The 115,343-nt window shown below is 36.9% G+C and carries 109 protein-coding genes, 2 tRNA genes, 2 pseudogenes, 1 riboswitch and 1 other annotated feature (2 of these 115 cut by a window edge); of the genes and pseudogenes, 17 read left to right on the top strand and 96 right to left on the bottom strand.

What is annotated here, in order from left to right; translation table 11 throughout:
* Together M3627_RS07255 and M3627_RS07250 are read left to right on the top strand one after the other, a co-directional pair.
* Positions 1-580, top strand: the 3' portion of a protein-coding gene (locus M3627_RS07255; RefSeq protein ID WP_169359877.1) for an ATP-grasp domain-containing protein. It extends 299 nt beyond the left edge of the window; 580 of the gene's 879 nt are visible here — the last part of the coding sequence; the start codon falls outside the window, past its left edge; the stop codon is at positions 578-580.
* On the top strand, positions 577-1,386 hold the full coding sequence (locus M3627_RS07250) for an ATP-grasp domain-containing protein (RefSeq protein WP_251553456.1): 810 nt from the start codon (positions 577-579) through the stop codon (positions 1,384-1,386). Before M3627_RS07255 ends, M3627_RS07250 begins: the two co-directional genes overlap by 4 nt.
* Positions 1,387-1,824: 438 nt before the next feature.
* Here M3627_RS07250 and M3627_RS07245 read toward each other — a convergent pair whose 3' ends face one another.
* Positions 1,825-4,467 (bottom strand): valine--tRNA ligase, encoded by a 2,643-nt coding sequence (locus M3627_RS07245; protein WP_251553455.1) that lies wholly within the window; start codon positions 4,465-4,467, stop codon positions 1,825-1,827.
* Positions 4,468-4,512: 45 nt separating this feature from the next.
* Positions 4,513-4,739 (bottom strand) — a binding site (T-box leader).
* A gap of 73 nt (positions 4,740-4,812) precedes the next feature.
* Here M3627_RS07245 and M3627_RS07240 point away from each other — a divergent pair.
* Positions 4,813-5,004, top strand: coding sequence for a hypothetical protein (locus M3627_RS07240; protein ID WP_169359874.1), 192 nt, complete (start codon positions 4,813-4,815; stop codon positions 5,002-5,004).
* On the opposite strand, the gene M3627_RS07235 is transcribed toward M3627_RS07240, so the two are convergent.
* From M3627_RS07235 to M3627_RS07085, 31 genes are all read right to left on the bottom strand, one after another.
* Positions 4,984-5,670 (bottom strand): hypothetical protein, encoded by a 687-nt coding sequence (locus M3627_RS07235; protein WP_251553454.1) that lies wholly within the window; start codon positions 5,668-5,670, stop codon positions 4,984-4,986. The genes M3627_RS07240 and M3627_RS07235 overlap by 21 nt on opposite strands.
* Before the next feature lie 226 nt (positions 5,671-5,896).
* Entirely contained in the window at positions 5,897-7,189 is a 1,293-nt protein-coding gene (gene hemL / locus M3627_RS07230; RefSeq protein ID WP_169359872.1) for a glutamate-1-semialdehyde 2,1-aminomutase, read from the bottom strand.
* Positions 7,189-8,172 (bottom strand): porphobilinogen synthase, encoded by a 984-nt coding sequence (gene hemB, locus M3627_RS07225; RefSeq protein ID WP_169359871.1) that lies wholly within the window; start codon positions 8,170-8,172, stop codon positions 7,189-7,191. The genes hemL and hemB overlap by 1 nt, the downstream gene beginning before the upstream one ends.
* 5 nt (positions 8,173-8,177) lie before the next feature.
* Complete coding sequence (locus M3627_RS07220; protein ID WP_251553453.1) at positions 8,178-8,933, bottom strand: uroporphyrinogen-III synthase; 756 nt, start codon at positions 8,931-8,933, stop codon at positions 8,178-8,180.
* Entirely contained in the window at positions 8,926-9,855 is a 930-nt protein-coding gene (gene hemC, locus M3627_RS07215; RefSeq protein WP_169359869.1) for a hydroxymethylbilane synthase, read from the bottom strand. Before hemC ends, M3627_RS07220 begins: the two co-directional genes overlap by 8 nt.
* 16 nt (positions 9,856-9,871) lie before the next feature.
* Positions 9,872-10,702 (bottom strand): cytochrome c biogenesis protein CcsA, encoded by an 831-nt coding sequence (ccsA, locus tag M3627_RS07210; RefSeq protein ID WP_169359868.1) that lies wholly within the window; start codon positions 10,700-10,702, stop codon positions 9,872-9,874.
* 83 nt (positions 10,703-10,785) lie between these two features.
* Positions 10,786-12,150, bottom strand: coding sequence for a glutamyl-tRNA reductase (hemA, locus tag M3627_RS07205; protein WP_169359867.1), 1,365 nt, complete (start codon positions 12,148-12,150; stop codon positions 10,786-10,788).
* A gap of 621 nt (positions 12,151-12,771) precedes the next feature.
* The gene (gene yihA, locus M3627_RS07200; protein ID WP_169359866.1) at positions 12,772-13,353 is read right to left on the bottom strand and encodes a ribosome biogenesis GTP-binding protein YihA/YsxC; all 582 of its coding nucleotides are present in this window, start codon (positions 13,351-13,353) and stop codon (positions 12,772-12,774) included.
* Positions 13,354-15,669, bottom strand: coding sequence for an endopeptidase La (lon, locus tag M3627_RS07195; RefSeq protein WP_251553452.1), 2,316 nt, complete (start codon positions 15,667-15,669; stop codon positions 13,354-13,356).
* A gap of 160 nt (positions 15,670-15,829) precedes the next feature.
* Positions 15,830-17,101 (bottom strand): ATP-dependent protease ATP-binding subunit ClpX, encoded by a 1,272-nt coding sequence (gene clpX / locus M3627_RS07190; RefSeq protein ID WP_251553451.1) that lies wholly within the window; start codon positions 17,099-17,101, stop codon positions 15,830-15,832.
* Positions 17,102-17,341: 240 nt separating this feature from the next.
* Complete coding sequence (gene tig / locus M3627_RS07185) at positions 17,342-18,622, bottom strand: trigger factor (RefSeq protein WP_169359863.1); 1,281 nt, start codon at positions 18,620-18,622, stop codon at positions 17,342-17,344.
* A gap of 954 nt (positions 18,623-19,576) precedes the next feature.
* Positions 19,577-20,761, bottom strand: coding sequence for an anhydro-N-acetylmuramic acid kinase (locus M3627_RS07180; protein WP_251553450.1), 1,185 nt, complete (start codon positions 20,759-20,761; stop codon positions 19,577-19,579).
* A 40-nt stretch (positions 20,762-20,801) separates the two neighbouring features.
* Complete coding sequence (locus M3627_RS07175) at positions 20,802-21,749, bottom strand: GNAT family N-acetyltransferase (protein ID WP_251553449.1); 948 nt, start codon at positions 21,747-21,749, stop codon at positions 20,802-20,804.
* Positions 21,750-21,758: 9 nt separating this feature from the next.
* Positions 21,759-22,736 (bottom strand): N-acetylglucosamine kinase, encoded by a 978-nt coding sequence (locus tag M3627_RS07170; protein WP_251553448.1) that lies wholly within the window; start codon positions 22,734-22,736, stop codon positions 21,759-21,761.
* A 61-nt stretch (positions 22,737-22,797) separates the two neighbouring features.
* Entirely contained in the window at positions 22,798-23,664 is an 867-nt protein-coding gene (locus M3627_RS07165) for a MurR/RpiR family transcriptional regulator (RefSeq protein ID WP_251553447.1), read from the bottom strand.
* Positions 23,665-23,703: 39 nt separating this feature from the next.
* Positions 23,704-25,560, bottom strand: coding sequence for a metallophosphoesterase (locus M3627_RS07160; RefSeq protein WP_251553446.1), 1,857 nt, complete (start codon positions 25,558-25,560; stop codon positions 23,704-23,706).
* 14 nt (positions 25,561-25,574) lie between these two features.
* The gene (gene murQ / locus M3627_RS07155; RefSeq protein WP_251553445.1) at positions 25,575-26,495 is read right to left on the bottom strand and encodes an N-acetylmuramic acid 6-phosphate etherase; all 921 of its coding nucleotides are present in this window, start codon (positions 26,493-26,495) and stop codon (positions 25,575-25,577) included.
* Positions 26,496-26,505: 10 nt separating this feature from the next.
* A complete protein-coding gene (locus M3627_RS07150) occupies positions 26,506-27,654 on the bottom strand; it encodes an exo-beta-N-acetylmuramidase NamZ family protein (RefSeq protein WP_251553444.1) in 1,149 nt (382 codons plus the stop codon).
* Positions 27,655-27,670: 16 nt separating this feature from the next.
* Positions 27,671-28,288 carry a YesL family protein gene (locus M3627_RS07145; protein WP_169359856.1) on the bottom strand — a complete coding sequence of 206 codons (618 nt, stop codon included), beginning with the start codon at positions 28,286-28,288 and terminating at the stop codon, positions 27,671-27,673.
* A 158-nt stretch (positions 28,289-28,446) separates the two neighbouring features.
* Positions 28,447-29,337 (bottom strand): carbohydrate ABC transporter permease, encoded by an 891-nt coding sequence (locus M3627_RS07140; protein WP_251553443.1) that lies wholly within the window; start codon positions 29,335-29,337, stop codon positions 28,447-28,449.
* Between the two features lie 12 nt (positions 29,338-29,349).
* Complete coding sequence (locus M3627_RS07135) at positions 29,350-30,306, bottom strand: ABC transporter permease (RefSeq protein ID WP_169359854.1); 957 nt, start codon at positions 30,304-30,306, stop codon at positions 29,350-29,352.
* Positions 30,307-30,385: 79 nt separating this feature from the next.
* The gene (locus M3627_RS07130; RefSeq protein ID WP_169359853.1) at positions 30,386-31,987 is read right to left on the bottom strand and encodes an extracellular solute-binding protein; all 1,602 of its coding nucleotides are present in this window, start codon (positions 31,985-31,987) and stop codon (positions 30,386-30,388) included.
* A 102-nt stretch (positions 31,988-32,089) separates the two neighbouring features.
* Positions 32,090-33,685 carry a glycoside hydrolase family 3 protein gene (locus M3627_RS07125; protein ID WP_285841658.1) on the bottom strand — a complete coding sequence of 532 codons (1,596 nt, stop codon included), beginning with the start codon at positions 33,683-33,685 and terminating at the stop codon, positions 32,090-32,092.
* 223 nt (positions 33,686-33,908) lie between these two features.
* Positions 33,909-35,438 carry a glycoside hydrolase family 10-like protein gene (locus tag M3627_RS07120; protein ID WP_251553441.1) on the bottom strand — a complete coding sequence of 510 codons (1,530 nt, stop codon included), beginning with the start codon at positions 35,436-35,438 and terminating at the stop codon, positions 33,909-33,911.
* Between the two features lie 422 nt (positions 35,439-35,860).
* Positions 35,861-36,856 carry a DUF3196 family protein gene (locus M3627_RS07115; RefSeq protein ID WP_251553440.1) on the bottom strand — a complete coding sequence of 332 codons (996 nt, stop codon included), beginning with the start codon at positions 36,854-36,856 and terminating at the stop codon, positions 35,861-35,863.
* A 640-nt stretch (positions 36,857-37,496) separates the two neighbouring features.
* Positions 37,497-37,718 (bottom strand): hypothetical protein, encoded by a 222-nt coding sequence (locus tag M3627_RS07110; RefSeq protein WP_169359850.1) that lies wholly within the window; start codon positions 37,716-37,718, stop codon positions 37,497-37,499.
* Positions 37,719-37,832: 114 nt separating this feature from the next.
* Positions 37,833-38,390: an integrase gene (locus M3627_RS07105; RefSeq protein ID WP_251553439.1), complete on the bottom strand. Its 558-nt coding sequence runs from the start codon at positions 38,388-38,390 to the stop codon at positions 37,833-37,835.
* 516 nt (positions 38,391-38,906) lie between these two features.
* Positions 38,907-39,122, bottom strand: coding sequence for a KGG domain-containing protein (locus M3627_RS07100; protein WP_169359848.1), 216 nt, complete (start codon positions 39,120-39,122; stop codon positions 38,907-38,909).
* A 142-nt stretch (positions 39,123-39,264) separates the two neighbouring features.
* Positions 39,265-39,480, bottom strand: a complete 216-nt coding sequence (locus M3627_RS07095; RefSeq protein WP_353056457.1) for a KGG domain-containing protein — start codon at positions 39,478-39,480, stop codon at positions 39,265-39,267.
* Positions 39,481-39,590: 110 nt separating this feature from the next.
* Entirely contained in the window at positions 39,591-39,821 is a 231-nt protein-coding gene (locus M3627_RS07090) for a KGG domain-containing protein (protein WP_169359846.1), read from the bottom strand.
* A gap of 119 nt (positions 39,822-39,940) precedes the next feature.
* A complete protein-coding gene (locus tag M3627_RS07085; protein WP_251553438.1) occupies positions 39,941-41,797 on the bottom strand; it encodes a DNA ligase D in 1,857 nt (618 codons plus the stop codon).
* Positions 41,798-41,883: 86 nt separating this feature from the next.
* Here M3627_RS07085 and ku point away from each other — a divergent pair, with 86 nt between their 5' ends.
* On the top strand, positions 41,884-42,714 hold the full coding sequence (gene ku / locus M3627_RS07080; RefSeq protein WP_251553437.1) for a non-homologous end joining protein Ku: 831 nt from the start codon (positions 41,884-41,886) through the stop codon (positions 42,712-42,714).
* A 56-nt stretch (positions 42,715-42,770) separates the two neighbouring features.
* Here ku and M3627_RS07075 read toward each other — a convergent pair whose 3' ends face one another.
* Positions 42,771-43,061, bottom strand: a complete 291-nt coding sequence (locus tag M3627_RS07075; protein WP_251553436.1) for a hypothetical protein — start codon at positions 43,059-43,061, stop codon at positions 42,771-42,773.
* A 314-nt stretch (positions 43,062-43,375) separates the two neighbouring features.
* On the opposite strand from M3627_RS07075, the gene M3627_RS07070 reads away from it, so the two are divergent.
* Complete coding sequence (locus M3627_RS07070; protein ID WP_169359843.1) at positions 43,376-43,771, top strand: pyrimidine dimer DNA glycosylase/endonuclease V; 396 nt, start codon at positions 43,376-43,378, stop codon at positions 43,769-43,771.
* A 127-nt stretch (positions 43,772-43,898) separates the two neighbouring features.
* Here M3627_RS07070 and M3627_RS21185 read toward each other — a convergent pair whose 3' ends face one another.
* The 9 genes and pseudogenes from M3627_RS21185 to M3627_RS07030 all read right to left on the bottom strand — a co-directional run bounded on the left by M3627_RS21185 (position 43,899) and on the right by M3627_RS07030 (position 52,650).
* Positions 43,899-44,120, bottom strand: a complete 222-nt coding sequence (locus M3627_RS21185) for a transposase (protein ID WP_483315282.1) — start codon at positions 44,118-44,120, stop codon at positions 43,899-43,901.
* Positions 44,113-44,698, bottom strand: a pseudogene (locus tag M3627_RS07065) (transposase); the annotation flags it as partial. The gene M3627_RS21185 and the pseudogene M3627_RS07065, both read right to left, overlap by 8 nt.
* Positions 44,699-45,003: 305 nt before the next feature.
* Positions 45,004-46,464: an alanine/glycine:cation symporter family protein gene (locus M3627_RS07060; protein WP_169361021.1), complete on the bottom strand. Its 1,461-nt coding sequence runs from the start codon at positions 46,462-46,464 to the stop codon at positions 45,004-45,006.
* Between the two features lie 20 nt (positions 46,465-46,484).
* Positions 46,485-48,080 carry an amidohydrolase gene (locus M3627_RS07055; RefSeq protein ID WP_251553435.1) on the bottom strand — a complete coding sequence of 532 codons (1,596 nt, stop codon included), beginning with the start codon at positions 48,078-48,080 and terminating at the stop codon, positions 46,485-46,487.
* Between the two features lie 136 nt (positions 48,081-48,216).
* Positions 48,217-48,822 (bottom strand): YitT family protein, encoded by a 606-nt coding sequence (locus M3627_RS07050; protein ID WP_251553434.1) that lies wholly within the window; start codon positions 48,820-48,822, stop codon positions 48,217-48,219.
* Positions 48,823-48,967: 145 nt separating this feature from the next.
* Complete coding sequence (locus tag M3627_RS07045; RefSeq protein WP_251553433.1) at positions 48,968-50,236, bottom strand: AAA family ATPase; 1,269 nt, start codon at positions 50,234-50,236, stop codon at positions 48,968-48,970.
* Between the two features lie 4 nt (positions 50,237-50,240).
* The gene (locus M3627_RS07040) at positions 50,241-51,110 is read right to left on the bottom strand and encodes a tetratricopeptide repeat protein (protein ID WP_251553432.1); all 870 of its coding nucleotides are present in this window, start codon (positions 51,108-51,110) and stop codon (positions 50,241-50,243) included.
* A gap of 23 nt (positions 51,111-51,133) precedes the next feature.
* Positions 51,134-51,586 carry a hypothetical protein gene (locus M3627_RS07035; RefSeq protein ID WP_169361016.1) on the bottom strand — a complete coding sequence of 151 codons (453 nt, stop codon included), beginning with the start codon at positions 51,584-51,586 and terminating at the stop codon, positions 51,134-51,136.
* A gap of 572 nt (positions 51,587-52,158) precedes the next feature.
* Positions 52,159-52,650, bottom strand: a complete 492-nt coding sequence (locus M3627_RS07030; protein ID WP_251553431.1) for a cysteine hydrolase family protein — start codon at positions 52,648-52,650, stop codon at positions 52,159-52,161.
* Positions 52,651-52,900: 250 nt separating this feature from the next.
* Here M3627_RS07030 and M3627_RS07025 point away from each other — a divergent pair, with 250 nt between their 5' ends.
* Positions 52,901-53,839: a helix-turn-helix transcriptional regulator gene (locus tag M3627_RS07025; RefSeq protein ID WP_251553430.1), complete on the top strand. Its 939-nt coding sequence runs from the start codon at positions 52,901-52,903 to the stop codon at positions 53,837-53,839.
* A gap of 772 nt (positions 53,840-54,611) precedes the next feature.
* On the opposite strand, the gene M3627_RS07020 is transcribed toward M3627_RS07025, so the two are convergent.
* Positions 54,612-55,517, bottom strand: coding sequence for an HNH endonuclease (locus M3627_RS07020; RefSeq protein WP_251553429.1), 906 nt, complete (start codon positions 55,515-55,517; stop codon positions 54,612-54,614).
* 232 nt (positions 55,518-55,749) lie between these two features.
* Between M3627_RS07020 and M3627_RS07015 the strand changes: the two genes are divergently transcribed.
* Positions 55,750-56,754 carry a nucleoid-associated protein gene (locus M3627_RS07015; RefSeq protein ID WP_169361014.1) on the top strand — a complete coding sequence of 335 codons (1,005 nt, stop codon included), beginning with the start codon at positions 55,750-55,752 and terminating at the stop codon, positions 56,752-56,754.
* Positions 56,755-56,829: 75 nt separating this feature from the next.
* On the opposite strand, the gene M3627_RS07010 is transcribed toward M3627_RS07015, so the two are convergent.
* The 3 genes from M3627_RS07010 to M3627_RS07000 all read right to left on the bottom strand — a co-directional run bounded on the left by M3627_RS07010 (position 56,830) and on the right by M3627_RS07000 (position 61,510).
* Positions 56,830-58,077, bottom strand: coding sequence for a dicarboxylate/amino acid:cation symporter (locus M3627_RS07010; protein WP_251553428.1), 1,248 nt, complete (start codon positions 58,075-58,077; stop codon positions 56,830-56,832).
* 401 nt (positions 58,078-58,478) lie between these two features.
* Positions 58,479-59,660, bottom strand: coding sequence for a NupC/NupG family nucleoside CNT transporter (locus tag M3627_RS07005; protein ID WP_251553427.1), 1,182 nt, complete (start codon positions 59,658-59,660; stop codon positions 58,479-58,481).
* A gap of 626 nt (positions 59,661-60,286) precedes the next feature.
* Positions 60,287-61,510 carry a DUF819 family protein gene (locus M3627_RS07000; protein ID WP_251553425.1) on the bottom strand — a complete coding sequence of 408 codons (1,224 nt, stop codon included), beginning with the start codon at positions 61,508-61,510 and terminating at the stop codon, positions 60,287-60,289.
* A 171-nt stretch (positions 61,511-61,681) separates the two neighbouring features.
* Here M3627_RS07000 and dhaK point away from each other — a divergent pair, with 171 nt between their 5' ends.
* The gene (dhaK, locus tag M3627_RS06995; RefSeq protein ID WP_251553424.1) at positions 61,682-63,433 is read left to right on the top strand and encodes a dihydroxyacetone kinase subunit DhaK; all 1,752 of its coding nucleotides are present in this window, start codon (positions 61,682-61,684) and stop codon (positions 63,431-63,433) included.
* A gap of 74 nt (positions 63,434-63,507) precedes the next feature.
* On the opposite strand, the gene M3627_RS06990 is transcribed toward dhaK, so the two are convergent.
* The 22 genes from M3627_RS06990 to M3627_RS06885 all read right to left on the bottom strand — a co-directional run bounded on the left by M3627_RS06990 (position 63,508) and on the right by M3627_RS06885 (position 82,468).
* Positions 63,508-63,999 (bottom strand): glycosyl-4,4'-diaponeurosporenoate acyltransferase CrtO family protein, encoded by a 492-nt coding sequence (locus M3627_RS06990; protein ID WP_251553423.1) that lies wholly within the window; start codon positions 63,997-63,999, stop codon positions 63,508-63,510.
* 34 nt (positions 64,000-64,033) lie between these two features.
* Positions 64,034-65,158, bottom strand: a complete 1,125-nt coding sequence (locus tag M3627_RS06985) for a glycosyltransferase family 2 protein (RefSeq protein ID WP_251553422.1) — start codon at positions 65,156-65,158, stop codon at positions 64,034-64,036.
* 15 nt (positions 65,159-65,173) lie between these two features.
* Positions 65,174-66,676, bottom strand: a complete 1,503-nt coding sequence (locus M3627_RS06980) for a phytoene desaturase family protein (protein WP_251553421.1) — start codon at positions 66,674-66,676, stop codon at positions 65,174-65,176.
* Complete coding sequence (locus tag M3627_RS06975) at positions 66,676-67,560, bottom strand: phytoene/squalene synthase family protein (RefSeq protein WP_251553482.1); 885 nt, start codon at positions 67,558-67,560, stop codon at positions 66,676-66,678. The genes M3627_RS06980 and M3627_RS06975 overlap by 1 nt, the downstream gene beginning before the upstream one ends.
* Positions 67,561-67,681: 121 nt before the next feature.
* Positions 67,682-69,235, bottom strand: a complete 1,554-nt coding sequence (locus M3627_RS06970; protein WP_169361006.1) for a phytoene desaturase family protein — start codon at positions 69,233-69,235, stop codon at positions 67,682-67,684.
* Between the two features lie 217 nt (positions 69,236-69,452).
* Entirely contained in the window at positions 69,453-69,590 is a 138-nt protein-coding gene (locus tag M3627_RS06965) for a YfhE family protein (protein ID WP_251553420.1), read from the bottom strand.
* Between the two features lie 140 nt (positions 69,591-69,730).
* Positions 69,731-70,696, bottom strand: a complete 966-nt coding sequence (locus M3627_RS06960) for a tRNA dihydrouridine synthase (protein ID WP_169361004.1) — start codon at positions 70,694-70,696, stop codon at positions 69,731-69,733.
* 370 nt (positions 70,697-71,066) lie between these two features.
* Positions 71,067-71,140 (bottom strand) — tRNA-Arg (locus M3627_RS06955).
* Between the two features lie 161 nt (positions 71,141-71,301).
* Positions 71,302-72,450: a Ger(x)C family spore germination protein gene (locus M3627_RS06950; RefSeq protein ID WP_251553419.1), complete on the bottom strand. Its 1,149-nt coding sequence runs from the start codon at positions 72,448-72,450 to the stop codon at positions 71,302-71,304.
* Positions 72,434-73,900 (bottom strand): spore germination protein, encoded by a 1,467-nt coding sequence (locus tag M3627_RS06945; protein WP_251553418.1) that lies wholly within the window; start codon positions 73,898-73,900, stop codon positions 72,434-72,436. Before M3627_RS06945 ends, M3627_RS06950 begins: the two co-directional genes overlap by 17 nt.
* Positions 73,839-75,017, bottom strand: a complete 1,179-nt coding sequence (locus M3627_RS06940; protein ID WP_251553417.1) for a GerAB/ArcD/ProY family transporter — start codon at positions 75,015-75,017, stop codon at positions 73,839-73,841. Before M3627_RS06940 ends, M3627_RS06945 begins: the two co-directional genes overlap by 62 nt.
* A 258-nt stretch (positions 75,018-75,275) precedes the next feature.
* The gene (locus M3627_RS06935) at positions 75,276-75,608 is read right to left on the bottom strand and encodes an antibiotic biosynthesis monooxygenase family protein (RefSeq protein ID WP_169361001.1); all 333 of its coding nucleotides are present in this window, start codon (positions 75,606-75,608) and stop codon (positions 75,276-75,278) included.
* Between the two features lie 45 nt (positions 75,609-75,653).
* The gene (locus M3627_RS06930; RefSeq protein WP_251553416.1) at positions 75,654-75,971 is read right to left on the bottom strand and encodes a hypothetical protein; all 318 of its coding nucleotides are present in this window, start codon (positions 75,969-75,971) and stop codon (positions 75,654-75,656) included.
* Between the two features lie 286 nt (positions 75,972-76,257).
* The gene (locus tag M3627_RS06925) at positions 76,258-77,559 is read right to left on the bottom strand and encodes a cation:dicarboxylate symporter family transporter (RefSeq protein ID WP_251553415.1); all 1,302 of its coding nucleotides are present in this window, start codon (positions 77,557-77,559) and stop codon (positions 76,258-76,260) included.
* A gap of 740 nt (positions 77,560-78,299) precedes the next feature.
* A tRNA-Arg gene (locus M3627_RS06920) sits at positions 78,300-78,373 on the bottom strand.
* Between the two features lie 77 nt (positions 78,374-78,450).
* Positions 78,451-78,957, bottom strand: coding sequence for a metallophosphoesterase family protein (locus tag M3627_RS06915; RefSeq protein WP_251553414.1), 507 nt, complete (start codon positions 78,955-78,957; stop codon positions 78,451-78,453).
* A 16-nt stretch (positions 78,958-78,973) separates the two neighbouring features.
* Positions 78,974-79,567, bottom strand: coding sequence for an XTP/dITP diphosphatase (locus M3627_RS06910; RefSeq protein ID WP_251553413.1), 594 nt, complete (start codon positions 79,565-79,567; stop codon positions 78,974-78,976).
* Between the two features lie 7 nt (positions 79,568-79,574).
* Positions 79,575-80,324, bottom strand: coding sequence for a ribonuclease PH (gene rph / locus M3627_RS06905; protein ID WP_169360997.1), 750 nt, complete (start codon positions 80,322-80,324; stop codon positions 79,575-79,577).
* A gap of 66 nt (positions 80,325-80,390) precedes the next feature.
* Entirely contained in the window at positions 80,391-81,188 is a 798-nt protein-coding gene (gene racE, locus M3627_RS06900; protein ID WP_169360996.1) for a glutamate racemase, read from the bottom strand.
* Between the two features lie 9 nt (positions 81,189-81,197).
* Positions 81,198-81,656 carry a MarR family winged helix-turn-helix transcriptional regulator gene (locus tag M3627_RS06895; RefSeq protein WP_169360995.1) on the bottom strand — a complete coding sequence of 153 codons (459 nt, stop codon included), beginning with the start codon at positions 81,654-81,656 and terminating at the stop codon, positions 81,198-81,200.
* A gap of 73 nt (positions 81,657-81,729) precedes the next feature.
* Positions 81,730-81,954 (bottom strand): helix-turn-helix domain-containing protein, encoded by a 225-nt coding sequence (locus M3627_RS06890; RefSeq protein WP_225215939.1) that lies wholly within the window; start codon positions 81,952-81,954, stop codon positions 81,730-81,732.
* 61 nt (positions 81,955-82,015) lie between these two features.
* Entirely contained in the window at positions 82,016-82,468 is a 453-nt protein-coding gene (locus M3627_RS06885) for an acyl-CoA thioesterase (protein WP_251553412.1), read from the bottom strand.
* 131 nt (positions 82,469-82,599) lie between these two features.
* On the opposite strand from M3627_RS06885, the gene M3627_RS06880 reads away from it, so the two are divergent.
* Genes M3627_RS06880 through M3627_RS06870 form a run of 3 tightly spaced genes read left to right on the top strand, consistent with a single transcriptional unit; the run spans position 82,600 to position 83,317 of the window.
* The gene (locus M3627_RS06880; protein ID WP_251553411.1) at positions 82,600-82,758 is read left to right on the top strand and encodes a hypothetical protein; all 159 of its coding nucleotides are present in this window, start codon (positions 82,600-82,602) and stop codon (positions 82,756-82,758) included.
* Positions 82,759-82,775: 17 nt separating this feature from the next.
* The gene (locus tag M3627_RS06875) at positions 82,776-83,132 is read left to right on the top strand and encodes a hypothetical protein (protein ID WP_251553410.1); all 357 of its coding nucleotides are present in this window, start codon (positions 82,776-82,778) and stop codon (positions 83,130-83,132) included.
* A gap of 17 nt (positions 83,133-83,149) precedes the next feature.
* A complete protein-coding gene (locus M3627_RS06870) occupies positions 83,150-83,317 on the top strand; it encodes a hypothetical protein (protein WP_251553409.1) in 168 nt (55 codons plus the stop codon).
* A 56-nt stretch (positions 83,318-83,373) separates the two neighbouring features.
* Here the strand turns inward: M3627_RS06870 and sdhB are convergent, their stop codons facing one another.
* Genes sdhB through M3627_RS06855 form a run of 3 tightly spaced genes read right to left on the bottom strand, consistent with a single transcriptional unit; the run spans position 83,374 to position 86,571 of the window.
* Complete coding sequence (gene sdhB, locus M3627_RS06865; RefSeq protein WP_205964149.1) at positions 83,374-84,150, bottom strand: succinate dehydrogenase iron-sulfur subunit; 777 nt, start codon at positions 84,148-84,150, stop codon at positions 83,374-83,376.
* A 2-nt stretch (positions 84,151-84,152) separates the two neighbouring features.
* A complete protein-coding gene (gene sdhA, locus M3627_RS06860; protein WP_251553408.1) occupies positions 84,153-85,913 on the bottom strand; it encodes a succinate dehydrogenase flavoprotein subunit in 1,761 nt (586 codons plus the stop codon).
* 46 nt (positions 85,914-85,959) lie between these two features.
* Positions 85,960-86,571 carry a succinate dehydrogenase cytochrome b558 subunit gene (locus M3627_RS06855; protein ID WP_277347138.1) on the bottom strand — a complete coding sequence of 204 codons (612 nt, stop codon included), beginning with the start codon at positions 86,569-86,571 and terminating at the stop codon, positions 85,960-85,962.
* Positions 86,572-86,855: 284 nt separating this feature from the next.
* Here M3627_RS06855 and M3627_RS06850 point away from each other — a divergent pair, with 284 nt between their 5' ends.
* Entirely contained in the window at positions 86,856-87,269 is a 414-nt protein-coding gene (locus M3627_RS06850) for a YslB family protein (RefSeq protein WP_169361113.1), read from the top strand.
* A 456-nt stretch (positions 87,270-87,725) separates the two neighbouring features.
* Here the strand turns inward: M3627_RS06850 and M3627_RS06845 are convergent, their stop codons facing one another.
* The 13 genes from M3627_RS06845 to zapA form a co-directional block, all read right to left on the bottom strand.
* The gene (locus M3627_RS06845; protein ID WP_169361112.1) at positions 87,726-88,943 is read right to left on the bottom strand and encodes an aspartate kinase; all 1,218 of its coding nucleotides are present in this window, start codon (positions 88,941-88,943) and stop codon (positions 87,726-87,728) included.
* A gap of 203 nt (positions 88,944-89,146) precedes the next feature.
* A riboswitch (Lysine riboswitch) is annotated at positions 89,147-89,324 on the bottom strand.
* A 43-nt stretch (positions 89,325-89,367) separates the two neighbouring features.
* Positions 89,368-91,158 (bottom strand): excinuclease ABC subunit UvrC, encoded by a 1,791-nt coding sequence (gene uvrC, locus M3627_RS06840; protein ID WP_251553406.1) that lies wholly within the window; start codon positions 91,156-91,158, stop codon positions 89,368-89,370.
* A 52-nt stretch (positions 91,159-91,210) separates the two neighbouring features.
* Entirely contained in the window at positions 91,211-91,525 is a 315-nt protein-coding gene (gene trxA, locus M3627_RS06835; protein WP_053588706.1) for a thioredoxin, read from the bottom strand.
* A 131-nt stretch (positions 91,526-91,656) separates the two neighbouring features.
* The gene (locus M3627_RS06830) at positions 91,657-92,634 is read right to left on the bottom strand and encodes an electron transfer flavoprotein subunit alpha/FixB family protein (RefSeq protein WP_169361110.1); all 978 of its coding nucleotides are present in this window, start codon (positions 92,632-92,634) and stop codon (positions 91,657-91,659) included.
* Between the two features lie 78 nt (positions 92,635-92,712).
* Positions 92,713-93,486 carry an electron transfer flavoprotein subunit beta/FixA family protein gene (locus M3627_RS06825; RefSeq protein ID WP_169361109.1) on the bottom strand — a complete coding sequence of 258 codons (774 nt, stop codon included), beginning with the start codon at positions 93,484-93,486 and terminating at the stop codon, positions 92,713-92,715.
* Between the two features lie 21 nt (positions 93,487-93,507).
* Entirely contained in the window at positions 93,508-94,281 is a 774-nt protein-coding gene (locus M3627_RS06820) for an enoyl-CoA hydratase (RefSeq protein ID WP_169361108.1), read from the bottom strand.
* A gap of 16 nt (positions 94,282-94,297) precedes the next feature.
* Positions 94,298-94,879 carry a fatty acid metabolism transcriptional regulator FadR gene (locus tag M3627_RS06815; protein ID WP_169361107.1) on the bottom strand — a complete coding sequence of 194 codons (582 nt, stop codon included), beginning with the start codon at positions 94,877-94,879 and terminating at the stop codon, positions 94,298-94,300.
* 88 nt (positions 94,880-94,967) lie between these two features.
* Positions 94,968-96,665 (bottom strand): AMP-binding protein, encoded by a 1,698-nt coding sequence (locus M3627_RS06810; protein WP_251553405.1) that lies wholly within the window; start codon positions 96,663-96,665, stop codon positions 94,968-94,970.
* Between the two features lie 370 nt (positions 96,666-97,035).
* Positions 97,036-97,446: a DUF350 domain-containing protein gene (locus M3627_RS06805; protein ID WP_169361105.1), complete on the bottom strand. Its 411-nt coding sequence runs from the start codon at positions 97,444-97,446 to the stop codon at positions 97,036-97,038.
* A 193-nt stretch (positions 97,447-97,639) separates the two neighbouring features.
* On the bottom strand, positions 97,640-100,003 hold the full coding sequence (locus M3627_RS06800) for an endonuclease MutS2 (protein ID WP_251553404.1): 2,364 nt from the start codon (positions 100,001-100,003) through the stop codon (positions 97,640-97,642).
* 11 nt (positions 100,004-100,014) lie between these two features.
* A complete protein-coding gene (polX, locus tag M3627_RS06795; RefSeq protein WP_251553403.1) occupies positions 100,015-101,721 on the bottom strand; it encodes a DNA polymerase/3'-5' exonuclease PolX in 1,707 nt (568 codons plus the stop codon).
* Positions 101,722-101,824: 103 nt separating this feature from the next.
* A complete protein-coding gene (locus M3627_RS06790; protein ID WP_169361102.1) occupies positions 101,825-102,367 on the bottom strand; it encodes a CvpA family protein in 543 nt (180 codons plus the stop codon).
* 4 nt (positions 102,368-102,371) lie between these two features.
* Entirely contained in the window at positions 102,372-102,632 is a 261-nt protein-coding gene (gene zapA, locus M3627_RS06785) for a cell division protein ZapA (protein ID WP_169361101.1), read from the bottom strand.
* A 78-nt stretch (positions 102,633-102,710) separates the two neighbouring features.
* Here zapA and rnhC point away from each other — a divergent pair, with 78 nt between their 5' ends.
* Both rnhC and M3627_RS06775 read left to right on the top strand, forming a co-directional pair.
* Entirely contained in the window at positions 102,711-103,652 is a 942-nt protein-coding gene (rnhC, locus tag M3627_RS06780) for a ribonuclease HIII (RefSeq protein WP_251553402.1), read from the top strand.
* Between the two features lie 15 nt (positions 103,653-103,667).
* Positions 103,668-104,192, top strand: coding sequence for a GNAT family N-acetyltransferase (locus M3627_RS06775; RefSeq protein WP_251553401.1), 525 nt, complete (start codon positions 103,668-103,670; stop codon positions 104,190-104,192).
* A gap of 490 nt (positions 104,193-104,682) precedes the next feature.
* On the opposite strand, the gene M3627_RS06770 is transcribed toward M3627_RS06775, so the two are convergent.
* The 6 genes and pseudogenes from M3627_RS06770 to M3627_RS06745 all read right to left on the bottom strand — a co-directional run bounded on the left by M3627_RS06770 (position 104,683) and on the right by M3627_RS06745 (position 108,089).
* Positions 104,683-105,756 carry an NAD(P)H-dependent flavin oxidoreductase gene (locus M3627_RS06770; RefSeq protein WP_251553400.1) on the bottom strand — a complete coding sequence of 358 codons (1,074 nt, stop codon included), beginning with the start codon at positions 105,754-105,756 and terminating at the stop codon, positions 104,683-104,685.
* A gap of 18 nt (positions 105,757-105,774) precedes the next feature.
* Positions 105,775-106,278 carry an NUDIX hydrolase gene (locus M3627_RS06765; protein ID WP_251553480.1) on the bottom strand — a complete coding sequence of 168 codons (504 nt, stop codon included), beginning with the start codon at positions 106,276-106,278 and terminating at the stop codon, positions 105,775-105,777.
* A gap of 18 nt (positions 106,279-106,296) precedes the next feature.
* Positions 106,297-106,770: pseudogene (locus M3627_RS06760) on the bottom strand (GrpB family protein); the annotation flags it as partial.
* A 14-nt stretch (positions 106,771-106,784) separates the two neighbouring features.
* A complete protein-coding gene (locus tag M3627_RS06755; protein ID WP_251553399.1) occupies positions 106,785-107,327 on the bottom strand; it encodes a ribonuclease FAU-1 family protein in 543 nt (180 codons plus the stop codon).
* A 12-nt stretch (positions 107,328-107,339) separates the two neighbouring features.
* Positions 107,340-107,663 carry a hypothetical protein gene (locus tag M3627_RS06750; RefSeq protein WP_251553397.1) on the bottom strand — a complete coding sequence of 108 codons (324 nt, stop codon included), beginning with the start codon at positions 107,661-107,663 and terminating at the stop codon, positions 107,340-107,342.
* Positions 107,664-107,675: 12 nt separating this feature from the next.
* Positions 107,676-108,089, bottom strand: coding sequence for an NUDIX hydrolase (locus M3627_RS06745; RefSeq protein WP_251553396.1), 414 nt, complete (start codon positions 108,087-108,089; stop codon positions 107,676-107,678).
* A 264-nt stretch (positions 108,090-108,353) separates the two neighbouring features.
* On the opposite strand from M3627_RS06745, the gene M3627_RS06740 reads away from it, so the two are divergent.
* A complete protein-coding gene (locus M3627_RS06740) occupies positions 108,354-108,545 on the top strand; it encodes a hypothetical protein (RefSeq protein WP_169361093.1) in 192 nt (63 codons plus the stop codon).
* Between the two features lie 50 nt (positions 108,546-108,595).
* Here M3627_RS06740 and M3627_RS06735 read toward each other — a convergent pair whose 3' ends face one another.
* Both M3627_RS06735 and M3627_RS06730 read right to left on the bottom strand, forming a co-directional pair.
* Complete coding sequence (locus tag M3627_RS06735) at positions 108,596-109,312, bottom strand: Fe-S oxidoreductase (protein WP_251553395.1); 717 nt, start codon at positions 109,310-109,312, stop codon at positions 108,596-108,598.
* Positions 109,313-109,440: 128 nt separating this feature from the next.
* Positions 109,441-110,862 carry a sodium:solute symporter family protein gene (locus tag M3627_RS06730; RefSeq protein WP_251553394.1) on the bottom strand — a complete coding sequence of 474 codons (1,422 nt, stop codon included), beginning with the start codon at positions 110,860-110,862 and terminating at the stop codon, positions 109,441-109,443.
* A 503-nt stretch (positions 110,863-111,365) separates the two neighbouring features.
* Here M3627_RS06730 and M3627_RS06725 point away from each other — a divergent pair.
* Positions 111,366-111,761 (top strand): cytidine deaminase, encoded by a 396-nt coding sequence (locus M3627_RS06725; protein WP_251553393.1) that lies wholly within the window; start codon positions 111,366-111,368, stop codon positions 111,759-111,761.
* 371 nt (positions 111,762-112,132) lie between these two features.
* Here the strand turns inward: M3627_RS06725 and M3627_RS06720 are convergent, their stop codons facing one another.
* Complete coding sequence (locus M3627_RS06720) at positions 112,133-112,972, bottom strand: PHP domain-containing protein (RefSeq protein ID WP_251553392.1); 840 nt, start codon at positions 112,970-112,972, stop codon at positions 112,133-112,135.
* A 487-nt stretch (positions 112,973-113,459) separates the two neighbouring features.
* Between M3627_RS06720 and M3627_RS06715 the strand changes: the two genes are divergently transcribed.
* Positions 113,460-113,816, top strand: a complete 357-nt coding sequence (locus M3627_RS06715; RefSeq protein WP_251553391.1) for a hypothetical protein — start codon at positions 113,460-113,462, stop codon at positions 113,814-113,816.
* A gap of 57 nt (positions 113,817-113,873) precedes the next feature.
* On the opposite strand, the gene M3627_RS06710 is transcribed toward M3627_RS06715, so the two are convergent.
* The 3 genes from M3627_RS06710 to M3627_RS06700 all read right to left on the bottom strand — a co-directional run.
* Positions 113,874-114,089, bottom strand: a complete 216-nt coding sequence (locus tag M3627_RS06710) for a glycosyl transferase (RefSeq protein WP_251553390.1) — start codon at positions 114,087-114,089, stop codon at positions 113,874-113,876.
* A gap of 152 nt (positions 114,090-114,241) precedes the next feature.
* The gene (locus M3627_RS06705) at positions 114,242-114,805 is read right to left on the bottom strand and encodes a hypothetical protein (protein WP_251553389.1); all 564 of its coding nucleotides are present in this window, start codon (positions 114,803-114,805) and stop codon (positions 114,242-114,244) included.
* Between the two features lie 127 nt (positions 114,806-114,932).
* On the bottom strand, positions 114,933-115,343 hold the 3' portion of the coding sequence (locus tag M3627_RS06700) for a hypothetical protein (protein WP_251553388.1). The gene runs 93 nt beyond the window's last position; 411 of the gene's 504 nt are visible here — the last part of the coding sequence; the start codon falls outside the window, past its right edge — the gene reads right to left on this strand; the stop codon is at positions 114,933-114,935.

Here is a 115,343-nt window from a genome sequence, read left to right as displayed (position 1 = left end):
AGCTGATGTACCAATGCCTATAACGATCATAGCACCAAAAGTTTATCCTGAATTCACTATTTTGCATACAGGTTATTACGAACAAGTGCTACAAATACTTCAACTGCCAATGATCATTAAAGAAGCGCATGGCTCCTTTGGTCAGCGTGTATACCTAATTGAAACAAGAGAGCAGTTCTTTGATAAAGTAGAAGAACTTAAGGGTGTAGAGTATGTCTTCCAGCAATTTATTGCATCTAGCAGAGGAAGAGACATACGGGTGAATGTGGTAGGTGGCCAAGTCGTTGCTTGCATGCATCGCCAATCAGCTACAGATTTCCGCGCTAATATTACTAATGGTGGAACTGCAACTGAAATTATTTTAACAGAAAGACAAAAGGAAGTAGCTATTCAAGCTGCTACTGCACTGAATGCCGAATTCGCAGGAGTAGATCTTCTGTTTGGGGAAAATGAAGAGCCCTTAGTATGTGAAGTTAACGGAGTAGCCCATATACGTAACATTTATAACGTCACAGGCATTAACGTAGGAGATGCGATGATCGACTACATTTTATCTAAAATTGGTGCTGTTGTTATATGAACGGCTTATTGATATATGAATATAAAGAGATTGAGCGAAACCAAAGCTTTATAGATCGGTTAATCCAAGCAGCAAAAACTCTTGGCCATTCTCTTACGGTTATAGACGATAATCAAACCGAATTTCCTGATTGTGATTTCATTTTCTTTCGAGCAAGGAATCCTGAGCTTTCTAAAAAGTTAGAGCAACGCGGTGTTCCCATGTTCAACCGATCAGAGGTCAACGTCATTGCTAATGATAAGTGGAAAGCAATCCAGCTAGTCCAAATGCTTGGAATCGCTACAGTTCCAACCTATAAAATTAACGACGTTCAAGACATACGAGATTATCCGGTTGTACTTAAGACCACTGGCGGACATGGGGGAATGCAGGTAGAAAGGTTTACAAAGGCACAAGATGCTGATGTATTTCTAAATGACTTTTCATCCCAGACCATTATTGCTCAAGCTTATGTAGAAACGAATGCTACCGATGTAAGAGTATTTATGCTAGGTAGCGAGGTAATTGGAGCAGTAAAAAGAATCGGTGCTCCAAATAGCTTTAAATCCAATTTCACGCTAGGTGGAACTGTAGAAAAATATGAGCTCTCTACAACTCAAGAGGCAGATGTAATTAAAATAGCAAAAGCCATTAAAAGCGATTACGTAGGAATTGATTTCTTACTTCTACCCGATGGCAGATGGCTATTCAATGAATTAGAGGATCCGGTTGGAGCAAGATCATATTATCAAACAACCCAGACGGATATCGCTATACCAATTATGAATTATGTGGATGAGCAATTAAAAAAGTACATCGAGCGTTAAGCTTGATGTACTTTTATTTGTTTATGTGGGTGGCCATTCATTTTTGCAACACTTCCAGTTATTTGTGCAACACTTTGTTTCTTTTCTGCAACACTTTCTCCATTTACCACAACACTTTTATTTCCCGCAACACTTCGGGCTGTTCGCGCAACACTTTAGCTTATCTCTGCAACACTTCTAACTGTTCGCGCAACACTTTTCGTCATCTCTGCAACACTTTTTCTCTATATCCTCCTCAGAATGACACTTGCAAGGTTCTACCTTGTTTCCGCAAGGTTCTCTTCCATCTCTGCAGGGTTCTACCTAATCTCCGCAAGGTTCTCTCCCGTCTCTGCAAGGTTCTACCTAATCTCCGCAACGTCCTACCCCTCCCACTCAAAATAAGAAAAAGTGTAGCCAGATACCTCATCGGTTCTGGCTACACTTGCACTTGCTGTTTTACAAGCTATTTAATTCCTCAATACGTTTTAGAACGGTTGCGTGCTTTTCTAGGTAGTCCTGTTCTTTTGCCCGCTCTTCAGCTACTACTGCCTCAGGAGCTTTTGATACGAAGCGTTCATTGGATAGTTTCCCTTGAACTAGCTTCACTTCTTTTGCCCATTTTTCTAATTCTTTTTCTAGACGTGCTTTTTCAGCCTCAATATCGATTAAGCCTTGTAATGGAAGGTATAAAAGAGCACCTGTTACTACTGCTGACATCGATTGGCCCGGATCATCTAGGTCTTGACCGATTACTAGAGGCTCTGGGTTACAGAAACGCTCTAAGTATTTTGCGTTTGCTTCTAGTACTGCTAGCGTATCTGCATCTTTTGCAGAAATGTATAACGGTACTTTTTTGCTCATCGGTGTTTGTACCTCTGAACGGATGTTACGAACAGAGCGAATGATCTCTGCAAGTAGCTTCATGCTTGCTGCTTGGCTTTGATCAGAAAGCTCTTCGTTCACTGTCGGCCATGCCGCTACTGTAATCGATTCGCCTTCATGCGGTAGGTTTTGCCAAATTTCTTCTGTTATGAAAGGCATGAATGGGTGTAACAAACGCATCGTGTTGTCTAATACGTATGCTAGAACCGAGCGAGTCATATGCTTCGCTTCTTCGTCATCTCCGTTTAGTGGAAGCTTAGACATTTCGATATACCAGTCACAGAAATCATCCCAGATGAAGTTGTATAGGGCACGACCAACTTCGCCGAACTCATATCTCTCTGAAAGTCTTGTAACTTGCTCGATTGTTTCATTTAAACGAGTTAGGATCCAAGCATCTGCAACGGATTTTTTCCCATCTAAATTAATTTCCTCGTATTTCAATCCATCCATATTCATCAACGCAAAGCGTGAAGCATTCCAGATTTTATTGGCAAAGTTCCAAACGGCCTCTACTTTTTCTACTGAGAAACGTAAATCTTGTCCTGGAGAAGAACCAGTGCTTAAGAAATAGCGTAGTGAATCTGCTCCGTACTTATCAATTACGTCCATTGGATCAATACCATTGCCGAGGGATTTAGACATCTTACGCCCATCCTCTGCACGTACAAGACCATGAATTAATACATCATCAAATGGACGGGTTCCTGTAAATTCTACACCTTGGAATATCATACGTGACACCCAGAAGAATATAATATCATAACCTGTAACAAGGGCATTTGTTGGGTAATACTTCTTCATCTCTTCGTTTTCTACATCCGGCCAGCCTAGCGTAGAGAAAGGCCATAAAGCAGAGGAGAACCATGTATCTAGTACATCCTCATCCTGCTTCCAATTTTCTTCGTCTGCTGGAGCCTCATGCCCAACATACACTTCGCCAGTTTCTTTATGGTACCAAGCTGGAATTCTGTGTCCCCACCAAAGCTGACGGGAAATACACCAGTCATGTATATTTTCCATCCAACGTAAATACGTTTTTTCAAAACGATCCGGTACAAAGTTTACTTTACCCTCTGATTCTTGAAGCTTAATCGCTTCTTCTGCAAGTGGCTGCATTTTTACAAACCACTGAGTAGAAAGGTAAGGCTCAACTACTGCTCCGCTTCGCTCAGAGTGGCCTACAGAGTGTGCATGCTCTTCAATTTTAAATAAAACACCTGCATCTTGAAGATCTTTTACGATTTGTTTACGGCATTCAAAGCGATCCATTCCTTCATATTTAGCTGCATTCTTGTTCATTGAACCATCTTCATGCATAACTAAAATACGCTCTAGGTTATGACGATTACCTATTTCAAAATCATTTGGGTCATGTGCAGGAGTAATCTTAACAGCACCACTACCAAACTCCATATCTACGTAATCATCTGCTACGATTGGAATTTCACGGCCAACGATTGGTAATTTCACCGTTTTTCCGATTAAGTGTTTGTAGCGCTCATCTTCAGGATGTACTGCAACCGCTGTATCCCCTAGCATTGTTTCTGGTCGAGTTGTTGCAACATCGATCGAACCAGTACCATCTGCAAGTGGGTAATGCATATGATAGAATGCACCCTGTATATCTTTATGAATTACTTCGATATCAGAAAGTGCTGTTTTTGTAGCAGGATCCCAGTTGATAATGTATTCCCCGCGGTAAATCAAGCCTTTGTTATAAAGCTTAACAAATACTTCCTTTACTGCATTGGAAAGACCCTCATCTAAAGTGAAGCGTTCACGAGAATAGTCTAAGCCTAAACCTAGTTTTGACCATTGCTTGCGAATATGTCCTGCATATTCATCTTTCCATTTCCAAGTTTCTTCCACAAATTTTTCACGACCTAGGTCATATCTCGAAATATTGTCAGCACGTAATTTTTCTTCTACCTTTGCTTGTGTAGCGATACCTGCATGGTCCATTCCTGGTAGCCATAGAGCGTCATATCCTTGCATACGCTTCATGCGAATAATAATGTCTTGAAGAGTTGTATCCCAGGCGTGACCTAAATGTAGCTTCCCTGTTACGTTAGGCGGTGGAATCACAATGGTATATGGTTCCTTTTCGCTTTCTGGATGCGCCTCAAAATATTTACCTTTTAACCACCATTCATAGCGGCCTTTTTCGATTGACTGCGGATCATACTTGGTTGACATCGTTGTCTCATTTGTCATATCGTTTCCTCCTTAAAAAAGAATATAAAAAAACTCCTATCATCACTAAAGGACGAAGGAGTTTGTTCGCGGTACCACCTTTATTCGCAGATGCAATACAACACATCACGCTCTCAATTAGATAACGGCTTCAAACCGGCAATTGCTACTGTTAGTTCACAAAAGCTGCTCTTGGGCTACCTTCAAATGGTGGCTAACGGAAACATTTCAGCAAATTGTTTCCTTTCTTTAGATAACCGTGTCATTTTACTCTTCCCATTCATAGCATCCATATATAGTTGTTTTTATTGTATAGGATATTATTATATGCCGTCAAGCATAGTCTTGTGAAAGGAGGAAAACACTATGAAAAGAGGATACAACCCCTATTTACTGCCCGACTGGTTAAGAAGAACTCGTTTTTACGTGAAAGGAATCATTATACCAATCGGTTGCTTTCAACTTGTTCGTGTTTTAATTGTTCCAACAACATGGGATTTTCTCTTGCTAGTATTTCTAGCATTTCTTGGTTTTCTATTATTTAAGGACATTATTTGATGGAAAGGAAAGCTTGGTATACCCATCCTCCAAATTAAATATAAACTGTAGCTCAGAATCATCCTCAGCCGGGCTTTCCACTTCTCTATTTTTAATCGTCACATTAGTCTGCTCCTGAACTGGTTCCTGTACCGTACGTGGGGACTGCTGTTCATTACTTACAAAGGCCTCTCTATGGCTACTAGACTCTAATACTAGGATTTCTTCTACTTCTTCAATCATTTCTTGTCTTACCTCTGCTACTACTTCCTCCGTTTTAGGACGATGCGTTTCATATTCACAATTGACTAGCCATACGATTTCAATACCATCTGACTCTGCTTTGCAATTTATAGTTTCTATACTTACTGTCGGTAACGTTTCGGCTTGTATTCTATCTTTACTAATCTCTACACTCATCGGTACCGCATATTCAAAATAACCAAGCTCACCATTTAAATCTAGGTCTTCGATTTCCGTAAATTCACTTGTTGCGTGATGCTCCACTTCACCTTCCTCAAACTCCACGTGACAAGTAATATGATAAATACCATTGATATGCACCATATTGTCCATTTCCTCATGAAAATACTGAGGGGTTACATTGATTGTCTTTACTTCCTTAGGCACTCCAAAGCTTTGCGGAAAACAGAACTGTTCCTTAACTTCCCAACTTTTAACTTCCATTTTTCATCCTCCTTCATATAGGACAAATTATGTTTCAACGTAAGAAAATATGAAAAATACCTTACGAATATGCCAGCTTTTCAAAAGTTTTACCCCAGCCTTCGCTTTCTTTCTGTTTTCTCAGGGAGTTTCGCCTGTACTTACAGCTATTTGTAAATATAAAACAGAATACAAAAAAACAGACAAGCCATTCTAATTGCTTAGAACGTTGTCTGTTCAATATTTATTATCGAGCTAACTTTTCAAACACTGTATGGAAGGCTTGAATTGTTTTTTCGATATGCTCCTCGGTGTGCGCAGTGGAAAGGAACATTCCTTCAAATTGAGAAGGTGGTAAATAGATTCCTTCCTCAGCCATTAGACGATAGTATTTTGCGAATAAGTCTAAGTCTGCTGTTCTAGCTACGTCATAATTCACTACATTTTCATTAGTGAAGAAGAAGCCAATCATAGAACCAGCACGATTTACTGTATGAGGAATGTTGTATTTGCTTGCAGCTTCTTTGAACCCTTTTTCAAGCATGTCACCAAGCTTTACGAAATACTTATACGTATCCTCGTTCAAGCGTGATAATGTCTCATAGCCTGCTGTCATCGCCAGAGGATTCCCTGATAGGGTACCTGCTTGATATACAGATCCTGCTGGTGCAATCATTTCCATGATTTCGCGTTTCCCACCGAAAGCTCCTACTGGTAGGCCACCTCCGATTACTTTACCTAGACAAGTCAAATCTGGAGTAATACCAAAATGTCCTTGTGCACAGTTATAATCTACACGGAAACCAGTCATTACTTCGTCAAAGATTAAAACTGTTCCATTTTTCTCTGTTAATTCACGCAATGCTTCGAGGAATCCTTCAATTGGAGGTACAACTCCCATATTACCTGCCACTGGCTCCACAATAACTGCTGCTAAATCGTCACCAAAGTTTTCAAACACGTAGCGAACACTCTCAATGTCATTATAAGGTGCCGTAATCGTATTTTTAGCAATCGACTCAGGAACACCTGGGCTATCTGGCAGACCTAGTGTAGCAACACCAGAACCGGCTTTAATAAGCAGGCTGTCTCCATGTCCATGGTAGCACCCTTCAAATTTTAAAATTTTGTTGCGGCCAGTGTAACCACGAGCTAATCGCAAAGCACTCATAGTAGCCTCTGTACCAGAGGAAACCATACGGACCATCTCAATAGATGGCACTCGCTCCATAACTAATTTTGCAAGTTTGTTTTCAACTAACGTAGATGCTCCAAAGCTAGTCCCAGTTGCAGCTACATCTTGAATTGCCTTCACGACATTAGGCTCCGTATGACCTAAAATAAGTGGTCCCCAAGAAAGTACGTAATCAATGTATTCATTACCATCAATATCTTTCAAGATAGCGCCTTTTCCACTTTCCATGAAAATCGGATCCATGTCGACCGATTTAAACGCACGAACCGGACTATTTACGCCACCTGGCATTAAGTCCTTTGCTTCTGCAAATGCTTCTTTAGATAACTTGTATGATTTAGACATTATTTCTCCTCCAACCAACGTGCTACATCTTTAGCATGATACGTTAAGATGATATCTGCTCCAGCACGTTTCATTCCTGTTAACGTTTCTAAAACTGTTTCTTTTTCGTTTATCCAGCCATTGATGGCAGCAGCCTTCACCATTGCATATTCTCCGCTTACGTTATATGCCACAATAGGGGCGTCGAAGCTATTTCTAACATCACGAATAATATCCAAATACGCTAATGCAGGTTTTACGATTAAGAAATCTGCTCCCTCTTCGATATCAGAAGTGGCTTCGCGCATAGCTTCCATTCGGTTAGAATAATCCATTTGATAGGTTTTACGGTCTCCAAATTTAGGAGCTCCATCTGCCGCTTCACGGAATGGACCATAATAAGCGGATGCGTATTTAACTGCATACGACATAATTGGTACATCGTGAAAACCAGCTCTATCTAATCCTTGACGAATAGCAGTTACAAATCCATCCATCATGTTAGAAGGTGCAATAATATCTGCTCCAGCTTGAGCCTGACTCACCGCTGTCTTTGCTAACAAGTCTAATGATGGGTCATTCAGTATTCTTTCATGCTCATCTACTACTCCACAGTGACCGTGATCCGTAAATTCACATAGGCAAGTATCAGCTATAACAACTAAGTTTGGATGACGCTCCTTGATAAAGCGAATTGCCTTTTGCACTATTCCATGATCATGATACGCTTGAGTTCCCTCCGCATCCTTTGTTGCAGGTAAACCAAATAAAATAACGGATGGGATTCCTAAAGAAACGACCTCATCTACTTCTTCACCTAAACGATCTAATGAAAATTGGAAAACTCCCGGCATGGAGTTAACGGGATTTTTAATATTCTCTCCATCCATAACGAAAATCGGATAGATTAAATCCTCTTTATGTAAGTAAGTTTCTTTTACCATTGCTCTAATACCAGCCGATTGTCTTAAACGGCGGTGACGTTGAAAATATAAGTCTGTCATTACATTCATCCCTTCCATTGAGCTAGCGCATTTACTACCTCTGTTAAAGTATAGGTTTTAGGCATTACCTGCACGGTAACACCTAATGATTTTAAATGGTTTTTCGTTATATGACCAATAGCACATACGGTAAAGCTATTATAGCCTAAATCCTTGCCAATCGTTTGATGAAAGGCATTCACCGAAGAAGGACTTGTGAACACTACCGAGCAGCTTTTCCCACTAGTTAAAAGCTCCTTCACCATCTCTACATTATCTTCTAGCATCACGGTCTCATAGACTGTCCATTCATCAACTGAATTGACCAGACCCTCTGTAATTGTATTTTTTGCAAGATTCCCTCGGAAATACAAACATGTATCTTCCGGTGCTGCTACCCGTGGAAATTCTTTAATAAAAACATCTGCACTAAAGGTAGTCGGCATAAAATCTATTGTAAATCCAATTTTCTCGAGAGCTGACGCCGTTTTTGAACCGACAGCGGCCATTTTAACCTGAAAAGCTTCTACACCTAAATGATAGGTAAGCATCTTTTGATGAAAGGCAGCTACACTTGCCTGACTCGTAAATATAAACCATTGGTAAATTTTACCGTTTAAGAGTTTATCTTTGTCTTCGGGCTCCACAATCTCCTTAGTAGCTATGAAGGGCGCCACATAGGGAACCCCTCCTAAACTAGCTGTAAGATTTGCTGCCTCATCTGATCTATTCACCCCTGTAAAAATGATATGCTCATTTTGTAGAGGTGAATTTTTAAACATTTAAATCAGCCTTAACCTTTTGGATTAAATCGAAAGCTCCTTGTTCCGTTAAAATTCGTGCCGCTTCTTTCCCTACTGTTACTGGGTTTGTTCCAGATACTACTTCTTTGTACACAACAGATGCATCTGGTGCTGCAATAAGTCCAGTGAACGTAATCTCATTGCCGTTCATAACAGCATGCCCTGCAATCGGAACCTGACATCCGCCATCCATAGCAGCTAAAAATGTACGTTCAGCAAGAACGGTATCCCAAGTTTCTTTGTCTGAAAGTTTTTGAAGCTCATTTAGAAGCTCCTTGTCATCTTCACGACATTCAACTCCCAATGCCCCTTGCCCTACCGCTGGAACACAATCCTCAACGGAAATATACTCTGTTACTACTTCGTCACTCCAGCCAAGTCGTTTAAGTCCAGCTGCTGCTAAGATTATAGCGTCATATTCTCCATCTTGAAGCTTTTGCAGCCTTGTATCCACGTTGCCTCGTATCCACTTAATCTCGATATCTGGACGTAATAATAGTAATTGAGCGCTTCTGCGTAGACTACTTGTCCCTACAATAGCTCCCTTAGGTAAATCCATTAGCTTCACATGTCCTGTAGAAATGAAAGCATCACGTTCATCGATACGCTTAGGAGTACATCCCATTACTAAGCCAGGAGGCAAGACTGATGGCATATCCTTCATGCTATGTACGGCAAAATCTATTTCCTTGTCAAATAACGCTTGCTCAATTTCCTTAACGAATAGACCTTTCCCTCCAACTTTGGAAAGTGTTACATTTAAGATTTGATCACCTTTTGTAACAATCTCTTTTATTTCAAACTCAAATGGTGCGCCCATATCTTTCATTTGTTGAATAAACCATTTCGTTTGTGTTAGAGCTAATTTACTTCTTCTTGAACCTACAATAATTTTACGCATAAACACGCTACCTTTCTTAATACCAAAAATGGAATTGTGATAATTGACTACCTAGTAAAAAATTAATTATAACAAATAAAAATGCATATACGTGAATCCACGCATAATTCGTTCCTTTATATCGTACACCCTTTCTTATTAAAAGAACGACAATATATAGAACTAATAGAATAAAGGAATTAACAATCTTAAAATCAAATATAGAAAACTCATTTAAAGATATATAAGCCCATTGTAACCCAAGAACGAGACTTACAAACAATAAAGGTATTCCAGTAATAATAGACAGAGTCATTCCTGTTTCCGCATGCTGTAGTGAAGGTAATCTACTAAATTGCTTTGTCCACTTTTTCTTCTTCAACACTCTATACAATATCAAATAAAGAATAGAAAAAACAAACGATAAAGCAAATGCTGCGTATGCTAAAAATGCAAATGTAATATGAATGAATAATAACTCCGATCGGAGTGCATCACCCACTGGAGATTGCTCCAATTGACTCGGGGCAAATGTATGGATAGTCATAAATATGAAACCAATAATATTTAAAAAGAATCCAGGCAAATCTGATTTGAATACTAGCTGCATGACTAAGGAAAGCAAAATGATGAGCCATGCATAAAAGTAAATCCCTTCAAACAACGATAAAATTGGAAAGCGCTTCATTTCAACCATATACAACACTAAAAACACCGTTTGAAGTAGCCAGACGATGGAAAGAAGCCCTACCGCCAAGCGATGAACTTGCCGATCCTTATTAAGATAATCTATAAAATAGAAGACAAGGCTAACGGATTGAAGGACGACCATAATCTCGTGGAGCCGTGTCATCGTCAAATCAGCCATATAAATTTCTCCCTTTGTACAACAAAAAAGGCGTTTTTATATCTCTCTAGTTTCCATAAAGATACAAAAACACCTCCTTTAGATTAATTGAACGTTAAGTTCTCTTTTAAATCTTGATGCATTAACGCTTGCTTCAAATTAATTTTTGCTTTTTCAGCTTGGCTTTCTACTTCCTTCTTTACATCATCCTCAATACCAAAGATCTGTTGGAATAATTGAAGCTGTTCACCTGGATTTTTAGAAGTAGAAAGCTCTTTAGCTTGTAATATTGGCTCTTTTAAAAGCTGATTAACAATTGATTTCGTATGTTTATTTAATATTTTTCGTTCACGATCAGATAAGTTCGGCATCTTGTTTTCAATAGAACTCATTGTTTCCATTTGAATTCTGTTAGCTTTCTGACGTAAAGCAGATATGATTGGCACTACTCCAAGCGTAGCTACCCATTCATTAAACTGATCAATTTCTGTCTCAATCATTTTATTGATTTGGACTGCAGCACGTTCTCTTTCTGCAAGATTCGCTTCTACAATTCCTTGAAGATCATCAATATCATATAAGAACACGTTTGGTAAATCACCGATACGTGGATCTAAGTCTCGCGGTACAGCAATGTCTACCATGAATAAAGGCTTCCCTTTACGTAAACGGTCTACGAATTGCATTAGTTCCAGGTCAATTACATATTCAGTAGCACCTGTAGAGCTGATAAGAATATCCGCCTCTAATAGAGCACATTGAAGTTCGTCCATCGGTTTAGCATTTCCAGCAAATTTAGAAGCAAGCTCCTTTGCTTTCTCATACGTACGATTTATAACTGTTACCTTTTCAGCCCCGCTACCATGTAGGTTTTGGATAGCTAACTCGCCCATTTTTCCGGCACCTAGAATGACCACGTGCTTATGATTTAACGAACCAAATATTTTTTTACCTAACTCAACTGCCGCATAAGAAACAGATACTGCATTTTCACCAATAGATGTCTCCGCATGAGCACGTTTCGCAAACGTCACTGCTTGTTTAAATAATTGGTTAAATATCGTGCCAGTTGTCCCATTTTCTTGCCCATTTAAAAAGCTCTTCTTCACTTGTCCCAAAATTTGAGTCTCGCCTAGAACCATGGAGTCGACTCCAGCAGTAACACGGAATAAGTGATTATTTGCTTCATTATCTTCATGAATAAATAAATATCTAGAAAGGTTCTCCATTGGGATATCGAACCAATTTGCTAGAAATTGTTTAACATAGTATCTTCCTGTATGCAATTGATCTACAGTAGCGTAAATTTCAGTACGGTTACATGTAGACACAATAACGTTTTCTAAAATACTTTTCTGTTCTTGTAACGCCTGCATCGCATTTGGAAGCTCAGCTTCAACAAAAGAAAGCTTTTCACGAATCTCAACAGGTGCAGTACGATAATTGACACCTACCACTAGTGTGTGCATGGAGTCATGTCACCCTTTCACGTTCATTTCATAAGACCTATTATAGCATAGGTTCACAAGTAGAGAATTCGACATTTGTGAACAAGCTATGAAATCTTATTTAGAATTATTATAAATTAATAATAGCAAAAACTATTCGCATATACAAACATTCTGTCCAAGTTTATAAAAGATTAACTATTCAATTTAATTTTTCAATTATAAAGTTTGAGCATTGTGAGCGGAAATCATTTTCACTTTTTATTATAAAAAAATAATTAATCTTAAACATAGTTTTTTTTTACCTTTTCGAGATGGACATTCTCTGTGATTGATTGTAACGGCAGGCGGCGACTCCGGCGGGATGAGTGAGACAGATAAGACATCACAACCACGCGCGTAAGCGATGGGTGATGGCTTATCGCTCACCCCGCGGAAAGCGTCCGCCTAGAGTGAAAATCAATCTTTATCTAATTCATGAAAAGGATATAAATAACATGATTCTCTACTCAGTAATAATAGTTTGATTAATTCGCACAAAAAAAGATTAACTAAGGATGGTATTCCCCAATTAATCTTTTTTAATCTTATCTAGACTTATTAACGACTTAATTTAAGGCAAAAAAAGTGTATATGAAAATACTACATTCTAGTTTCGATTTCCTTCCAAGCTGCATCGAATCCTAGCCCAGTTTCGGAAGAGAAAACAATTAGTGGATCGCTTTTATCCATTTGAAGTTCGTCTTTAACAATCTTCTTATGTTTGTCCCATTTTCCTTTAGGAATTTTGTCCGCTTTTGTAGCGATTACGATACATGGAATGTTGTAATGCTTCAAGAAATCATACATCATACAGTCATCTTTAGTAGGTGGATGTCTTAAATCCACTATTAATAGCACACCTTTTAGAACCTCACGAGAGGTAAAATAAGTTTCGATCATTTTACCCCACGCGGCACGTTCCGATTTTGATACCTTTGCATATCCGTATCCAGGTACATCGACAAATAGCAGATCTTCTTCTAGCTTATAAAAGTTCAGTGTTTGTGTCTTACCTGGCTTGGAAGAAATACGAGCCATGCTTTTTCTCCCAATCATCTTATTGATGAACGAAGATTTTCCAACATTGGAGCGCCCAGCAAGCGCAAATTCCGGTAAGTCACCTTCTGGATATTGCGCTGGCCTTACGGCACTTATTAATAGTTCGACGTTATGAATTTTCATTTATTTTGCCTCCTCTAATGCAAGTTGAAGCACCTCTTCAGCATCGGAAACAAAATGGAATGTTAATACTTCGCGAACACTTTCTGGAATATCTTCAATATCACGCTCGTTGTCTTTTGGACAAATAATTGTCGTCAAGCCAGCGCGATGAGCACTTAATGTTTTTTCTTTTAAACCACCGATTGGCAACACTCGACCTCTTAATGTAACCTCACCAGTCATCCCGACCTCACGTAAAATTGGTCGTTTAGATAGTGCAGAAACAAGTGCCGTCACAATCGTTATACCTGCAGATGGGCCATCCTTTGGAACAGCACCTTCTGGTACGTGAATATGAATATCCTTATTTTCATGGAAGGTAGGATCAATTCCGAAATCAGCTGCCTTAGAGCGAACGTAAGATAAGGCGGTTTGAGCCGATTCCTTCATAACATCTCCAAGTTTACCTGTAAGCTGTAATTTACCTAATCCGGCTGATAAGGAGACCTCTATTTGAAGTGTATCCCCACCAACTGTTGTATAAGCAAGACCAGTTGCAACGCCTACTTGATTTTCCGATTCAGCTTGTCCATAACGGAATTTTCGCTTACCAATAGTATCTTCCAAATTCTTTGTGGAAATAGTAACTCGTTTTTTATCACCTGAAACAATGAGCAGAGCTGCTTTACGGCAAATATTAGCTAATACTCTCTCTAAGCTACGAACACCCGCCTCACGAGTATAATAACGAATGACATCTATAAGTGCATCGTCCTTCACTTGAAGCTGAGTTTTCTTTAATCCATGCTCTTTAAGCTGCTTTGGTAGCAAGTGATTTTTAGCGATAGACAGCTTTTCAATTTCTGTATATCCCGCAATTGATATAATTTCCATACGGTCTCTTAATGGACCTGGAATTGTGCTTAAATCATTAGCAGTAGCAATAAACAATACATTGGATAAGTCATAGGTCTCCTCAATGTAGTGATCACTAAAGGAGTTATTTTGCTCTGGGTCTAGCACTTCTAGCATTGCAGCTGCAGGATCACCACGGAAGTCATTGGACATCTTGTCAATTTCATCTAAGAGAATTAACGGATTGATCGTTCCTGCCTTTTTCATCCCTTGAATAATACGACCAGGCATAGAGCCTACATAGGTTCTTCTATGTCCACGGATTTCTGATTCATCTCTTACCCCTCCAAGAGAGATACGAACGAATTTTCTACCAAGTGACTCTGCAATAGATTTAGCTAATGAGGTTTTCCCGACTCCTGGTGGCCCAGACAGACAAAGAATTGGTCCTCTTAGTGATTTAGTCAATTGACGAACTGCTAAATATTCTAGTACACGTTCTTTAACAGTTTCTAATCCATCATGATCGCGATCTAGAATTTGCTCTGAGCGTTTAATATCTAACTGGTCTTCTGTAGAATTAGACCATGGAATAGAGACAATCCATTCAATATAGTTACGAATTACTCCACTTTCTGGAGCTTGAGTTGGCAGCTTTTCATAACGGTCTAATTCCTTCAGTACATTCTTTTTAGTAGACTCAGGTAAGCCTGCTTTTTCAATTCGTTTTTTTAACTCGGCAACCTCGCCAGTCTTACCTTCTTTATCACCAAGCTCTGTTTGAATCGCCTTCATTTGCTCACGGAGGTAGAACTCTTTTTGTGTTCTTTCCATCGCATTTTTAACTCGATTGTTAATTTTTTTCTCAAGATTCAAAATTTCTTGTTCATTATAAAGCTGCACGATTAAAGTTTCCATGCGCTCTTTAACATCCATAATTTCCAAAATCTCTTGTTTGCCTGAAATCTTTAACGGCAGAGCTGCTGCAATCATATCAGCTAATCTACCTGGTTCTTCAATATCAGCTACTGAACGATATGTTTCCTCCGATACGTGCTTCGAAGCTTTAGAATACTTTTCGAAATTATGTAATAGAGTACGCATTAAAGCTTGATCTTCTTGATCAGCGTTTTTAGGCTCAATATAAGCCGATACAGTAACTTCATCAATTGTATCCGTCACTTTATATTCATCCCAAATTGCACGCTGTAAACCTTCCACTAAAACTCTCATCGTTCCGTTAGGTAGTTTAACCACTTGTTTTATGTGTGCAATTATTCCCACATCATAAATATCCTCTTGCACTGGCTGTTCAATACCTAAATCCCTCTGAGCAGAAAGAAATAGTTTTTCCTCACGTTCCATTGCTGTATTCAAAGCGGCGATGGAGCGCTCGCGACCTATATCTATATGAAGCACCATGGTAGGAAATATAAATAATCCACGAAGGGGTAATACCGGGTAATACGTCTTTTCTGCCATCTTGGAAGTCACCTCCATCATATTGTATCCTTTATATATCCTAATAATACAGTAAATCCTCTGGATAAAAAGAGGTAGATTTCACGTTATAAAGAGAAATAGCTGACATCCTTGCTCGCGCCTGTGCACGTAGTTTGGAAGCCAGCTTTTTCAATGGCTATTAAGCCGATGTTTTTTCGTTGTCTATTTCTTTAAGTTCAGACCCATCTTCCAATAAAAGCTTAGGACGAGAGTGTTGTGTAATTGTTTCTTTCGTAATCACACATTCCACAATATCTTCACGAGATGGTAATTCATACATAACGTCTAGCATTGTATTCTCAATGATAGAACGTAATCCACGAGCACCAGTCTTACGCTCAATAGCTTCTTTCGCAATCTCCACTAAAGCTTCATCTTCAAATGTTAACTTAACATTATCCAACTCAATCATTTTTTGGTATTGCTTCACTAGTGCATTCTTAGGCTCAGTAAGAATCTGTACTAATGCATTGTTATCCAATTGCTCTAAGCTAGCCAATACTGGAAGACGACCTATAAATTCTGGGATTAAACCAAACTTTAGTAAATCCTCAGGAATTAATTGGGATAATACTGATTTTACATCTACTATTGCTTTATTTGGATCTGCACCGAAACCAATTACTTTTTCACCTAAACGGCGTTTAATAATTTGTTCGATTCCATCAAATGCTCCTCCAACGATAAACAATATGTTGGTTGTATCTATTTGAATGAATTCTTGATGTGGATGCTTACGTCCGCCTTGTGGTGGAACGCTTGCAACAGTTCCTTCTAATATTTTTAGAAGTGCTTGTTGTACCCCTTCACCTGAAACATCTCTAGTAATAGAAGGATTTTCAGATTTTCGAGCTACTTTATCTATTTCATCTATATATATAATACCTTTTTCTGCTCTTTCAATATCATAGTCTGCTGACTGAATAAGCTTTAACAGAATATTCTCAACATCTTCTCCAACATACCCAGCTTCTGTTAATGAAGTCGCATCTGCAATAGCAAAAGGAACATTCAGAATTCTAGCTAAAGTTTGAGCTAGTAAAGTTTTACCGCTCCCTGTTGGTCCGATTAAAACTATGTTTGATTTAGATAATTCAACTTCATCAATTACGCTATTGGAATTAATACGTTTGTAATGGTTATAAACAGCTACTGCAAGTGATTTTTTTGCTCGCTCTTGGCCAATTACGTACTCATCAAGAATAGCTAAAATTTCTTTTGGTTTTGGAACTTCTTTGAACTCTACTTCTTCTTCTGTGCCAAGTTCCTCTTCCACTATTTCAGAACATAGATCTATACATTCATCACAAATGTAAACTCCAGGTCCTGCAACAAGTTTACGAACTTGTTCTTGTGGCTTGCCACAAAAAGAACATTTTAAGTTCCCTTTTTCATCATTGAATTTGAACAAAATATTCACCCCTATTCAAGCCATTATCTTACAAGATTCTTTGTCCAGAATCAAATAATAAGTTTGCTTAAGATTTATTCTATATACGCTGTTACATCGGATTGCATTACTCAAGGCAGTATTCAGACTAGATACAAGTGACAACGATAGCAACAGCGCCATACTAAAAAAGTTATGTATGTATAAAACAAGGCACAGACAGATGCTGTACCTTGTTATATTATAACGCGTTATGTGTAATTATGAAATTTTAGCGTTTTCTACTAAGAATTCCACAGTTTTTTGGAAGCGAAGGTCTTTTTCAAGAACTTCCGTACCACCAAGTGCACGTTTAATATCATCAGCTGACATATTGAATTGAGCACTCATTTTTTCTAGTTCAGCATTAACCTCTTCTTCAGAAGATTGAAGCTCTTCTTTTTCTGAGATAGCTTCAATAGTTAACTGTACTTTCACACGCTTTTTAGCATCTTCTGTCATTTGCTCACGTAAAGCAGCTTCGTCTTGACCAGAGAACTGGAAGTAAAGTTCTAAGTTCATACCTTGTTGCTCTAAACGTTGACCAAATTCTTGTAACATGCGATCTACTTCTGTTTCGATCATAGCTTCTGGGATATCGATAGTAGCGTTTGCTGCTGCAGCTTCTACTAAATCATCACGAAGGTTTTGTTCAGACATTTGTTTTTTCTCTTCAGTTGCTGCTTCTTTTAGCTTAGTGCGTAAAGCTTCAAGACCTTCAACCTCAGCATCAATTTCTTTAGCAAGCTCGTCATTAAGTTCAGGAAGTTCTTTTCCTTTTACTTCTTTAACTGTTACTTTGAAAGTTGCTGCTTTACCAGCTAATTCTGCTGCATGATATTCTTCTGGGAATGTAACTTCTACGTCTTTTGATTCGCCAGCTTTAACGCCAACTAATTGACCTTCAAAGCCTGGGATGAAAGAGTTAGAACCGATTTCTAAAGGATAATCTTGTCCTGCTCCACCTTCAAATGCTTCTCCGTCTACAAATCCTTCAAAGTCGATTACTGCAGTGTCGCCTTCAACGATTGCATCTTCTTTTACAACTAATTCAGCTAAACGAGCTTGATGCCCTTTAAGTTGCTCTTCGATTTCTTCGTCTGTAACTGTTTGATCTAACTTAGTAACTTCAAGACCTTTGTAATCGCCAAGAGTTACTTCTGGTTTTACTACTACATTAGCAGTAAACACTAAAGGTTGACCTTTTTCCATAGTTACGATGTCGATTTCTGGACGATCTACTGGATCGATTCCAGCTTCATCGATTGCTGAAGCATATGCTTCAGGAAGAATGAAATCTAATGCATCTTGGTATAAAGACTCAACTCCGTACATTTTTTCGAAAATTGGACGTGGCATTTTCCCTTTACGGAAACCTGGTGCATTAATTTGCTTAACCACTTTCTTAAAAGCTTGGTCTAAACCTTTGTTTACTACATCAGCAGCAACTTCAACTGTTAAAAGACCATTATTTCCTTCTTGTTTTTCCCATTTAACTGACATTTATTCTACCTCCAATAAATAAATTACAATAATTTAGTAGCCTGTATATTAAAAGTTTGAAACTTAACAGGACAGTTTTTCACTAATTATATTGACAACTTGTATATTATAGCATAACTGACTAGACTTTCAACATTATTGATATACAAGTAAGCTCGCCTATTTTCCTAGTAAACTTTTTTCTATATGCTATGTATAGGTTTCAAAACTATTACCTAATCAGATAACCTTCATTACTTATAATCCTTTAATCCTTATAAGGTTGTCAACTATAAAATCGGAATTGCCGTTCTTTACTATTCATAAAATGAATTGAATTTATAATTTGGCTATGTAAAAGGTTAGGAGAAATCTTAAATCAGAGAGTAGAATTGATTTTTCGTACCAGCCGGACGATTTCCTCGGGGTGAGCGATAAGCCATCCACCATCGCTTACGCGCGTGGTTGTGATGTCTTATCTGTCTCCCTCATCCCGTAGGAGCCGCTGTCTGGCGCTCCAATCAATAAACGGTAACAGCTTTAGCATCGATAAAGCGCTAACAAATACTAACATAAACAGCTGAAAAACTGTCACTAACCCCAATTTCATCATCTATTTATGTTCTTAATAGCCATTTGAAAGTTCCTTGTTTATGTTTACAGTCACTATAAAAAGAATTGTTAGTAAAAATCAACCAATAACTTTAACAAAGCTTATATTTTTTATTTTGATTTGCTAACGCAAGCTACAAATATAAGAATTATGACATTTAGAATGCTTTTATATTTATAGAGTAGAATTGATTATCCTTTATTCGGACGCATTTCACGTGGTAAGCGATAAGACATCACCCGTTATTAACACGCGCAGTTTTGATGTGTTAGCTGTCTCTATCAACCCTACTTATATAGCGCATGCTGCTTCTTCACCAATCCCTACAGAAGAAATGCTTTTTGGTTACGATTCAAATCCACTTACACAATCGAATTTCCCCAAGCTATTTTGCCCATAACAACTGCTTTTTTAGCCCCGGTAGCCGAAGGGAGGTTATTTGTTTTTTTCTTTAAGCATTGATAGCCTAATAAAGCGAAAATTACCGCCTCTTTAGCATCTGCGCTTATTTCATATGCTTCCATTCCAACCACAGAAACACGATCGGACATATAAACTTGCAGGCTTTTGAATAGTGTCAAATTATGTCTCCCTCCGCCGCTAACGATTACTTCCTCTATCTCTGCAGATTCAATGAATTTTAAAATCTCTGTAGCAATCGTCCGTGCAGTTAATGCAGTTATGGTAGCAATCCGATCCTCCAGACTAATAGCTAGATGTTCAGCTTCCTCCCACAGTATTCTCGCAAATTGAGTTCCAAACATCTCTCTACCGGTGCTTTTTGGGTAATTCTGATGGAAGAACGGATAAGCAAGTAGCTTAGTTAGCCATTTTTCATTCACCTTACCGCTTGCTGCTATAGCTCCATCGCGATCATAGTCATGCTTCCCATTTGTTGCCCAATTGACAAATGCATCAATGATCATATTTCCCGGGCCGGTATCGTATGCAATAACCTCCGATGCTGTAGCTCCTTTCGGAAGGACAGTTATGTTAGCAATTCCTCCTATGTTAACGAGCACTCTCCCATGACTCTTATTCGTATAAAGCATATGATCAGCATAAGGGACTAACGGAGCTCCCCCTCCACCTACAGCCATGTCTCGAGTCCTAAAATCACCCACAGTTGTAATACCGGTACGTTCAGCAATTACTGCTATGTCTCCTATTTGTAGAGTGGATGTAATATCTCTTCCTTCAATGTTAATGGAAGCCGGCTGGTGAAAGATAGTTTGACCATGGGAGCTTACAAGTAAAATATCTTGCGGCGTTAAATTTGCTTGTTGAATAATAGATAAGGTAGCTTCAGAGAAGATTTCTGCTAAATACATATTCATGCTACTAATGTCTGCTATTTTTGCTATTTCAGGAGTGCAAATTTCTCTAAGCTTTTGTTTTAGTTCCCTTGAGTAAGGGAGTGACAAATACGTTACCAAATCTATTTGTAAATTGTCATTAGTATCAATCATTTTGATGAGAGCTGCATCTACTCCATCAAGTGATGTTCCGGACATAAGACCAACTACATAGCTCGTTTGCTCTTCCAAATACATCTCTCCCTATAAAGAAATTAATAATAAAAGCATATTAGAGCACTTTTCTATAAGAGGTATAGCCTTTCCAAACCTCATAATCTAATTTACGATAAAAATCGACAAGCCCTGTCCAATCAATGACAATATGTTTAACGTCTCTATTTCTTAGAAAAGCTATAGCAGCTTGTACGATTGCTATACCGTAGCCATTACCGCGTTCCGCAGAATCGACTCCCAACGGTCCTATCCCCCCTAATTCTTGGCTGAATAGAGGTGCCCAATACACGTTTTGAGCGATTAAGGGCGAGCTATTATCGTTAATTCTTGAAAACCCAATAATCTTATTTTCTTTTTTAAGAACGGCAAATTCCCTACCATTCCCACCCTTTTGGAAATATTGATGAGCCTCGTATTCCCATCGTCCTGGGAAGCATCGATGTAAAAATGCAAGGAACGCCTTCTTTTCCTCATGCTTTAATATCGAAAATTCAACATTAGGTAGGGCAGGTAATTCTTTCGCTACCTCTCCCTCATATTTACAGAGCATATCGAACTCTTTTCCAAAAGAATGATAGCCTCGTGTTTCAAACCAATTATCATAGCTATCTAACGGGACACCAGGGAAATAATGCCATGGGTCTTTTCCTAATAATATTTCCTGCATTCCAGCTAATTGAAAAGCCTCCTCTGCATGTCTTAATAGATTAGATCCGATTCCCTTGTTACGGTACTCATGATGAACAAGAATTACTTGAATCCAGCCTGTTTTATCCTTCATCGGTATCTCTACTTCTTCCTGCCACCTTTTACCTACTACGAACCCGATTATTTGACCTTCCTCATTTACAGCTATTCGCGAAGCATCATAGCAAATATTTTCATCCTGGAAACTATTTTGTTCAAATAGCTCCTTTCGCATTGGAAAATCTTTTCCTAGCTCTTGATTCCACAAACTCACCAATTCATCTAGTCTATCTAACTGCCATTCTATCAACTGCATGCTTTCACCTCAATTATCATAGTTTGTTCTATTAAATGTTTCTAAAAAATACTCATCTATTTCTATATTTTCTTCTAAAAGAGCAGCAACTACTGCCCCGCCTGCCGGTAATATTTTAGGGAAGATTATATCCACATGAATACCTTCATTTTTAATCGTTCTTTCGATTGATTCTTTCAAAACGTCATATCTATTAAAAAGTCCACCTACTAAAACAACTCGTATAACATCATTCCCTTGGCTGAATAGCTGTTTTACTAGAGCAGATATAGCCAATCCAAGCTCTGCTCCATTCTGATCGATGATATGCTTGGCCATTAAATCATTACGTTCTACCGCCTTCATAACAAGCACCGTGAGAGAGGATATCAGCTTTTTCGGATTTTCTGCCTGATAAATAACCGGAATAATATCCGGTAATTCTTCTTTATTGAAATGCTGGATAAGTAGGTCAGACAATACTGTTTGTTCAATGAGACCATCTCTCGCTTTAAAGGCAGCTTCTAATGCATCTCGTCCAATGGCATATCCACTACCTTGATCTCCAAACAGATGACCCCATCCTCCTACACGCGCTCGATCGGAAGCTTCATTTACACCGTATGTGATTGCTCCAGTTCCAGCAATTTGGACTACCCCTGGTTTTCCTATTGTCCCGGAATAAAGTGCTGTAATCGCATCATGGTCTATAGTAATACTTACCTCTGAGGAAAATAGAGGTTGTAGTATGGCTTTTAAGGCGTCTTGGTTGGTTATATTGCCCGCTCCTGCCATACCAGCAAATACACGCTTTACTAGTAGGAAATTTTGTGGTGCCAATTCTTTTAGTTCCCTTATAAGCTTTTGCAGTTCTGATTGGACAGCTATTTTGCCCGTACTATTAATATTAGTTCCACCAACCGTTGCTTTTGCTACTACTTCACCTTTAGATGTAGCAATGATTCCAGTAGTTTTCGTTCCTCCGCCATCAATCCCTAATACATACATTCTCTACACCCCTTTTGACAATAAACAAGCCAACTCATAGAAGAGTCAGCTTATGAATAAATTATTTCTTTGAATCCTTTGATAGAAAATTGACCGCATCTCGAGTAGCATCTAAATACTTTACCGTTTCTTCATATTGCAGAGAAGCAACTCCCATAAACAAAATATCCACCACTTGCAGCTGTCCAATTCGAGACGAGGTAGCGCCACTACGAAACGTTGATTCTCTTGTGGCAGACGTATATAGCTTAATGTCTGCAATTTTAGAAACAATGGAGTTACCATATTTCGTAATACTGATAATAGAGATACCTTTTTCCTTAGCAAGCTCTAAAACTCTAGCAACTTCTGATGTCTCTCCAGAAAAGGAAATTGCCACAACCACATCCCCTTTTTCCGCAGTAGCTACGAGTGTCATTGCTAAATGCATATCTGGAAAGGCATAAGAGTTCTTGTTAATGCGTAAAAACTTTTGTTGAGCATCTTGTGCAATGATATTAGAAGCACCTACGCCAACAAAATGGATTGTATTTGCCACTCTAAGCAGGTCAATAGCTTTTTCTAATTCTTCGGTATTTAGCATTTCTGCCGTTTCTCGAATCGTTTTAATACTATTGTTTGTCATCTTATCTATTATCGACATAATCGGTTCGTTCGGTTCAATATCTCTAAAACCATGCTCTGTTGTCTTTTGTAAATCTCCTGCAATTCTGAGCTTCAGATCTTGTAAGCCTTTTAAATCTAATGACTTACAAAGCCTGATGACTGCCGCCCCACTAGTAGAGCTTCTTTTCCCTAATTCAACTGCAGTTAAAGAAATTGCCTCTTGAGGATGATTTAATATATATCTTGCAATTTTCTTCTCAGAGGGTGGCAATGTATTCACCATTTCATTTAGCATAACTAGTCCACCGTTGGCAGATGACATAATTTATCCACTCATTTCTTCCTTGAAATAGCTTTTTAACTATACCTCTCCCTTTTTAACTGGAGGTATTAAGTTAAAAGGCTTGTATTCATAATATATACCGTTAGATTGTATATGGAGTAGCCCGTAACCAATGTTATTCTCCTGCTTCATTACATATTTTTTGGGTGAGGCATTGCCTGTAATAATGTATCTCACTCCGCTAACTTCCCATTGGTCTTGCGTATGTAAATGTCCAAATAAAACTACAATGTCTCTAGAAGGTAATTCTTTTTTGTGTTCGGTAAGTATTTCTACTAATTGAACGGAATCTTCATATACCATTTCATGTGCAGTTCCAAAATGGTCCTTAGTAGGTACATGAGTAAGTACTACAATATGCTTTTGCTCATGGGTAGATAATACTTCCTTCAGGTAGGTTAACTGGGTTGAGTCTGAAAGGGTGAGACTTTGCCCTAAAGCACTATTTAAAAGGATAAACAGTACTTTCCCATACGTAAAATGATAGGATGGTGAACCCATAAAGCTCTGATATAGCGTTAAGTTTCCTCGAAATGCTTCATGATTCCCAGCAAGCGTTAATATGGGTATGTGTTTCTTCATATCGGAAAATAGAGAAGTCCTCGCTAACTTAAATTCCTCTTCTGTTCCTTGATCTACAAAGTCACCCATATGTATGACAAACTCAGGTGCTTCCTCCAATAAATGTACTAAAGCAGCTTTTCCATGCTCCAGCGTATGTGTATCTGGAATTATGCCTACTATAAAGTTGCCCTCGTCTATTGGCCCTTTTATAGAGTGAACAACAAAATTTTGCTGATATGGGTCCATTTCATTTCCTGCTCGATCCTTTGTATGAATAGAAAGGTGATGTGGACCATCTATTAAATGACTACTAGATATTGCAAATCCCCAGCCGGTTTCTTCATCATAGAACACTTTTTGCTTTTCATTATTAATAGTAAGAATTATATCGTTCTTTTCAATCCCACTATGTTCATCACAAAGTCGAAAGCCAATTCGTGGTGTAGCTGTATGAATTACAGCGGTATCACTTGGTGTGACATCAGATATAATAGGACATTCACGATCTTCACTTAAATCTATTAAATAATTTTTTTCTAGATGCGGTACCGACCAATTACCAGCCAAATCTTTTACTTGGATGCTAACTTTACAATTTCCCTCTTGAAGCTCTTTTACATGATAAAATATTTTGTTTGCTCGAACAGAAGGAACAACCAATTTATTATTGATTTTCATGATTAAAGAATCGAAATCTACACCTGACATGTCATCGCTCACTACTGCAGAAAAGACAAAGGAATTTCTATATATCTTCTCCTTTTGCGGTAATATGTCACTAAAAATTGGTCCCGTTAAGTCTTGATCATCTACATATACAAATGTAATATGATCCAAATAGAACTTTCCATTAATACTGGAGTCTTTTTGATTAACCAAATTTGTTTCAACTGCATATATTTGCTCCAACCTTAATGGAAGCTTCCAGTTTTGCTCCAACTCTACATCTAAGTATTTCCATCCATTCCAGCTTATATTTCCATTAGTTAAGTTAATTATCTTCCGTTCATTATCTCCATCTATTATGGTTGCTCGTAGCCATGGTGTTTTTCCATCACTATGGACCCACACTGCCAGCTTTTTTGGCATCTGCTGTGTCATTAACTTTTTTTTAAACTTGATATACATAGCTCCATTTCCTTTAACCCAACCTCCGTAGTTAAAGCTAACCTCTAAGCTATACTCTCCATGCTTGACGTAATGTTTGTTTAAAGATAAATAATAGGAGGAGACAAAGGAATGATTGGTTTCATAGTCACTAAGATTGGCATTATTGAAATCGTCCAAGATTAGCTTCTTATGTTCATTCATCCTTTTCCCTCCTCTTATAAATTCCTATCCGCTAATTCAATAGCCTTTCTTACAAAACCGTTTGCCTGTTTAATATAATCTATTGCCTCTTCATAATTCACATTAGCTTTCATCATTACTATTGCAGGTTTTACTTCATTATTTGCAAGTTCTAAAAATTCTTCTGCCTCTTGATATGTCTGGTTAGTAATCGTTTGAATAATACCCTTCGCTCGCTCTTTTAGCTTTTCATTGCTGACGGATACATCTACCATTAAGTTTTCATAAACCTTACCTAGCTTAATCATAACCGTTGTTGAGATCATATTTAAAATGAGCTTATGTGCAGTAGCTGCTTTCATCCTTGTAGACCCCGTAATTACCTCTGGTCCAGTCTCTACTTCAATTTTAATAGTAGCATGTTCACTGATGGAGGAATTTTTGTTTGCAGTTAAACTGATTGTTTGTGCACCAACCTCATTAGCGTATTCTAATGCCCCAATTACATATGGCGTTCTTCCACTCGCTGCTATTCCTATCACTACATCATAACTAGACAAAGCTCTTTCTCTTAAATCTTCTTTACCTTTCTCTGGACTATCCTCGGCGCCCTCTACCGCTTTTTCAAAAGCTGAAAGGCCACCTGCCATAACAGCCTGCACTAAATTGGACGGTGTCCCAAAGGTAGGTGGACATTCGACCGCATCTAAAATACCTAGTCTCCCACTTGTTCCTGCTCCAACATAAAATAGTCTTCCACCAGATTTCAATGAGTTGAATACAGCCTCTGCAGCTCTTTCAATATCATCTATTTCATCCTGTACACATTCAGCGACACGTTTATCCTCTTCATTAATCATTGCTAAAATACTTTTAGTAGACATATGATCAATGTTTATGGAAAGGTTATTTCTCTGTTCGGTTGACAGTTTATTCAAATTAGATAAATCATTCATTTTAATCATCCTAGTTATATATGTCGTATATTTTCTTTTCTTTTTGAAAGCCTTCTATTAAATCTTGACAATTCTCTATATATTCTTTTGTCGTTCCATTCCAAATACTTTCCCTTATGCTTTTAGAGCCAGCCAACAAGTCAAAGAAATACTTCTTCTGCTCATTTTCTATAAATGAGAAATCATCTGGATACATTTCTGCGATTGTCTCTATGAGCAACAGACCAGTTTCCCATGCATTTAATATGCTACGATCGACAATATGTAGCTGAATTCCGCTGCAAATAACATTCATATGCTTTTGATAGGTTGGCTTAAAAGAAATAGGTCTTGCGATAACTCCTTCTATCTTTTTCTCATTAAATGCCTTTGCAAGCCTTTGCCCATCCACATAAGGAGCACCGATCCATTCAAAGGGCCTTGTAGTGCCTCGCCCTTCAGATAAGTTAGTTCCTTCTATTAAACAGGTTCCAGGATACAATACATTCATATCAATGTTAGTAGTATTTGGAGAAGGGGGTACCCACAATACAGGAGTGTCATCAAAGTACATAGCACGATGCCAACCCTCCATTGGAACCACTGTTAAGTCACAATTATATCCAAACTTATATTTAAACAACTGTGCAAGTTCTCCTACAGTCATCCCATGTCTATTTGGAATAGGTAACAAACCAACAAAGGAGCGAACATCCTCTTCCACAAGGTTTCCTTCTATTCGGTCACCAGAAATTGGATTTGGTCGATCCAATACAACAAACTGCTTTCCTTGCTCTCCACAGGCTTCCATTACATATGCCATTGTATAAATGTACGTGAAATATCTTGAACCAATATCCTGCAGATCAAAAACAATGACATCAACAGATTCTAACATCTCTTTTGTAGGCTTCCTTGAATCACCATATAGACTGTAAACCGGAAGATTTGTGTAAGGGTCTATCGAAGACTGTACTCCCTCTCCTTCTTTAGCATCTCCACGTATCCCATGCTCTGGACCATATAAAGCTGTAAGATTTATGCCAGGGTGATCGACAAACAATTCAATAGTCGGTGTGAGCTTTTGGTTTACACCCGTCATATTCGTCACCAAGCCTATACGATTTCCGATAAAAGCTTTATAGCCATCTTCCAAAAATACTTCTACCCCTAGCTTCATTTGTTTCCTCCACTAATCAGACATTTGAGGGCTCATACTTTGTAAACGTTTTAGACGCTCCCCACGTTAGGATAAAGGCGGTTACACTTCCACCAAAGAAAAAGAGCAAAGCGGGAATGGTTATAAAAGTTACATAGTGAACAAATAATAATATTGCAATCAATGCAATCGTTAGTATAGGATGAATGACTCCTATTACAAAAGCCCATTTAATATTTTGTAAGGTGCTTATATTGAAATGTACAAAGATTGGGAAAGAGTATAACAATACAATAAGTAAAACTATAAAAAGTGCTATTACCCCATAGCTTGCCACAAAGTAAACCATATTCTCCTGAGCTCTTAAAATTTGCAGCTCAATATATAGTAGATATCCTATACCGGCAAGTATGTATCCGAGTAGATTAGCTTTAAAAAATTCTTGGCGATAAGATTTCCAAAAGGTTTGAAATACGGGAATATCTGTATCTCCAGAAACCCATTTTCTTACTACTGCAAACATACCCGCCGTTGCAGGCATGAGTCCAAAAAAGAACAAGCCTACTAGTGTGAATACAAACCAAAGTATGTTCAAGTATGCTAACCTCATTGCCCACACTGCGAACTGATAGTATCCATTAACAAAACTGTTCATAGTAGACTCTCCCTTCTATGTTGAAATTGAAAAGCGTAGGCGCCTATCTCTGCCCTGGCAGGCAAATGGGGAAATACGAGGAGGCAGCTCTTCAGCCACCGCAGTATTTATCCATTTGACCCGAGGGGCAAGGCGCCGAAGCTAGACACCACGAAAAACTATTCTTTAATCGAACCGATTAATACGCCTTGGACAAAGAATCGTTGTAAAAATGGGTAAACAATTAGTAGTGGCAAAGATGAGATAATGATGACCGCATATTTAATAAGGCCACCTGTCCTCACCTGTTGAATGAGCGATTCCGTTTGCTCCCCAGATCCTTCACCTAGTTGTGCCTGATTTACTACTAAAATTTCCCTCAAAATGAGCTGAAGAGGATATTTATCCCGATCAGATAAATAAATTAACGCATTAAAATATTGATTCCATAAGCCAACTGCATGGAACAATGCCATAACCGCTATAATTGGCAACGATAGTGGTAATACAATTTTGATAAACATATAAAAATCAGATGCTCCATCAATTTTAGCTGCTTCTACTAACTGATCCGGAATACTACTTTGGAAGAAAGTTCTAGCTACTAAAATAGACCAGGCCCCAACCACTCCAGGTATTACAATAGCCCAAATGGTATCAAGCATTCCTAAATTTTTGATTACTAAATAAGTCGGGATTAATCCACCACTGAACATCATTGTGAACAGAACAAACCATAAGATATACTTACTTCCCATCAACTCTTTTCTAGAAAGTGCATATGCACATGGTAACAGTACAAATAAATGGAGAAGTGTTCCTACCGCGGTATATAAAATGGTATTGCGATACCCTAACCAAATAGAGTCATTTTGTAATATTTTTCTATAACCTTCAAACGTAATATCGACTGGCCATAACCACATTTTCCCTGAGCTTACGGCTAAGGGATCGCTTATGGAGGCACTAATTACGAAGACAAGCGGATAAACTATTAAAATGACGATGACCGTTAAGAATATTTTGTTTAGAACGTCAAAGCCTTTGTCAGACAAACTAACTTTTTTCATTTGAACCCCTCCTTACCATAAGCTGTTATTGCTAGTTTTTCTTGCAACATAATTGAAGGTTATTAATAAAGCTATGTTAATGATGGAGTCAAATAAACCAATAGCTGCTGCAAAACTATATTGACCTTCTAGTAATCCAGCTTGATATACATAGGTTTGTATGACATCTGAGGTTTCAGAGTTCAAGCTATTTTGTAATAGTAAAACCTTTTCGAATCCTACAGACATAAAACTACCAATGTTTAAAATTAGAAGCACAACAATTGTTGGAAAAATGCCCGGTATGTTGATATGTAGAATTCGTTGTAATTTCGACGCCCCGTCGACTTCTGCTGCCTCATGTAGTTCTGGATTAATGCCTGCTAATGCAGCTAAGTAAATAATGGAACTCCACCCTAAAGTTTGCCATACCCCAGACCAAACAAATATATGTCTAAACCAACTAGCCTCATCTAAAAAGCGAATTTGTTCCCCGCCAAATAGAGTAATAATTTGATTGACTAAACCGTTTACAGGATCTAAGAAAATAACAATCATCCCAACTACTACAACTACGGATATAAAGTGAGGAGCATATGTAAGTGTTTGAGCCCATTTTTTAAAAGCACCATTTTTCAGCTCGTTTAATGAAAGGGCCAAAATAATTGGCAAAGGGAATAATAACAATTGATATAGACTAAGAATGATTGTATTTTTTATTAATCTCCAAAAGTAGTATGAATCAAAAAAGCGCGTAAAATGATCAAATCCAATCCACGGACTTCCCCAAATCCCTTGATTAGCCATAAAGTTTTTAAAGGCTATTTGTACTCCATACATAGGAACATAGTGAAAGATTAAAAAATATAAAAGCGCAGGAAGTAAGAAAACATAGAGCTGCCAGCTTTTTAGGAAATTTCTTTTAATTTTAGCAAAACGACTCACTTTCGGAACAACCCCATGCTTTGCTTTTGTTTCATTAATGTGCATATTTTTACCCCCTTCTCCCCGTTTTTCTAATATTGCAGAGGAAGATACTTCCTCTGCAAATTAGAAAGCAACTCATTTATTAATCTTTGTATCTTTCATACGCCTTTTGTTGAAGCTCCATGAAGTCCTTTAATCCCATTTTTTCAATGGTTCCCACATAAGAGTCCCATTCAGTTAAAGGAGTTTCTCCTGTTATAAATTTCGCTTGCATTTCTTGTACGTATTTATCAATATCTGCTTTTAAAACTGATACTCGATCATTTTCCTCTGCAGTATAGGTAAAGTTAGGCCATACTTCATCTATTAAATATGGTTCAAGCTCTTTCGTAGCCTCTTTATCACCTGGTGCATTCTCTGATCCAGTGAAGTAATCATCTGTAATCATTACTGGATGATTTCCACCTGGATTGATTAAATATTTAGCTAGTTCTTGTGTCATCGTAAGTCCGTCTTTACTATTTGTGATTTTATCTAATAGCTTCGGTCCATCTGCTGTTTGTTCAAAAGTTTCTCCTTCAATTCCCATGAAGAACATCAAAGCTCCCTCATCACTGTAGAAATGATCTAACCATCTTACCGTTTCAGCAGGGTATTTATTTTCACTCGTAATAGCAAAGTTTCCTAAGTCTCTTAATGGAGAGGTAATTCCTGTGTATAGTTTTTCCCCACTCGGGCCAGCAAGTGCATTTCCTACCACATAGTCCTTACCGATTTCTTCTCCAAAGAGTTCAACAGGGTTGTAGAATTGAGTAGCTCCATACAACTCCTCAGCTGCAGCAGCCAAATATTTAGGAACGTCAATGGAGTAAATACCTTGATCGATTAAGCCTTCTGAATATAATTTATGCATATACTCTAACATTTCTTTATACTCTGGAGCCGTTGGGAAGAAACGAAGCTCACCAGCAGAGTCGGTATCAAGTAAAGTGTGAAGAGACCCTTTGTTTTGTACACCGAATGCACCGGAAATCCAATGTAGTATACGAGTCATAGAAACACTACTTAAAGGAATCTCGTCATTTTTTCCATTTCCATTCAGGTCGGTTTCTTTTACTGCCTTCAAGTAAGCATATAGCTCATCTAAATTCTCAGGATTTTTCATACCTAATTGATCTAACCAATCTTGTTTAATCCAAGGCTTAGCACCTATTAAAAGAGATGTAAACTCTGGTGAATAAATAGTAGGGAAGGAATAAATATTACCATCCGGGAATGTAAGTCCTTTTTTAATTTCAGGATTTGCTTCTAACACTTTACTTAGATTAGGTGCATAATCCTCGATTAAGTCGTTCAAAGGAATAAATGTGCCCTGCTGGCCATATTTTTGTAAATCCCCTACTGGAATAGTTGCTGCATAAAAAACGTCTGGCAACGTTCCACTAGCTAACGCAAGGTTACGTTTCTCTTGTAATCCATCGGCTGGTACCTGCTGCCACGTGATATCTATATTTGACATTTTTTCATATTCATTAAGTATTAATACATCGTTCCAATCATCAGCTGTAGTAGCCGACTTACCAGCAAAAATGTCCAATTTAATTGTTTCGTTTACAATAGGCATGCCAGTTTTGTTAAAATTTTTGCTATCTGGTTCTACAGTACCTTTTGCTTCATCATCCGAACATGCTGCTAAGGCTAATGCTGCTATAAGTGCTAACGAAATTATCTTTTTACCTCTCATTTGTAATACCCCCTAGTTTTTTTAAAATAGTCATTGCTATGAAACAAAACAAACTATTCTTGTAAACACTTCTTCCCTCCCTGCTTATGTATCCCTCACCCCCTAAAATGTTGTCTTTGTTTCAAGTAAAGTTACTGGAAGTTTTCCACTAACCGAGACTTTTCCAAATATCGCTTGAGCTGCGGTTCTTAATGCAAGATAAGTAAATTCATAGGTTGCTAAATATGCCGTTACATCCGGGAAAAACCTTAAATCATATGGATTTCTCATTGCTACTCCAACAATCGGAATATCTAATTTTAAAAGTCTATTAAATAACTCTGTCTCATAACTTGCAGCAGATACAGACAGAGTACCAATAACAATTACATCAAATTCTTTTGCCCTTTGAATGAGTGTATCTATTTCCTTAAGAGTGAATGACTCTGGAAAATCATAAGCTTCTACTTGATCACTAAATTCCTTCAATGCATCACTAAGTGTTGCTTTTATTTCTTTTACATCCTCAACACCGTAAATAGTTTGGTTAGGTGGATTAATGACTAAAATATTTTGATCCACCTTTAAAGGTAGTAGGCCCTCATTCTTCACGATTGTAACGCTCTCTTTAAATACCTTCTCAGCTAATATTTTATGTTCTTCACTACCAAGAGAAACAAACTCGGAATGGAAGGGAGTCTTTTCCCAAGACAAATATTTTTCCTTAAGTCTATTAATGCGATTAAGGGAAGCCTTTAAGCTCTCTTCTTGTAATACACCCTGAGCTAAGGCTAGCTCTAATTCCTTTATCGTACGTAGCTGAACCTCATGTGTATGTGAGACCATTATTAAGTCTACACCTGCATTAAGGGCCTCAACGGCACCTTTTTCAGTACCAATTGTTTCTGAAATTGCCTTCATTTCCAGACAATCTGTTGTGACCACACCGTCAAATCCAAGTTCCTCTCTCAACAGCCCACTAATTACTTTTTTGGACAAAGTTGCAGGGACATTTTCTCTGTCCTCAATTGCAGGAAAATAAACATGAGCAGACATAATAGTATCTGCCCCTTCGGCAATGCAAGCTTGGAATGGTACAAGCTCTACTTCATCTAACCTTGCTCTTGTATGACCTATCACTGGAAGGGATAAATGGGAATCTACATTTGAATCACCATGACCTGGAAAATGCTTTAATGTAGTGATCACTCCTGCATTTTGCAAGCCCTTCATTGCATTTTTCCCGAATTCAGCTACTAAATGTGGATTTTCTCCAAAGGATCGAACCCCAATAACCGGATTATCTGGGTTATTATTTACATCTAGTACAGGTGCTAAATTCCAATTAACCCCTAACTCTTTCAGCTCTTTTCCAGTGGCAAGGCTTATATCAAAAGCATTTTTTGAGTTTGCCGTGGCCCCAATGGACATTGCTCCAGGGAATGTAGTTGTACCTTTCCCCAATCTACGTACTACCCCATTCTCTTGATCCAGGCAAATCAGAAGAGGATATTCATAGCCCGCTTTTTGTGCTTCGCGCTGAAGAGATGAGGTTAAACTTAAGAGCTCCTGAGGTGTACCAACATTATGACTAAACAATATAATTCCACCGATTCGGTGTCGATGGATCAGGTCAATGATACCCTCTGGTGCAATTTTCCCTTTAAATCCTACAACCATTAATTGTCCGACTTGAATAGTCGCAACCTGTTGACTCAAATAAACACCTTCTTTATATCAATTTTAAAAAACGTTCTCATAAAAACGACTTTTCTATAAAGTCTGAATATTAAATAACATATCATATTTATTTTAAAAATGAAACATGATTTTTGAAATTTATAATTATTTTCGTTTTAATATTTCAATTTATGTTTTATAAAGATAGATGTTCATCCATATAAAAAACCTGAAGCCTAAATGGCCACAGGTTTTTTATAGCTTACTTTTTGGTTTTTGTTTCCTCGGCATTCTTGCTTTCCACACCTGTGTAAGAAATAGATGTTACACCATAAGTGTATCGCTTATTCGGATCCACATTATTGTCCTGGAATGTTGCATAACCATTTTGATCAAAAACTACCCCAACAATATTTTTGGGATCATTGTAATCCCCTGCTTTATTGCCCTCAAAGCGGTAAATTACATATTTCCTAGCATCTGCACGCTTCTTATTGTCGATTGATATTTGTACAGAATTCCCATCATTTTTAGCTGTAACTAATATTGGTTTTTTAGGTTCTTCTGCTCCATTCCATGGAGTAGGAGGGGTTAATGATTTTGACTGATAAATTTCATTTTCTACTATATCAGCATAGCCAAGCTTATTTGCAAGGATATCCCGGAGAGTAAAATGCATTTGGCCCATCGTCTTTCCATTTGTACGGTTGTCCAAAATTTGCTCTGGTAATTCATACGGATTGTCCCACGCCGTATCAAAGTTAGCATTAACTTTGTAATCTGCCATTCCAATGTAAAGATTTATCGGATATCCTTCTGTTTGTCTGCTCCACCACTCTAGAAGCACCGAGTAGTTTGCTATAGCCAACTGACGAGACCAATATACTTGCGGTGTTATATAGTCTATATACCCTGATTGAATCCACTTTCTGCTGTCTGCGAAAAGTGAGTCATAATGAGCAGATCCATTTGTCTCGCTTCCATTCGGATCGTCCTTACTATTTCTCCAAATTCCTGATGGAGAAATACCAAATTGTACCCAAGACTTAATTTGTTTGATGTTACTATTAATATGTTGAACTAGTTCATTGACGTTATTACGTCTCCAGTCACCGATGTCGTTAAAATCAGCACCATACTGTGCGTAGGTTGCAGCGTCATCAAAATTAACTCCTGGATAGAAATAATCATCCATGTGAACCGCATCCACGTCATAATTTGTTACTAGTTCTTTTACAGCATCTATTAAATAACTTTGGACGCCTGGAATTCCTGGATTTAAGTAATATTGAGTCCCATGCTTTACTACCCATTCAGGATGAATAGAAGCTATATTATTTGGTGCTAGTTCCTCTAGTTTTTGATTAGCCATTGTAACTCGGTAAGGATTGATCCAAGCATGTAACTCCATACCATGTTCATGTGCAGTATCTAGCATAATTTGCAACGGATCGTAACCTGGGTTTGTCCCTTGTTTACTACCTGTAATATAACGTGACCAAGGTGCTAGCTCAGATGGATATAATGCATCTGCAGTTGGTTTAACTTGAAAAACAACTGTATTAAAATTTTTTCGTTCTAACTCTTTGATGGTAGAACGAGCCCATGATGTATAAGCAGCTTCATCCATACCTGGCTTCAAGTCTATATTTGCAACAGTAGAAATCCATGAAGCTCTCATTTCAACCTTAGGAGAGATTGTACTCACCGCACTTCCTGTTTCGATACTTGTAAAGAATAGGGTAAACGTAAGTAACACAGCAATAAAGGCTTTAAAATACCTTCTATTCATTCTTTTCCTCCTCTTTCCAATTCTTATTTTTATACAACTAATAAATGCCCTCCTTTTCCATAAAATTTATATAATACTAAGTTATTAGTGTGATGCTAGAGAAGGAAAAACTATAATACATGTAAGTGTGGTTTCTTATTGGCTCACTTTCTCCACTTTAGTCGCCCGTTGCCACAACAAGATGATTACTTTACAACACTATTTCTCAAAATAACTAAATTTTACAAAATATTAGCAATTATTTGTATATTATTTGAATTGATAAAAAAAGTCAATATAATTCTTTTTAAATAAAATATAGTTTCATTTTTTCCCATTAAAAAAACTCATTAATTACTACTTAAGCTTAAGCGGTAACGAATGAGTTTCTTATATTTATGAAATAAAAATTTGTATTCCTTTAAAAGACGCGAGAAATTAACTTAAGGCTTTTCTATCGAATTTTCTATTGTCTCAATAAATTCCAACAAGGAATTTAAATGCACGTTTTCTTCCCCAAACATAATTTTAATAAAGTCAATGTACGCCATTGCAACCTCTTCATTTTTGTACCCTTGCCAGTCAAAAGGAAAAAGAGCATAGGCATGGCGGTGTAAAAGCTCCGTCGTGAGCATTTGCTTAGATGGGTCCTTTTGAAGATATTCTTGTACATGCTGATTTATTTCTTCCATTCGATCTACACCTGTTTGAGGAGGAGGAGAAGAAGGATTTACCTGCTGAGTCAAACCAAACTTACTGATTGTGATCGTATCTGTATTTCCAGCACTACCCAATAGTAAAAGTGCTAGTGTTTGAACGGTCGGAGAAACGTCAGGATATTCTACAATAGCCTTAATTTCAGGAATAGCTGAATGGATGTCTCTATAAAAAGCTTGCTGTAGAATTTGCTCCTGTTCAACAAAGCTTAGTTGTTTAAACGTTTTTAACTCAAGTTGCTCCTTCTCAATAGGTATAAGAGCAGTTTCCTCATTATCATCTATAAGTGGTTGCTCGTTAGCAAGGCGATTACTTAAATCTTTTAGCTGATTAAAATTGGTCTTTCTTTCATCTGAAAAATTATATTCAGTTAAAATTCGGTTAATCACTTGATTTAACTCGTAATACTCCTTTAAATCTAATAATATAGTCAAGTAAAGCTCTACTATCTGTTCAAAAACCGGAGATTTCTCTTCTAGTAGGCCCTCACATATTTGCTTTGCCTCTTTGGCCCTCCTAGTTTCTAATAAGGTAAGCACATAAACACTTAGAATCACATCATCGAGTACCACATATTTCTTCGCTTCGTCAAAGCAAGCTGCTGCTTTGACATAATTATTAGCCTCCGCATAGGCAAGTCCATCACTTATTAATGTGTCCACCATTCCTGGAAACACAATTACATTTTCATTTGTTTGAAGTTTATGTTTTTTCTTCTTCAATATATTCCGCCGCCTTTTATTTTCACTATGTATATGTATTATTTTATACTAACTCTTACTTATGTACTAACTACAAACTGTAAAAAAGGTAATTCATTTATAATCACAAGAAATAAACCAGCCTGGTCATATTTTACTTAATATAAAAATAACTATGTGAGAAATTACGTTATTAAGATAGGGTCATATTATTATATATGGCTATGTTAAAAGAGTAGGGTTGATTTATGATGTAAAGAAATCATTGAAATTGATTTTTCGCACCAGCCGGACGCTTTCCTCGGGGTGAGCGATAAGCCACCACCCATCGCTGACGCTCGCGGTTGTGATGTCTGATCTGACTCACTCATCCCGTAGGAGTCGCCGTCTGGCGCTCCAATCAATAAATGGAACAGCTTTAGCATTGATATATCGCTAAAAATTTACTCGCGTAAACAAAGCTGAAAAACTGTCACCAACCCCAATTTCATAATTTATTTATGATTTTAGTAGTCATTTGAAGGTCACTTATATATAGTTAACAGTCACTATAAAAAAGAAATGTTAGTAAAATAAACCCATAACTTTAACAAAGCTTTATATAAAAATAAAAGGATATCCCTAAATAATTCTTTCAAGGAATACCCTTTCAAACACTCACTTATTTATTGAAGCTATCTTCTTGTCTACTAATTGTATCATTCATCGAAAAGCCTTGTTTTTCTTTGGCTTTTTGTGTTGGGTTCTTTTCCGTAAGTGGAGGCTGCTCCTGGAAACTATTAGGCTGTCTAGTATCTTTTTCTTCTTTGGGATGAACAGAATTACCTTGCTCTTGAAAGCTATTTGGTTGTCTCATATCTTTTTGCTCGTTATTGTGCTGCATTAAGATTTCCTTCTTTCTCTATATGGATTTACCATATATATTCCCTTTTAGAGATTAGTGAAACCTTAGAGAAAAAATTAAGCCATCTGTATATAGATTACAGATGACTAGGACTTACGCGATTTGTTCATTGGTTTCTTCCATAAGTCTGTTATAAATAGAAAGATCAGCCTCGTAAGAATTTATATAGGTAGACAAGCTATGTTTTTTAACAACCTCTAAATAAACAGGATTTACTATTTTATATGCTTCGTTAAGTGTCTCCGCATTAGTCCAGGCTATTTCCTCAAAGACAAGATTCATTTCATGTTCTTCCAAAATCATAGATAACATTTCTAAATTATTGTAAATTTCTTTTATCGAATGATTTTGTTTCATATGAAAAATTTCTTTTGTTCGCTCCAGAGTATTCATTAATGCAACACGATCCATGGCATGACCTAGCTCATGAATTGTAAGTATTTTAACATATAACTCCATTGTTAAAGGGTAAGGCATTTCTTCTATGGCTATAAATAATCTGTTCAAATCTACCCCGATATAATTACCTATAAAGTTATAGCTCATATTAATCCCTGAATTGTCTTTATAAACCTCCATGGTCATGTTAACCGAGTGCACTGTTGAATGGATTATTTCTTCTATATTATTTTGCGCTTTAACATATGTCATTATGTTTCTTTTTTACCCCTTGTGTATTTATTGTTAGGACAAGTTTTCAATGAGTAATACTATATAACAATAACTAAAATTTTACAATATTTTTGTATTAAATCTTAAAGCACAATTCAAGTAAGTAAGTATATAATGAACTTTATATGCTTTTTAATAAGCAATTAGAAGTGTTTTTCACTTATCTGGTATCATTATTCGGGGCACGCTAGTTGAGATCTCTTTTTAATTTTTACAATAAACAATTTGGATTCTATACCTAACATTATGTAACATGTGGTTATGACGACTAATTAAGATGTAATTATACTTATATCATTTCCGAGGAAATAAACAGTATTCTTTCTTTGAATACAAAAAGGAATTCTTTATAAGTATTATTTTAAAAAGCCTATAACCTTCGTGTATATCTGATATATTGTTCCTTACAACATGCTAATAACAAAAAATACCCGAGTCATAATCGACTCGGGTATTGCAGAGATAGTCTTCTTTTTGTATATCAGACTGAAGTAATTAGTTATTACCTTGTTGACGAGATTCCCCGCCCTTACGTCCAATTTCCTTATAAAAGTCTTTGTTATGGTTATCGGATGTGGCTTCTCCGCCTTTGCGTCCGATTTCCTCGTAGAATTCTTGTCCGTGATTATTGGAGGTTGCTTCTCCACCTTTACGTCCTGCTTCTTCTACAGACATTTTACCATTATTGTTTCCTCGATTGTTTGTAGCCATTAAAATCATCCTCCTAGTAATAGTTAAAACTCACTATTTAGATTCTCTTAAAATTTCGTGTGGATTATTTTGAATTCGGTTTTGTTAAACATGGATTTTAGTTAGTGATTAACATTTTTTATTTATTCATATAGCTTTGACTTTAATTGTTGTTGGAGTTGCCTCGCGACTCTCCACCTTTTTTACCTATTTCCTCATAAAAATCCTTGTCATGATTATCGGATGTGGCTTCTCCGCCTTTGCGTCCGATCTCCTCGTAGAATTCCTGTCCGTGATTATTGGAGGTTGCTTCTCCACCTTTACGTCCTGCTTCTTCTACAGACATTTTACCATTATTATTTCCTCGATTGTTTGCCATTAAAATCATCCTCCTAGTAATAGTTAAAACTCACTATTTAGATTCTCTTAAAATTTATTCTCGGATTTCTTGGTTCTAGTTAGGTTGAATTTATTTATACAGCCTTGAGTTTAATTGTTGTTGGAGTTGCCTCGCGACTCTCCACCCTTTTTACCAATTTCCTTATAAAAGTCTTTGTCATGGTTGTCGGAAGTGGCCTCTCCGCCTTTGCGTCCGATTTCCTCATAGAATTCTTGTCCATGATTATTGGAGGTAGCTTCCCCGCCTTTACGTCCTGCTTCTTCAAATGACATGTTTCCGTTGTTATTTCTTCCGCGATTGCTTTGGTTGTTGTTAGCCATATTAATTCCTCCTCTTACTTTGTTTTTGAGCTTTCTTTCAGGCTCACTAATCATATTCCCACCTTTTAAAGACTAAAACATATTCTCCTTAAAATAGGGCCTTTCTCTCAAGCATTTACTTAAAATAATATGTTTTTTAACTGTTCTATTACTTTTTTGAATGCACGTTGATTGTCTACGTGTCTAAACGTATGAAATATATCTCCATGCTTACTAACTCTTTCTAAAATCATTGGAATAGTAAACAAAGTGGGACTCAGCTCTTTATTTACCTCTACCCAATTTAATGGAGTAGCAACATAGCCACCCTCGTTACCGCGTGTAGAATAGGGAGCAATAATTGTTTTCCCTTCATGGTGCTGCACGTAATCCAGGTAAAGCTTGTTATCTCTATTTTTTTTCATGCGTTCAGTCGTAAAAAGGTTTGGCTCTTGCTCACATAGAAAATCGCAAACAAACTTAGTGAAAATCCTGGTGTTCTCGTAGGAGAAAGTACCTTTAGGTAGTGGAATATAAATTTGCAATCCCTTTCCCCCTGATGTCTTAATAAATGAAACAAGAGAAAATTCATCGAAAATAGCTTTCATTCTAACTGCAGCTTCAACTGCCATCCAAAAATAATCCACTGAAGGTGGATCTAAGTCAAATACAATTTCTGTTGGCATTTCTGTATCAATTGTTTGAAAAGGAATATGGAATTCTAGGGCTAGCTGATTTCCCAGCCAAAGAAGAGTTTCGATATTATTACAAATAACATACCTATTATCTTCAAAAAGTTTAGTTTCTACATATTTAGGGATGTTATCCTCCCAATTCTTTTGATAAAATCGTTCTTCCCTTATCGTTCCATGTGGATATCTAATGACAGTCAAGAGTCTATTTTTTAAAAAAGGTATCATATAAGAAGAGACTCGTTGAAGATAATAGAGATAGTCCTCTTTTCTAATATCATTTGAAAGCCATATAGGCTTGTCTGGATGAGTTACTTTCACTTTTTCGGGTAAAGAGTATAATTGTAAATTAAATTGTCTTCTTGTACAATCAGCTGGTTCACAATCAAAATTAAACTGATGGAACCTTGGTTCTCTCAAACTTTTTCCGTCAAAGTCGATTGAAGCAATATCCACGCATATAGAAGGTTCTATGATCCACTTATTTTTCCCAACCATTTGACCATTAGAATAAAAAAAGTTTTGAAGCGTTAGAAGCTCTTCTTCCTTGAGTCCGTGGCTAAAGTTGACCACTTCTATTAATTTATCCTGTTCATAGATAGCTCCAAAAAAATAATTATTGTTCTTATCAAATGATGTTAGAATGATGGTTGTAATCTTCCAATTTTTGATTTTGAGCCAATCAGTTGAACGCTTTCCAATAGTCCAGAAACTATTCTTCTTCTTTGCAACTATTCCTTCTCCATTATGAGCTACAATCTTTCCCCATAGTTGTTTACTCCATTTACTTTGTTCAATTATTTGTAGCCGTGTATCATTTTCATAATCAGCAGTAGGTAGACTAAGCTTTTTAAATATTAGACTAAGCCTCTCTCTTCGTGTAACAAGTGGAAGACTATGAATGCCTTCTCCATTAATGGTCATGAGATCAAAAATAACTAGGTGGCAAGGAAATTTAGCAGCATGCTGTTCAATTGCATCTTTAGTTCTCATCCTACCTCTTGTTTGAACGACTGTAAAATTACTCTTATAATTATTTACTAAATGTACAATCTCCCCGTCCATCACTATTGGTAAGTATGGTTTTATTTTGTCCTGAATAGAAAGGCAGAATTGGATAATTTCCGGAAACATTTTATTAAGAACGTTCTCATTTCTACTTTTTATTATAGGTTCCTCATGCCATTCTAATATACATCGAAAACCATCATATTTAGTTTCATATATCCAATCCTTATCTGAAGGAATATCGTCACTAGGAGTTAAAAGCATCGGTTTAATATTCTTTCCTCCTTTCTTTTTCATTAGCTTTTGATAAATTTATCTTCCTCATACATAAAACCAGTCGAAAGATATCATAGTAAGGGAAAAGAAAAGCAGGTGTAACACATATGCATACAGTTTGGAAAGGAAGCATCAGTTTTGGACTTGTCAATATTCCTGTAAAGCTTCATACTGCTACTGACAATAAAGATATTAAATTACGCCAACTTCATAAGGAATGCATGAAGCCCATTTCCTATAAAAAGGTTTGTGAGGGCTGTAGTGAAGAAGTGAAGCCTGAAGATATCGTGAGGGCTTACGAGTATTCTAAAAACAAGTTTGTCGTCTTGGATGAAGAGGAACTTGAAAAGCTACGAAAGGAAAATGAGGATAAAGCCGTACAAATAATCGATTTTGTGAAACTAGAAGAAATTGATCCTATCTATTTTGAAAAAAGCTATTTTTTAGCTCCTGACAGTGGTGGCTCTAAGGCATACTCTCTTTTAAGAAAAGCTTTAGAGGAATCTGGCAAAATTGGCGTAGCTAAAATTATTATAAGAGCTAAAGAACAGCTAGCAGTTGTGCGTGTATACAAGGAATTGCTCGTTATGGAAACTATTCATTTCCCTGATGAAGTGAGAAAGGCTTCAGAAGTTCCAAATATCCCACTTGACCAAACAGTCGTACAAAAGGAATTAGAAACTGCCTTGCTATTAGTCGATCAGCTAACTACTGAATTTAACCCTGAAAAATACACAGATGATTACCGCACTGCACTTATGGAATTAATCGAAGAGAAAAAAGTTAGCAGTCCGCCTATTGAAACGGACAGTAAACAACAGCCTGCAGCCGCATCAAATGTTACGGATTTAATGGCAGCGTTACAGGCTTCCCTAGATAAAACAAAAAAGAAAAAGACGCCCGCTCGGAAAAGAACTCCAAAAGCAAAGACATCTTAAGCTAGTCCCAAGCCCTCTATATATTACGAGGGCTTTGTTTGATTTTAGGAACTCCTTTAACCTACAATAAAAGGAGAGACAATCATAAAAACTGACACTGTAGCAATAGCATAAGTAACTGAATTGGGTAATTTTTTTCTTCCTTCTCCTTTATACCAACCTGAAAATTGAAGTTTATTTCTATATAGTACAAATAGTAATAATAAAATCGCCACGCTACCTAACCAGGAATAAGTTCCCGCCTCGAACTTAGTATAGATTTCATTTAGTAAACCACTCAAAATTACACCTAGGATCGCAAAAATGAAAATGATACGAAGAATTTCTAAAAGCATCCTTAAAACCATTTAAGTGAATCTCCCCTTTAAGATCACCTAGAAGGTCATCCTTTTTTTGTTTTACTTGTAGCCATAAAGATAATAATAAGTGCTATAATTGCAATAAAAGCAAGAACTATGATAGTAAATAAAAAACCAGGCAATGCTATTGTTGGCATTCTGGCACCTCCATTTACCTAATAATAGCACAGTTATTTTACATTTTACACCATATCTCAATTCTCTTTGTAGCGAACAAATGCAAAAATTCAATTATTATCATTGTTTGAAATACCATGAATGTTTCTAGCACAGAGTCAACTTTATAAAGGAGATGTTATCTTTTGCGCTTATGGCACCAACATTTACTAAGCTCTTTACCGAAATCCCAACTGTTGGCACAATGGCGTGAGTTAAACAGTATTTTTGCGAAAGAAGATCGCCATATTTTAATAAACTATATTTATGACTACCCAAAAGATGATCTGTTTGCTTATACCCAATTGGTCTTACTGGAAATGCGTAAACGCAACATAAATATACGTACAGTAGACAAAATGGAAAAATATTTTGAAGGCCGCTCTTATAAAACGCTAACAAATCCATTTGAGCATCATCATACGAAAGAATATTTAGAGATATGTTATTTTAATCTAAAAGAAAAATTTATGCGAGGGCAGAAGGATTTTAATACTGAACAGTATGAATCCTTAATGTCCGTGTACAAAAAGGAAACGTGAATGTATATACATTCACGTCAGAGTGTAGACAAAAGGGTTGGAAATCGAAACCATTTCCAACCCTTTTGCTATTATCACAGTTTACATTCTGGAAAAAGAGCTAATTCAGCTCTCGATTTTGTTTGTTTTACGCCATTTTTGGCGTTTTCCGGGTCCAGTTGCCCAACTTCTTAAGATTTAAGGCAGCAAAAGTTAGCATCGCCTGCATGGACAATTTTTTAAGACCCTTTAAGGTTGTCCATCGCATACTATGCTTTTCTTTGGCATCGGCAAAGACACGCTCGATCGTCTCTTTACGTTTCCCGTAAATTTCTTTCATTTCATAGTTATGACGTAAGTCCTTTTTCATGCGGGAATGGTTTCTTCCCATGCTTTTCCCGGTCGAGGTTGAGCTCCTCCTGGAGCCTCTTTTCATAAGCCCGCGTCTCTTTACGAACAACCTTCTTCTCAAACTTTCTCTTATTGAGCACTAGCTTTCACATGGGTCGAATCAATAAAGACATGATCCGGACTTAGGAGCCCACGATCTGCGACCTCCTTTAATACTCTGTAGAAAATCCGCTCGAATAGATCTGTGTCTGCAAAACGACGGACATAGTTTTTCCCGAAAGTTGAGAACTGGAGAACCTCGGTATGGAAACCAAAGCCTAGAAACCATCGGTATGCCATGTTGGTTTCAATCTCTTTAATGGTTTGGCGCATGGACCGTATACCAAAGGTATATTGGATAAAAGTCATCTTGATAAGTACCACTGGGTTAATACTAGGTCTCCCTATTGTCGAATAAAGGTTTTCAACCAATGGATAGATAAAGGAAAAATCAATTGCCGCATCTAACATACGAACAGGATGGTCTTGTGGTACCAACTGTTCAATAGTCAAGATTTCTAATTGTTCGCGTTCATTGGTTTGATTTTTCGTCATCATATCCATCACCTCATTCATTTTATAGGAGGCCCCGTTGATTGGAGCGAAGAACGGCGACTCCAGCGGGAACAGCGCGAGCTGAAGACCCTGGACTGAGCGCAGCGAGGGAAGCGGCTGAAGCCGTGCCCGCGGAAAGCGTCCGTTCGTAGCGGAAATCAACTCTTCCTCGCGTTACTTCTATTTTAAAAGAAAAAAGACTGTAGGCAAACTCCAAAATTTTTGGATTTTGCCTACAGTCTGACGTGAATGTATATACATTCATGTTTGCTCATACCTTTATACGTGATTCTCTCCCATGGCGAAAATCATTTTTTCTTCTTCAAACGATCCTCATAAAACACATTAAAGTTTGGATCCACCACGCCTATATTTAAATATCTAGCCTTGTAATCTCTTAATAACTCAAAGAATTTCTTACTTAAAAATAGTAAGACAACTAAGTTTACGAAGGTAGGGATCGCTGTAGTTATATCAGCAAAATACCATACCGCCTTCCCAGGCAGGTTATACATCACAGCATAAACAACCATAAGGAACCCAGGTATTGGGTAAAGCCATTTAAACCAAAGCAAAATCTTATATTTTAACGTTAACTTCTTTTCATCCCCAAAGACTTGTCTTAACAAAATTTCATAGTACGTATACCAGCCTGTAGATGTAGTTAGACCGAAGAGGAAAATAGAAATAGTGATTACATATCTGCCAAATTCACCAATTCCAATCTCAAAAGCCGACAGTGTTAACGCAGCACCATCTAATCCTGAAGACCAAGCACCGGTGATAATAATAGTAAATGCCGTAATTGTACAAACGATCATAGTATCTATAAATACTTCTACTGCTCCCCACATTCCTTGTTTAACCGGATGACTAGTTTTAGCCGTAGAGTGAATCATTGGGGATGTCCCCCATCCAGCCTCATTACTATAGACTGCTCTTGCTACTCCCATGCGAATTACTTGTGCGATTGCTGCTCCAGCGAACCCACCTACTGCGGCAGTTCCATTAAAAGCACTATCAAATATTAAAGAAAAAACCGGAATAATCTCAGAGTAATTTTTTAAAATTATAAATAGTCCAGCCAGCACGTAAAAAATACACATAAAAGGTACAAGTCGTCCAGCGATTTCTCCAATCCGTTTAATTCCTCCATAAATAATAATATAAATGAGAACTAGATAAATGAAGGATGCAGGGATCATACTTATATTAAACGTAGAACTTAATGCCTCGGAAATCGTATAATTTTGAAGCGTGATGAAGAATGTAGTAAATATCCCTATGCCAAAAAGAATGGCAGGTATCTTCCAAAACTTAAAGTTTTTCTCTTCTCCTAAGCCCTTCTCCATATAATAAGTGGGCCCACCAAATGGCTGTCCTTTTTCGTCTGTATTTCGATAATGGACCGATAAAGTTACTTCAACAGTCTTCGTGATCATCCCTAGTAAAGCAGTCAACCACATCCACAGGACTGCACCGGGTCCACCAATAGCTATAGCGGTCGCGACACCACCTATATTTCCTACTCCGACGCTACCTCCTATCGCTGTGCTTACAGCTTGAAATGGCGTTAATATACCCTTTGTATCAGCTGATTTATCTTTCTTTTTAAATAGTTCCCCGAAAGTTACCTTGAAAATATGAGGCAGATAGCCAAATTGAAACAATTTACTTCCTATTGTAAAGTAGAGTCCTACAAAGAGAACTGTAAATATTAATGGTAAACCCCATAGCCATGCTACTATCGTTTCCAATAACGCTTCCATGCTGTAACCCCCTTATTCTATTATTTTCTATATTTTATTTCTCCGCCAATAATAGTCATTTCTACTTCTGTTTCTAACAGTTGATCTGCATTTTCCATAGTAAATGGATTTTTGTTCAATACAGTCATATCCCCGAACTTCCCTCTTTCTAAAGTTCCTTTGGTGTGTTCTTCATTAGTGGCAAAAGCTCCTCCAATAGTAAACATTTTAAACGCCTGAAACATGGAAATTTTCTCTGCTTCATTATAGCCATTATGTGCTTCTCCTATCTTTTTACGAGTAACGGCTGCATGAATTCCTAGCAAAGGATTTAAGGGCTCTATTGGTGCATCAGAGCTACCCGCAGTGATTACACCTCTTTCAAGTAAAGTTTTAAATGGATAGGACATTTTGGCACGAGTCTCCCCTATACGGTCGACAATCCAAGGATAATCACTTGCTATAAATCTAGGTTGTACATCAATTATTCGATGAGGGCTGGCTAGGCGCTCAATTAATTCATTGTTTAAAATAGACACGTGTATTAGTCTATCTCTAAAAGCAACTGGTTTTAGCTGGTCTAGGTTATCTAAAACATCTATTAATGCCTGATCACCAATGGTATGCACTGCAATTGGCATGTTAAATTCTCTACAATTTTTCATAAGTTGCAAAAGCTCTTCCTTATCGTACATCGCGCTCCCATAATTACCTGGATTGTCAGCATAAGGCTCCGATAAAAGCGCTGTTCTTCCTCCCAATGCACCATCAGCAAAAAACTTTATCGCCCCGATCGTCACTTTATCATTACCAAACCCAGCAGACATACCGGCATCCTTTAGTTCTTCCAGATATTTATAGTCCATTAATAGATTACTTCGTGGGCCCATTCCTTCTTGATTGATAAGTTCATCAAAGAGCTTGTATGTTTGCCTAGCACCATTCAAATATGTAGGATCATTCGTATGAATACTTGTCATGCCAAATTTTAGAGCTTCCTTTAAGCCCCACTTTAAAGCAACTTTGAGCTGATCGTAGCTTTTGGTTGGTATTCTTTCTGTAATTAAATCTGAGGCTGTCTCAAGTAATAATCCATTCGGTTTATTTGTTTCCAAACTTTTTACGACTGTTCCCCCATAAGGAATAGTCATATCTGGGTGATACCCACTTTGCTCTAAAGCCTTTGAATTTACTAGGAAGGCATGCCCACAAATTCTTGGTAAAAATAATGGGGAGCCCGGTGAGACATAGTCTAATTCTTCAATGGAAGGAATTTGCTTGTCGGGGAAGATATTCTCATCCCAGCCTCTACCTAGGATCCATTCACCAGGTTGAATAGAGCTAGCCTTGTTACTAATCACATTTAGTAGTTTCTCTTTCGTTTCAATTCCAGTCAGGTCTAACTCCTGTGCATTAATCCCTACACTCGAAATATGTAAATGACTGTCTATCAATCCTGGAAATACATACTTACCATCCAAATCAATTACGGTCGTATGATCTCTTCCCCATTGAAGGAGCATATCCTCATTCGTTCCTAAATCTATAATTTTTTCATTTTCTATCACTATGGACTGGACAAGCGGTTCCTCCAAGTTCATCGTAAAAATATTGCCGTTAGTATACATTATTCGCATCTACATTTTCCTCCCTTTTTCGTCAATACTTTATTCTATCAATTTATTTAATATTCAGATATATGTTATTGAATTTTTATCGTGATTTTGATTAATAAAAGCATATTAGCACTAGAAAGAAAAACCTTAGATAAATCTAATGTACTACACTTTCCTTGGATATCGGCTTAGACATTGTCTTTCTAGCAATTAGACTTGTAGTCATTGCCACTGATAATATAGTCATGATTGAGAGTAAAAAAGAATCCATGGAAAGTAAAAGTCCTCCCACTACCAATACTAATGAATCGATTACAAAGATATTAATCCCTACATTTACACCTGTTTTGGCACTTATAAACTGCGCGATTAAATCTGTTCCTCCTGTACTTGTCCGGTACCTAAGCATGAAACCTATCCCGATGCCTACCATCGAACCACCGACTATAGCACTTGGAACAGAATCGAAAACTACTATTGTACTGAATGGTTTAAGTAAATCAATAAAAAAAGAAGAAATAATCATTCCGTGCAAACTATTATAGAAATACTCACGGTATTTAAACCAAGCGATTACAAATATGGGAATACTAAAAAATATAATAGTAGCACCTGTTTTAAAACCCCATAAATAATTTAAGATTAACCCTATACCTATTACTCCACCGTCTAATATCTCATAGGGTACTAAAAATATATTTATTCCAAGTGCGATAAAAATACTACCAAAGATAATTACTAATCCCTTTTTAAATAAATACATATGGACCTCCATTGTCTGGATATGTACTTAATTTATGTACAGTAGGAGGACAACATGTCTAAATTATTTGTGCTCAACAAAAAGAAGGTTAGTAGCATCTAAACACTACTAACCTTCTTTTTTAAATAAATTATTATAAACCAGTTTATATACTTCGACTATGCTTTTGGAGATACTTTTCTATGTCGTTATATAATCCACCCTGATTAGAATAACGGACATAATTCTTGGCTGTTCGTAGCCAATCCAATGTGGAAGGCTGCTGATTGTTTAATGCCTCAAGCATATCATCTGTGTTTAGAGGTCTTTCTTTTCCTGTTGTTAAGATTTCGGAAAGGATGTTTTCTGTTGCTATTTCTATGACATTTTCAATATCTGCTCCAGAGAAAAACTCTGTTTTTTGGGCTAACAGCTCTACATCAATATTTTCCGCATACCGATCGCTCAGTTTAAGCTGAAAGATTTGTTTCCTCGCTTCTTCATCTGGGGGTGCAACAAATATGAGTCTGTCAAATCTTCCAGGGCGCTTGAGTGCATTATCTACATCCCATGGAGTATTAGTAGCAGCCATGACAAGTACTTCATCTGTACTTGTATCAATACCTTCCATTTCAGATAGAAAAGTATCGATTATTCCCCTATGACTGGCAGAGGATTTAGAACGGCTAAAGCCGATTGTATCTACCTCATCAAAAAACATAATGCTTGGTTTTTGGAAGCGCGCTTTGTCGAAGATTCCTTTTAAATTTCTTTCGCTAACACCTATGTGAGGATCAATGATGTCTGTTATATGGACAGGATAGAAATTTGCTTTACATTCTCCTGCTGTTGCTCTTGCGATAAACGTTTTACCACAGCCTGGAGGGCCATAAAGCAGTACCCCGCCACCTGACTTTTTCTTAAACTTTGCAAACAACCCTTTATTATAAAAAGGACTAATAATACGAAGCGTGATTGTTTTCTTGAGATCCACTAACCCAGCAACATCTTTAAACGTAACATGGTGAGATTTCTTTTGAACTGTCCTAGGCTTCTCCTCTCCATCGATCACCTTTAACTTTGTCTTTAATAAACTCAAGTTATCTTTTGGATCAACTAAATAATCTTCTTGTACTATTTGCACCTCATTTACTTCTTCCATTTCCTCTACATCTATCGAATCTTCTTGTACGTTAGTAGTCACAACCATTTCATTGCTCACTGGTTCTTTCAATTTCATACTTACGATAGATAATTCTTGAATTATTTCCTTTCGAAGCTCATCGTCTTCACAGCAAGAAAGAGCAGTAGATAGGGATTGCACTGCCTCAAAAATACTCCCATTTTCTGCTTGTTCCTTCGCTAGCCAATAATGTGCTTGAGGGTCCTCTGGTTCTTTTTCTACCATTTGATGGAGCCAAGCTATTTTTTCCACCTACTCACCTTCTCTTCTTTAATAATAACTTCACTATTGGTTCGGATACCCATATATAAATACAAAAAACCACGTATAAGGAAAATAAAGCTCCTCCTGCAGTATCAAAATCTAACGAAAACAAGAGAATAGAAACGCCAATCCCTACAATCCATGTATAGTGCATACCAATTTTATTTGCCCATCGACTAATAGATAATATCGGATGGTTTATAATTTCTAATTCCTGCAGATTCCTTAATAGCTTCTCATTGTTCGGATCTAATGCAAATGCCTGGCGAAAATATTCCTCTGCCTCTTTTGTTTTGTTTCGGTTTTTGGCCGTTACCCCTAAGTGAAGAAGTTTGTTCAGTTCGTTATCATTTGAATTAATATAAGTTTGAATGGTATCTAAATGATCTTTTTCCTTTTTTTCGTCACCTTCGATTAAATAATGTAATCGCTGAATACGTCCGTCCTCTGGATCTAATTCAATCGCTTTTCTAATTAACCTCGAAGCCTTTTTATTTTGACCTACACTTTTCATCAAATAAGCGTAGCTAGCATGAACATCCGCATTATTCGGATTTAATCGAAGTGCTTCAAGTAATGCTTTTTCAGACTCCGGCCACTCTTCCATAGAATAATAGATTAGACCTAACAGATGGAAAGCAGATTCCTCATCTATACCTAAACGTAGAGCTTCTTTCACTTCTTTTTCAGCTAAATCAAAGGAATTTAGCTGAAAATGACTGTATCCAAGATAATACCAGGCTTTCTCATTATTAATATGCTCACCCATATTATCCTCTAGCATTTCTAGAACCTGCTCATAACGGTCCATCTGAAAATAGTGTTCTATTACATCAAATGAGCTCATCTCTTTCTGAATCATTCTGTAGTCACCTTCCCCAGCATCTATATTAGAGAAATAGTTATGATTAATATCATTTCTACCGCCACACTGGTAATACACCAAATGGTGCCTGGAACAACAAGCGACTTGGTATCACCCTTTGTAGACACATGTAAATTAAATGAGCCCTTTAACAAATTATAAACAGCTGCGAAGCATACAATTGCCATTACACTCCCCATTAATCTATATGTAGATCTTTCAATATCAATCATTTGATGAGTATAGGCATAGATTAAATAAAATTTCAAAATAAACAACACAGAAATTATGCTTAAAAGTGTATACAAAACCTTCCTTTTTACTTTAAGCCAAATAGCATTCTGTAAACCGAGTGCGCTAATCGCTACAAGCTGCCCAAGAGCCGCTACGATAAATAAACTCGATAAATTATAGCTTTTCGTTTCCTCTATTTGTTCTCCAGATAAACTAGGAGAATAAAGATCTCCCTCCATTTAGTATTTCCTCCCTTCCTGCTTATGGTATATACATAATTTTCTATTTATTCCATTGTAAAGTCAAATGATTTCCTATCATTTTTCATGAACACAAAAAGCTTTCCACCCTCGTAAGAGTGGAAAGCTAATAAATCTCTAAAATAGAAAGTAGAATTGATTTCCGCGCTAGCCGGACGCTTTATTCGCAGGGTGAGCGATAAGCCATCACTTCCGCGAGTGGTTGTGATGTCTTATCTGTCTCCCTCATCCCAATGGAGTCGCCGTCGGTCGCCCCAATTAATAAATGAAGAACGCATTTATTTCATTCATGAGGCTCTATTAATGAAATTAATCCACATAAAATATCATTCTTATGAAATTGTCTTGTTTTCCTCCAACAATCGGTTCGGATGGTAATTCACCAGACCTCTCGTATTCACCGATTCTCCTTCAATGAATTTTATGGCTTGACTTCAAATTAATAAATTGTTCTTTAACTATTGAGTAGGGCGGCGTATAGATACTTTAAGAAACGGAGTAAAGTAGTATGCTAAAACTACCTTTGTACGATTAAATGGACCTAAAAATTGTTAAATCAATAAGTCATTCAAACAAATTATCTCGCATCCTTTACTTTCATAATAGTCTATCATACCATCAATTTTCTTCTTATCATAACTGGTAATGCAATCTGATAGTACACTAACCCCATAGTTTAACTTACGTAAGTTATAGCAAGTTGACTTAACACAAACAACAGCATCTCCTCCAGTGAGGTAGAAGTCGTTTATTTCATTTTTACTAATAAAGTCTGTGAATTCTTCACTTGTTAATGCGTTTCCTTTATATTTTGTAAAAACATTTTCTGATATTATTTTCAAATCTGAAGCTAATTCGGCACCTAGTGTACCCGTTTTAAAAGTTCTCGTACCGGGTGATAAATTCTCATGTCTTATATAAACAATATGAATATTATTTTCGACCGCCCAATCAATTGATTTGTTGATATTTTCAATGATATCTTTGTAATTCTTTGTCATGTCATTTTGAATATCAATTATTACTAAAGCTTTTTTCTGCATAATACTTCCTCCTAATAAATATACTGATGTCTTAATATTTCCTGTTTTTTCGAAATGCTTTTCAAAGCCCAATCCCCCCCTTTAGCGGGCCGCGTTAGTGGAATGCAATGTATGTATGTGTAAACATTTTTATGGTTCTATTCTTAATTCCTCCTAATTTAATTGTGAAGATTCTATTAATTTAATACTGTCTTCAGTATATAATGTAATAGTGACAAATGATGACACAATTAGCAAAAGGGTGAAAATCTTGAGTAAGGCAATTAGATTAAATGAATTAAGGTTGTATATTAATCGAGTCAAAAAGTTTAAGGTAGCTGAATTAGCAAAAGAATTTAATGTTTCAAGAAGAACGATTCTTAGGGATTTAGAAGAACTAAGTATTTTAGGGGTTCCATTAATTTCAGAGGTAGGAGCTAATGGTGGATATCAAGTTTTGGAAGAAAAAAATCTACTTGCTGTCTCTTTTACAAAAGAGGAAACTTTCTCTATCTTTTTTGCTCTTTTGTCTTTAAAACATTTTATTAGCCTTCCTTTTGAATCGGAATTTAATTCAATCATAAAAAAATTCTATTTGAACCTAAACGGAAAGATGAAAGATGAAATTGATTTAATCAAAAACAAGATTGATTTCAAAATAGATAATCAGAGTAAAGAAAGTCCCCTATTAAAAGAGTTGTTTATGGCGGCAATAGGAGATGAGCCGCTTTGGATTTCTTACTTGGGGGTTAAAAGAGAAATTCAACCAGTTGGATTATTTTCTCAGTATGGAAGATGGTATTGTCCTTCGTATTGTTATCTTAGGAAGGAATTTAGACTTTTTCGTTGCGATCGAATATCAGAGATCGGATTAAGTGTAAGAAATGACAAGATGAATCTAAAAGAAACCAACTTAAATGATATCATTAACATTTTAACAACAAAAAAAGAGTATGAGCTTATTGTGGAATTAACACCAGAAGGAGTAGAAAAATATAAATCTAATCTTTCGCTATATTATCAAATAACAATAGACAGTAAAGGTTATGGAGTCATTAAGGGTTCAATAAGTGAAACAGAAATAGACTTTTTGGCAGACTATTTCATACAAATGGGAAAGCATGCAAAAGTAGTTGGACCCCTAGAGTTAAGAGCTGAAATAAAAAAGAGAATTTTAGTATTGAGTGATTTATACCGTGATTTGGTATAGGAAATAAATGAGCTTATTTAACTAACGAGTGGTTTAGTAAAAAACAAGATTAAAGTAAAATGTGCCAGGAGAAAATATCCTAGCTCATTTTTGTGTGCAATTTTTTCAACCTTTAACATAGTAAGTAATAAAAAAAGTGTTGTTCAACTAAGGAACAACACTTCACGCAAATCCCGACCATTTGTTACAGCATATTTTAAAAGTTCATCAGATGTAGCCTTTGAAAGATCTATAGTTATTCGTTCATATCACCATCTACATAATAAAACCCGTCTTTATTATCAAGGTTTTTAGGAAGAGAACTTTCATAAATCTGTTCAGTAAAGTCATTGACGAGTAAAAATTAACTTGTATATCATTGGTACCACTATGGTAAGAAATAGAATTCCTACTATAAGAATAATAGCCCACACAAGTCCGTAAGATTCATAGATAAAAACCGCTAGCATGGTTATAGATATAGCAATAATGACACTTATTAAGCTGCTCATGACAATCAACCACACCCTTCTGTTGAATTTCTCCACATCAAACCCTATATCATGTTACTTAAAATCCCTTTCTATTAAATTTTTCCTTAATAGGTTCTTCTATTACTTCACGTAGATCCCGACAACTGTTACAGCATATTTTAAGAGTTCATCATACGTAGTCTTTGAAAGATCTATAGGTGTTAAACTGAATCAATACATTATATAGATTTTTATAATCGTTTGGAATAACAAAATGAGCTTTTCCTAGACAAAACTCAGCCAATAACTTTAACGTAACCTTACTTTAAAACATTTTTCTTATGCCACTTGAGATACTTTTTATGTTCTTCTTGTCGTTTGATACGTATTTTAGAATGTATCATATATTTATCGTAATCTATTTCTTTTATACGGTCAGATATATGGATTCTCCCTTGACCATCAAATGCAATATACCCCTTTGTATATAATGCATCATGGTTATAGCAAAGTAAGATTCCATTAAAGGAATCAAGTTTTTCTGCCCCTGTGCTATCCTTCCAAGGCTTTGCTGGTGAGGCATGCAACAGATCAGGTGAATTAATGCTACAGATAGCACATTCATTATTCCATATAGAAGAAAGGCCGAGCTTAAACTTTTGCTTTCCCTTACGGATTTTTAATTTTGCCTCTGATTCCATTATTGCTATGATTTGTAGCAGGCGATTGCTTTCCTTAAACAGAATTGGACTAATCGCAAATTCCAGCTGTTCTTGTTTTTCCAGGTTTACATTCATTTCGGCTATTAACTCTAGAAGCTTGATGGCCAATAGCTCGTTACAGGGATAAAGGTACCCTTGGTTTCCATCCCCATTTTCTTGAAAAGCTGAATACTTTATTGGAAGTAATAACTCTATCTCATGAAAATGTTCCTTAATACTTAATGGGTTATGTAACTCCTCATAAGATGTTTCTACTAGATATCCCTTTTTCAGATATTCCTTGTCATAAGGATTAACTGCTTCGTAGTAATCTCTTTTAGCAATACTAACTGCCACAATGTCACCTTTTACATAATGGAAAATACAGTCCCCTGCTTGCACTTCTTTCATACGCTCCCAAAACGGGGGACGCATCCCACTCTTATCGACCTGTTTGGACCAAATAATACTGTGCTGTTTTTCTTCTATATACGTTTGTCCTTGCATGACAATATAAAAATTCATATCAATACCTCTACTCTCCAATAAACCATTACAAATATTATAGCAAAAAAACAACAAAATATTGTAGGTTAATACCTCTTCCAATTTTAGTTAGATTATTATAAAAGTTCGAAAAGCCTATATATAACAGCTCTTTCCATTCATAACAAAATGAAGTGAAAAAATATATGAAAATAACTACTATAATATGATAAGGTAGAATATCTAGAAATTAAATTTAGAAGGTGACGAAGTGTTAGAAGTAAACGAAAGTAAGTTAGATCAATATATAGTCCATTATGCAGGAGATTCACTTATTTTAGGTGACGAAGCTTATCTCCAGCCTGAGGTTATGCTAGAAGCGGCGTTCACTCAGTTAGCATTTAACAAGGTCGATTTCGAACAACAATATGATTTTTTCCACCAAACAGATTTAGGCTTAAACGAAGTATACACATATGTGAAGGCTATCTTTGAAAATAAAAATAGCTTCCTAGAACAATCCAAGAATATAGCAGTTCATTTACAAAGTGTGTCCCAGCACCCTAATATTAAAAACGGTGAATTATTTATCGGACTGTTTGAAAACTGCATTTGGAATACAGAAGCTAAAAGAGCTATTTCAATCGTTAAAATTGATGAAAAAGAAATGTATTTAGACATCAAAAATGATCAAGAAAAAGTTATTGTAAACGGTGTAGATGGTATAAACGTAAAAAAAATAAACAACATAGCGGTAATTCTCGATATGGGTGCAGACGCACCACCAGCTGTTTTTATGAAAACGAAGAAAAAGGAAGATGTTGTTTACTGGCAGGAACGTTTTTTAAATATTAGAGTCGCGGACGAGCATTTCCAAAAAACTAGTCTTGCTCTTACAGAGTGCAAAAAATATATCGTAAAAGAAGAGAGCTTCACGAATACAGAAAAGCTTGGACTTCTTAACAAGACACTCGATTACTTTAGAAACGAGGAAGCATTTGAAGTAGATGAATATATAGAAACGGTATTTGAAAAAGCGGATCAAGTGCAAAAGGATATTATTATAAATTCAGTAAAACCTTTTGAAACTGTTATTTCAGAAAGTGCGATTGCTAAGATTGAAAAGAATTATAAGCGTAAAATCAAGCTAGATTCTAATATTGAAATACAAGTGAATGTTAGAGATATCGAGCAAGTTGAACAGCTGATTGAGGTTGGCTATGATGAAGTGACCAATCGAAAATTCTACAAGATTTACTTCCAAGAAGAACTTTAAAGAAAAGCTATGTTGTTTATAAAAAAGGCTATCTAAGAGGTGAGTAGGTTCATCTCTTAGACAGCCTTTTCAATATTATTGAATCGTCTCTGTCGGTTGGACAGCATCCGACTTTTCATATTTCTTTTCACTTTCCGCTACATATAATGTACAAGTTAAATCACCTGTACAATTTATCATCGTTCTTGTCATATCAAGTAAACGGTCAATACCTAAAATTAATGCGATTCCTTCTACTGGTAAGTTAACAGACTCCAAAACCATAGCTAGCATAATCATACCAGCCCCCGGCACAGCTGCCGTGCCAATCGATGCAAGAACAGCAGTTAGAACAACCGTAAGCATTTGAATAAATGATAAATCTACACCATATACCTGAGCAATAAAAATTGTAGCTACACCTTGCATGATTGCCGTTCCATCCATATTAATAGTCGCACCCAAGGGTTGGACAAAGCTACTAATCCCTTTTGGTACACCTAATCTTTTTTGAGCAATTTCCATAGAGACGGGTAATGTTGCACTACTGCTAGAAGTACTGAATGCAACAGTTAAAGCAGGCAAGTATTCCTTTATAACCTTTAATGGGTTTTGCTTAGCTAAGAACTTCAAAGAGGCTCCATAGACAACTATTGCATGAACAGCCAAGGCTAGAAGAACAACCACCATATACATAAACATTACCTTTAAAGCATCGAAGCCTTGTTTGCCTACAGCTGATGCGATTAAACCAAATGTTCCGATTGGAGCAAACTTCATAACAAGCGTAACTAAAAACATCATAAGTTCATTTGCCTGCTCCATAAATCTCTGTACACTCTCTACTTTGCTTCCCAGATAACTGATCCCTAAGCCTATAAATACAGCAAAGAAAATGATTTGCAGCATGTCACCACTAGCCATAGCGTCAATTGGATTTGCTGGGATGATGCCAAGTAAAGTTTCTGAAACTGGAGGTGCTTTTGTAGCCTCATAATCTACTGCCTCTGTTTCAAAATTCCCACTACTACCTGGTTGTAAAATTAATGCTAGAGCAATTCCAATCGAGATTGCCAAAGCTGTAGTGCATAAAAAGAAAATCATCGCCTTTGCACCCATACGTCCTAATGATTTAGGATCCCCGATATTGGCAACTCCAACTACAATCGAGAAAAATACAAGAGGAACAATCAACATTTTAATTAAGTTTAAAAAGATAGTTCCTAATGGGGTAAATAAAAAATTATCCGCATTTTCAAATAACTCTGGCGAGGTTATGTTTAATATTACCCCAACAATTGCACCTAATACTAAAGCCCACAATATCTTAGTTGCTAATTTCATCTGATCACCCTTTACTAATATTATATAAAAAACTTATTAGCATGAATTATGCTTTGCGCTAACTTAGAGTAATCGTATTTCCAATCGAATGAGTAGATAAACTATTAAGTACTAATCAAATGATATTATGTATTTCTGATTAAATATTCGATATTCTCTAAAAATAAAATGCCCGGCAAATTAGATTGCATGTTTAGCTAATAAATTTTTATTATTTCTTAACTTCATTTTATATTCCACAAAATGAACTAATCTAATCCTAATATAATAAAAAGTCTTAATTAATTTTTAGCTCACTAGATTTAAGAAAAAAATACCTGTTCTTACTTTGTCCCTACTAACCTTTTATACTAAAATAGCATCATTCCCAATAAAGAGAGTGACGCTATTTAAAATGTAATTTAAATAAAGATACCGACTAAAGTTGCTGTCAGGAAAGATACCATAGTAGAAGCGACTAATAACTTAAGACCATGTTTTGAAATGATAGACGCTTTCTCACCATTGATTGCTTGAAGAGAACCGCTGACAATACCGATAGAACTAAAATTCGCAAAACTAATCAAGAATACAGAAACTACCGCAACTGTTTTCTCAGAAAGGTTAGGAATTTGATCTCTGAATTGTAGCATTGCTACGAATTCATTTGTTGCAAGCTTAGTACCCATCGTTTGACCTGCTATTAAAATCTCGCTTGCAGGAACACCCATTAACCAAGCAATTGGAGCAAATACATATCCTAAGATTTCAGTAAATGTGATACCGACTGCAGCTTGGAACCCTGCATCTATTAACGCCATTAAACCAACATAAGCAACAAGCATAGCAGCAACGATTAATGCTACTCTACCACCATCTAAAGCACCCATTGAGATAGACTCAAATAAGGATTTAGCCTGTGATGCTTCCTTGATGTCAATAACCTCCTCTTCTTTCGAAGAATCTGGAGCAATGATTATACCAATGATTAAACCTGATAAAGCATTTAAAGCCATAGCACCTAGAACGTATTTCGCTGGCAGCATCGTAATATATGAACCCATTATTGATGCGGATGCAGATGCCATAGACGTAATTGCCATGACAAACAACTTATTCTTATCCATCTTAAGCACATGCGATTTGATAGCTAAGATTCCTTCTGATTGACCGAAGAAAATATTATTTACTGCATGGAAAGTACTCACTCGAGACAAACCTGTAATCTTAGATAAGAATCCACCTAAATACTTGATAATAATTGGTAGAACGCGTAGGTAAGTTAAAACTGAAAGTAACATAGATGTAAAGATTAGGATCACTAATACATTTATAAAGAATACGGATCCTCCCTCTGGCACCCATCCACCTACTACAAAGTTAACTCCTTCTCGTCCAATGTTAATGACTTTTGTAAACCCATTCCCAATACCTTCTATAACAGTTAATCCGATTGTAGTTTTAAACATAATTAATGTTAAAACGACTTGAAGAACTAACATAACTCCAACAGCTCTATAATTAATTGCTTTCTTATTATTACTGATTAGATAAGCTAAGCCAAAGACTACAACTAACCCCAGTATTCCAATTAAAATTGACATTCTCTCTACCTCAATTTTTTCTTATTTTTATTTTCAACAACGATTACTTGTTGTATGTTGTTAGTTCGCAAAAGCACTAAAGTCTCTTTCTAAAGAAGTACAGAGTAAGTTCTAAATAATTTTAGAAAATGTTAATGGGACCGCTTTCAAAATCCTGTGAAATACTTCTTTTTTCATAGAATGAATGTCTTATTTGATTCGAATCATCTATTAAAATTAGGAAACAAAAACGCTTTCAAAATAATATTTTAACATTACTTGTTGTGCTTCCTCTGTGATACTTCTAGCACTTTTACTCGTTTTGTCATTCTACATTGAAAATATTATTTTAGTCAAATAATTAATATTTTAAAATTTTTAAAACAACTAAATCCCCAATATTCTAAAATTTCTATTGAAATGTGTATTTAGAACTATACATTGATAGTAATTTCTATTTTATAGAAACTGATATAGGACATATTTCTCTCCACAAAAAAAAGAAAGAAGGAGTTTTTATTAAACTCACTCTTTCTAATGGAAGTTAATAGTAATATTCTTCAATATTTCAGTGTTTATCAGGAAGGTATTACCACAATATATTTTAAAATTTTACGGTTTGCTCGCATATCTTCACCTTAATAATCCTACATAAAACTGCTAAACCAAATTCCTAAAAAAGTCCCCACATAATTCCCAATAATATATCCTAGTGTCCCAACTATTAAGATTGGTCCTACTAAATTGCTCCAGCCCTTTGCTATTGCTAGAGCTGCAGCTGTTGTAGGTCCGCCAATATTGGCATTTACAGCTAGCAGTGTTTCTTCTAATTCGAATTTGAATACCTTCGCTCCTACTAAAGAAATAGTAAGATTGATAGCTACAATGATAAAAGCAAAAACTAACAACAAAGGAGCATTATCAATAATTAATGGTATGGATGCGGGAATTCCTATTACAACAAAGAAAATATGGATAAGATAAGTACCAATTTCTTGGCTACCTCTTAAAGAATCAAAGAATTTTGGAAATAATAATAGTGCAAGGAAAGTAAAGGTTGTTAACAATAAATACTGATCTCCTATTAAGCCGTTTAATAGGTTTAAAAGGAAATTGACGTTTTCTCCCGAAGGAATAAGCGAATCAAACCATATAGACACCTTTTTAGCTAAAATAACTAATGCAAATGCTATACCAACTGACATAGCTATATCCTTTAGAGATATCTCCTTAGGCTTCCAATAAGTCTTTGCTAGATTATCCTTATCATTATTTCCTTGGGATTCTAACTCATCAATATGAGGTGTCTTATACTTTTTACGGAAAAATTGCATGGTAGGAATAATCATTAAGATGACAAATAAAAGTGCCATGTTCAAATTATCAGCAACTACTGCAGAAGATACAAGCTCACCAGGTGTTTCAAACTTAGCAGACATAGCTGCAAAGTTAACTCCACCTCCTATATAACTAGCACTAAACATTCCAGCTAGCTTATCAAGCAGTGGTATATGTTCCTTTAATATAAAAAATGCAATAATCGTTCCAGCAACAGTCCCAATGGAACTTATTAAGAAAATCATTAAAAGCCTGCCACTTTCTTTAAATAGCTTCTTGATATTTACATGAAAAAGGAGCAGTGGTATAGCAAGAGGAACAATTATAGTCCATACCGAATCATAAACAGCTGATTCCGTTGGTATGATGCCTGTATTAGAGAGTAGTATAGCAATCAATAATGCGATAATGGCTCCAGTTATTTTAGCTGCCCAGCTGAACCTCTGCTCTAAAAAGATACTTAATGAAGCCACGATAATAATGATTCCCCACAGTGTAAGCGTATCATCCGCTTGGATTAATGTATTTCCCATATTCTCCTCCTCATTTTCTTTAATCATGATACATTTATTTAATCTATTATATTATTAATATTTAAATTTTCAAAATATATACCATATCGAAACATTGGATAGCTTTTAATGGATGTATTATAATTTACTGTGCTACATCAATGAAGATAATTAAATGAGGAGCTATACATAATGAAAAAATTTATGAACCAACCCGAGAATATGGTGATGGAAATGTGTAACGGATTAGTCCTAGCACATCCAGAGCTAGAATTTTTAAAGAAGTATAAAATTATTAAAAAGAAAACGATTGATCATAACAAAGTTAGCTTAATTAGTGGTGGAGGTAGCGGACATGAGCCTGCACACGCTGGATTCGTAGGAAAAGGCATGCTAGATGCTGCTGTTTGCGGAGATGTATTTGCCTCCCCTTCTCAAATCCAAGTGTACCAAGCTATTAAGGCAACAGCTGGTGAAAAAGGTCTTTTAATGATCATCAAAAACTATAGCGGTGATATGATGAATTTTAAAAATGGAGCTGCTTTAGCCAAAGAAGATGGTATACAAGTGGACTATGTGAAGGTAGACGATGATATTGCTGTAGAAGACAGCTTGTATACAGTAGGAAGACGAGGAGTTGCCGGTACTGTTTTTGTACACAAATTAGCCGGAGCTGCTGCAGCGGAAGGTAAAGATTTAAATGAAGTCAAAATTGTGGCCGAAAAAGCTGCAACTAACGTACGAAGCATTGGTGTCGCTTTCACATCTTGTACCGTGCCTGCAAAAGGAACACCAACCTTTAAATTAGCTGATGACGAAATAGAATACGGTGTAGGTATTCATGGAGAGCCTGGTATAAAACGAGAAAAAATGCTTTCTGCGGATGAGCTAGCAGATCGAATGACCACTGACCTTATAAAAGATTTAGGTATTAACGAAGAGGATGAAATTGCAGTATTAGTAAATGGCTTTGGAGCAACTCCTTTACAAGAATTGTACTTGTTAAACAACTCCGTTACGCGAGTACTATCACAAAAGAACATTAAAGTGAATCGCATGTTCGTAGGCAATTATATGACGAGCATCGATATGGCCGGGGCTTCTCTAACATTTTTAAAATTAGATGATGAACTAAAGGAATTACTTTCAAAACCTAGTGACACACCCGCCTTTAAAGTAGACGGGCCAGTTGATCCCATTGAATATACGGAAGTGTTAGAGGAAAAGACAGACAAGCTAGTATCCTTTAAAACTGAAACTGATGAAGACTATGCGGTAATACAGAATGAAAAATTAACCTTACACAACATGATTTACTTAATAGACAAAATGAGTGAAGTTATTATACAAAACGAGGTGCCTTTCTGCGAACTAGATTCCCATGCTGGAGACGGTGATTTTGGGATGAGTGTGGCTAAAGGTTTTAAGCAATTGAAAAGAGAATGGAATGACATTATCCAGCAGCGAGACCTAAATATCGGATCGTTTTTACACAGTTGTTCCCTAGTAATTATGGAATATTGCGGAGGAGCATCAGGACCTATTTGGGGATCGGCATTTAGAACGGCTGGAAAAGCCACAATGGGTAAGAATGACTTGTCTATAGCTGAGTTCGCTGACATGCTCCAGGAAGCTGTAAAAGGAATTCAAACTACTGGAGAACGTTCCTTTGGGCGAGGTGCAGAGGTTGGAGATAAGACACTGATCGATGCTTTAATACCTTGTGTAGAGTCTTGGATGGATAGTGTCTCTACAGAAGTAACATTTAAAATAGCGTTTGAACAAGGAGCTGCTGCTGCAGTTGAAGGTGCCGAAAAGACAAAAGACATTGTAGCTCGTATGGGACGAGCAGGCACAGTAGGTGAACGAAGCCTAGGTTATCCTGATGCAGGAGCCTATGGGTTAGGAGTAATCTTTACAGAGCTTTCCAACTCTATCAAATAACTATAAACGACCTATCTCTCCATAAGGAGGATAGGTCGTTTTAAATTATATTCTTTATATTTTTACATTGGTAATCAATTCAATACTTTTTCTCTTTTTACTACGCTTTTTCTCTTACTAGATAAGATTCTCTCTAATCGATTACGGTTATACCGTTGTGCTATTATAATTGGAATATTAAATAATAAGGCATACACGACCATGACCCATCCTGCCCACAAAGGATTCCAAAGAAAAAAGAAAATGGAAGGTAAGATAGATAGCCAATGGGTTAGTTCTGCCCTTCTTGACTCTATTAAAAACTTGAAAAGGTAATCCCTATTTTTACTTATAAGACTCTTTTTCTCAAAGCCCTTTTGGATGATTTTTGTTCCATCTGGTATCAGATGCTTCCATTTTTTAACTTGGAAAAGTCGTGACCATAGCTGATTTGATTTTTCCAATTCTCTAATACGATATAAATTATTATCATTTTCAAATTTACTTGAAGGAATAGCCACCATGCAAAGCGATATAGCTATATGAAAAAAAGCCCATGCGACTATATCTATTAAAATAGTCTCCATTATAGGTAACTCTACCAGCTGTATGGGATTCCCCTTATACATTTATTTTTCTACCTTTCCAAGTAACCGTACGAAACACCTTTGTACGCACCAGTGACCAGGAAAAGATTCCAATAAAAAAGAAAAATAATATTGGATAAATTATAAATACATAAAATCTAAAGTTACCAGTACGGCGTGCCATTAAATAGACTTGTATCATAAATCCTACATAACAAATACAGGCAATAGCAATCCATGAGACAAAACCAATATAAAATCCTAATATCAGTAATGCAATGGGAAGAAAGCTTCCACTGATCCAAGTACTTATTAACGACATTACAAGTGGATGTGTAGACCGAGAGGCAGTACCAAAATTTTTTGTCCATCCTTCGATTAATGAGTTCATGCCTTCCGGATACATTTGAAAGTTAAGTACTCCTCTACCGCTAATACACCGCACTGGTATACCAATTTTTTTAAAAGCCTTTGCAAGCTCAAAATCATCCATAATCGCTTCACCAACAACGAAATGTCCTCCAGCATCCATATAGTCCTTTCGAGCGGTTAAAATACAGGGACCAAATGCGCCTGCACTTTCCAATCGAGTACTCCACACAGTAAAGACATTCATGCCAGTTATCACAATAATATTAAAAATGGCAGAAAAGTTTTCATACAGCTTATTAACCTTATGATAAGGCTGGACTGATAAAATACCTCTCTCTTTTTGTGACTGATAGTTTAAAGCTAATGTTTTTAAGCTATTCTCGTTTTCCATCCTTGTGTCAGCATCTAAAAATAATAACCAATCTCCAGTTGCAGCCTTTGAGCCAATCCAGCAAGCGGCAGATTTTCCCTTCCAGCTAAGGTCTCCCTCATGGGTTTGTATAACCCTGCCTCCAAATTCTTTCGCAATTTGTACTGTCCTGTCAGTGGATTCATCATCAACAACAATAATTTCCTTCGGCTTTAGAGACTGTTTTTGTAATGATTCTAGCAATGGCTGTAAGCGACCTTCTTCATTTCTTGCTGGAATGATAACTGTTATAGAAGGGTTTTCAAATAGCTCTTCTTTTGTTTGTCTCGGTACCGGGATTTTCCAAAGCATTAGAACGCCACAGACCATCGTCACGATGAGAAAAGCTACTATAATCATAAAAAGCATCTCTAACATTAGCCCACCTCTTCCTTATGACTCTTTTCTGTCCCTCTCCTCTATCATCTCACTCACCTGCTGACCGCTTAGTGTAACCATTGGCATACCGCCACCTGGATTCACTGTGCCGCCTACAAAGTATAAATTATCGTATAGTTCACTATGCTTTGGGTTCTTAAAACCGTGATTTTTCTTTTTCGAGGAAACTGTTCCATAAATAGAACCTCGATGGGAATAATACGTACGTTCAATGTCATGTGGTGTCCATATATCCTCCGTGACAATATGCTGTCGAAGCCCTTCCAATCCCATTTTTTCAAGCTTAATCAATACTCGTTCTCTTAGCTCTATATAATCGTTATCCGTAAAGGGCTTATCTTGTATATAAGGAATATGAGGTAATATTTTTATATTTTCATGTCCAGGAGGCGCCTGACTTGGGTCTGTTTTATTTGTATTTACCAAATAAATCGTTGGATCATCAGGTAGCTCATAGCGATGGAAAACCTGATCCATTTGTTCCTTCAAGTTATCCGAAAAGAAAAAGTTATGGTGAGCTAATTGAGGATATTTTTTATTAACCCCTAGATGTAATACTAAACCCGAGCTTGAAGGTTCAAACTTATTTTCTAGCTTTTCTACATAGGCTGGCTCTTCTTCTAGTAACTTTTCATATGCTGGAATTACCTCCATATTAGAGATAAAATAATCTGCACTAACTCTTGTTCCATCGGTAAGCTCTGCAGAAGCAATACGCTTGGCTCCGTCTCTATGTAATTGCTTTACCTCTTTTCCAGTGTGGAAGGATATGCCAAGCTCCTTACCAAGCTTCACCATCCCACGGGCGATACCATGCATACCTCCTGGAACATACCATACACCCTGGGCATGCTGCATATAAATCATCATATTTAATACTGCGGGTGCCTCATACGGAGATGAGCCAACATACTTAATAAAGTAAGAAAGCATAGTTCTTAAATTAGGATTGCTTATTCTCTTTTTTATCCCATCATACATAGTAGAAAAATAATCAAAGCCTTTTAGTGACTCTATGAATCCATGCTGCTTAAACACGTCCATGGTGTTATCTAATCCTTTGCCTAAATACCCTTCTTCTGTTACTTCATATATTCTTTTTGCATATAGAAGGAATTCCTCATACTCTCGTATATCCTTTGCCAACAAGCTCCTATTTTCCTTTGCCATCTTTTCGAGATCCCCGTATAGATCAATAGTTGTTCCATCTGTAAAAAAGGACCGCCACTCATGCTCTAATCTGAATGTCGATATATAATCCGACATATTACGATCACTACGTGTAAATAGTCGGTTAAAGATATGTGGCATGGTAAGAATAGAAGGCCCTAAATCAAATCCAAAACCATCTTGTTCTAGTCGATTTAGCTTTCCGCCTAAATGACTGTTTTTCTCATAAAGGGAAACGGAATAGCCTGCCTGAGCCAATGAAATAGCCGCAGATAAACCACCTAATCCCCCACCTATTATTACGACAGTCTTTTGTTTTTCTACCATTATGAAAGCACCTTCCTATTCACTACAAAACGAGCTGCCTGATGGATTTTTTGCATCTCAATTGGTGAAACATAATTTTTTACATGAAAACAATCATAATTATTTTTTCTCACCGCATTTAATATTCCCCGATAAACCTTTGCTGCTAGTAATACCTGAAAACGACTATCCTCATCAAAATAAAAGATAGAATGAAAGAAATTATCATATAACTCCTCCGCATGTTGCGCTAGGGATTCCCAAATGCGAATAAAACCGGGGTTAATAGTGGCCTTCTTCAAATGATCCGCGCTGTATAACTCTGAAGCTAATAGAGACTGGGGTATATAAACTCTATTTTTTATGTGGTAATCTTCGCCGATGTCTCGCAGAATATTCGTAATTTGCATAGCAATACCGAGGCTAATAGCCTGCTCTGTTAAATCTATGCTACTGCCTTGTGCAAGGACAGGCAAAAGCATTAAGCCAACTGTTCCAGCTACATAATAGCTGTATTTCTCCAATTCCATAAGCGTCATTGGTTCAGTAAAATTTATATCCATCCGCTGACCCTCCAATTGCTCATAAAAGGGTTCAATGCTCATGTTATATCTATTAAATACGTCCCGAAGTGCTAGCCACATTGGATGTTGGATTTCTTCCCCTTTCTCAAAAAGCTGCAGCTCCATGTTTAAGCGTTCTAGCTCTTCCTGTTGTCTAACCTTGGAACCATTCTCATCGACACTGTCATCTGCTCTCCTGCAAAAAGTATAAATAGCAAATACAGCATTCGCTTTGTCCTCTGGCAGCTGACTAAAAGCGAAATAAAAGCTCTTCGAGTTCTTTTTAATGATTTCTTCGCAATACCGATAGTAATCCTTTACTGTTGTATCCTGTTTTCTCACCAAATCCTTTGCCTCCTTTAATTATTTATAGGACTTGCGCATCCACTCTTTTAGCCTACTAATCACAATAGCTAAACAATAATTGGAGCAAGTGTAACAAGATTTTCATAGTTTCATTTTTTTAATTGGTCACAAGTTCTGGAAAGCCCGCTTTATTTTTTTCTTTTATTCCATCATCCAATAACAGTTCTTCGGTTGCGATCTTAGCAGAGAGTAAGACGATAGGTACTCCTGCTCCTGGATGCGTGCTACTTCCAGTAAAATATAGATTTTCACAGTTTTTTGCTTTACTCTGTGGACGCATATGGTTGCTTTGCGTCAGTGTTGGCTGTAGACCAAAGCAAGCACCGTTATATGCATTAAATTTGGATTCAAAATCTAATGGAGTCATGTACGTTTCAGAAACAATTTCCTCTTCAATATTTTCTAACCCTTTAACATTCTTTAGAGAATCCATTACTTTTTTCCGATAATATTGAACCGTTTCATCTGTCCATTCATACTTCGAAGAAGATAGCTCAGGAACTGGCACAAGAATATAAAGCCCGTCCTTTCCTTCTGGTGCAAGACTAGGATCTAATTTAGAGCCTACGTAAACATAGAAAGAAGGCTGCTCCAACTTGTTCCCATCAAAAATATCAGTGAGGTTCTTCTCTAACTCTTCGGTGATAAAGAAATTGTGTACATTGTCCAGTTCATCGTATTTTCGATCCATTCCTAAATACATCACGAAGCAGGAACAGGAATATTTCATACTATCTATTTTTTTATCCGTATACTTTCCTTTGGATTTAGTATCCTTGACTAAATTTTTCATTGCATAAGGGAAATCAGCATTGCACATAACAAAATCAGAAAGAACTTCTTTTCCTTTTACTCGGATACCATAAGCCTGTTGATCTTTTATAAGAACCTCATCTACAGATGCATTGTAATAAACTTTGCCACCTAGTTCCTTAAATATCCGCTCCATTGAGGAAGCCATTGTATACATTCCACCTTTGATAAACCAAACTCCATAGAGCATTTCTATCATTGGGATAATTGTGTATAAAGAAGGTCCATTGTATGGCGACACTCCTATGTATAACGTTTGAAAGCTGAGAATTTGCTTTATGCGTTCATTCTTTACATACTTCCCGATAAAATGGTCTGCACTATCAAACGTTTTTAGCTTAAGCATTTGACGAATCGTATTTGGATTATAAAAATCAGTGAAGTTACGGAAAGGTCTTTGAAGAAAATGATTTTTTGCTACAAGATAACGTTGGTAAATTTCCTGAAGATAGTTTAAAAAGCCTTTTGAATCTTCCTCTGATATATTCTCTAGCGTCTTCATAAGCTCTACCAAATCAGAAGAGATGTCGTATTTTTCCTCCGCCTTTGCTCCGAAGTAAGTTGAATACATCGGATCAATTTTTTGCATAGGGATATAATCGTCCGGATTTCTTCCCGTTAACTCAAATACTTCCCTATATAGCTCAGGCATCATCACAATACTCGGCCCAAGATCAAATTGATAACCATCCATGTCAATTCGATTCATTTTGCCACCTGGTAAAGCCTCTTTTTCGTATAACTCCACTTCATATCCAGCATGCTGAAGACGAATGGCACTTGCTAATCCAGCTACCCCTGCTCCAATAACTACTACTCTCTTTTTACTTTTTGGCATTATTTATTCTTCCTCTCCGTCAAATATTGTCTTTATCCTACAAACGTTATTTGTTTTAATTATTCACAAACATTATACAAAAGTCAATCAATTTGTATAACCTTTCTTTGATTTACATTATACAAACATTATATAAAATTATTTCTTTCTATTATAAAATAAAAAAAACCCCTTGTGCTCCTTTAGCACAAGAGGGTTCTATACTATGATTTATTTTTCACTTTTTTCGTGAATTATTTTTTTGTGTCGCTTGATCAGCCTTTTTAAATTCCTGCTGATACAAAACTTCTTGAGTTGATGTTAAACCATTGTCTTTTACAGTTAATTGCTCATGTGGCGGTTTACGGTCTGGCATCATACCACTCCTTTCAAAGTATATTATTATGTTGTTCTTTGAAAGGAGAGATATACTACATCATGCTAATTTTAAGAAAGTATAATAATCCTGGCAGGGATATGTTATCCAACTTTTACTTATATCATGCACTTCAGCTATTAATCTTGTTTTAATTCAACATTATCAAGCAACGTACGAACTTCATCCGTTGACTTTGTATTCATCAATTGATTTCTTAATTCACTTGCCCCTGGGAAGCCTTTAACATATATTTTGAAGAAACGATGAAGTGCCGAGATGGAGCGTGGCAATTCCTCTGCATATTTGTCCTGTAAGTCCAGCTGCAATCTTAAAAGGTCAAGGTATTCCTGAGTACTATGCTCTTTTGGCTCTTTTTCAAACGCAAACGGATTTTTAAAAATACCGCGTCCAATCATAACTCCATCAACGCCATATTGTTCTACTAGCTTAAGCCCAGTTTCTCTATCAGGGATATCACCGTTTATAGTTAAAAGCGTGTTTGGCGCAATACGATCACGTAGCTTTTTAATTTCTGGAATCAGCTCCCAATGTGCGTCAACTTGGCTCATTTCCTTTCTAGTACGTAAATGAATAGAAAGGTTCGCAATATCCTGTTCAAGAATATGCGTTAGCCATTCTTGCCATTCATCTATTTCTGTATATCCAAGTCTTGTCTTCACACTTACTGGCAATCCACCAGCTTTAGCTGCTTCTATAAGTTCTGCTGCTGTGTCTGGTCGAAGAATTAGACCACTGCCCTTTCCTCTTGTTGCTACATTCGGTACAGGACAGCCCATATTAATATCAATACCTTTAAAACCTAGCTCAGCCATTCCGATACTCATTTGACGGAAAAATTCGGGTTTATCTCCCCAAATATGCGCAACCATTGGCTGTTCGTCCTCAGTAAAAAGTAATCTTCCGCGCACACTTTTTTGGCCCTCTGGATGACAATAGCTCTCCGTGTTTGTAAATTCCGTAAAGAAGACATCAGGTCTACCTGCTTTACTAACAACTTGACGAAAAACAACATCTGTCACATCTTCCATTGGTGCAAGTACAAAAAAAGGTTTAGGCAATTCCTGCCAAAAGTTTTTAGTCATATTTATATTCCAACCCTCTCGTAATGGGATTCTTCTTCAACCACAGAACCCAGTATTATTAAAATTATGATTTAATTTACACTTAAAAAGTTATTACATATTTAGAGAGCTATAAAGATCTCGTTTAGCTAGGCAATAAAGTCATTTTTATAGTATAACCTAGCTTTTTCAATTTATCTTCATACATGTTTCTCTTATAAAGATTTTCATTTTCCAAGAAGTAATTTGGTACTTCTGCTCTTTATTTATTTCACTTAGTGACATATTAAAACAAGGAACCAAAGACAGAAAAAATGCCCCAAATCCCTTAAATAAAAGGATTTGAAGCACTTTTAGTTAGGTTCAAACTTCGATCACCTGAACCAATCTACGTCCCAGGAGAGATTCGAACTCCCGACCGACGCCTTAGAAGGGCGTTGCTCTATCCAGCTGAGCTACTGAGACAATATTTTCTTTCCGAATTAAAATACTGGAAAGACAATATTTATTATCATGTATATTTGATTTATTGTCAAGGGTATTAATCATTTTTTTAAAATTAATAAGGAAAAAAGAACATTATTTCCTATCCTATCCCCTTATTTCCTACAGAATAAGCAATTAAGCTATTCAATTGTTTCTTTAAATGCTTTTCTCCCTGTATAAACTTTATTAACTTCTATCGTTATACTGCTAATAGAGCTTTCTGTCAAAGGAACTTTGCCATTCTTCTGTACTTTTTTCCAATTCTTCACATCACTTCTATACAAGTGTTCTGATAGACGATATATATCCACTTCTTTTTCCAGTCCTTCTAAATAGGTTTCTTCGATTTCTTTTTTAATTTGCTTCTTCACAAATTGTCGAATCTCTTTCTCTGTGATTTTTCCCTCAAAGGAACTTAGTAAAGCATTCATATTTAATTTTACTTCAAATTTGACTTCGTCGCCTTGAACTTTAGGTTTTACTTTTATTTTGAGATTATCTATAGTAATCGAAACAAACTTATCGTCACGAGGAATTGTAATTTCCCCTTTTTTAGTTTCCTTAGTCATCCATTGTAATCCATTAATTTTTTCGCCTGAGATAAAGCCTTTAAATTCGTCTGGAGTAACGACACCTACCCCCTCGAATTTCGGTAGTTTATCTTTTTCTTTTTCATTCTCCCAATTATCGTCTATTTTCACATAGGGAATATTTACTTCATAACTCGGTTCATTTAAACGAATAACGAGCTTCCGGAAATCTATTGGTTCTATAAAGGACTCTTGTTGATATGAACTCATAGGATCGGCTAGTTTAAGTCTAGTCATGGCACTGTTAAAAATAGGATTTAGCAACATAATTTCACCAATAGGATCTTTCGTTGTATATATCCACGTTTGATATCTAATCTCTCTAAATCTTAAAAAGGCGTTAATAATAACATTAGCTCTTCCTTCTTTAAGTGCTTCCTCAGAAAGAACCATATACGTCATATGTCCCCAGAATAACTTCAAATCCATTGATTTATACAATTCAAAGAATGCCTCTTCTATAGTGTCCCCTTTAGCCTTGCCAACTTCTATCTGAATTGCATCCTGGTTTGGTTGCTCAGTTTTTGCAATATTGATGAAGTCGATGATTTGAGCATGTATTTCATACTTATCCTCTTTATAATCTATCCCTATTGCATAGATGTATCGTATTCTATTTGGTTCATCCACATCCCAACAGCTGGTAAGTAGAGGTAGAAATAAGCAAAGAATGCACAACTGTTTAGTTATTCTCTTCATCATCTTCTCCTCCAATTCGAGTAGAATCCTGAGGACTTAAAGCATGTGGGCGCTCTTTATAGTTTTTGGGTGCTGACCTTATAAGCGACTTTTTAATGGTAGCCCAACTCAAATCGGTTGCAATATTCATATATGGAACTCCAAATATTCTAATACTTGATAAATAAAGAAGTAAAAAATATAAAGAAATAAAAAACCCAAACAATCCTAATATAGAAGTAATCAGTATGAGTATGATTCGAACTATACTTACAGCTGTGACAAGCGACTGATTCACTAAAGTGAAGGTAGCGATGGTAGATATAGCTATCACCACAATCATGGCGGGGCTTGTTAAACCTGCTCTTATAGCTGCATCCCCTACAATTAGACCACCTACCACACTAATGGTTCCTCCGATTACTGTTGGCAATCGTAAGCCTGCCTCCCTAAATAACTCGAACATAACTAGCATCGTCAGCATTTCAAGGGCTGAAGGCAACGGAAGTCCAGAATTATTTTGAACAACAGTGGCTAGTAATTGAAAGGGTAGTTGGTCCTGATGAAAAGTAGTAAGCGCTAGCCAAAAGGCAGGTAAGGCTAATCCTATCATTAGACCAATTATTCTCAGAACTCTTTCAGCACTACTAAAAGCCATCGGATATTCTACATCTTCCCCTGATTTTAATAGCAAAAATAAGTTGACTGGGGTTATTACTACATAAGCTACGCCATCAACTAGAATAAGAAACCTTCCCCTTACCAAGGCTTGTACAGCAAAATCTGGCCTTCCAGTATAATCATTTCTAGGGAAGATGGGAGATTTTTCATTTATTTTTTCCAGCAAAAGTTCTCCACTAAAAACAATATCAATATCCACTTCCTTTAATTGACTCATAATATCCTTTAGGATGTCCTTGCTAGCAATATCATCCATATAAAGTACAGCAACTGTTGTCTTTGATCTTTTTCCTAGTTCCAGTTTTTCCACATTCAAGGAGTTTGTAGGTAATCTTTTTCTTATTAAAGCAATATTAACCGAAATATCCTCAATAAAATTATCCCTTGGCCCCTTAATAAGTACTTCCATCCTGGATTCCTCAGGACTTCTATTAGGCTTTTTAGCAATATTACTTGAGAACGTAAGATTTTCGTCCTCAATATAAAGAATTAGATAGCCATTAAAGATTCTTGTAATTAAATCTTCTTTTGCCTCTACCTTTTGTAAATCTGGTATATGAAGCTTATTCAAAATGAACTCCTCAAGTGGTTCCTCGCCAACCTCAGTGCACATTTTTTGTATCCGAGGAACAATGGTTTCATTTAGTAGTTGAAGATCAGTCATAGCATCACAGGTAATAAAATGGACTTTATATTTCCCGTAGTTATACAACTGAAAAATGACATCTTCATTCTTCTTGAATAGTTCTTTTATTGTTTGAAGATCCAGTTTCTCCTCCGTTGGTTTCACTTTGTTTCCCTCCTTTCATACGTCTTTTCTCTTTTTTTGTTGTTTTTTTATGAAAAAAAGCTATCAAGAACAAGAAGATTGATACTAGTAAAAAGAACACGAAAGTAGTTATAAGAAAGTAGTTACCTTTAATGAAAAGAAATAAATTGTCGTTAATTAACGTTAAAATCATACAAATGATAAAGAACGCTGGGGCTAAGATGAACCATACAGGCTTCTTGTTTTTCATTTTAAGAAGGTCAATTGAGATGAATAAAAGCAGCCCAACACGTATAAAGGCACCAGTTAACCATTGGTAGATGGAAAAAAAGTCAAGATGTTCGATAAACTGCCCAATAGTAACTAAACCCCATTCCTCATATGCCGGATAATTTTGTTCCGCGGCCTCGTGTGGACCAAACTCTGTAATGGCTCCCAGTAAAGGGCCTAAAGTTAGCCCCATTAACAAGAACAGGATGATTGCAAAATGGTACCATCTCATTTTGTCTTTAATATGTTGCTGTAAAAAGAGAAGTAGTATTAGCTCGATATAACCTGCGGCAGGAAATATACTGGCTTTTAGCACAGGCTCCCAGCCATGCTCTAAAAAAGGTCGGATCAATGAATAATCCTTCACCTGTATGTTCACAAAGGCAACAAAAAATCCTAAAACTAAAACACCAAACAAGACCATTACATTTACTATTGCAATAGTTTGGATATTACTAGTTGCTAATAGGATGCACAAAACAATATAAATTATTAATAAGACGATGATGGAGGTCGTAGGCAAGAAGGTGGTTTTCACCCACTGCATCGCTTCACGCATGGTAAAGGCTGCCAATACGAACAGATAGATCCCTACTACGTAACGAAAGATTGTACTAGTTTTGGGACCTGTTGCCTCCTGAAGCCACTCCATCAATGGCCTTTGTTTCGCTTGCTTATAAATATAAACAAGTATAAAAATCCAGAAGCACATGATAACTGCAGCCAGTATGACAGACATCCATCCATCTCTACCCCCAACCTCTAAAATAGGTGGTAGAATAGTGACATGATTTTTTAATCCAATCATCGTCATGGATAAAGCAACAATATGTAAAATACTTATCGGACCGACTCTTTTCAAATTCATACCTTCTAACGTTTTATAATACTTTCTAGTTTTGACAACTTTTAAAGTGTTTATAAGGTAAAATAGATATAAATTTGAGAACTATTCTTAAGCAACTATATTAGCTATGTTAAAGGGTAGGTTGATTTATGATGCAAAGAAATTTAAATCAGAGAGTAAATTGATTTTTCGCCCTAGCCGGACGCTTTCCTCGGGGTAGGGATTCTTCTAAAACAAAAAGAGCAAGCTATATTAATAGCTCACTCTTTTGCAAAATACTTATTCAACTACTGAATAGTTTCCGTGCTCCATGGAAATTACATATTCAGGCTTCGGTGGTTTTCCACCGTGTTCTTTAATTTTATTTTTGTGACCAGCGATATGTTCAGGGCTCTTTTCCCATGCTTTCCATGCCTCTTCTGATTCCCAGCGAACGATCATTACTACTTCTTCTTCACCACGGCGAACGTTTTTCACTAAAAGTTCACGTCCGATAAAACCTTCTCTTTGTTCAATTAAAGATGGTCCTTGATCTGGTTTTTTCTTAAAGCGTTCTAGTACCTTATCTGAGTTTCCTTCTGTTACTGTCCATTTGCGAATTTGTACGAACATTGTCATCCCTCCAAATTATTACGAATATATGTAATATCTTTCTTATTACTGTCCTGATTCTTCCACTTCATTCTGTTGATCTTTTTCGTCAACTTCTACTAATTCAAATAACTGGGCAAATTCATCCATTAACATTTCTACAGCCTTTAGCTCCCCCACTAACACTGAGTTCACGGATTGTAGCTCTGGAGTAGCGAGCTGTCTTTTTAGAGAATTAGATTTAGTTTGCATTATCTCATAGAAGGCCAAAGCTCTTCCCCGACGAAACGTTTTTGCTCCACGTCTTTTTCCACTACCTCTACAAGGACCATTTCGGTCTTCACAGTGATCCGTGAATCTTTCTCTATGGGAATCATTTTTCATTTTTCATCCCCCTAATGTATACATTCGTATACATAAAATTGTATACGAATGTATACATCCTGTCAATTTTAAGTAATGAAATCTGTATGTTTTGCTACCAGAAAAACAGATGCCATTAAAGCAGTGGATTACAGGCAAAGAAGCAAAAAGATAATAATTTCTTGTATTTAACGACTTCTCAAAAAAAGAAAAGCGCCTAAGACCCCCAACGTTAAAGGATTTTAAGCGCTTTTCTACCACGGTACCAACTTTCTAAACCTTGATACATCTGTTTACTTTTATACAATTAATCCTCTTTAACTGAAGCATCAACTGTTTCGTTATTAAAGTAGTTATTATACTTGTCCATGTCAAGACGGCCTTCCCATTTCGCCATGACTAATGCTGCTAATGTATTACCACATATGTTAACAACTGTACGCATCATATCTAATAGACGATCAATTCCAAGAATGAAAGCTAGCCCTTCTAAAGGAATACCTACTGCACCAAGTGTTGAAAGAAGCACGACAAACGATACTCCCGGCACACCTGCTATGCCTTTCGATGTGACCATTAACGTTAAAACTAAAATAATTTGATTTGATAAAGACAAATCAATATTGTACATTTGTGCAATGAATAATGCTGCAATTGCTTGGTATAAAGTAGAGCCATCTAAATTAAACGAATAACCTGTTGGAATAACAAATGACCCAATATCTTTTGGTACACCTGCTTTTTCTGTTTTCAGCATAATACGCGGCAATACAGTTTCCGAGCTTGCAGTGGAAAATCCTAATATGAGCTCGTCTTTAATCATTTTAATAATGCGGAATATGCTTAACCCAACAATTTTAGCCGTTATGCCCAATACAACTACAATAAAGAAAATCATCGCAAAATAAACTAAAATCATTAGTTTCCCTAATGGAATTAAAGAAGATAACCCGAATGTGGAAACAGTCGTTGCGATTAATGCAAAAACACCAATTGGCGCAAATTTCATAATTAAATTCGTTACCCAGAACATCGCGTCAGCTACACCATGTGCTAATGCTAATACCGGTTTGCCTTTATCACCAATAGCTGCAACCCCTAGACCAAACAGTACGGAAAAGAAGATGATTGGCAACATGTCCCCTGCTGCCATTGAGGAGACAATGTTTGTCGGTACAATATTTACAATTGTATCCATTATGCTATGATCTTCTTTAGACATTTCTTCTGTTGTTTCCACATACGAAGAAATATCTCCTTTTGTTAACTCATTCATATCGACACCGCTACCAAACTGCGTTATATCAGCTAATAATATACCTAGAATAATGGCAACCGTTGTAATGATTTCAAAATAAACAAGTGTTTTAACACCAAGTTTTCCAACCTGTTTTAAAGAACCTTGACCGGCTACACCAACAATTAATGTCGAAATAATAATTGGGACTACAATCATTTTAATCATATTCATGAAAATTGTACCGAATGGAGAAAGGTATTTTAAAATAATATCATTTCCATAAAATATACCTCCAACAATAATACCTAATATCAAGCCGATTAAGATTTGCCAAGCTAGCCCAATTCTTATACGATTTTTCTTTTTCATTTCTTTATACCCCCCCTTATTACTGTGCATAAAAATAAACTATCTTAAAATAATATATTGTTTTTTATTATACTAGAATATTATATAAGAGTGAAATTATTAGCTCTATGAAAATAATGGTAATAGCATTTAAATTTTTATGACTATAAAGATAATATATCTATGCATACCGCTACTCACAGATTATCTATTATGTACAGCCACCTTGCTCGTAGGAGTATTTTTTTATCGTTCATGGCCATATTTCTATGGCTTGGCTTTTGATTCTTGCTTGTATATTTTATACGTTTGGCAATATTCTAATCGACTATAGCTGTGCTCCTTTTTCCTATTCGTATACCCAAGATCATTATAGTAAAAAAAGGTTAAGCGATATTTAGAGGGCATTTACTACAACAATTGATAGCAATTTTATGTAGAGTGTTTATGCTGATTTATTATATAGCCTCTAATTGTTATGGCATTTGGCAATGTCTTTTATGCGTATTCTTTCAAAAACCGATATTCTTAGGCCCATTTATTATGGAATTAGTTTAAATGCTTCATTGAATTATAAGCAGCTTAGGTTGAAAGTAAGGCTCCTTCAGCTTATAGAGAATATATTAGAGATCTTCTCAATAATTGGTGGATCAACATTACTCTAGGTTCAGCAAAAAACAAAAAAGCACCTCAAACCCTTTTCGACAAAGGACTTGAAATGCTTTTTAGTTGGTTCAAATTTATTCTTCTGAACCTTATTACGTCCCAGGAGAGATTCGAACTCCCGACCGACGCCTTAGAAGGGCGTTGCTCTATCCAGCTGAGCTACTGAGACCAAGTACTCCCCCACCACACAGATAGGAAAGACAAGATTTATTATATAATGATAACAAATGAATGTCAACAGTACTTTTACGAAAAATTGAAAGTGACTTCTTCTAACAGTTTATGGTCAGAGGAGAAGAATAGAACTTGCCAACTATCTTTTTGTTTTTCAATAATTGAATAGCTCTTTTCCTTACGTCCCCTTGGCTGATGAAGACTTCCTGGGTTCACAAACAAGATGCCGTTTTGAAGCTCTGCACCAAGTAAATGTGAATGGCCAAAGCAGACAATCGTCGCTCCTACTTCCTGCGCCCTATAATTGAGAGGCAATATCGTGGATTTGACTTGATGACGATGGCCATGAACGATTAAAATGGTTTGGTCTTCCAACGAAATAATTTTTTCCTCTGGAAATCCAAGATCATAATCACAATTCCCTTTAACAATGGAAACAGGTTTGTCCTCAAAAAAGGAAGCCTCTAACTCACTATCCCCACAGTGAATAATCGCATCTACTTCCTTGGATCGAAAACGTATAACTTCTTCCATTGTAGCTATATCCGAATGAGTATCACTCATGACTAAAAGCTTCATCGAACAGCCACCACCTTTATAGTAAATCAGGTAATTTTGACTTTAATTGCTTAATAGCATTTCCACGGTGAGAAATAGCCCCTTTTTCTTCTGCAGATAATTCGGCCATCATTTTATTCTCGGACGGAACAAAGAAGACTGGGTCATAACCAAAACCGTTATTCCCTTTTCTTTCTTGAGCAATAACGCCTTCGCATGTTCCTCTGACTGTGAATGGCTCCATGGTTGGAGATGCAACTGCAATCACACAAACGAAGCGGGCACTTCTTTCGGATTCTTTTACGTTTTTAAGCTCTTCTAACAGTTTGGTGATGTTTGCCTCATCACTCTTCTCTTCTCCCGCATAACGCGCAGAATAGACACCAGGACGACCGCCTAAGGCATCCACTTCAAGGCCGCTGTCATCCGCAATTACGATCGATTGTAAATGTTCAGCTAACGCAGTCGCCTTTAACAAGGCATTTTCTTCAAAGGTTATACCTGTTTCTTCAACATCCATTTCTTTTGCTACGTCATGTAGGGTTAGCACTTCGTATCCAAGGGGATTAAATAATGCTTCAAAATCCTTTGCTTTCCCCTTATTTTTAGTTGCAATAATTATTTGTTTCATGATCAAATCATCCTTTCTCATCAATTTTAGAAGCTAAATCTCCTAATGCAGCTCGTTGGATATCCATTAACTGCTGGATTCCAGCTTCACCATACTCTAGAAGCTCCAATAGTTCACTTTTTGAGAAAGTTGCTTCTTCGCCCGTACCTTGAAGCTCAACGTACTCACCACTGCTAGTTTGTACTATATTCATATCCACAGTTGCGGAAGAATCCTCTACGTAATTTAAATCTAACACTACTCCAATTTCATCAACTATCCCTACACTAGTAGCAGCTAGGTATTGAATTACAGGAAATTTAGGAAGCTGCTTTTGCTCATACAGTTTTCCTAGTGCAATGGTTAATGCAACAAACGCCCCAGTTATACTAGCAGTTCTTGTTCCCCCATCGGCCTGAATGACATCGCAGTCAATCCAAATTGTTTTTTCCCCTATTACTTCGAGGTCTACTACCGATCGCAAAGCTCGTCCTATTAGACGCTGTATTTCCATCGTACGACCAGTAACCTTCCCTTTAGACGACTCACGCTGTGTACGTGATTCTGTGGCGCGTGGAAGCATAGAATATTCAGCTGTAATCCAACCCTTACCTTGTCCTCTTAAAAAAGGAGGCACTCGATCTTCAATTGTTGCATTACAAATAACTTTGGTATTACCTACCGTGATTAATACAGATCCTTCTGGGTGCATTAAATAATCTGTCTCGATTGTTACCTTTCGCAATTGCTTTGTTTCTCTTCCATCAAATCTAATCATATATTTCTCCTTTTTATGTACCTGAACAGAAGAAAACCCCGCTATTCGAGGATTCTCTTAACAGGGTTAATGAAATGAAATTGTCCGTATATCTGCATTCGACAAGTTTAACCATTTTTCGACAATTGTTTTAAAGATTGGCACCGAACCGGTCGTATAGAAAATAGGTTCTTTCTCTATCTCGGTCGGATTGCGTAAATGATGATAATCTAAGTACTCCAATACATCCTGGGCGGTTTCCTCAGCTGATGATAGTACATTTACATGTTCACCAACTGCATCCTCAATATGCTTTTGCAATAATGGGTAATGTGTGCAACCAAGGATAACCGTATCAAAATGCTCTGATTTTAAGGGTTGCAAGGCTTCAAAAACCATTTTTCTCGCAAAGTCACCCTCATATTCATTACTCTCAACAATTGGAACAAAAGTAGGGCATGCAAGCGGAATGATTTTACTAGAAGTATTCAGAGCTGCAATCGCTTTTTCATAAGCCCCACTTTTAATTGTACCGCTTGTACCTAACACTACAATTTCATTTTTTTTCGTTGCTTTAATAGCCGCTCTTGCTCCCGGGAAAATAACACCTATCACTGGGAAAGGCATTTTCTTACTCAAGGAGTTTAGAGCTACTGCTGTCGCAGTATTACATGCTATTACAAGCATTTTAATTTTCATTTTAGACAAGGCAATTGCCATTTGCCATGTAAATTTACGAACTTCTTCACTAGTTCTAGGTCCATAAGGACATCTAGCTGTATCACCAATATAAATAATTTCTTCGTTTGGGAGTAGATGCATAATTTCTTTTGCAACTGTCAAACCTCCCACACCAGAGTCTATCACACCGATTGGGGCTTTCACGTCAATTCCTCAGTTCTTTTTCATCTCAAGATGTAATTTTGCTAATAAAGTTGATAATGTTTGTGCTTCATCTTGGTCAAACTGTTTCAGCACATCTTTTAAGTATTGCTGTCGTTTGTCAATTACCTCTTCGATGATACGCTCGCCTTCTTTTAATAAATGTATTCGTACAACTCGACGATCTTGCTCGTCTCTTACTCGCTGTACTAGTTCACTTCTTTCCATCCGGTCAATTAAGTCCGTAGTGGTACTAAAAGCTAAATACATTTTATTAGATAAATCCCCGATTGTCATGTCTCCAATCTCGAAAAGCCACTGAAGAGCTACAAACTGGGGAGGCGTTATCGTATAAGAATTTAAGATTTGTCGCCCTCTTTGTTTGATAATCCCTGAAATATGCCGAAGTTCTTTTTCTAAAAAAGCAACATCTTCGTGGTTAAGTTCCACTTGGTTCTTTTCTTCTGCCATGAATCTCACTCCTCAAAACAATACGTCCTCTTATTATTGTGACTTGTTCTGAGGAAAATGGCAAGGATTCAAATCAATTCAATGATAATTCGCCTAGTCTTAATAGTTCAACAATTGCTTGAGATCTACCAGATACGCCTAATTTTTGTATCGTGTTAGATATATGGTTTCGAACTGTTTTTTCACTAATAGACAGCTGAATTGAAATGTCTTTTGTAGAATTGTCTTCTACTAATAATTGAAATATTTGACGCTCTCTGCTCGTCAAAATTGATCTTTGCTGATTACCATCGTACAATGCCATAGCCCCCTATCCACTCTCCTACTAACGTATGTAGCAAAGGGATGGTAGGTGACGGCTAGTAAATACTCTTTTGAAAAACTTCTTTTTCTTGTTCGGTCCATTTTGCAGATTTTCCCGTTTTCTTATCAATTTGTACGATACTGCCTCTTCCAGTAAACACTATATCTCCTTTTGTATTCTTTGCCATGTAATGGATATCAACCGAAGAACTACCAACTGAATTGGCTTTTACATAAATGTGGAGCTTCTCATCAAAAAATACCTGTTTCTGATAATCACATTGTAGATCAGCAACTACTGGTATCTTTTCTCCTTTAGGATTAAGCCAATCATTCATAAGCATAACCTTTTTAAAGTATTCAATACGAGCATATTCAAAGTAAGTGAATGGTACGGTATTGTTTAAGTGCCCATACATATCTGTTTCTGAAAAACGCACACTGACCTCCGTATAAAAAGAAAATCCCTTTTCCCACGCTTCTAAGTCTTCTATGTATCCTGCTCTCATATAATAATCCCCTTTATATTTAGAATAGATATTCATTTAAAAATGAATAATCATTCATTTATTATATCAGAAAATTAAAAATCCATCTAACAAATTATTAGTGAAAGGAATACACATTTCATCCGGTTTCTTTGTCGTATTTTGACGAACGGACCATACTTGAAAAAAGCCTTAAACATCGCCGGGAACTTTCCAACAAGAAAAGCGCAAGCGCCTATCTCTGCCCCGACAGGCAAATGGAGAAAAGCGAGGAGGCAGTTCCTCAGCCACCGGAGCTTTTATCCATTTGACCCCGAGGGGCAAGGCGGTGGAGCTAGACATCCAGAAAAGCGCAAGCGCCTGTCACTGCCCCGACAGGCAAATGGAGAAATGTGAGGAGGCAGTACTTCGCCACCGGAGCTTTTATCCATTTGACCCCGAGGGGCAAGGCGGTGGAGCTAGACATCCAGAAAAGCGCAAGCGCCTGTCACTGCCCCGACAGGCAAATGGAGAAAAGCGAGGAGGCAGTTCCTCAGCCACCGGAGCTTTTATCCATTTGACCCCGAGGGGCAAGGCAGTGGAGCTAGACATCCAGAAAAGCGCAAGCGCCTGTCACTGCCCCGACAGGCAAATGGGGAAAAGCGAGGAGGCAGTTCCTCAGCCACCGGAGCTTTTATCCATTTGACCCCGAGGGGCAAGGCGGTGGAGCTAGACATCCAGAAAAGCGCACCGCCTGTCACTGCCCCGACAGGCAAATGGGGAAAAGCGAGGAGGCAGTTCCTCAGCCACCGGAGCTTTTATCCATTTGACCCCGAGGGGCAAGGCGGTGGAGCTAGACATCAATTTATCCACAGGTTCAGTATTTTGTAATTTCCTAAACAATAAAAAAAAGCTCAGAATTTGCATTCTGAGCTTTAACATATTTATTAGTCTACCATGTTGTCGCTTCCGAAGAAGTTTCTAAACATTTGAACTGTAGTATCACGGTTTAATGCAGCGATAGAAGTTGTAAGTGGAATACCTTTTGGACATGCAACTACACAGTTTTGTGCGTTACCACAGTTTGCAAGGCCTCCATCTCCCATGATCGCATTTAAACGCTCGTCTTTATTCATAGCTCCAGTTGGATGCGCATTGAACAAACGAACTTGTGAAAGCGGAGCTGGTCCGATAAATGAAGCATTATCATTTACGTTTGGACAAGCCTCTAAACATACACCACAAGTCATACATTTAGACAATTCATAAGCCCATTGACGTTTACGCTCTGGCATACGTGGACCTTCTCCAAGGTCATAAGAACCATCAATTGGAACCCATGCTTTAACTTTTTTCAAAGCGTCAAACATACGGCTTCTATCTACTTGAAGGTCACGTACGACAGGGAAAGTGCTCATAGGTGCTAATGTAATCGGTTGAGTCAATTGATCAATAAGTGTTGAACAAGATTGACGTGGACGACCATTAATAACCATTGAACATGCACCACATACTTCCTCTAAGCAGTTCATGTCCCATGTTACAGGAGTAGTAGCTTTACCATCTGTGTTAACTGGTCTTTGACGAATTTCCATTAATGCAGAAATTACATTCATATTTGGACGCCAATTTACTTCGAATTTTTCCCAATAGGGTTTGGATTCAGGAGTATCTTGACGGTAAATTTCTATTTGAACCTTTTTGGTTTCTGTTGCCGTCACCATGATTATTTTGCTCCTTTCGATGATGAGTAATCACGTTTACGAGGAGCAACAAGAGATATATCAATATCTTCATAATGAATAATTGGAGCCCCTGTAGCTGGATCAAACTTAGCCATAGTAGTTTTCATGAATTCTTCGTCATTACGTTCTGGGAAATCAGGTTTGTAATGTGCTCCACGGCTTTCATTACGTTGAAGTGCTCCTAACGTGATAACACGTGCTAAGTATAACATATTTTTCAATTGACGAGTAAATGATGCGCCTTGGTTTGACCAGCGTTGCGTATCATCCATGTTAATGTTTTCGTATCTTTCCATTAACTCTTGAATTTTTCTGTCAGTTTCCTCTAGCTTGTCGTTGTAGCGAACTACTGTTACGTTATCAGTCATCCACTCACCTAGCTCTTTATGTAAAAGGTAAGCGTTTTCTGTACCTTTCATAGCTAGTGTTTGCTCCCATTTCTCTTGCTCAAGCTTCACTTCATTTTCATAAATAGAATCATCTAAGTCTTCTGCATGAGTGGAAAGCCCTTTCATGTATTTAACAGCATTAGGACCAGCCACGCTTCCACCAAATACAGCTGAAAGTAATGAGTTAGCTCCTAAACGGTTAGCTCCATGTTGAGAATAGTCACATTCGCCAGCAGCAAATAGACCAGGGATGTTCGTCATTTGATCATAATCTACCCATAATCCACCCATTGAATAATGAACAGCAGGGAAAATTTTCATAGGAACTTTACGAGGGTCGTCCCCAGTAAATTTCTCGTAGATTTCAATGATTCCACCAAGTTTTACGTCTAATTCATGTGGATCTTTATGAGAAAGATCTAGATATACCATGTTTTCGCCGTTAATACCTAATTTTTGATTAACGCAAACGTCAAAGATTTCACGAGTCGCGATATCACGTGGTACTAGGTTACCGTAAGCAGGATACTTTTCTTCTAGGAAATACCAAGGTTTACCGTCTTTGTACGTCCAAATACGACCACCCTCACCACGAGCTGATTCTGACATCAGACGAAGCTTGTCATCTCCAGGAATTGCCGTTGGGTGAATTTGGATGAATTCTCCGTTTGCATAGTAAGCGCCTTGTTGATAAACGATACTTGCAGCAGATCCTGTATTAATAATAGAGTTAGTTGTTTTACCAAAAATGATCCCAGGACCACCAGTAGCCATGATTACAGCGTCTCCACGGAAAGCACGGATTTCTGATGAGTTAAGGTTTTGCGCTTTAATACCGCGACAAGTTCCTTCATTGTCTTTAATAATACCTAGGAATTCCCATCCTTCGTATTTTGTTACTAGACCTTCTACTTCAAAGCGACGAACTTGTTCGTCAAGCGCATAAAGTAGCTGTTGACCAGTTGTTGCACCAGCAAATGCTGTACGGTGCATTAAAGTTCCTCCGAAACGACGGAAATCTAATAGACCTTCTGGTGTACGGTTGAACATAACTCCCATACGGTCAAACAAATGAATGATTCCTGGAGCAGCGTCTGCCATTGCCTTAACAGGAGGTTGGTTTGCTAAAAAGTCTCCACCATAAACAGTATCATCTAAATGAACTGCAGGTGAATCCCCTTCACCTTTTGTATTTACAGCCCCGTTAATACCGCCTTGTGCACATACAGAGTGTGAGCGTTTAACAGGAACTAATGAGAATAGATCTACTTGTGTGCCTTCTTCGGCAGCTTTCATTGTTGCCATTAATCCGGCTAATCCACCGCCGACAACAATAAGTTTATTTTTTGCCATGCTATTTCACTCCTTAAATTTATAGTAGCTTAGGTGTAGAAGGGTCTTATACGAATGCTAAAAGTGCTTGTACACCAACTACAGATAACGCTAAGAAGATTACTAATGTTACATAAGTTGAAATTCTTTGAGATTTTGGTGATTGAGTGATTCCCCAGCTTACAAGGAATGACCAGATACCGTTAGCTAAATGGAAGGTTGCAGAAATTACACCTACAATATAAAAAGCTAACATCCATGGGTTTGATAAAATTTCATTCATCATGTTAAAGTTAACTTCCTTAGCTCCAATTGCAGCTTGGAAACGTGTTTCAAATACATGCCATGCGATAAACACAACAAGGAATATTCCAGTAAAACGTTGTAAAATAAACAACCAGTTTCTTAGAGTACCGTATCTGTTAGGATTGTACTTAACAGTAAATGCAATATAGATACCATAGAATGCATGGAACAACAAAGGAATATAAATTACAAACACTTCCAGCATTAGTCTAAAAGGTAGACTCTCCATGAAATGTGATGCCGTGTTAAAGGCTTCTTCACCTCTTGTAGCAAAATGGTTTACTACTAAATGTTGCGCCAGAAATAATCCAACTGGAATAATACCAAGTAAAGAATGTAATCGACGCATGAAAAATTCGCGATCTTTCGACAAAACAGTAACCCCCCTCAAATTTCCAATTAGCGATGATTAAACTATTGTAATAGAATAATAAATCATCACATGTTCACACCTTCTTGTTACGAATTTATGACATATCCATTGTACTCTCAACATTTTAGAGCGTCAAGGTATGTTTCCTGATTTTGTTCATCTTTCTGACACTCACCTATATAATGATTAGTTTATTTTTTCACAAAGTATTCTCTCCCAGTGAAAATATTTTATGCTAGAATAGATTATAGTTTTTATTTATCTTTGGAAAGAAGGGTTGCTGTTTGAATGAAAGAGAACATTCACATGTAACTTCCTTTGGATATGAAATAATAAGAGATCACGTGCTCACTTCTATTCTCGGAAAACATGAAAAAGAAATATTGTACTGGGCAGGTAAGGACCTTGCACGAAAGTTTCCACTCTATTCAATGGAAGAAGCCATCTCTTTCTTCCAAGAGGCTGGCTGGGGAAGGCTTGAGTTAGATAAAACATCAAAAGATTCGGCCTATTACACGCTAGAAACATACAATCTTCCTCAAAGTGGAATTAATAGATGTCACCGATTAGAGGCTGGCTTTCTTGCAGAGCAGAAGCAAAAAATAGATGGCTATGAAACTGAATGCTATGATGAGTTTGTAAAAAAAACTGGGTTGGTCACCTTCCATATTAAATGGGACTTAAAAAGTAAACGCTAAAGATACATAAAGAGGAGGATGGAGCAATTTCCATCTTCCTCTCTTTTTTTAATAAAGCTTTGTTAAAGTTATTGGTTGATTTTGACTAACAATTCTTTTAATAGTGACTTTAAACATAAACAAAGGAACTTTCAAATGGCTATTAAGAACATAAATAGATTGTGAAATTGGGGTTGGTGACAGTTTTAAGCTTTGTTTATGCGAGTAAATTTATAAGCACTTATCCATGCATTAAAGCTGTTCCCATTAATTCATTGAAGCACCAGACGGCGATTCCTACGGGATGAGTGAGACAGATAAGCCATCACAACCACGCGCGATTGCTGTGGGTGGTGGCTTATCGCTTACCCCGAGGAAAGCGTCAGGCTGGGGCGAAAAATCAATTCTACTCTCTGATTTAAGATTTCTTAGTATCATAAATCAACCCTGCCCTTTAACATAGCCTATAATTATTACTTAATTTATAGCCAAATCAAATTCATCATGGAGTGCATTCGCTGCTTGAATCATATTGCCTTGAGGCACTACAACTGAAACCTTTATTTCTGAGGTACTAACCATTTTAACTGGTATGTTTTCCTTGCTTAATCGGTCGAACATTTGTGCAGCGACACCAGGATTAGATACCATCCCTGAACCTACAATAGATACCTTAGCTAAACCCACCTCAAAATCCGCAAAGGTAAAACCTAGATTCTGTTTCGTTTTCTCTAAAACGTGAATTGCTTCCGAAAGAGATTCTTTTTTTATAGAAAAGGAAACGGTAGGCTTCATTCCTTCGACAATCGACTGAACAATAATATCTACATCAATATGGTTATTGGCAAGGGTAGTAAATATGGAAGCGAGTGAACCATTAAAAGGCACTGTATACTCAATCGTTAAACGTACTATATCTGATTCAAAAGCTACCCCTCGTACTACTAAATTATTCTCCACATCTACTTCCTCCTTTAAAATGGTTCCTTCCGTTTCTTCATAGCTTGAACGTACTCGTAATGGAATCTTATAGTTTTTTGCGAATTCCACTGCTCTTGGGTGCAGCACTCCAGCTCCTAAATGAGCTAACTCCAGCATCTCATCATATTCTAGCTGTTCTAGTTTTCTTGCATGAGATACGTAGCGTGGATCTGACGTATAAACACCATCTACATCCGTATAAATATCACAAATGTCTGCTCCGATAGCTGCAGCTATGGCGACGGCTGTAGTGTCTGACCCTCCTCTCCCTAAAGTAGTAATCTCCCCTAATTCCGACATACCTTGAAAGCCGGCCACAATTACTACTCGATTAGCGATTAAATGCTCATTTATCTTCTGGCCATCCAATTGCTTAATTTTTGAATTTCTATGTACTTCATCCGTAACTATCCCTGCTTGCCAACCTGTTAAAGAGAGCGTCTCTACTCCAAGTGCATTTAACTGAATAGCTAGTAAGGACATAGTGACTTGTTCTCCTGTAGCAAGCAACATATCCATTTCTCTTTTTGTTGGATTGTTAGTGATTTTACTAGCCATTTCCGCTAAGTCATCTGTTGTTTTTCCCATTGCAGATACAACTACGACGATATCATGTCCTTTCTCCTTTTCTAGTTGTACCCTTTTTGCTACGTTACCAATTAACTCTATGGAGCCTACAGAGGTTCCACCAAATTTCATCACAATTTTACTCATTAACCTATCTCCCCTTTATCTCCTTGAGCGGACAACAAGAAAAGCGCAAGCGCCTATCCCTGCCCTGAGGGGCAAGGCTGCTTGCGCTAGACATCAACTTATCCACAGGTTCATAATCTTATAATTTCCTAAACAATAAAAAAAGCTTTCCACATATTTGCGGAAAGCTAACTCTTCTCATACACGGTCAACAATGATTGCCCATGTGAGATAGCCCTCCAGAATATATATATTCTGACAGTCCTGCATCTCTTAAATACAGAACCAACATAGGAAAGGAAAAGCTTTTCTATGTTTCGGCGAACAACCCTTTCTTAATCGGTCGTAGGATCTTTCATCCTCACGATTAGTACTCTTGCAATTCGCACCTCTACCTTCACTGTTTGAATAGTGAATATTAAATTGTTTTAAAGATAACATAAGATTATTCAGAAGACAATAAATTTTTCTGAAAATGAGCCATTAGATTATCGGCTAATTTACTAGGGAGTCCAGATTCTATTAGTTCTTCTCGTGATGCAGCTTGCATTCGTTTGAGGGAGCCAAAATGCTTAAGAAGCATTTTCTTCCGTTTTGGACCTATTCCTTCAATTCCATCTAACGAGGAGGCAATTGTATGTTTCCCTCTCTGTTGTCGATGGAAAGTAATTGCAAATCGATGGACCTCATCTTGAATTCTTTGAAGAAGATAGAATGCTTCACTTGTTCTTTTCATCGGGATAATCGCTAATGGGTCACCATATAACAAGGAGGATGTTTGATGTTTGGCATCTTTTGCTAGTCCTGCAATTGGAATATCTAAGCCAAGTTCATCCTCTATAATTTCTCTCGCTGCTTCTATTTGTCCTTTACCTCCATCAATAATGATTAAATCAGGTAGAGGCAATCTCTCTTTTAGCACACGAGTGTAACGTCTACGAACGACCTCACGCATCGCGCCATAGTCATCATGCTTTGCTGCAGTTTTCGTTTTATACTTCCGATAGTCTTTTTTGTATGCTCTGCCATCAACGAATACAACCATGGCAGAAACCGCATCGGTACCGTGAATATGAGAATTATCAAAGGCCTCAATTCTGCTTGGCATAGCAATTCCCATAAGACTACCTAGTTCTTCTAATGCCCCTACAGTTCGTTCCTCTTGTCGTTCAATCAAGTGGAACTTTTCTTTCAAAGCTATCGCAGCATTTTTTTGCGCTAAATCCACTAGGTTCTTTTTGGAACCCTTTTGAGGAATAATAACCTTCATTTCCAACAACTCAGAGGCTAACTCTAAATCAGTCGTATTAGGTACAAATATTTCCTTTGGTTTAATATGCTCTGGTTTGGAGTAGAACTGACCTAAAAAGGTAAGAAATTCTTCCTCCGGGTCACGGTAAATTGGGAAAAGAGAAACATCTCTTTCTATCAACTTTCCTTGACGTACAAAAAACACTTGGACACACATCCATCCCTTATCTACTGTGTATCCGAAAATATCACGATTTGTGAAATCATTCATCGTCATTTTTTGTTTTTCCATCACTTGATCAATATGTGCTATTTGATCGCGGTACTCTTTTGCACGTTCAAACTCCAGCTGTTCTGCTGCTGCATTCATTTTTTCAGTTAGCTCTTTCTTGACCGCTGCATGGCCACCGTTTAAAAAACTAGAGATTCCATGAATAATTTCGGTGTATGTTTCCTCTTCAATTTCTTTTACGCAAGGGGCAAGGCATTGTCCGATATGGTAATACAAGCAAACTTGGCTAGGTAGCTTTTGACACTTTCTTAATGGATATAATCTATCCAGTAATTTTTTTGTTTCATGAGCAGAATGAGAATTTGGATATGGTCCAAAATATTTACCCTTATCCTTTTTTACTTGTCTCGTAATGATGAGCTTAGGATTCTTTTCTGCAGTAATTTTTATATATGGATACGTTTTATCATCCTTAAGCATGACATTGTATTTTGGGTCATGCTTTTTAATGAGATGGAGTTCTAGAATTAGTGCCTCTAACTCGGATGATGTAACGATATATTCGAAGTCGACTATTTCTTGTACTAATCTTTGAGTTTTTCCGTCATGTGATCCCGTAAAATAAGATCGTACACGATTTTTTAATATCTTTGCTTTACCTACATATATAATGACGCCTTGTCGATCCTTCATCAAATAACAGCCTGGTTGATCTGGCAAAATTGCACACTTTTGTTGTATAAGTTCGTTCATCTCATCACCTGTTTAAAAAAACCGGGAACCATAGAGGACCCGGTTTTTATTATTATGCGTTTTTCTCAACGAATTGAACTAGTGCTTCTTTTGGTTGGAAACCAACCGCTTTATCTACTGGTTGACCATCCTTGAATAACACTAATGTTGGAATAGACATGATTCCAAATTGACTTGCAGTTGCTTGGTTCTCGTCAACGTCTACTTTTACGATTTTAACTTTATCGCTCATTTCAGCGTCCATTTCTTCTAAAACTGGAGCAATCATTTTACAAGGTCCGCACCATGTTGCCCAAAAATCTACTAATACTAATCCTTTTTCTACTTCTTGTGAGAAGGTTTGATCTGTTCCATGTACAATTGCCATAAATAATTCCTCCTTTAGTAACTCTAAACTGATTATAGCAGACAAAAAAAGCTACATCTACAATTTAGCTTACACACTTCTATATAACCATATCCATAAAAAACTCGGCCCAATAGGAGCCGAGTATTTTCTTATGCATTTACTTTAAGCTTTTTGAATTCTTCTGTAAGCATTGGAAGAACTTCAAACAAGTCTCCAACAATTCCATAATCAGCAACCTTGAAAATGTTTGCTTCTGGATCCTTGTTAATTGCTACAATGATTTTCGAGTTAGACATTCCTGCTAAATGCTGAATTGCCCCTGAAATACCAACAGCGATATAAAGATCTGGAGTTACCACTTTTCCTGTTTGACCGATCTGTAGTGAATAATCACAGTAGTCAGCGTCACAAGCTCCACGAGAAGCTCCAACTGCACCACCTAATACGTCAGCAAGCTCTTTCAATGGTCCGAAGCCTTCCTCACTCTTCACTCCACGTCCTCCAGCAATAACAACCTTCGCTTCAGATAAGTCAACACCTTCAGAAGATTTGCGTACCACTTCTTTAATAACAGTACGAAGGTTTGTAATTTCTACTGATAACGATGAAACGTCGACAGATTTACTATCGTCTTTTGCAAGTGGAGCAATGTTATTAGGACGAACAGTTATAAAATCGATTCCGTCTTTTACTTTCACTTTTTCAAATGCTTTTCCAGAGTAAATCGGACGAATATAAACTGCATCATCCCCTTCTCCTTCAATAGCTGTTACATCAGAAACTAATCCGATTTGTAATTTACCAGCAATTTTTGGTGATAAATCTTTTCCTAAAGCAGTATGACCAAAAACAATAGCTTCTGGATTTTCTTGTTCAACTACTGCCATAAATGCTTGACCATAGCCATCAGAAGTATATTGCTTTAAATGTGGATGTTCTACCGTAATAACACGGTCTGCACCATATTTCCCTAGCTCAACAGCTAAGTCTTGGACTGCATCCCCCAATAATACTGCTACTACTTCTCCACCATCAGAAATTTGCTTTGCTGCAGCGATTGATTCATATGATACGTTACGAAGTGCACCTTCACGTGCTTCCCCTAAAACTAATACTTTTTTAGACATGATTTGTTCCTCCCATTTTATAAATGATTCGAACCCTCTTTAATTTCGAGATGTTCATAGATTACTAGAAACTAAATGTTATACTACTTTCGCTTCTGTATGAAGAAGACTCACTAGCTCTTTCACTTGATCAGCTAGATCTCCTTCTAATACTTTTCCAGCTTCCTTTTTAGGAGGTAAGTAAATTTCGATTGTTTCTGTTTTAGCCTCTACATCATCTTCGTCAATATCAAGGTCATCTAATTCTAGTTCTTCTAAAGGTTTTTTCTTCGCCTTCATAATACCTGGTAAAGAAGGGTAGCGTGGTTCGTTCAAACCTTGCTGTGCAGTAACTAAAAGAGGTAATGATGCCTCTAAAATTTCTGTATCTCCTTCAACGTCACGTTTGATTGTAGCAGTTGTTCCATTGATTTCAAGGTTTGTAATCGTAGTTACATAGTTTATACCTAAAAGCTCTGCAACACGTGGTCCAACTTGACCTGAACCGCCATCGATCGCAACGTTACCTGCTAAGATTAAATCTGCATCCTTGTCTTTTAAGTATTCGGATATAATATGAGCCGCTGTGAACTGGTCCATTTCTTCTATGTCGTCTTCTGTATTGATAAGTACTGCTTTATCAGCACCCATCGCTAAAGCTGTACGTAATTGTTTTTCTGCATCCTCGCCGCCCATTGTGATAACCGTTACTTCTCCGCCATGTGCGTCGCGTACTTGGATTGCTTCCTCTATTGCATACTCATCGTAAGGGTTGATGATGAACTCTGCACCATCCTCTTGAATTTTCCCTCCGCTTACAACAATTTTCTCCTCTGTGTCGAACGTGCGTTTAACTAGAACATAAATATTCATGTTGAAGTCCTCCCCATATTGTTATTTACCTTTAAAGTCAGGCTGTCTTTTTTCGATAAATGCTGAAATACCTTCTTTTGCATCCTCTGAAACAAAAACTGTTCCGAAGGCATTCGCTTCTGCTTTTACACCCTCGTGATAAGATGCAGGCTTCACATATTGAAGCATTTCCAATGCTGCCTTTACTGCAACTGGGCTTTTCTTTGCAATTTTAGCTGCTAGCTCCCCAGCCTTTTCAAACAATTCTTCCTCAGGGTAAGCATGGTTTGCTAGCCCGTATACAGCTGCATCCTTCCCACTGATAGGATCGCTTGTTAAAAGCATTTCTGCTGCTTTAGCAAACCCAACATAGCGTGGTAGACGTTGGGTGCCGGCAAAGCCCGGTATTAATCCCAACTGTAGCTCTGGCAATCCAAGCTTAGCATTTTCAGCAACTAGTCTAATATGACAGCTCATTGCCAATTCCAATCCCCCACCTAGTGCTGCACCATGAATGGCAGCAATAATTGGTTTAGAGAATGTTTCGACTCTTTCAAATATAGTTTGTCCACTAGAAGCTAGCTTTGAAAACTCTTCTCCAGAAGTCACTGTGGTAAATTCCTTAATATCTGCCCCTGCTGAGAAAAATCGTCCTTCTCCTTTTAGAAGGATCACACGAACGTTATCGTCGTGCTCCACTTCGTCTAACAAGCTATTAACTTCTAAAATAACACCCCTTGCTAGTGCATTTGCAGGAGGACGATTCAAAGTAACAGTTGCTACATGATTTTCGACATTCCATGACAAAAACTCCATTTACCCACATCCCTTTTTAGGTTGTTATCCCTTTTAATAATAAACGATGTACTTTCTCTGTAAGTCCGACCAAGTCATATTTATACTCATTCATCACCCAGGAAGTAGTCGTCTCATCAATTGTACCAAAAACCATTTGTCTTGCTAAGCGAATATCTACAGAATTTTCGAATTCCTCATTTTTTATACCTTCTTTTAAGATGGTGTCGAGCAATGTCAAATAATTTTTTAAGATAGCATTTATTCGTAAACGCAAGGCTAGATTGGATTGACGGAGCTCCAGTTGGGTTACAGTTGCTAGATGCTTGTTACTTGCCAGTACCTTAAAATGATTTTCAATCATCTTATATAATTTTTCAGAGGCACTGATGTCCTCTTTCAAAATTTCTTTCAAGTTATCCGCAAATACTTCCATTTTTTCTTCAAAAACCGATATTAAAATATCTTCCTTGTTTTTAAAGTATAAATAGATGGTTCCATCTGCAACACCAGCTTGTTTAGCTATTTTAGAAACCTGAGATTGATGGTATCCGTTTTCAGCTATGACGATGATTGCTGCGTCAATAATTTGTTTATACTTAGGTTTGTCTTTCTTCAATGAATTCACCACCAAAAAATAAAAATATGAATGATGATTCATTCATATTTTTATTTTATATTCAATTTTTTATATTGTCAATAAACAATTAACTCTCAACCGCTACCTTCTTCAACTTTTCTCTTTCTTCCTCTATTAAGTTTCTTCTTAAAATTTTCCCGATGGCAGTTTTAGGAAGCTCATCTCTAAATTCATAAATTCTAGGAACCTTAAAGGAAGCAAGGTTATCGCGACAATGTGTATTGAGGTCTTCCTCTGTTGCAGTCATACCCTCTTTTAATACGATGTATGCCTTTACTGTTTCTCCACGATATGGATCTGGTACTCCAGCTACTACACATTCTTGAACAGCTGGATGTTCGTATAATACTTCTTCTACATCACGCGGATAAATATTATATCCACCAGCGATTATAAGGTCTTTTTTGCGGTCTACAATATAAAAGAAACCGTTTTCATCCATGTACCCTAAATCACCTGTTAATAACCATCCGTCTCGCATCATCATTTCTGTATCTTCTTTGCGATTCCAATAGCCTTTCATTACCTGTGGGCCTTTGACAGCGATTTCACCTATTTCTCCATGTGGCAATGACTCAGTAGATTCTGGTCCAAAAATGGTAGCTTCTGTATCTGGCCAAGGAACACCAATGGAGCCTTTTACCCGGTCCTCACTGTATATTAAATTTGCATGTGTAACAGGAGATGTTTCAGTTAAACCATAACCTTCTACTAGTCTTCCACCTGTTATTTCTTCAAACTTTTCTTGAACCTCGGCTGGTAGGGCTGCTGAACCACTTAAACAAGCTACGATAGAAGATAAGTCATACTTTTTAACATCTGGGTGATTTAAAATACCGATGTACATAGTTGGAGCGCCTGGAAACAGTGTGGGTTTTTGTTTATCAATTGTTTTTAGTGCCGTCTCCACATCAAACTTAGGTAATAATATCATACGATTGCATTGCATGACAGAAAAAATCATTACAGTAGTCATGCCATATACATGAAAGAAAGGTAGGATACCTAAAATCGACTCTTCTCCTTCACGACATTCATGCAACCATGCTCTACTCATAGAAACGTTTGAAATCAAATTCTTATGCGTGAGCATAACGCCTTTAGGGAAGCCAGTAGTACCGCCAGTGTATTGAAGTAAAGCTAGATCCTCTTCAAAATCGAATGTTAAGTCAATGGTATTCGTCTTACCGACCTTCATAATTTCAGTAAATAGATGGTTCATACCTCGATGCTCAACTTTTACACTAAAGCCATATTGCTTCTTCTGTATAAATGGATAGATAAGATTTTTAGGAAAGGGTAGGTAGTCCTTAATTCCTGTGATGATGATATTTTCTAAATCTGTTTCTTTAATTACCTTAGTAATTCTAGGAAAAAGAATGTCCATAGCTAAAATGATTTTTGCTCCTGAATCCTTTAACTGGTACGCGATTTCTCGTTCAGTGTACAGAGGATTTGTTTGTACAACAATACCACCTGCATATAAGGTCCCAAAATAACCTATAACCCCTTGCGGACAGTTTGGCAGCATAATTGCTACTCTGTCCCCTCTTTGCAGGCCTAATGACTGCAAATAATTCGCAAACTTCATCGATGATTCGTAAAGCTCTTTGTAAGTTACATCTCTCCCCATGAAATGTATGGCTATCTTCGCTGGAAATTTCTTGTACGCTCTCGTAAGATACTCTTGGACAGGAATAGTTTCATAGTCAAGCGTGTGTGGAACTTCCGGCGGATAGTGAGAAAGCCATGGTTTTTCAATCATTTGTTTGCCCCCTTTGTATGATTTTAATAGAGTGAATATTCCTATTTTTTATTATAGATAAAAATGAATGACAATTCAATTCATAAAAAAAGAAAAGTAGTAGTCACTTTGCATTCCAATCCAAACTAAAGAAGGTAATAGGCCTGACAAAACATAAACGTTAGTGAAATCAACTTAAAACAGATAAAAAAAGAGACTGTACTAATTCGTTAATTCATTCAATTGAATTTACTAACGCATTATTACAGCTTCCTGTGGAGCTTAAATAACTCTATGAATTTTTTACTATATATATTATGCCAATTGCTAGAAAAAATATTCCAACTACAATTAATACCTTTGATAATTTCTCCATCTTTATCTCTCCTAATTAAATACTCGCACCAATAACAAATGATAATCCTACAGAAATAATTAACGAAATAAATCCAACGGATCGATTATCATTTTCTATTTCTTTATCCACATTAAAGCCGGGAGTAAAAAATTCAAATAACCAATACGCGATAATTAGAAGAGCGAATCCATATAGTCCCCAACCAATCATCTCAAAAAGTGTATTATGCTCTTCAATTGAATATTTAAAGATATTACATACACCAAATATCTTCCCACCCGTGGCTAGTGCCACTGCGACATTTCCATTTTTGATTTCCTGCCAGTTTTTATATTTGGTCACGATCTCAAACATAACCATGGAAACTATTAAACATAATATAACCACACTAAAATAACCTGCAGATTCTACTAATGGATTTGACCAAAAACTACCTAGCAGCATGATATAGCCCCTTTCAAACTTTTCTATCTTTACGATTTATAAAAATGAAAGTTTCATTTTTTATATAGCTGAATAAATTTCCATTTCCCCGTGCTTTTGTTAAAAAGAAAACAACGAGTTATATCTACTTTACTAATAAGGGGAAGAAAGAGAATACGGATTAAATGACATCTGTTTCTCCTTCCTTCCAACATTACTTCAATTCAACGACAGTAACGCCGTGTCCACCTTCGCCAGCCTCACCGAATCGATAGCTTTTTACTCGCGAATGATTTTTCAAGTACTGCTGAATAGCCTGTCTTAGGACACCTGTTCCTTTTCCGTGAATAATAGAAACTCTCGGATAGTTCGACAATATCGCATCGTCTAAATATTTTTCTGTTCGAATAATAGCATCCTCGTAGCGCTCTCCACGTAAATCCAACTCAAGCTTCACATGTGCATCTCTACCTCTTACTGCATTCACTGATACGCTCTGTTTCTGCTTTTCTGGTTTTATAAATTCTAAGTCTGATTCATCTAGCTTCATTTTGAGCATTCCAATTTGTACGGACCATTCGGATTTAGACACTTTTTCTAGTAAGGTTCCTTTTTGGCCAAAGCTTAACACCTTTACTTCGTCGCCCGACTGTAATTCTTTCACACGTTCATTTATTTTTTTCTGTTTTTTCAATACAGGATTGTTCGGAAGGGCTTCTTCTAAACGTTTCTTAGCATCTATTAATTCATGTTCCTTTACAAGTTTATGTGTATTAGATTGCATTTTTCGTAGCTCGCTAATAATTTCGTCCGCTTCTCTTCTTGCCTCTTCCACTATTTTTCTAGCTTTGTCTTTCGCTTTTTGTTCTAGTTTTTCTTTTTTCTCATCGTATTCTGCAAGTCTCTGCTCAAGATCATCCTTTAAATGCTTAGCCTTTTCTAACTCAGCCTCGGTTTCCTCTGCATCTCGCTCAGCTTGTCTACGACTATCCTCTAGGGAAGCAATCATAGAGTTTACTTCTCCACGGTCAGTTCCTGTATACGTCTGTGCCTGTGAGATAATATGGTTTGGCAAGCCTAAACGCTCTGAAATTTCAAATGCATTGCTTCGTCCAGGTACTCCGATTAATAGCTTATAAGTCGGACTAAGCGTTTCAATATCAAATTCCACACTTGCATTGGCCACACCAGGTCGGTTGTAGCCATAGGCTTTTAGCTCAGGATAGTGTGTAGTTGCCATGACACGGGCTCCAGTTCCATGGACCGCATCTAGAATTGAGATAGCTAGAGCTGCTCCCTCCTGAGGGTCGGTTCCTGCACCAAGCTCATCAAACAAGATTAATGATTTATCGTTATATTTTTTTAGAATATCCACAATGTTGACCATGTGAGAGGAGAATGTACTTAGGCTTTGCTCAATAGACTGCTCGTCGCCAATGTCAGCAAACACGGACTCAAATAGCGCAAGCTCCGACCCATCTAATGCTGGAACTGGTATCCCGCTTTGAGCCATTAAAGTGCAAAGACCAACCGTTTTCAATGTAACGGTTTTTCCTCCCGTATTTGGACCAGTGATTACTATAGCAGTAATATCCTTTCCAAATTCAATTGTATTAGGAACAGCCTGTTCTACTGAAATAAGAGGATGTCTCGCCTTCACCAAACGGATGTATCCATCGTTATTAATCAATGGCATCGTACATTTTTCTGCTTGTCCATATTTAGCCTTTGCTAATATGACGTCAATTTCACCAAGTATATTAACTAACAGGAATATCTCATGTCCAACAGCCTCTACCTCGCCTGACAACCGAATAAGAATACGTTCAATCTCTTCTTGTTCTTTTACCTTTAATGCACGAATATCATTGTTTATTTGGACTACCGCTGATGGTTCAACAAAAAGTGTTTGTCCAGAGGAAGACTGATCATGTACAATTCCACCGTAATGGCTGCGATATTCTGATTTTACAGGTATAACATAGCGGTCGTTTCGAATGGTAATAATAGAGTCGGAAAGCATTTTAGATGCATTGGCCCCTCGTGTATAGCTCTCTAGCTTCTCACGTACGCGACTCACTTGGATTCTTAACTGCTGACGGATGGAGCGCAGCGTGCTGCTTGCACTATCAAGTACACTTCCGTTCTCATCGATACAGTCGTTTATCTCATGCTCTAAAGCCGTTAAAATTGGCAAAGAGTCCTTTTTAGATAGAAAATGTGGGATTGCTACTGACTCTGCTTCTGCGACGTTCTCTAAGAAATTTCGAAGAATTTTACTAGCTCTTATCGTGCTCGCAGTCTCCATCAGCTCCATCGGACTTAGCATCCCACCAATTTGAGCCCGTTTTGCATGAGGACGTATATCGACGATTCCTCCCATCGGAACATTTCCTCTTAGCCGTAGTATGGTAAGTCCCTCATCCATCTCCTCTAGAAGCTTAGTTACTTCCTCGTAATCAACAGATGGAACTAACTTTTCTATATGGGTTTTTCCGATAGAGGAGGTACAATATTTCCCTACCTCTTCTCTGATCTTATAATATTCTAAAGTTTTCAGTGCTCTTTCGGCTATCACCTTGGCACCTCCTATTTATTCTTCAAATACTGTTTGAATTTATCAAATGTCCATGTATTAACAACGTTGTCCTTTTTCAGCCATGCTTTTTGAGCATATTTAACCCCTACATCCATATATCTTAATTGATCGATATGATGGGCATCTGTATTAATGGCTATCAGAACGCCTTTTTCCTGTGCTAGCTTTAAGTATTCTGTCTCTAAGTCGAGACGATGTGGGTTTGCATTGAGCTCTAGTATTTTTCCAAATTCACTAGCCCACTCTATTAACGTTGGCACATCTGGATCATAACCTGTACGACTTCCAATAATTCTTCCCGTAGGGTGAGCAATCATATGAACGTGAGGGTTTTCCATTGCGGTACGAAGTCTTGCCATAATTTTATCTTGTGACTGACTAAAGCTAGAGTGTATAGATGCAATGACGAAGTCTAGCTGCTCTAGTAACTCGTCATCAAAGTCCAGCGAACCGTCAGGAAGTATATCCATTTCTGTTCCAGCTAATATTTCAATATCGTTATATTTTGCATTTAATCCTTGTATTGTTTGGATTTGCTGTAACAGTCTCTCTCTTGAAAGACCATTAGCAACTTTTAAGTAGTTAGAGTGGTCTGTTATCACCATATGGGAATACCCTTTTTCACGACAAGCCTCTACCATTTCTTCAATAGAATGAGCTCCATCTGACCAAGTGGAGTGCATGTGAAAATCGCCTTTAATATCCTCCAGCGTTACAAGACTTGGAATCTTTTCTAGCTTGTCTAGTTCTGTCCCATCCTCTCGTATAGTCGGAGGTATAAATGGTAAATCGAAGAATGAATAAAACGCTTCCTCTGTTTCAAAGGACTGTACGAAGCCGTCCTCTTGCTCCACACCATATTCACTTATCTTCAGCCCTTTTTCTTTGGCAATTTGTCTCATTTTAATATTATGATCTTTAGACCCTGTAAAGTGATGTAAGGCAGAAGCATATTGATGAGGTTCTACTAACCTAAAGTCTACATCCACTTCGTTTTCAACATCTAAAGTAACTGATACCTTAGTGTCTCCAGCTGCAATAATTTTTAGGAGGGGAAGCTTTTCTAGTAATTCCTCTCTGACCTTTTGATGGGAATTCGTCGCAACGATAAAATCGATATCCTTACTAGATTCTTTCACTCGTCTATACGACCCTGCAACAGAATATTTCACCACTTCTTCTATACCTGCTAATGTATTTTCTATAAAAGCCACAATCGGCTCAAGCTGCCAAATAGCAGTTCTTTCCGGTTTGGTTTGAAACACTTCGAGCTGAGCTAGTATCTTTTCCTCGGTTTTAGCCCCAAATCCTGCAAGTCCGCGAACCTTCCCTTCCTCACAGGCAGTCTTTAACTGTTCGATGGATTCAATACCTAATTCTTTGTACAGCTTGGCAATTTTCTTTCCTCCAAGACCCGGGATTTTTAGCATAGGCAACAGACCACTTGGCACTTTCTCTTGCATTTCTTTGAGAAGAGAGGATTGTCCAGTTTCCATTAAATCAGTGATTACGGATCCAGTTGCCGCACCAATACCCTTAAGCGAAGTTATATTATCCATTTCAGACAAGCTACGATCATCTAGCTCTAAAACTTGTGCTGCTTTTCGAAAAGCAGATACCTTAAAAGGATTTTCTCCTTGAAGCTCCATATATAATGCAATTTTTTCTAATGTTTTAATTATCGTCTTTTTATCCACTAGTAGACCTCCTTTAAGTAAGAAAACATAAGTCCTTCACAACCTATAAGCTGACTATTTAAAAAAACTTCCCTCTACTGAGAGAAGTTGATCTTAGACATTGTTACTTTTCCAAATAAATATACCACCAGTTTTTGACCATTTCAGATAAAATTGGCGTATGCTCAAGCATCCATGAAGTTAAGAATGAACCTGATACAGCATTTTGGATGAAATCAATCGGTAAAAGCACAACGACGTATAGAAGTACGAATAAAATGAAATAGAATTCAATAAACCCTAGAATCGCACCAGTTACAGTGCTGACAAATCCTAGTATAGGCAAGTACTTTAAGAAATCAAACATAGAGGCTAATAATTGTAACCCGAACTTAACTACCATGAATATCAGTGTGAATGCGATAATACGGTAAAACGTTTGATCGAGATCCAAAGTCTCTACTGCTATTGTAAATGTGGACTCTGAGGTTACTGCAGGAAATGGAATCCAGAGAACAAATTTATCCGCCAGTGGTTTATAATAAGTGTAAGCAACGATTAGAGCAATGATGAAGCCTACCATATGAATGAGCTGTACTATCAGCCCACGTCTAGCACCAGTTACAAAACCGGCAATTAATAAAATCAGGATAATTAAATCTAACATTTTTTCAGTCCTTTAGCCTTTTCAATTCTTCTTCTAGAAGTTCTAATTGTTCTTTTACTTTTATGTAATCGTTTACTGCATTAACAGCGGTAAGCACTGCCAATTTTGCGATGTCTAGCTGTTGATTGTGAGAGTGTATTTCTCTCATTTTATCATCTACCATGGAGGCAACGAGTCTCATATGACCAGAAGTTTCTGTACCTACCATTTTATAATTCTGTCCATAGATATCAACAGAAATTCTTGTTTTCTCTTGTTCTGACAAAGACATACCCTCCCCCAGAAAATCCTATGTATAATAATAACACGAAATAGATTACGATGTGAAGAAAGGAACATATGAATGTCAAATGAAGTTTTACTAATGCCCGCAAATGAAATAGAAAAAGTAAAGGCACATTACTTAAAATACAAAATCGAACGCTCGGCACCTGGAGTCGTTTTCGCTGCTAAGCTATCAGATACAGCAATCACTATCTATAAATCTGGGAAGGTAATGTTCCAAGGAAATGGCGCTTCTAGGGAGGCAGCTCTATGGAATGGTGGAACCTCCTCTACATCAACCACTGTAAAAAGCCCCCTAACTAAAGGTGACACGCTCCCGGAACACTTTGAATTACAATCTGTAGTTGGTTCAGACGAAACCGGAACCGGGGATTATTTTGGACCTATTACGGTAGCAGCTTGCTTTGTACCTGCTCATCAAGTAGAGCTTGTAAAAGAGCTCGGTGTGAAAGATTCTAAAATGCTTACAGATGAGCTAATGCGTCGTATTGCTCCAGATTTGATGAAAACCTTAACACATAGTGTGCTCGTATTAAAAAATGAAAAATATAACGAAATCCAAGGACGTGGCTGGTCACAAGGTAAAATAAAGGCTATGATGCATAACCAAGCATTGAAGCATGTTTTGAAAAAAATGGAGCCCGAAAAGCCATCATTCATCCTTATTGATCAATTTGCTGAGCGTGGTATTTATTATAACCATATTAAAATGGAAAAGGAGATCATTCGTGAAAATGTTTTGTTTTCCACAAAAGCAGAGCAATTACACGTTTCCGTTGCCGCTGCCTCTATTATAGCAAGATATGCTTTCTTAAAGGAAATGGACCGCCTCACAGAGATAGCCAAAACTGCCATTCCTAAGGGTGCTAGTGCAAAAGTCGATGAGATAGCGGCAAAAATTTATTTAAAGCATGGCGAGGAATTCCTCAAATCCATTACCAAATGGCATTTTGCCAATACACAAAAAGCCATGAAGCTTGTGCAAAAAAGGAAATTTTAAAGGATGGGATCATAAATGAACATTATAGGGGACACAGAAAGATTACGCCTTGTTGTATTTGAGGAAAGCCATGCAGAACCAGCAAAGCTTTTTTGGGGAGACAAAGAAGTGATGAAATTATGTGGTGGCTCGGCTTCCGTCGAGACATTGCCTAAAACTCTCAAGTTTTATCGCCACTGTCATGAAAATAATAATCTATCCGTTTATGCAGTGATGGAAAAAAATACAGGAGAAATAATTGGAGCAGCTGGCTTCAATGTTGAAAATACAATAGAGGAAGTAGAATTGATTTATCATTTCAATAAAAACTCTTGGGGGAAAGGATATGCAACGGAAGCCGTGGGTGCTTGTATGAACATTGTAAAACTTCATCCAAAAGTTAAACTTGTCTCAGCTTCTGCAAGCAAAGAAAATATTGGATCCCTCAAAATTTTAGAACGAGTGGGCTTTACTTATATAGGGTTGAGATGGTTTGAAGATACCCAGCAAGAAGAACCAGTATATGAATGTAGATTGATTAAGGAAACTATATCACAATAGATTATTGTATCGATTAAATGGAGGATTTTCATGGTATTACTGTGAAACTCCTCTTTATTTAATTGGCTATGTTAAAGAGTAGGGCTGATTTATGATACATAGAAAAAGAAATCTTTAAATTCGAGAGTAGAATTGATTTCCGCGCCAACCGGACGCTTTCCTCGGGGTGAGCGATAAGCCATCACCCATCGCTTACGCGCGTGGTTGTGATGTCTTATCTGTCTCACACATCCCGTAGGAGTCGCCGTCTGGCGCTCCAACCAATAAATGGGAACAGCTTTAATGCATCGATTAATTGCTTATAAATTTACTCGCATAAACTAAGCCAACTGTCACGAACTCCAATTTCATAATTTATTTTTGATCTTAATAATCATTTGAATATCACTTTTATAATGTTTACAGTCACTATAAAAAAGAATTGTTAGTCAAAATCAAACAAAAAATTTAACAAAGCTATTTCATTTAATGTCACCATATTTCTTAAAGCCTACCTATTTAAGATTAGGTTAGCCTCATTTACAACACGACGAACAAGCTGTTCAACCGTTTCTTCTCTAGCTAATGTTGGACTTTGGCCCGACCAGAGAGACATGAAATCTGCGTCTTTTTGCTGAGTGGCCGCTTTTCTTAAGTTTTGTGTAAGTGCATTTTGGACGGGAAAGGGCGGTAGCTTGTTTTCATGTACATGCATTTCTTTCATAAAACGATTTTCAATTCCTCTTGCTTCCTTCCCGGAAAATGCTTTCGTACTCACTATGTCCTCGCTTTTTGCTTGCAGTACGGCTTGTTTATGCACTGGGTTTGCCCCACTTTCTTTGGTTGTTAAGAAGGCTGTTCCCATTTGTACGGCATCTGCTCCTAAACATAATGCGGCAGATAGTCCTCTACCGTCCATTATTCCTCCTGCTGCAATAACTGGTATTGACACCTGATCAGTAACCTGGGGAATTAGTGCCATTAAGCCAATCATGCTGTTAGGGGAATCTACTAAAAAGTTCCCACGATGCCCTCCTGCCTCACTACCTTGTACAACTACCGCGTCCATCCCCGCCCGTTCGATAGCTACGGCTTCTGACACAGTAGTAGCTGTCCCTATTGTCATAATCCCGTTTTGTTTAAGACTTTCAATCGTTTTTTTGGAAGGAATTCCAAATGTAAAGGAACAAGCAGCCACTCTTTCTTCTATAACAATCTTTAGTAGTTCCTCATATGTTTGCTTTTCAATTTCTTTTGTAGGTAAGTCCGGTTCTTTCATTTTATGATTTAAAAGGAGCGCATAATTGTCTATTAGCTGCTTAGATTTTTCAACCTGGTCCTCATTCAATTCAAAATGCTCAGGAACGAACAAATTTACTCCAAAATTTGCATTCGTAAGTGCCTTCATCTGATTTATTTGAACTCGTAATTGATCAGGCTTTAAATATCCTGCACCAATCATTCCAAGTGCACCTTGATTGGAGACTTCACTGACTAGCACAGGGGTTGTAATTCCTCCAGCCATTGGCGCTTGAATGATAGGGCACTTTAAATCTAATGATTTCATAAAATTATTTCCCATCATCGAAAACCTCTCCTTATTTCAGTTTTCTTTAACTTTCCACTGTTCATAATAAGTAGCTTCAACAGATATCTTTTTTGTTCGCAACCATTCAAACGCTTTTAAGACTAAGGGCGAGGAATTTTCCATCGATGTTTCCTGTTCCGAAATCCATACAGCTCCTAGTGAGTCCTGTCCTTTAAACTGCAATGGTTCAGATATCGACCCTCCTACATGCTCAACTTCATAAAAAACCGCTACATGGTGTACAGCCGTGCCTTCTCTCCAATCGGTGTGAATAATAAAGTCAGCTGCTCCAATCTGTTTACGCACATCGATTAATAACCCTGTTTCTTCATAGAATTCTCTTTCAATTGCCTCCTGCAGCGATTCACCTGTTTCTAAATTCCCACCTGGAAGGTCATAGCGGTTGATATAAGGACCACCATTTTTCTGAATAACTAGAAGCTTGTTTTCATGTATACAAATACCATACACTCCAAACGCTCTATGAAAATTCAACTGAATTCTATTATTCCATTGCATAGCTTTTTCCTCTAATGATTGCACAAACTTGTCCTTACCATTAATATAACTCTCCACATCATAAGGAAACTGTTGGGCAAGAGCTCTCTTTAGCTCACCGTATTTCTTTGCCTCCACAGAATGCTTTCTTAAATAATCTCTAAAAATAAGATATCTCTCTATTTCAGGATTCCCTTGTTCATAAATATGTACGTGATGAGTCCTATTGTCACCCCCTTTTTGAAAATAGCGTCGACCTGGTAAACCGTTCTCTCCTTTTGGGGTATAGCCAAGTTGAATCATTTGCTCATCGTATGCATCAACTCGTTTAATATTCCGGACAACAGGCATTATATCTATAATCGGCTTTGCAGAAAGCCCTTCTATAGAAGTGCTCCCTATATGGTAAATTTCTACTATTTCTTCCTTGAAGATATCATTCAAAGACTTTGATTCTTGTTGAAAATCAGTAGCCCATTTCTTTGAAAACTCTTTAACTTCAACTTTTCTCATTATAATCCCCACTTTTATTTAAGAAGTGCTGTCAGCTCGTTTTTATGATGTACGGATAATCCTAAAAGGTTCATGTTATTTCCCTTTAGCTCATCCATGATTTTATGAGCTACATGTTTAGCCAGCTCATATTTCTCTTGATTTATTCGACCAGAATGTAAAGCCTCTTCAAGCTCCTCTTCATCCACGAGAAAGTAATCACCGGATGGAAGGACTATAATGTCTAAAAATAAATCATCCCACCAAGGACCTTGATCGTCTATACCATGTTTATGGCATATATCTATATACCATTGAACTACTTTTCCGTTTTGATCAAACATGGTCGTTACCGTATAGTTTTCTGCCGTTGGAAAGTGCTGCAGCCACATATACCCGTGGTCGACAATACAAATTTTCTTTGCATCATAACTAACCCATAAAGGTTTTGCCGTCTCTACTAAATGTAAAAGGGATGCCCCTCCCGTAAACTGTTCGGAATTAATCTCTACAAAAGTATATCGTCTTTTTAAAATTCTTGACCATCCCGGGCGTTCCCCATATTTTCTTATAACCATCCTAATTCTCCTTTAATAGGATAATGTTACTTCTATAGTGATTAAAGGTAAATCCAAATTGTTTAATCCATATAAATCAATTATCTCTGGGATTTCACTTCTATTATTTAGAGTGATAGATACACTGTTGCCTTCTACAATGATTTCTCTGTGTTTAGAATCATACAAAGTATCTCCTTTTTCTATAAGTATATCGGTAGATAAATACATATAAGTGGCAATTGGAGTAAAGTGGATGAGTATGCCAACTCCTAAGTCATCGTCATCGTGTATCCTATCTACCTTACTTCCTACATTTTCTTTGCTGGGACTAATATTTTTAAATAAATGAAACACTTCCATCCCCTCCTAATTGTTTTGAAACGTATAGGGTGTTGCTGAATTTAACAAGCTTTTTATTCCTCCTCGGTGATAGGGCATCCATTTATTAGCGGTTTCATGATCCACCCATCTTAGCTCTTCTATTTCATCTGGATATTGTATGCTACACTCTCCATTAAGTACGTTCATTTTGAAGGTTACGAACAATACCTGGCTATCCTTGTGAGTAAAAAATGCTTCATTTAGTGCCATTACTCTCTCTACTTCCGTTATTAATCCAGTTTCTTCTTGAATTTCTCTCCTAATTGCTTGCTCCAATGTCTCGCCATGCTCGACTGTTCCACCTGGAAGTGTCCAGCCTGCCCCCTTATTTTTGACCATTAGTATATTTTCTTCATTCCTATCCGTTATTAAGCCGTATACCACGTCTACTCTTTTCAATATATGATTCTCCCTTACATATATTTTAGGACGAGGGCTTGGCACTCAATCCTTTAACTATCGAACAGCCTCAATAAAGAAATTATAACAAAATAGATAAATTTATGTTCTGAAATTTTAGAATATTCATCAAACAAACGTTCCGAGTCTTTAGGATTATTTTTTTCTAATAAGGGTATATATTAATATATTTATTTAATAATTAATACGTCTCACTAAGCGTTTTTTCTTTGCATGGAAGAGCTTTTGGTGGGAGGTGATTAGTTGAGAAGAGTCTATGGAGTAAAAAAATTAACGACATATTTAGATTCTGTTGGCTATCCGCTCACAGAAGAACAAATCCATCAATTGATTCTAAATAAAGAAATACCACATCTTAGACCAATCGGAGATATTATAGCCTTTAATTTAGAACACATAGATTGGTGGATCAGTCATAAAAAAATTTCTCCATAGAATAAGCCCTGCCTTTTATGGCAGGGCTCTAAATTTTTGGAAGTATAGTTTTACAAGTTGGTCTTAGGACAGTAACCGCAAGCCCCTTGCCCGGGTATATCCATTGACATACAACAGCTCCGTCGGATCGGTTGATTGACTAGCACTGCTGGATTTCTCCCTTTTGTATATTCATAAAAAAGAGATTTAGTAGAAAATGATTTCCAAGCCTCAGTACTCTCTAAAATTTCAATATCATCCATTGCCTGAGATGCAGTAGATGGATTCTCTAAAAGTTTTTCATACATTTTAACAATGGAAACAAAAAAGCTTTCCCAAATAACCAATGGTGAGATCCTTGTTGTCTTTCTCAAATACTGAACAATCTCGTACCCTTGCTTCTGTAATATTTTCATAATCACGTCTTCTCGTTCTGTTTCTTTCACATAACGAAAATCATTTGGATTGATGAACATAGCAATGGTATAGGCATCATACTCCTTGGTGACATCGAAATGAAGCTCAGTATGCTTACCATCCCAAATCATGTCATAAGCTGCTAACATATAAAATTGATTGGCAAAAAACATACCATATCTTTTAGCAAAATGAGAAACAGCTGCTACCTGATTTTCTGCTTCTGTAATTCCTTGCATCAGTTTTGCAAAATCATCCTGGAAAAATTCTTTGCTGAGGCGTTCTAACGTGAATAGTGTACGAAGCGGCCTAGTCGTATATATTCGATGTTCATTTAATATAAATTCTTGTTCAAACGTAATTGCTGGCATATTCTCACCTATTCAAATAATTTATTCAATACTTCTATTTTATCGGAAGAGACCGTCATTGCAACATTTCCAGCTTGAACGAGAGAAACCCCTATACCGATAGCTGAATCGGTATAGGGGTGCATTCGTTATACCTCTAAAGATGTCTCTGTTGGAGTAGGAACCATTTTGGAGATGATGATAGTTAACAATACAGATACTAAAACACCCCATAAAATTCCTAATGCAAGTGAGGCAATAGAGCCAGCAACTATACCAACTCTTGCTCCCCAAACGGAAACCTGACTGTTACTAGTTCCCATTGTAAACTCTTGTCCCTTTCTATTTTTCCAAAGGAGTCCTACGACTAATACTGGTACAACTCCCCCTCCTGCCATTGAATAAGCCAAGGAGAATAAATCGATAATTGAATCCGCCCAAATAGCTGTCCCAATTGTAAAAGCTCCAATTACGATAACTCCTATTCTCGTTAATTTTAAATAATAGGAATCTTCCTTAGGTTTCATATTTGGGATTACTAAGTCGTTTACAATGACGACTGCAGCGGAATGCAAAAGAGAAGAAGCACTGGAGATTGCTGCTAGGAATATCATGATAAAAAAGGCTAGTGCAGCAAGTTGTGTCATTTCCTCAAGGATAAGCCACGAAATAGCTTCGTCTGCAGCTAAATTAGGATTTTGTATTTTTACTACCATTCCGGCAATTGTTGCAAAAACAGTAAATACAATTGCTACTATTCCACTGATTAGCATAGCTCTGCTTGCTGCCTTCGGATTTTTAGACGCGAAGCACCTCTGCCAGTATACTTGAGCAGCTAGTATCCCTAAAGTACCGGTTACAAATAGGGAAATTACTTCCATAGCTGAAAGATTCATTTGAGCTAGTTCGATAGCTCCAACATTTTCTAAGCCAGTCTTAAGTGTTGTATAGCTAAAATCAATTTTAGCGAATACTTGTATGTAAAACCAAATAGCAATAGCGATCAATATCCCACCCTGTATGAGGTCTGTCCATACAACGGAATACATCCCGCCAACAGCTGTGTAAATGATGAATACAGCAGAAAAGACTAATATCATCATCAGAGGATCTGCTCCTGTAAAAGCTGAAAATAAAGCCCCCATTCCCATAGCCTGACCGCTTACCCACGCAATCATAATTGCGGAGGTTAAGATTGCTATCAAACCACGAGACAATCTATCTCTTATGATTAAATCATCCATCATTTCTGCTAGTGTATTATATGTAAACTTTGCCGCAAAACCTGCAAATACAAGTGCAAATAATATTTTTGCACCCTGCTCTCCAATGACGAATGGCACATTAGCTATTCCAATCTCGTACCCCTTTGAGGAATGGCCTACGAAATTGCCGACTCCCATGATGGTTGCAATGTCTGTAAACAATAATAAGAAAAATGGCAACGTTCCACCGGCTATTGCATAATGCGCAAAGCTCGTATCTGCTTTTTTCTTAAATAGGAAAGACATCCCTATAAAAGCTAACGATAATATAATCGTAACTGTCCATGTCCAAAACGATAAACCCATACAACCCCTCCTGTAGAAAATGTAACGCAAACATTATTAATAAAATTAGTAAATTATTAAAAATTTGCTATTACTTTACTACCCCAGGTTTGATTGACATAAACCATAATAAAAGAACGAATAAATATCTATTTATCTAATAATAAGATTAGAATTTCCCATAAAAATTGGAGTCTCTCTTTTGCTAAAGAAATAGGCTATGTTAAAAAGTAGGGTTGATTTATGAGGCATAGAAAAAGAAATTTTTAAATCAGAGAGTAGAATTGATTTCCGCCCCAGCCGGACGCTTTCTCAAAGATACAACCCACTTACAGCCATCTGATTTGGATGAAGCTTTTATCCAAATAAAAGTTAATTTCTCTTTTAAATATTAAAGGCTATGTTCTATGGTTGTGTGTGAAATGTTACACTTAAACGAACTAGAGAGGTTAATCGTATAAGGGTTGTATTTGAAAAGGCGGCGAAGTAGTAAATAAAGTTGAATTATTGAGAGGAAGATTATTATGTTAGAAGTAAGACCTTTAGAGAGCAAAGATTATGAATTGATTAAGGAGGCAGAAAATGTTATTGAAAAGAATTATAGATATGAACGACATCACATTGGTTCAGCGGTAAGAACGAAAACGGGAAAGATATACTCGGCAGTACACCTTGAAGCGAATGTAGGAAGAATTACCGTATGTGGAGAAGCAATGGCTATTGGTAAGTCTATCTCTGAGGGAGACCATGAATTTGAAACGATTGTCGCAGTAGCCCACCCTCATCCACACGAGGATATAGAAAAATGTTGGGTAGTTGCACCATGTGGCATGTGTCGTGAGTTAATAAGTGATTATGGGACTGATACTGATGTAATCATTTCTTATAAAGGTGAGTTAGTAAAGTGTAATGTAATGTAATTAATACCAGAAAAATATACAAGTGATCCTGAATGACCTTCTTAAATGTAGTGTAGTGAATTAATTTGAAAATCGTATAATTGAATACAAAGAAAAACCCCTTCTTTTAAATAAAAGTAGGGGTTTTTGCGTTTTAATAGACTTAGGGATATGTGAAAAATAGGTGACTTTATTAAAGTAAAACTCCTGTTAATGAAACAATGGTTGAACTATTCTGTAATCCTTCTTTAAAAACACAATAAAAATGTCAGCCTTTCCATGACAAGCTATTTACTCCGAAGACAAGAAGGATTCACCGCACCGTTTTTAATGTCGATTTTTTATTAAAATGAAAAAATCCTGTTTTGTGCTTCCATACATGGTTATTAAATTTAACCCAAAATCTCAATATCTTCCAGATTCAATTTACTAAAATCGACCTTAACTCCTCCCATTTCATAGATAACATTGGATCTATTGTTAAATCCACCATGATCATCGTTGCCTACCGTTATTAACATATTATTTGTTTGACAAAAGTCAACGAGAACTTTTGTTGTTTCTTCTGTATGGGTCGTGTAATAGCATTCAAAGCCATCTGCACCCATATTTTTAAGTACTTTTAAACGAGGTACTATTTCTTTAAGATTGTTCTTCAAGTTTTCTCCGATGTGGGCAATAACGGCTTTACCATTTGCTTTATGTATTGCATTTATTACATATTCTATCGATGGAAATGACCTTTTTGGTTGAACATGATAATCGCTGACGAGCTTAAAAAAACTAGAAACATTATTAACTAAATTTTTGGTTGTTAAGTAGTCAAAACCTTTCCAACCACCGTTTTTTAGATTTCGACTGTAAGAATTAAATTCCTCTATACTTATTTCCTGATAATCAACACTCATACTTTTGATTAATTCTAAATCAATATCAGCATAAACCGACTCAGATTGTTTGCAAATATTAATAATCTCTTTGTTTTCAAAATCGAAATCATAAGCGAGGACATGAAATTCTTTACCTTCATATAAGGTAGAAATTTCTGCACCTCGAATTAATTTAATTTTGTACTCTTTACACAATTGAATAAGCTCTTTATAAGCTGCTGTTGTGTTGTGGTCGCTTACACATAATAAGTCAATGCCGAGCTCTCTTGCCTTCTTGACAATTTCCTCAGGAGAACGGTTGCTATCGGAGTAGTACGAATGAATATGTAAATCTGCATACATTATAATTTCACCTCTAATTTGTAAATGGATGTCTTATTCCTTTTTTCTTATATATTATTAATTCTATTATTCGATGACGGTCATTTACCTTTATTTCATTTCCATTAAATATAATAAATACGAAATGAATTTCAGTATTCCTCCTTAAAATAAAAAACTATCAAAATTTACAGAACCTATTTTGCTTGGTATTTTATTGTGGACAGTTTCGTATTGAACATGGAGTGCCTTAAATGGGCCTGGAGAAAATATCCTAGCTTATTTTTTAAGTGTATTTAAAATCAACCCTTCCTTTTAACATAGCCATATTAAATTAAAGTGAGCTCGGAGACACGAGCTCATTTTATGTTTTGGCTATGTTATAAAGGCAAGATTTGATTGTTCACCAGATGGTTTTTGCCTGAAAAACTACAGGAGCAGTTTGATAGCAAAGTGTAGTAACAAAACGACTATCCAAAACGTCTAATTGATAAAGGAGGGGTGTTTTTTGAAAAGGAAATATATCTGCTTTTACTTCCTTATCTTTATATTTCTCTTCGTCACGGGTTGTGCAAAAAATGAAAAAGAAAGCAACGTTGTAAAAAAGAATGACATAGATACCGAGGTCATAAACGTAGTACAGGAATATTTTCAAAATCAGAATACGAACCAACATAGCTCAGTAAATGAATGGAAAAACGCATCGGTGAAAAAAATTATGGTAGATGAAACATTTAAAAATTTTGATCATTCATATATAGGGAAAGAAATATTTTTAGTGACAAAAGTAGATTCAGTTGCATCACCACTAGTATTTGTTGATATGGAAACATTTGAAGTCATAGCGATTATGCCAGGGGAATAATTTCTCTGTTTCAGGTTTCCTTCTTGAAATAACACATCAGTGAAGTTAATACAACGATTAATCTTTATTTTTTATGAAGGTAATTACACCAATGCTAAATACCAAAATACCGACTAACATCAATGAATATATAAATCCGTTAAGAATTGGTACATATTCTTCAGCTAAACTTTTGTTTCGATACACGATCTTAACTAAACTGTACCCTAATGGTGTACTAATCAGTATGACACTTATTCCTAAGATAAAATAAGTTACCGCTTGTTTATTCATAAATTCTCCCCTTAAGCTAGTATCGATATATGGACACAAGTTAGTTAAGTCCTCTCCTATAAAATAGAGAGGACGTTCCGAAATGAGACATAAGCGTTCTAATCAGGCTATTAAACTCTTTCTCTCTTTTAAAAGAATATGATTAAAACAACTTACGGATACCAGGACAGCTTAGTATCACTATCTAATGGTAGATCTTTAACTTCAACACTTAATGTATCAAACCATTTATTTAATATTTCGTCCTTGGCTAGCTTTGAGTACTCGTCGTCTTCCCATATTATATGTGAAAACCAAGCGCTAGTTTGCCATTCAAATTGCAGCTCCGCAAATGCAATGGTTGAGTGATTGGCCTGTATGAAGTTATCATTTACTGCTTTCACAACATCAGTTGCTTGAGGAAGCAGTTCGTATTCAATTTTTTCTTTTATATCCTGATGCTCAAGCTGATGCCACATAACTAAACTTCCATCTACTTGATAAAAAATATCAAAAGAAGGTTGTTCCCCAAAATCGATGAGGACAAAAGCTCGTTCAACAGAATTGTTGGTTGCCTTAACCGTGTTCACAATAATATTTTGAGCCATTTCCACCCAATAACCCTTTGCTTCTTCTACAGGTGACTCAAGATAGAACTCGGATTCCAGTTCAGAAACAGCTACTTCTCCCTTATTAATATCTTCAACTTTTTTAAATAAGCGATTAAAAAAACCCATTTTTACACATCCTCAACAAGTTATTTTTTTCCAAGGATTAGCTATATTATAGCTTTCATGATTTCGTGTATATTTATAAATTCTGTTCATTTCTTCCTAAGAAGCTTTCGATTTCTATTCTTCTACTCTACATTGGTCCACCCTCAAACCCAATTGGCCAACCATTTTCTTTGAATTTCACCTTATATTGATATTCATGCGGTTTTTCGCTATAAAAACCTATTGTAAAGCCGGTATAAAGCTGATCATCAAAATTAATCATTCTTCCAAAGGAAATCGCAGATAAATAATAGTCCTCCGGTTGTTGAGCAGGAAAAAATTCTTTCAAGTAATTTAATGCACGATTAATATGCTGAGGAATATCTTTTAGTGTTTTCTCCGCCAAATCAATACAGCTGACATAAGGCTTTTTATCATCACCTTGTATAAATATTTCTACATCTTCCCACTCCCCTATATCCGCACGACAAAACCACTGCTTCGGTAGGAAGTTATCCTCTTCATTTTTAAGATTGTTGTTTGCTAAGTTCAATTCCTC

The sequence above is a fragment of the Psychrobacillus sp. MER TA 171 genome (assembly GCF_023713305.1).
GTDB lineage: Bacteria > Bacillota > Bacilli > Bacillales_A > Planococcaceae > Psychrobacillus.
This window is presented reverse-complemented; position numbering and strand designations above follow the sequence as displayed.

What these genes read in the sequence shown, in the direction of transcription:
- uvrC (WP_251553406.1), bottom strand. Translation starts at nt 91,158, where the DNA reads ATGAACGAACTTATACAACAAAAGTGTGCAATTTTGCCAGATCAACCA.
- M3627_RS07140 (WP_251553443.1), bottom strand. Translation starts at nt 29,337, where the DNA reads ATGAAAAAAGTTAGTTTGTCTGACAAAGGCTTTGACGTTCTAAACAAA.
- M3627_RS06720 (WP_251553392.1), bottom strand. Translation starts at nt 112,972, where the DNA reads ATGTATGCAGATTTACATATTCATTCGTACTACTCCGATAGCAACCGT.
- M3627_RS06910 (WP_251553413.1), bottom strand. Translation starts at nt 79,567, where the DNA reads ATGAAACAAATAATTATTGCAACTAAAAATAAGGGGAAAGCAAAGGAT.
- M3627_RS07250 (WP_251553456.1), top strand. Translation starts at nt 577, where the DNA reads ATGAACGGCTTATTGATATATGAATATAAAGAGATTGAGCGAAACCAA.
- M3627_RS06980 (WP_251553421.1), bottom strand. Translation starts at nt 66,676, where the DNA reads ATGGTAGAAAAACAAAAGACTGTCGTAATAATAGGTGGGGGATTAGGT.
- yihA (WP_169359866.1), bottom strand. Translation starts at nt 13,353, where the DNA reads ATGAAAATTCATAACGTCGAACTATTAATAAGTGCCGTAAGGCCAGCG.
- murQ (WP_251553445.1), bottom strand. Translation starts at nt 26,495, where the DNA reads ATGAATGATTTATCTAATTTGAATAAACTGTCAACCGAACAGAGAAAT.
- M3627_RS06915 (WP_251553414.1), bottom strand. Translation starts at nt 78,957, where the DNA reads ATGAAGCTTTTAGTCATGAGTGATACTCATTCGGATATAGCTACAATG.
- hemC (WP_169359869.1), bottom strand. Translation starts at nt 9,855, where the DNA reads ATGCGTAAAATTATTGTAGGTTCAAGAAGAAGTAAATTAGCTCTAACA.
- M3627_RS06825 (WP_169361109.1), bottom strand. Translation starts at nt 93,486, where the DNA reads ATGAATATTTATGTTCTAGTTAAACGCACGTTCGACACAGAGGAGAAA.
- M3627_RS07145 (WP_169359856.1), bottom strand. Translation starts at nt 28,288, where the DNA reads ATGAACAGTTTTGTTAATGGATACTATCAGTTCGCAGTGTGGGCAATG.
- M3627_RS07085 (WP_251553438.1), bottom strand. Translation starts at nt 41,797, where the DNA reads ATGAAAAAGAAAGGAGGAAAGAATATTAAACCGATGCTTTTAACTCCT.
- M3627_RS06885 (WP_251553412.1), bottom strand. Translation starts at nt 82,468, where the DNA reads ATGAGAGCAGGATACATAGAAGACTTAGAAGCGTGGGAAAAGGGATTT.
- M3627_RS06930 (WP_251553416.1), bottom strand. Translation starts at nt 75,971, where the DNA reads ATGAAAAATGATTCCCATAGAGAAAGATTCACGGATCACTGTGAAGAC.
- M3627_RS07030 (WP_251553431.1), bottom strand. Translation starts at nt 52,650, where the DNA reads ATGCAGAAAAAAGCTTTAGTAATAATTGATATTCAAAATGACATGACA.
- M3627_RS06765 (WP_251553480.1), bottom strand. Translation starts at nt 106,278, where the DNA reads ATGCAATGGAATAATAGAATTCAGTTGAATTTTCATAGAGCGTTTGGA.
- M3627_RS06935 (WP_169361001.1), bottom strand. Translation starts at nt 75,608, where the DNA reads ATGTTCGTACAAATTCGCAAATGGACAGTAACAGAAGGAAACTCAGAT.
- M3627_RS06970 (WP_169361006.1), bottom strand. Translation starts at nt 69,235, where the DNA reads ATGCCAAAAAGTAAAAAGAGAGTAGTAGTTATTGGAGCAGGGGTAGCT.
- M3627_RS06705 (WP_251553389.1), bottom strand. Translation starts at nt 114,805, where the DNA reads ATGGGTTTTTTTAATCGCTTATTTAAAAAAGTTGAAGATATTAATAAG.
- M3627_RS06725 (WP_251553393.1), top strand. Translation starts at nt 111,366, where the DNA reads ATGTTAGAAGTAAGACCTTTAGAGAGCAAAGATTATGAATTGATTAAG.
- M3627_RS06730 (WP_251553394.1), bottom strand. Translation starts at nt 110,862, where the DNA reads ATGGGTTTATCGTTTTGGACATGGACAGTTACGATTATATTATCGTTA.
- M3627_RS07110 (WP_169359850.1), bottom strand. Translation starts at nt 37,718, where the DNA reads ATGCAGCACAATAACGAGCAAAAAGATATGAGACAACCAAATAGCTTT.
- dhaK (WP_251553424.1), top strand. Translation starts at nt 61,682, where the DNA reads ATGAAAAAATTTATGAACCAACCCGAGAATATGGTGATGGAAATGTGT.
- M3627_RS06735 (WP_251553395.1), bottom strand. Translation starts at nt 109,312, where the DNA reads ATGCCAGCAATTACGTTTGAACAAGAATTTATATTAAATGAACATCGA.
- ccsA (WP_169359868.1), bottom strand. Translation starts at nt 10,702, where the DNA reads ATGGCTGATTTGACGATGACACGGCTCCACGAGATTATGGTCGTCCTT.
- M3627_RS07245 (WP_251553455.1), bottom strand. Translation starts at nt 4,467, where the DNA reads ATGACAAATGAGACAACGATGTCAACCAAGTATGATCCGCAGTCAATC.
- M3627_RS06960 (WP_169361004.1), bottom strand. Translation starts at nt 70,696, where the DNA reads ATGACTAAAAACTTTTGGCAGGAATTGCCTAAACCTTTTTTTGTACTT.
- M3627_RS07000 (WP_251553425.1), bottom strand. Translation starts at nt 61,510, where the DNA reads ATGGGAAATACATTAATCCAAGCGGATGATACGCTTACACTGTGGGGA.
- rph (WP_169360997.1), bottom strand. Translation starts at nt 80,324, where the DNA reads ATGATTAGATTTGATGGAAGAGAAACAAAGCAATTGCGAAAGGTAACA.
- M3627_RS07105 (WP_251553439.1), bottom strand. Translation starts at nt 38,390, where the DNA reads ATGACATATGTTAAAGCGCAAAATAATATAGAAGAAATAATCCATTCA.
- M3627_RS07220 (WP_251553453.1), bottom strand. Translation starts at nt 8,933, where the DNA reads ATGTTTAAAAATTCACCTCTACAAAATGAGCATATCATTTTTACAGGG.
- M3627_RS07100 (WP_169359848.1), bottom strand. Translation starts at nt 39,122, where the DNA reads ATGGCTACAAACAATCGAGGAAACAATAATGGTAAAATGTCTGTAGAA.
- M3627_RS07170 (WP_251553448.1), bottom strand. Translation starts at nt 22,736, where the DNA reads ATGTATGTATTAGGGATTGATGGCGGAGGAACGAAAACTACTGGAATC.
- M3627_RS07130 (WP_169359853.1), bottom strand. Translation starts at nt 31,987, where the DNA reads ATGAGAGGTAAAAAGATAATTTCGTTAGCACTTATAGCAGCATTAGCC.
- M3627_RS07150 (WP_251553444.1), bottom strand. Translation starts at nt 27,654, where the DNA reads ATGAAGCTAGGGGTAGAAGTATTTTTGGAAGATGGCTATAAAGCTTTT.
- M3627_RS06940 (WP_251553417.1), bottom strand. Translation starts at nt 75,017, where the DNA reads ATGAATTTGAAAAGAGTCGGTCCGATAAGTATTTTACATATTGTTGCT.
- M3627_RS07035 (WP_169361016.1), bottom strand. Translation starts at nt 51,586, where the DNA reads ATGGAGGGAGATCTTTATTCTCCTAGTTTATCTGGAGAACAAATAGAG.
- M3627_RS07235 (WP_251553454.1), bottom strand. Translation starts at nt 5,670, where the DNA reads ATGGAAGTTAAAAGTTGGGAAGTTAAGGAACAGTTCTGTTTTCCGCAA.
- M3627_RS07040 (WP_251553432.1), bottom strand. Translation starts at nt 51,110, where the DNA reads ATGATTCAGAAAGAGATGAGCTCATTTGATGTAATAGAACACTATTTT.
- M3627_RS07160 (WP_251553446.1), bottom strand. Translation starts at nt 25,560, where the DNA reads ATGAATGAACATAAGAAGCTAATCTTGGACGATTTCAATAATGCCAAT.
- sdhA (WP_251553408.1), bottom strand. Translation starts at nt 85,913, where the DNA reads ATGGCAAAAAATAAACTTATTGTTGTCGGCGGTGGATTAGCCGGATTA.
- M3627_RS07005 (WP_251553427.1), bottom strand. Translation starts at nt 59,660, where the DNA reads ATGTCAATTTTAATTGGAATACTGGGGTTAGTTGTAGTCTTTGGCTTA.
- M3627_RS06775 (WP_251553401.1), top strand. Translation starts at nt 103,668, where the DNA reads ATGAACATTATAGGGGACACAGAAAGATTACGCCTTGTTGTATTTGAG.
- M3627_RS07095 (WP_353056457.1), bottom strand. Translation starts at nt 39,480, where the DNA reads ATGGCAAACAATCGAGGAAATAATAATGGTAAAATGTCTGTAGAAGAA.
- M3627_RS06820 (WP_169361108.1), bottom strand. Translation starts at nt 94,281, where the DNA reads ATGGAGTTTTTGTCATGGAATGTCGAAAATCATGTAGCAACTGTTACT.
- M3627_RS07135 (WP_169359854.1), bottom strand. Translation starts at nt 30,306, where the DNA reads ATGCACATTAATGAAACAAAAGCAAAGCATGGGGTTGTTCCGAAAGTG.
- M3627_RS06770 (WP_251553400.1), bottom strand. Translation starts at nt 105,756, where the DNA reads ATGATGGGAAATAATTTTATGAAATCATTAGATTTAAAGTGCCCTATC.
- M3627_RS21185 (WP_483315282.1), bottom strand. Translation starts at nt 44,120, where the DNA reads ATGAAAAAGGACTTACGTCATAACTATGAAATGAAAGAAATTTACGGG.
- M3627_RS06830 (WP_169361110.1), bottom strand. Translation starts at nt 92,634, where the DNA reads ATGTCTAAAAAAGTATTAGTTTTAGGGGAAGCACGTGAAGGTGCACTT.
- M3627_RS06965 (WP_251553420.1), bottom strand. Translation starts at nt 69,590, where the DNA reads ATGCCAGACCGTAAACCGCCACATGAGCAATTAACTGTAAAAGACAAT.
- tig (WP_169359863.1), bottom strand. Translation starts at nt 18,622, where the DNA reads ATGTCAGTTAAATGGGAAAAACAAGAAGGAAATAATGGTCTTTTAACA.
- M3627_RS07165 (WP_251553447.1), bottom strand. Translation starts at nt 23,664, where the DNA reads ATGTCATCTGCCAACGGTGGACTAGTTATGCTAAATGAAATGGTGAAT.
- M3627_RS06805 (WP_169361105.1), bottom strand. Translation starts at nt 97,446, where the DNA reads ATGCTGCTAGGTAGTTTTTGGTCAAATCCATTAGTAGAATCTGCAGGT.
- rnhC (WP_251553402.1), top strand. Translation starts at nt 102,711, where the DNA reads ATGTCAAATGAAGTTTTACTAATGCCCGCAAATGAAATAGAAAAAGTA.
- M3627_RS07055 (WP_251553435.1), bottom strand. Translation starts at nt 48,080, where the DNA reads ATGCGAATAATGTATACTAACGGCAATATTTTTACGATGAACTTGGAG.
- hemB (WP_169359871.1), bottom strand. Translation starts at nt 8,172, where the DNA reads ATGACAGACTTATATTTTCAACGTCACCGCCGTTTAAGACAATCGGCT.
- M3627_RS06710 (WP_251553390.1), bottom strand. Translation starts at nt 114,089, where the DNA reads ATGAATAAACAAGCGGTAACTTATTTTATCTTAGGAATAAGTGTCATA.
- M3627_RS06895 (WP_169360995.1), bottom strand. Translation starts at nt 81,656, where the DNA reads ATGGCAGAAGAAAAGAACCAAGTGGAACTTAACCACGAAGATGTTGCT.
- hemA (WP_169359867.1), bottom strand. Translation starts at nt 12,150, where the DNA reads ATGCACACACTAGTGGTAGGTGTCAATTATCGTACTGCACCTGTTGAG.
- ku (WP_251553437.1), top strand. Translation starts at nt 41,884, where the DNA reads ATGCATACAGTTTGGAAAGGAAGCATCAGTTTTGGACTTGTCAATATT.
- M3627_RS07120 (WP_251553441.1), bottom strand. Translation starts at nt 35,438, where the DNA reads ATGAATAGAAGGTATTTTAAAGCCTTTATTGCTGTGTTACTTACGTTT.
- M3627_RS06755 (WP_251553399.1), bottom strand. Translation starts at nt 107,327, where the DNA reads ATGGTTATAAGAAAATATGGGGAACGCCCGGGATGGTCAAGAATTTTA.
- M3627_RS07060 (WP_169361021.1), bottom strand. Translation starts at nt 46,464, where the DNA reads ATGGAAGCGTTATTGGAAACGATAGTAGCATGGCTATGGGGTTTACCA.
- M3627_RS06925 (WP_251553415.1), bottom strand. Translation starts at nt 77,559, where the DNA reads ATGAAAAAGAAAAATCGTATAAGAATTGGGCTAGCTTGGCAAATCTTA.
- M3627_RS07050 (WP_251553434.1), bottom strand. Translation starts at nt 48,822, where the DNA reads ATGTATTTATTTAAAAAGGGATTAGTAATTATCTTTGGTAGTATTTTT.
- M3627_RS06985 (WP_251553422.1), bottom strand. Translation starts at nt 65,158, where the DNA reads ATGTTAGAGATGCTTTTTATGATTATAGTAGCTTTTCTCATCGTGACG.
- lon (WP_251553452.1), bottom strand. Translation starts at nt 15,669, where the DNA reads ATGGCAGAAAAGACGTATTACCCGGTATTACCCCTTCGTGGATTATTT.
- M3627_RS06790 (WP_169361102.1), bottom strand. Translation starts at nt 102,367, where the DNA reads ATGTTAGATTTAATTATCCTGATTTTATTAATTGCCGGTTTTGTAACT.
- M3627_RS06845 (WP_169361112.1), bottom strand. Translation starts at nt 88,943, where the DNA reads ATGAGTAAAATTGTGATGAAATTTGGTGGAACCTCTGTAGGCTCCATA.
- sdhB (WP_205964149.1), bottom strand. Translation starts at nt 84,150, where the DNA reads ATGGTGACGGCAACAGAAACCAAAAAGGTTCAAATAGAAATTTACCGT.
- trxA (WP_053588706.1), bottom strand. Translation starts at nt 91,525, where the DNA reads ATGGCAATTGTACATGGAACAGATCAAACCTTCTCACAAGAAGTAGAA.
- M3627_RS06950 (WP_251553419.1), bottom strand. Translation starts at nt 72,450, where the DNA reads ATGAAGAGAATAACTAAACAGTTGTGCATTCTTTGCTTATTTCTACCT.
- M3627_RS06990 (WP_251553423.1), bottom strand. Translation starts at nt 63,999, where the DNA reads ATGGAGACTATTTTAATAGATATAGTCGCATGGGCTTTTTTTCATATA.
- M3627_RS07175 (WP_251553449.1), bottom strand. Translation starts at nt 21,749, where the DNA reads ATGCAGTTGATAGAATGGCAGTTAGATAGACTAGATGAATTGGTGAGT.
- M3627_RS07010 (WP_251553428.1), bottom strand. Translation starts at nt 58,077, where the DNA reads ATGAAATTAGCAACTAAGATATTGTGGGCTTTAGTATTAGGTGCAATT.
- M3627_RS07075 (WP_251553436.1), bottom strand. Translation starts at nt 43,061, where the DNA reads ATGGTTTTAAGGATGCTTTTAGAAATTCTTCGTATCATTTTCATTTTT.
- M3627_RS07240 (WP_169359874.1), top strand. Translation starts at nt 4,813, where the DNA reads ATGAAAAGAGGATACAACCCCTATTTACTGCCCGACTGGTTAAGAAGA.
- M3627_RS07020 (WP_251553429.1), bottom strand. Translation starts at nt 55,517, where the DNA reads ATGAATTTTTATATTGTCATGCAAGGACAAACGTATATAGAAGAAAAA.
- M3627_RS06810 (WP_251553405.1), bottom strand. Translation starts at nt 96,665, where the DNA reads ATGATTGAAAAACCATGGCTTTCTCACTATCCGCCGGAAGTTCCACAC.
- hemL (WP_169359872.1), bottom strand. Translation starts at nt 7,189, where the DNA reads ATGTCTAAATCATACAAGTTATCTAAAGAAGCATTTGCAGAAGCAAAG.
- M3627_RS07090 (WP_169359846.1), bottom strand. Translation starts at nt 39,821, where the DNA reads ATGGCTAACAACAACCAAAGCAATCGCGGAAGAAATAACAACGGAAAC.